General features: G+C 33.8%; 84 protein-coding genes, 3 tRNA genes and 6 pseudogenes (2 of these 93 cut by a window edge). 27 read left to right on the forward strand and 66 right to left on the reverse strand.

Annotation, left to right across the window (positions count from 1 at the left end):
* From ACXGSQ_RS00835 to mutS, 8 genes and pseudogenes are all read right to left on the reverse strand, one after another.
* Nucleotides 1-1648, reverse strand: the 5' portion of a protein-coding gene (locus ACXGSQ_RS00835) for a type I restriction endonuclease subunit R (RefSeq protein WP_458627770.1). 1181 nt of this gene lie to the left of the window's left edge; the window shows 1648 of its 2829 coding nt (coding positions 1-1648); it begins with the start codon at nt 1646-1648; its stop codon lies beyond the left edge, outside the window.
* A 161-nt stretch (nt 1649-1809) separates the two neighbouring features.
* A complete protein-coding gene (locus ACXGSQ_RS00840) occupies nt 1810-2349 on the reverse strand; it encodes a hypothetical protein (RefSeq protein WP_458627771.1) in 540 nt (179 codons plus the stop codon).
* Nucleotides 2339-3022, reverse strand: a complete 684-nt coding sequence (locus ACXGSQ_RS00845; RefSeq protein ID WP_458627772.1) for a DUF3800 domain-containing protein — start codon at nt 3020-3022, stop codon at nt 2339-2341. The genes ACXGSQ_RS00840 and ACXGSQ_RS00845 overlap by 11 nt, the downstream gene beginning before the upstream one ends.
* A 14-nt stretch (nt 3023-3036) precedes the next feature.
* Complete coding sequence (locus ACXGSQ_RS00850; RefSeq protein WP_458627773.1) at nt 3037-4275, reverse strand: restriction endonuclease subunit S; 1239 nt, start codon at nt 4273-4275, stop codon at nt 3037-3039.
* A complete protein-coding gene (locus tag ACXGSQ_RS00855) occupies nt 4275-5870 on the reverse strand; it encodes a type I restriction-modification system subunit M (RefSeq protein ID WP_458627774.1) in 1596 nt (531 codons plus the stop codon). The genes ACXGSQ_RS00850 and ACXGSQ_RS00855 overlap by 1 nt, the downstream gene beginning before the upstream one ends.
* A 188-nt stretch (nt 5871-6058) precedes the next feature.
* Nucleotides 6059-6142 (reverse strand) — tRNA-Leu (locus tag ACXGSQ_RS00860).
* Nucleotides 6143-6187: 45 nt separating this feature from the next.
* Nucleotides 6188-6259: transfer RNA gene (locus tag ACXGSQ_RS00865), tRNA-Gly, on the reverse strand.
* A gap of 95 nt (nt 6260-6354) precedes the next feature.
* Nucleotides 6355-8966, reverse strand: a pseudogene (gene mutS / locus ACXGSQ_RS00870) (DNA mismatch repair protein MutS).
* 181 nt (nt 8967-9147) lie between these two features.
* Here mutS and ACXGSQ_RS00875 point away from each other — a divergent pair.
* Both ACXGSQ_RS00875 and ACXGSQ_RS00880 read left to right on the forward strand, forming a co-directional pair.
* A complete protein-coding gene (locus ACXGSQ_RS00875) occupies nt 9148-9681 on the forward strand; it encodes an RNA methyltransferase (protein WP_458627775.1) in 534 nt (177 codons plus the stop codon).
* A gap of 39 nt (nt 9682-9720) precedes the next feature.
* Entirely contained in the window at nt 9721-10335 is a 615-nt protein-coding gene (locus ACXGSQ_RS00880) for a class I SAM-dependent methyltransferase (protein WP_458629301.1), read from the forward strand.
* Nucleotides 10336-10379: 44 nt separating this feature from the next.
* Here ACXGSQ_RS00880 and folK read toward each other — a convergent pair whose 3' ends face one another.
* Nucleotides 10380-11528, reverse strand: coding sequence for a 2-amino-4-hydroxy-6-hydroxymethyldihydropteridine diphosphokinase (folK, locus tag ACXGSQ_RS00885; protein WP_458627776.1), 1149 nt, complete (start codon nt 11526-11528; stop codon nt 10380-10382).
* A gap of 71 nt (nt 11529-11599) precedes the next feature.
* Between folK and ACXGSQ_RS00890 the strand changes: the two genes are divergently transcribed.
* The 5 genes from ACXGSQ_RS00890 (at nt 11600) to ACXGSQ_RS00910 (ending at nt 17013) form a co-directional block, all read left to right on the forward strand.
* Entirely contained in the window at nt 11600-12304 is a 705-nt protein-coding gene (locus ACXGSQ_RS00890; protein ID WP_458627777.1) for a queuosine precursor transporter, read from the forward strand.
* Between the two features lie 110 nt (nt 12305-12414).
* Entirely contained in the window at nt 12415-15084 is a 2670-nt protein-coding gene (locus tag ACXGSQ_RS00895) for an AsmA family protein (protein WP_458627778.1), read from the forward strand.
* Nucleotides 15085-15199: 115 nt separating this feature from the next.
* Nucleotides 15200-16063 (forward strand): sigma-70 family RNA polymerase sigma factor, encoded by an 864-nt coding sequence (locus ACXGSQ_RS00900; protein WP_178987414.1) that lies wholly within the window; start codon nt 15200-15202, stop codon nt 16061-16063.
* Nucleotides 16064-16165: 102 nt separating this feature from the next.
* On the forward strand, nt 16166-16360 hold the full coding sequence (rpsU, locus tag ACXGSQ_RS00905; protein WP_092471038.1) for a 30S ribosomal protein S21: 195 nt from the start codon (nt 16166-16168) through the stop codon (nt 16358-16360).
* Nucleotides 16361-16497: 137 nt separating this feature from the next.
* Entirely contained in the window at nt 16498-17013 is a 516-nt protein-coding gene (locus tag ACXGSQ_RS00910) for a gamma carbonic anhydrase family protein (RefSeq protein ID WP_458627779.1), read from the forward strand.
* Nucleotides 17014-17034: 21 nt separating this feature from the next.
* Here ACXGSQ_RS00910 and ACXGSQ_RS00915 read toward each other — a convergent pair whose 3' ends face one another.
* The 9 genes from ACXGSQ_RS00915 to ACXGSQ_RS00955 all read right to left on the reverse strand — a co-directional run bounded on the left by ACXGSQ_RS00915 (nt 17035) and on the right by ACXGSQ_RS00955 (nt 25912).
* The gene (locus tag ACXGSQ_RS00915; RefSeq protein ID WP_458627780.1) at nt 17035-17382 is read right to left on the reverse strand and encodes a GTPase; all 348 of its coding nucleotides are present in this window, start codon (nt 17380-17382) and stop codon (nt 17035-17037) included.
* A 124-nt stretch (nt 17383-17506) separates the two neighbouring features.
* Nucleotides 17507-18286, reverse strand: a complete 780-nt coding sequence (gene murI / locus ACXGSQ_RS00920) for a glutamate racemase (protein ID WP_458627781.1) — start codon at nt 18284-18286, stop codon at nt 17507-17509.
* Between the two features lie 64 nt (nt 18287-18350).
* On the reverse strand, nt 18351-18851 hold the full coding sequence (locus tag ACXGSQ_RS00925; RefSeq protein ID WP_458627782.1) for an OmpH/Skp family outer membrane protein: 501 nt from the start codon (nt 18849-18851) through the stop codon (nt 18351-18353).
* A 32-nt stretch (nt 18852-18883) separates the two neighbouring features.
* On the reverse strand, nt 18884-19993 hold the full coding sequence (locus tag ACXGSQ_RS00930) for an OmpH/Skp family outer membrane protein (RefSeq protein ID WP_458627783.1): 1110 nt from the start codon (nt 19991-19993) through the stop codon (nt 18884-18886).
* 155 nt (nt 19994-20148) lie between these two features.
* Nucleotides 20149-22707 carry an outer membrane protein assembly factor BamA gene (bamA, locus tag ACXGSQ_RS00935; protein ID WP_458627784.1) on the reverse strand — a complete coding sequence of 853 codons (2559 nt, stop codon included), beginning with the start codon at nt 22705-22707 and terminating at the stop codon, nt 20149-20151.
* Between the two features lie 37 nt (nt 22708-22744).
* Entirely contained in the window at nt 22745-23485 is a 741-nt protein-coding gene (locus tag ACXGSQ_RS00940; RefSeq protein WP_458627785.1) for an isoprenyl transferase, read from the reverse strand.
* Nucleotides 23486-24175: a type IX secretion system protein PorG gene (gene porG, locus ACXGSQ_RS00945; RefSeq protein ID WP_458627786.1), complete on the reverse strand. Its 690-nt coding sequence runs from the start codon at nt 24173-24175 to the stop codon at nt 23486-23488.
* Nucleotides 24176-24285: 110 nt separating this feature from the next.
* The gene (locus ACXGSQ_RS00950) at nt 24286-25164 is read right to left on the reverse strand and encodes an NAD kinase (RefSeq protein ID WP_458627787.1); all 879 of its coding nucleotides are present in this window, start codon (nt 25162-25164) and stop codon (nt 24286-24288) included.
* A gap of 91 nt (nt 25165-25255) precedes the next feature.
* Nucleotides 25256-25912, reverse strand: a complete 657-nt coding sequence (locus ACXGSQ_RS00955) for a CBS domain-containing protein (protein ID WP_458627788.1) — start codon at nt 25910-25912, stop codon at nt 25256-25258.
* 90 nt (nt 25913-26002) lie between these two features.
* On the opposite strand from ACXGSQ_RS00955, the gene ACXGSQ_RS00960 reads away from it, so the two are divergent.
* The 6 genes from ACXGSQ_RS00960 (at nt 26003) to clpX (ending at nt 31492) form a co-directional block, all read left to right on the forward strand.
* Nucleotides 26003-26716 carry a pyridoxine 5'-phosphate synthase gene (locus ACXGSQ_RS00960; RefSeq protein ID WP_458627789.1) on the forward strand — a complete coding sequence of 238 codons (714 nt, stop codon included), beginning with the start codon at nt 26003-26005 and terminating at the stop codon, nt 26714-26716.
* A 33-nt stretch (nt 26717-26749) separates the two neighbouring features.
* Complete coding sequence (locus tag ACXGSQ_RS00965) at nt 26750-27514, forward strand: alpha/beta fold hydrolase (RefSeq protein ID WP_458627790.1); 765 nt, start codon at nt 26750-26752, stop codon at nt 27512-27514.
* A gap of 25 nt (nt 27515-27539) precedes the next feature.
* Nucleotides 27540-27887, forward strand: a complete 348-nt coding sequence (locus ACXGSQ_RS00970; protein WP_458627791.1) for a phage holin family protein — start codon at nt 27540-27542, stop codon at nt 27885-27887.
* A gap of 80 nt (nt 27888-27967) precedes the next feature.
* Nucleotides 27968-29290 (forward strand): trigger factor, encoded by a 1323-nt coding sequence (tig, locus tag ACXGSQ_RS00975; RefSeq protein WP_458627792.1) that lies wholly within the window; start codon nt 27968-27970, stop codon nt 29288-29290.
* A gap of 216 nt (nt 29291-29506) precedes the next feature.
* Nucleotides 29507-30181, forward strand: a complete 675-nt coding sequence (locus ACXGSQ_RS00980; RefSeq protein ID WP_458627793.1) for a ClpP family protease — start codon at nt 29507-29509, stop codon at nt 30179-30181.
* Nucleotides 30182-30262: 81 nt separating this feature from the next.
* Nucleotides 30263-31492 (forward strand): ATP-dependent Clp protease ATP-binding subunit ClpX, encoded by a 1230-nt coding sequence (gene clpX / locus ACXGSQ_RS00985; RefSeq protein ID WP_458627794.1) that lies wholly within the window; start codon nt 30263-30265, stop codon nt 31490-31492.
* A gap of 324 nt (nt 31493-31816) precedes the next feature.
* On the opposite strand, the gene ACXGSQ_RS00990 is transcribed toward clpX, so the two are convergent.
* Nucleotides 31817-33334 carry a GH3 auxin-responsive promoter family protein gene (locus ACXGSQ_RS00990; protein WP_458627795.1) on the reverse strand — a complete coding sequence of 506 codons (1518 nt, stop codon included), beginning with the start codon at nt 33332-33334 and terminating at the stop codon, nt 31817-31819.
* Between the two features lie 52 nt (nt 33335-33386).
* Between ACXGSQ_RS00990 and ACXGSQ_RS00995 the strand changes: the two are divergent.
* Nucleotides 33387-34177, forward strand: a pseudogene (locus ACXGSQ_RS00995) (DUF2797 domain-containing protein).
* Between the two features lie 69 nt (nt 34178-34246).
* Here ACXGSQ_RS00995 and ACXGSQ_RS01000 read toward each other — a convergent pair.
* Nucleotides 34247-34981, reverse strand: coding sequence for a LytR/AlgR family response regulator transcription factor (locus ACXGSQ_RS01000; protein WP_458627796.1), 735 nt, complete (start codon nt 34979-34981; stop codon nt 34247-34249).
* A gap of 2 nt (nt 34982-34983) precedes the next feature.
* A complete protein-coding gene (locus tag ACXGSQ_RS01005; protein ID WP_458627797.1) occupies nt 34984-37197 on the reverse strand; it encodes a tetratricopeptide repeat-containing sensor histidine kinase in 2214 nt (737 codons plus the stop codon).
* A 164-nt stretch (nt 37198-37361) separates the two neighbouring features.
* Between ACXGSQ_RS01005 and ACXGSQ_RS01010 the strand changes: the two genes are divergently transcribed.
* Nucleotides 37362-38393 (forward strand): SIMPL domain-containing protein, encoded by a 1032-nt coding sequence (locus ACXGSQ_RS01010; protein ID WP_458627798.1) that lies wholly within the window; start codon nt 37362-37364, stop codon nt 38391-38393.
* A 5-nt stretch (nt 38394-38398) separates the two neighbouring features.
* On the forward strand, nt 38399-39565 hold the full coding sequence (locus ACXGSQ_RS01015; protein WP_458627799.1) for a vWA domain-containing protein: 1167 nt from the start codon (nt 38399-38401) through the stop codon (nt 39563-39565).
* Between the two features lie 62 nt (nt 39566-39627).
* Here ACXGSQ_RS01015 and ACXGSQ_RS01020 read toward each other — a convergent pair whose 3' ends face one another.
* Together ACXGSQ_RS01020 and ACXGSQ_RS01025 are read right to left on the reverse strand one after the other, a co-directional pair.
* A complete protein-coding gene (locus ACXGSQ_RS01020; protein ID WP_458627800.1) occupies nt 39628-40641 on the reverse strand; it encodes a PorP/SprF family type IX secretion system membrane protein in 1014 nt (337 codons plus the stop codon).
* Nucleotides 40642-40647: 6 nt separating this feature from the next.
* Nucleotides 40648-47823 carry a choice-of-anchor L domain-containing protein gene (locus ACXGSQ_RS01025; protein ID WP_458627801.1) on the reverse strand — a complete coding sequence of 2392 codons (7176 nt, stop codon included), beginning with the start codon at nt 47821-47823 and terminating at the stop codon, nt 40648-40650.
* 651 nt (nt 47824-48474) lie between these two features.
* On the opposite strand from ACXGSQ_RS01025, the gene ACXGSQ_RS01030 reads away from it, so the two are divergent.
* From ACXGSQ_RS01030 to ACXGSQ_RS01045, 4 genes are all read left to right on the forward strand, one after another.
* The gene (locus tag ACXGSQ_RS01030) at nt 48475-48735 is read left to right on the forward strand and encodes a helix-turn-helix transcriptional regulator (RefSeq protein WP_458627802.1); all 261 of its coding nucleotides are present in this window, start codon (nt 48475-48477) and stop codon (nt 48733-48735) included.
* Between the two features lie 101 nt (nt 48736-48836).
* Entirely contained in the window at nt 48837-49739 is a 903-nt protein-coding gene (locus ACXGSQ_RS01035; protein ID WP_458627803.1) for a NifU family protein, read from the forward strand.
* Nucleotides 49740-49815: 76 nt separating this feature from the next.
* A complete protein-coding gene (locus ACXGSQ_RS01040) occupies nt 49816-50016 on the forward strand; it encodes a dodecin family protein (protein WP_020894643.1) in 201 nt (66 codons plus the stop codon).
* 90 nt (nt 50017-50106) lie between these two features.
* Nucleotides 50107-50919 (forward strand): mechanosensitive ion channel family protein, encoded by an 813-nt coding sequence (locus ACXGSQ_RS01045; RefSeq protein WP_458627804.1) that lies wholly within the window; start codon nt 50107-50109, stop codon nt 50917-50919.
* On the opposite strand, the gene tsaB is transcribed toward ACXGSQ_RS01045, so the two are convergent.
* From tsaB to ACXGSQ_RS01165, 24 genes and pseudogenes are all read right to left on the reverse strand, one after another.
* On the reverse strand, nt 50916-51587 hold the full coding sequence (gene tsaB / locus ACXGSQ_RS01050) for a tRNA (adenosine(37)-N6)-threonylcarbamoyltransferase complex dimerization subunit type 1 TsaB (protein ID WP_458627805.1): 672 nt from the start codon (nt 51585-51587) through the stop codon (nt 50916-50918). The genes ACXGSQ_RS01045 and tsaB overlap by 4 nt on opposite strands.
* Nucleotides 51588-51603: 16 nt before the next feature.
* Nucleotides 51604-52914, reverse strand: a complete 1311-nt coding sequence (locus ACXGSQ_RS01055) for an efflux RND transporter periplasmic adaptor subunit (protein ID WP_458627806.1) — start codon at nt 52912-52914, stop codon at nt 51604-51606.
* A gap of 2 nt (nt 52915-52916) precedes the next feature.
* Nucleotides 52917-54358, reverse strand: a pseudogene (locus ACXGSQ_RS01060) (TolC family protein).
* 54 nt (nt 54359-54412) lie between these two features.
* Nucleotides 54413-55570: an efflux RND transporter periplasmic adaptor subunit gene (locus ACXGSQ_RS01065; RefSeq protein ID WP_458627807.1), complete on the reverse strand. Its 1158-nt coding sequence runs from the start codon at nt 55568-55570 to the stop codon at nt 54413-54415.
* 19 nt (nt 55571-55589) lie between these two features.
* Nucleotides 55590-56849: an ABC transporter permease gene (locus tag ACXGSQ_RS01070; RefSeq protein WP_458627808.1), complete on the reverse strand. Its 1260-nt coding sequence runs from the start codon at nt 56847-56849 to the stop codon at nt 55590-55592.
* Between the two features lies 1 nt (nt 56850).
* Nucleotides 56851-58094, reverse strand: a pseudogene (locus tag ACXGSQ_RS01075) (ABC transporter permease).
* Nucleotides 58087-58788: an ABC transporter ATP-binding protein gene (locus tag ACXGSQ_RS01080; RefSeq protein WP_458627809.1), complete on the reverse strand. Its 702-nt coding sequence runs from the start codon at nt 58786-58788 to the stop codon at nt 58087-58089. The pseudogene ACXGSQ_RS01075 and the gene ACXGSQ_RS01080 overlap by 8 nt, the downstream one beginning before the upstream one ends.
* Before the next feature lie 172 nt (nt 58789-58960).
* Entirely contained in the window at nt 58961-59194 is a 234-nt protein-coding gene (locus ACXGSQ_RS01085) for a hypothetical protein (RefSeq protein ID WP_458627810.1), read from the reverse strand.
* 2 nt (nt 59195-59196) lie between these two features.
* A complete protein-coding gene (locus tag ACXGSQ_RS01090) occupies nt 59197-59742 on the reverse strand; it encodes a DUF420 domain-containing protein (protein ID WP_458627811.1) in 546 nt (181 codons plus the stop codon).
* Nucleotides 59743-59744: 2 nt separating this feature from the next.
* Nucleotides 59745-60506 carry an SCO family protein gene (locus ACXGSQ_RS01095; protein WP_458627812.1) on the reverse strand — a complete coding sequence of 254 codons (762 nt, stop codon included), beginning with the start codon at nt 60504-60506 and terminating at the stop codon, nt 59745-59747.
* On the reverse strand, nt 60499-61218 hold the full coding sequence (locus ACXGSQ_RS01100; protein WP_458627813.1) for a hypothetical protein: 720 nt from the start codon (nt 61216-61218) through the stop codon (nt 60499-60501). The genes ACXGSQ_RS01095 and ACXGSQ_RS01100 overlap by 8 nt, the downstream gene beginning before the upstream one ends.
* A gap of 155 nt (nt 61219-61373) precedes the next feature.
* The gene (locus ACXGSQ_RS01105; protein WP_458627814.1) at nt 61374-61820 is read right to left on the reverse strand and encodes a cytochrome C oxidase subunit IV family protein; all 447 of its coding nucleotides are present in this window, start codon (nt 61818-61820) and stop codon (nt 61374-61376) included.
* A 20-nt stretch (nt 61821-61840) separates the two neighbouring features.
* Nucleotides 61841-62841 (reverse strand): annotated as a pseudogene (locus ACXGSQ_RS01110) (cytochrome c oxidase subunit 3).
* A gap of 37 nt (nt 62842-62878) precedes the next feature.
* The gene (locus ACXGSQ_RS01115) at nt 62879-63478 is read right to left on the reverse strand and encodes a cytochrome c oxidase subunit 3 (RefSeq protein ID WP_458627815.1); all 600 of its coding nucleotides are present in this window, start codon (nt 63476-63478) and stop codon (nt 62879-62881) included.
* The gene (gene cyoE / locus ACXGSQ_RS01120; RefSeq protein ID WP_458629302.1) at nt 63479-64384 is read right to left on the reverse strand and encodes a heme o synthase; all 906 of its coding nucleotides are present in this window, start codon (nt 64382-64384) and stop codon (nt 63479-63481) included.
* A gap of 173 nt (nt 64385-64557) precedes the next feature.
* Complete coding sequence (locus tag ACXGSQ_RS01125) at nt 64558-65631, reverse strand: hypothetical protein (protein WP_458627816.1); 1074 nt, start codon at nt 65629-65631, stop codon at nt 64558-64560.
* Nucleotides 65589-66665: a hypothetical protein gene (locus ACXGSQ_RS01130; protein WP_458627817.1), complete on the reverse strand. Its 1077-nt coding sequence runs from the start codon at nt 66663-66665 to the stop codon at nt 65589-65591. Before ACXGSQ_RS01130 ends, ACXGSQ_RS01125 begins: the two co-directional genes overlap by 43 nt.
* A gap of 125 nt (nt 66666-66790) precedes the next feature.
* The gene (locus tag ACXGSQ_RS01135) at nt 66791-67588 is read right to left on the reverse strand and encodes an energy transducer TonB (protein WP_458627818.1); all 798 of its coding nucleotides are present in this window, start codon (nt 67586-67588) and stop codon (nt 66791-66793) included.
* A 120-nt stretch (nt 67589-67708) separates the two neighbouring features.
* Nucleotides 67709-68437 carry an energy transducer TonB gene (locus ACXGSQ_RS01140; protein ID WP_458627819.1) on the reverse strand — a complete coding sequence of 243 codons (729 nt, stop codon included), beginning with the start codon at nt 68435-68437 and terminating at the stop codon, nt 67709-67711.
* Between the two features lie 66 nt (nt 68438-68503).
* Nucleotides 68504-68842, reverse strand: coding sequence for a VanZ family protein (locus ACXGSQ_RS01145; RefSeq protein WP_458627820.1), 339 nt, complete (start codon nt 68840-68842; stop codon nt 68504-68506).
* Between the two features lie 16 nt (nt 68843-68858).
* The gene (gene gcvH, locus ACXGSQ_RS01150) at nt 68859-69239 is read right to left on the reverse strand and encodes a glycine cleavage system protein GcvH (protein ID WP_458627821.1); all 381 of its coding nucleotides are present in this window, start codon (nt 69237-69239) and stop codon (nt 68859-68861) included.
* Between the two features lie 60 nt (nt 69240-69299).
* Nucleotides 69300-76619 (reverse strand): T9SS outer membrane translocon Sov/SprA, encoded by a 7320-nt coding sequence (sov, locus tag ACXGSQ_RS01155; RefSeq protein ID WP_458627822.1) that lies wholly within the window; start codon nt 76617-76619, stop codon nt 69300-69302.
* Nucleotides 76619-77200, reverse strand: coding sequence for a Holliday junction branch migration protein RuvA (gene ruvA, locus ACXGSQ_RS01160; RefSeq protein ID WP_458627823.1), 582 nt, complete (start codon nt 77198-77200; stop codon nt 76619-76621). Before ruvA ends, sov begins: the two co-directional genes overlap by 1 nt.
* Nucleotides 77201-77355: 155 nt before the next feature.
* Entirely contained in the window at nt 77356-79632 is a 2277-nt protein-coding gene (locus tag ACXGSQ_RS01165) for an NADP-dependent malic enzyme (protein WP_458627824.1), read from the reverse strand.
* A gap of 159 nt (nt 79633-79791) precedes the next feature.
* On the opposite strand from ACXGSQ_RS01165, the gene ACXGSQ_RS01170 reads away from it, so the two are divergent.
* Nucleotides 79792-82155, forward strand: coding sequence for a DUF5686 family protein (locus tag ACXGSQ_RS01170; protein ID WP_458627825.1), 2364 nt, complete (start codon nt 79792-79794; stop codon nt 82153-82155).
* A 5-nt stretch (nt 82156-82160) separates the two neighbouring features.
* On the opposite strand, the gene queG is transcribed toward ACXGSQ_RS01170, so the two are convergent.
* The 11 genes from queG to ACXGSQ_RS01225 form a co-directional block, all read right to left on the reverse strand.
* Nucleotides 82161-83087, reverse strand: coding sequence for a tRNA epoxyqueuosine(34) reductase QueG (gene queG, locus ACXGSQ_RS01175; protein WP_458627826.1), 927 nt, complete (start codon nt 83085-83087; stop codon nt 82161-82163).
* Nucleotides 83087-84421, reverse strand: coding sequence for a cytochrome P450 (locus ACXGSQ_RS01180; protein ID WP_458627827.1), 1335 nt, complete (start codon nt 84419-84421; stop codon nt 83087-83089). Before ACXGSQ_RS01180 ends, queG begins: the two co-directional genes overlap by 1 nt.
* A 9-nt stretch (nt 84422-84430) precedes the next feature.
* A complete protein-coding gene (gene ruvB, locus ACXGSQ_RS01185) occupies nt 84431-85453 on the reverse strand; it encodes a Holliday junction branch migration DNA helicase RuvB (RefSeq protein ID WP_458627828.1) in 1023 nt (340 codons plus the stop codon).
* Nucleotides 85454-85590: 137 nt separating this feature from the next.
* Nucleotides 85591-87384 (reverse strand): cytochrome c oxidase subunit I, encoded by a 1794-nt coding sequence (locus tag ACXGSQ_RS01190; RefSeq protein ID WP_458627829.1) that lies wholly within the window; start codon nt 87382-87384, stop codon nt 85591-85593.
* Nucleotides 87385-87413: 29 nt separating this feature from the next.
* A complete protein-coding gene (locus ACXGSQ_RS01195; RefSeq protein WP_458627830.1) occupies nt 87414-88472 on the reverse strand; it encodes a cytochrome c oxidase subunit II in 1059 nt (352 codons plus the stop codon).
* A 24-nt stretch (nt 88473-88496) separates the two neighbouring features.
* Nucleotides 88497-89870 carry a quinol:cytochrome C oxidoreductase gene (locus ACXGSQ_RS01200; protein WP_458627831.1) on the reverse strand — a complete coding sequence of 458 codons (1374 nt, stop codon included), beginning with the start codon at nt 89868-89870 and terminating at the stop codon, nt 88497-88499.
* 21 nt (nt 89871-89891) lie between these two features.
* Nucleotides 89892-90452, reverse strand: coding sequence for a c-type cytochrome (locus ACXGSQ_RS01205; RefSeq protein WP_458627832.1), 561 nt, complete (start codon nt 90450-90452; stop codon nt 89892-89894).
* A 1-nt stretch (nt 90453) separates the two neighbouring features.
* Nucleotides 90454-90993, reverse strand: coding sequence for a DUF3341 domain-containing protein (locus ACXGSQ_RS01210; protein WP_458627833.1), 540 nt, complete (start codon nt 90991-90993; stop codon nt 90454-90456).
* Nucleotides 90994-91001: 8 nt separating this feature from the next.
* Complete coding sequence (nrfD, locus tag ACXGSQ_RS01215; RefSeq protein WP_458627834.1) at nt 91002-92735, reverse strand: NrfD/PsrC family molybdoenzyme membrane anchor subunit; 1734 nt, start codon at nt 92733-92735, stop codon at nt 91002-91004.
* Nucleotides 92736-92762: 27 nt separating this feature from the next.
* Nucleotides 92763-96050, reverse strand: coding sequence for a TAT-variant-translocated molybdopterin oxidoreductase (locus ACXGSQ_RS01220; RefSeq protein ID WP_458627835.1), 3288 nt, complete (start codon nt 96048-96050; stop codon nt 92763-92765).
* Between the two features lie 152 nt (nt 96051-96202).
* Complete coding sequence (locus ACXGSQ_RS01225) at nt 96203-97492, reverse strand: c-type cytochrome (RefSeq protein ID WP_458629303.1); 1290 nt, start codon at nt 97490-97492, stop codon at nt 96203-96205.
* Nucleotides 97493-97787: 295 nt separating this feature from the next.
* On the opposite strand from ACXGSQ_RS01225, the gene ACXGSQ_RS01230 reads away from it, so the two are divergent.
* Nucleotides 97788-98168 (forward strand): SPOR domain-containing protein, encoded by a 381-nt coding sequence (locus tag ACXGSQ_RS01230; RefSeq protein ID WP_458627836.1) that lies wholly within the window; start codon nt 97788-97790, stop codon nt 98166-98168.
* Between the two features lie 73 nt (nt 98169-98241).
* Here ACXGSQ_RS01230 and infB read toward each other — a convergent pair whose 3' ends face one another.
* The 3 genes from infB to rimP form a co-directional block, all read right to left on the reverse strand.
* Entirely contained in the window at nt 98242-101091 is a 2850-nt protein-coding gene (gene infB / locus ACXGSQ_RS01235; protein ID WP_458627837.1) for a translation initiation factor IF-2, read from the reverse strand.
* Between the two features lie 86 nt (nt 101092-101177).
* Nucleotides 101178-102410 carry a transcription termination factor NusA gene (gene nusA / locus ACXGSQ_RS01240; protein WP_458627838.1) on the reverse strand — a complete coding sequence of 411 codons (1233 nt, stop codon included), beginning with the start codon at nt 102408-102410 and terminating at the stop codon, nt 101178-101180.
* Nucleotides 102411-102422: 12 nt separating this feature from the next.
* Entirely contained in the window at nt 102423-102887 is a 465-nt protein-coding gene (gene rimP, locus ACXGSQ_RS01245; RefSeq protein ID WP_458627839.1) for a ribosome assembly cofactor RimP, read from the reverse strand.
* A gap of 154 nt (nt 102888-103041) precedes the next feature.
* On the opposite strand from rimP, the gene ACXGSQ_RS01250 reads away from it, so the two are divergent.
* Nucleotides 103042-103866: a universal stress protein gene (locus ACXGSQ_RS01250; RefSeq protein WP_458627840.1), complete on the forward strand. Its 825-nt coding sequence runs from the start codon at nt 103042-103044 to the stop codon at nt 103864-103866.
* Nucleotides 103867-103957: 91 nt separating this feature from the next.
* Here ACXGSQ_RS01250 and ACXGSQ_RS01255 read toward each other — a convergent pair.
* Nucleotides 103958-104034 (reverse strand) — tRNA-Gln (locus ACXGSQ_RS01255).
* Between the two features lie 151 nt (nt 104035-104185).
* Here ACXGSQ_RS01255 and ACXGSQ_RS01260 point away from each other — a divergent pair.
* Complete coding sequence (locus ACXGSQ_RS01260; RefSeq protein ID WP_458627841.1) at nt 104186-107584, forward strand: protein O-mannosyl-transferase family; 3399 nt, start codon at nt 104186-104188, stop codon at nt 107582-107584.
* Between the two features lie 7 nt (nt 107585-107591).
* Nucleotides 107592-108248, forward strand: a complete 657-nt coding sequence (locus ACXGSQ_RS01265; protein WP_458627842.1) for a polysaccharide deacetylase family protein — start codon at nt 107592-107594, stop codon at nt 108246-108248.
* Here the strand turns inward: ACXGSQ_RS01265 and ACXGSQ_RS01270 are convergent.
* Together ACXGSQ_RS01270 and ACXGSQ_RS01275 are read right to left on the reverse strand one after the other, a co-directional pair.
* Nucleotides 108245-108541, reverse strand: a complete 297-nt coding sequence (locus tag ACXGSQ_RS01270; protein ID WP_458627843.1) for a thioredoxin family protein — start codon at nt 108539-108541, stop codon at nt 108245-108247. The genes ACXGSQ_RS01265 and ACXGSQ_RS01270 overlap by 4 nt on opposite strands.
* A 103-nt stretch (nt 108542-108644) precedes the next feature.
* Nucleotides 108645-109880 (reverse strand): metallophosphoesterase, encoded by a 1236-nt coding sequence (locus tag ACXGSQ_RS01275; protein ID WP_458627844.1) that lies wholly within the window; start codon nt 109878-109880, stop codon nt 108645-108647.
* 385 nt (nt 109881-110265) lie between these two features.
* Here ACXGSQ_RS01275 and ACXGSQ_RS01280 point away from each other — a divergent pair, with 385 nt between their 5' ends.
* Entirely contained in the window at nt 110266-111276 is a 1011-nt protein-coding gene (locus tag ACXGSQ_RS01280; RefSeq protein ID WP_458627845.1) for a N(4)-(beta-N-acetylglucosaminyl)-L-asparaginase, read from the forward strand.
* Here the strand turns inward: ACXGSQ_RS01280 and ACXGSQ_RS01285 are convergent.
* Nucleotides 111273-112685, reverse strand: coding sequence for an aldehyde dehydrogenase family protein (locus ACXGSQ_RS01285; protein ID WP_458627846.1), 1413 nt, complete (start codon nt 112683-112685; stop codon nt 111273-111275). The two genes, ACXGSQ_RS01280 and ACXGSQ_RS01285, sit on opposite strands and share 4 nt — an antisense overlap.
* A gap of 277 nt (nt 112686-112962) precedes the next feature.
* Here ACXGSQ_RS01285 and ACXGSQ_RS01290 point away from each other — a divergent pair, with 277 nt between their 5' ends.
* Nucleotides 112963-113226, forward strand: coding sequence for a hypothetical protein (locus tag ACXGSQ_RS01290; protein WP_458627847.1), 264 nt, complete (start codon nt 112963-112965; stop codon nt 113224-113226).
* A gap of 108 nt (nt 113227-113334) precedes the next feature.
* Here the strand turns inward: ACXGSQ_RS01290 and cphA are convergent.
* Nucleotides 113335-115343, reverse strand: a pseudogene (cphA, locus tag ACXGSQ_RS01295) (cyanophycin synthetase); it runs 635 nt beyond the window's last position.

The raw sequence follows: 115343 nt of genomic DNA on the forward strand, positions 1-115343 counted from the left end.
CATCTTCTTCTTCTATTTGACCGTTTGCATCCTTATCTGGTTCATTTACGTTATAAGAAAAGATAGTTGCAATATTTAAACGGTGTTCGCCTGCTTCTTTTTTAGCCTTTAATAACTCGTAATATTTGATTAGAATATCTACACTACTTACACAAAACATTGCTGTAAATGTTCTGTGGTGTGTTTTACGATTGTGATTTGCTATTATGTAATTTGTAATCGTATTTAAATAATCATCACTTTCATAGACTTCTTGCTTGTTTATATCTTCTACCTTAGTATCATCGACACCTTCTTTAGATTTAAAAACATTGTAATACTCTATTGAGAATTTTAATACATTTTCATCTCTAATAGCATCTGTAATTACGTATTGATGTAAACACTCGTGAAATAGGTTTGCAGTTGTTTGTTTGATACTTTTTTTACTAATGGCATTTTTTACAAATATTGGTGTTCCTGTAAAACCAAATAATTGGTGATTAGTAAAGAAGTTTACAATACGTTTGTGTGTATCACCAAATTGAGAACGATGACATTCATCGAATATAAAAACTACTTTTTCATCTTTTAAAGCTTCAATCTGTTTTCTAAACTTTGCTTTTGAAATAGCGCTATTTAGTTTTTGAATTGTTGTAACTAATAAAGGTCTATTATTATCTAAAAATTGATTGATAAGCATTTTAGTATTATCAGTACCATCAATACTCTCTTTGTCGAATGCTTGAAATTCTCTAACAGTTTGGTCGTCTAAATCTTGTCTGTCTACAACAAAAACCACTTTTTTAATTTTAGGATTGTTTGTTAATATCTGACTTGCCTTAAATGAGGTTAGCGTTTTACCTGAACCTGTAGTATGCCATATATAACCGTTTTTATCAGAATTTTTAACTCTATCTATAATTGATTCTACTGCATAATACTGATAAGGTCTAAGTATCATTAGCTTTTTATCACTTTCGTGTAAAACAGTATACTTTGTAATCATTTTAGCAATATGACAAGGCTCTAAAAAGATACTTGTAAACTTATCTAATTGTGTGATTTTCTTATTCTTTTCATCACTCCAAAAAGATGTAAACTTGAAACTTTGCTTTTGACTATTAGCATAGTATTTGGTATCTACACCATTACTAATTACAAATAATTGTACATAATTAAATAATGCATTGTTAGATGCAAAAGATTCTTTTTGATAGCGTTGTATTTGATTAAATGCTTCTTTAAGTTCAATCCCTCTACGTTTTAATTCTATTTGTACTAATGGCAGACCATTAATAAGAATAGTTACATCGTAACGATTTTCTCTTTTACCATTAATTGTAATTTGATTAGTTACTTGAAATTGATTTTGACACCAGAAGTCTTGATTAATGAACTCTAAATAGGCTTTCTCACCGTTATCTTTATGTAATACATATTTATCTCTTAAAGTTTTAGCTTTATCGAAAATATTACCTTTAGAAAGGTGTATTAATATACGCTCAAACTCGGACGTAGTAAAGGTCATTTTATTATGCTTCTCTAATTGTGATTTTAGATTGCTTAATAAATCTTCTTCCGTTTTTATAACAACAGATTTATGGCCTAATGCTATTAATTGGCTTATTAAATTATTTTCTAATACTTGTTCTGGTTGTGTTGTCAATTGATTAATTTTTAATATATCCAAGAGTAATTAACAATAAAATGTTAATAAAACCTGTTAATAATAAACTATTTTATATATTTGCACTGTTCATCCTACCATATTAGCGAGGATTGAATTACGAAATCCGATACGCCCCGATGTGTACCGGATTTTGCGGTTTAATAGACTTCATCTAATCGCCTGTCATATATTTTTTTTATAGATTCAGGACCCTTATATTTTTTTTCTAAATAGTAAGCTGTTATTAAATAATAGTCTAAACCACTTCTTTGAGGTTCTAAAATGACAATATAATCCTCACTAATGTTATGAATAAATGTACGTATAGTATCCTTACCATTTACTCTAACAACACTACTAAATATTCTTACATCATCCTTAACTTTTTCATCAATATGTGTTAAAATCCAGTGTAATCTTTTTGATCTTTCAAAATCAAAAATATCTCTAGGCTTTAGTTTTACCTTTTTCTTTTCTTTTACAAACTCAGTACGATATGTTAGATGTTTGAATAAGGATTCAACATCATAAACATCTTCTTTTTTTAAAGGTCTAATTATTTTATTTTGAAACTTAAAACTTACATTATCTGCTATATCTCTATCAAATATAGTTTTTAAAGATTGCTTCCTTTCCCATTCGTTAAAATGGTTTATTTCTAAAAATGATTTATATTTTTTTATATAGTTAATTGCCATTTTTTAAATCAATAAAGAATCGGTTAAACTTTTTCTCAGTAACACTTGTTTTTTCAGTTAAAGGCTTACCACACATTTTCTCTATTTTATCAACTATATTGTTTTTTGCTGTTACTTTATTTAACCCTCGTAATTTATAATTAATAGCCCCCATTATCACATCTGTCAATTGTAATAATTCACTTTCGTGAGAACGAATAATTTGTAGGTTTCTAATGTTTAAATAATCTCTTTCTAAATATTTTTTTAAATTACGTGCTTTGATATAAGAATACGTGTCTTTGATGTCTAAAAAAATATTATAAGTAGCATCAGGATGTATTTTTTTATTTAATAGCTGATAGTACATTTTATCATAGAATGTATCGTGATTTTGATTAAAAGCTGCGTGGTCTAATTGAGATTTATCAATGATTATTGTTCTAAAACTTAAAGATTCATTACTAAAAAAATAATCAATAACTTGATTATAAAATGGATATTGTGATTTAGATATTTTACTCCATTTCATTTCACCTCTGTAAAAATGCTCCATTTTCATTTCACGGATATTTTTGTTATGCATTTTTAATAAATGGTAAGGCGTACTTATATAAGAGAGCAACATATAAGGCTGACCATCGTTTTCTATATGAGTACTTTCATCACAATATATATTATAAGTTTTATTCATACTTTATTGTCTTTTTAAACAAACATTTGTTGTAATAACCCTTTTTTAAAGCTTTTACTATTTTCTATTTTGGTGTTTAAGGCTTCTAATTTTAAATCAATATCAGATAGGAAATTAGCTATTTTGGTTTGTTCTTCAATATTTGGCAAACTAACTTTAAGTTTTACAAATGCAGATTTAGAAATATTATACCTTGTACTACCTTGAGCTAAAGGAATCATTTTTTTTCTAAAATCGCTACTTCGGAATAGAAACTGACTAAATGATGGATATAATAATGATTGTTTTACTCTAAAACCAAAACAAAAACTATTAAGATACATTTCTTCAACTTCATCTAATAATACTGATGCTGTACCAATCTCTTTTGGGGTTTCAGAAGAAGTTGTAAAAAAAATATCACCATATTGAACTTTGGTTTGTTTATCTGTAATTGTTATATCAACTAATCCACAATTATCAATATTTATTTTAGAGCTATCAAAAATTTGCTTGTATTGAATATATGGTTTACCGCTGCCAAAGTTTTCTTTGGTTTTACCTGTTAAACCGTTTAAAGTATTACCTAAATCACCCAACTTTTTCTCTTCCCATTCAGGAAACTCATTACCATTATCATCTTTAAATCTTAATTCTTGATTAAAGATTTTTTGCATTATGCCTTTTTTGTATTGCTCTAAAAGGGTTTTCTTTTGGGTGAGTTTGGTTATTTTATCATCTACATCTGTAAGAAATGAAGCTATTTTTTGTTGTTCTGGAAAGGATGGAATTATCAACTTTGTTGCTTTTATAGTTCTTAATGATAAATTCATTATAGTACTACCTGTTAATTCTGAAAGAAAATATTTCTTAATCCTTGGTGTTTGAAGAATGTAATAATAGAAATTTATAGGTATCTCTTTTTGAAGATTAATATAACAAGCACTTTTACCCAATACAATATTTTCATTATTATATAACGCAAGATTACCAATTGTACCATTAATGGACAGTAAAATTGAGTTTTTATTTAATGGTCGTTTATGTTTTTTAAATTCTTCTAACGAAACTTTTTTTGTATTTTCATTTATACTAATTGCACCATCAACTAGATTATTACCATTCACAAAATAATAATTGCCATTTAAATCATATTTTGGTGTAGAATGAATACCATCACTAATTTTAGTAGTGATATTTTCTAAAATAACTTTATCCCAATCATCATTATAATTTGGAAACCTTAATTGTGGTGTCAATCGTTTTTCCATCATTAAAAAGGTGTTTTAATATTTAACTCCTTGCAATATGAAGCAATACGTTTATCTGTTTCAGCTATTTCAATATCTAAGGCTTGTATTTCTTCTGCAACTGCATTAATGTTAATAGGTTCTTCTTCTTCAAACGTATCTACATAACGTGGTATGTTTAGGTTATAGTCGTTATCTGCAATTTCTTGTAAAGTTGCTCTGTGACTATATTTATCTGTTACCGTTCTATTAGTATAAGTATCTACAATTTGATTGATATGCTCTGGTAGTAGCTTATTGTCTTTTCCTTGTTTTTCAAAATGATTGGAAGCATCAATAAATAATACATCTTCGTTTACTTCTCTACATTTTTTTATTACTAAAATACAGGTTGGAATCCCTGTACCAAAAAAGATGTTTGCAGGTAAGCCAATTACAGCATCTATATAGTTTCTATCTTCTATTAAATAACGTCTAATATGCGCTTCTGAACTCCCTCTAAATAATACACCGTGAGGTAAAACGGTTGCCATGATACCGTTTTCATCTAAATGATGAATCATGTGTTGTACAAATGCAAAATCGGCTTTTGTTTTGGGTGCTAATTTACCGTATTGGCTAAATCTATCATCTGTACTAAATATGCCTTTTGCAGACCACTTTGCAGAAAATGGTGGGTTTGCTACGATGGCCTCTGCTCTAATATCTAAATGTTGTGGTTCTTCTAAGGTATCTTCTTGTTTGATATCGAACTCACGATAATTTACATCGTGTAGTATCATATTCATACGTGCTAAGTTGTAAGTTGTACGGTTTAATTCTTGACCGTAAAACATACCTACATCATCAACTTCTTTTGCCACACGTAATAAAAGTGAACCACTTCCACACGTTGGATCATATACTGATTTTAAACGTTTTTTACGAGTAGTTACTATTTTTGCTAATATGGTAGATACTTCTTGAGGCGTATAGAATTCGCCTGCTTTTTTTCCTGCACTTGCTGCAAACTGCCCGATTAGAAACTCGTAAGCATCCCCTAATAAATCGCTGTCATTATCCTCTAATCGGAAATCTATTTCATCTAAATGTATTATGATTTTTGCTATGGTTTCGTTTTGTGCTTTTACAGTTCTTCCTAATTTACCAGACGTTAAATCTAAATCTTCAAATAGCTTTACAAAATCATCTTCGGATTCTGTACCCATTGTACTTTGCTCTATATTGGTAAGAATACGTTCTAAATCTTCAATGATAAAGAATTGCTTTGCTTCGTCATTATCATTGGTTACTATTTCTGAAAGGTTATTCCCTTTTTGAGCAATAGAAGTAAATAATTCACTTGGTTTTAAAAAGTAGCCTAATTCTTTTACGCAGGCTTTTTTAACTGCTTCAACATATATTTTACCGTTATCTGAATTTTCATCTAACTGCTCATAAGTTAAACCATCTGGTGCTAATATTTTATTAGCGTATAAGTGTAACTTTTCTGAAAGGTATTTAAAGAAAATAAAGCCTAAGATGTAGTTTCTGTAATCGTCTGCATCCATTTTGCCACGTAATAGGTTGGCAATAGCCCATAATTGTTTTTCGAGTAGTTTTTTTTGTTCTTCTGACATATATTGGTAAAGTGTGTTTTAAGATGCTTACAAAATAAACAGATTTAAGCTGTAATTAAGAATAATTCTAATAAATAAAAATACTTATTATAAATTATAAACGACCTCTACCATACAATAATCATACATTTTTAAAAACAAAAAATCCGTAAACACTTGACTAACAAGTATGTTACGGATTTCTACAGTACTGAAGACGGGACTTGAACCCGTACGTCCTAATGGACATTGGATTTTAAGTCCAACGTGTCTACCAATTCCACCACTTCAGCATCTTGATCACAACTGTAATCAAATTGGTATATTTTTATATTCAGAGCGAAAGATGGGATTTGAACCCACGACCTCCACCTTGGCAAGGTGATGCTCTACCCCTGAGCTACTTTCGCAATTTTTAATGAACGTTTTCGCTCTGAAAGCGGATGCAAATTTAAAATTTAAATTTTAAATCCAAAGCATTTTTTAAAAATAAATTAAAAAAATTTTAAGCTTGCTTTTTCTTGACCAACATTCGCTTAATTTCATTGAGTTTCATCAAGGCTTCAACTGGCGTAAGCGTATCAATATCAGTATGTAATATTTCATCTTTAATTTCTATCAATAATGGGTCATCTAAATTAAAGAAACTCAATTGCAAATCGTCTTTTAAACTTTTCACCTTATCTGTTAGCTCTTCACTAGAATGTGACCGCTCTAATTTAGACAAAATTTTGTTTGCGCGTCTTATAACTTGCTGAGGCATTCCTGCCATTTTTGCCACATGTATTCCAAAACTATGCTCGCTTCCTCCTTCTACTAGTTTTCTAACAAAAAGCACATTATCCTTTAATTCTTTTACAGCGACATTAAAATTTTTGATACGACCAAACGTTTCGGTCATTTCATTTAACTCGTGGTAATGTGTCGCAAAAAGCGTTTTTGGCTTAGAAGGATGCTCGTGTAAATATTCACTAATGGCCCAAGCGATAGAAATCCCATCATACGTACTCGTTCCTCTTCCTATTTCATCTAACAATACTAAACTTCGGTCTGAAATATTATTAAGAATAGAAGCCGTTTCATTCATTTCTACCATAAAGGTAGATTCTCCCATTGAAATATTATCACTAGCTCCTACGCGCGTAAAAATCTTATCTACCAAACCAATTCTAGCTTTTCCTGCCGGCACAAAACTTCCAATTTGTGCCAATAACACAATTAAAGCTGTTTGTCTTAAAATAGCCGACTTACCCGACATATTAGGCCCTGTAATCATAATGATCTGCTGTGCTTCTCTATCTAAAAACACATCATTAGCAATATAAGGCTCTCCTATGGGTAATTGTTTCTCAATTACAGGGTGACGACCGTCTTTGATATCTAAATCATAGCTGTCATCAATTTGTGGGTACACATATTTATTAGACTTAGCTAAGCTTGCAAAACCAGATAAACAATCTAACTGTCCAATAAGTTGCGCATTTTGCTGCACCGAAATAATAAATTGATGCATCCACGTTACCAAATCGGCGAATAATTGTTGTTCAATAGCCAAAATACGTTCTTCTGCACCTAAAATCTTTGCCTCGTATTCTTTAAGCTCTTCTGTAATGTAACGTTCAGCATTCACTAAGGTTTGCTTACGAATCCATTCTTCTGGAACTTTATCTTTATGTGCATTTCTAACTTCTATATAATAGCCAAAAACATTGTTTGAAGCTATTTTTAAAGACGTAATGCCAGTACGCTCACTTTCGCGTTTCAGCATATTATCTAAATACGTTTTTCCAGATTGCGATAAACCTCTGAGTTCATCTAACTCTTCTGAAAAGCCTTGAGCTATTGTATGCCCTTTTAAAATATTAACTGGCGCTTCCTCATTTAAGGTTTCCTTTATTTTTTCACGCAGTAAATCGCAGCGATGTAAATTATCTCCTAATACCTTTAAAGCTTCGTTCTCACAAGTTTCAGCAACCGATTTAATAGGCACAATAGCATCTAAAGAATTTTTTAGCTGAATCACTTCCCGCGGACTCACCTTAGTCGTTGCTATTTTTGAAATAAGGCGTTCAATATCTCCAATTTGTTTTATCTGCCCTTGAATCTTTAATAAAACCGATTCACTCTCCAACAAATACTTTACCACTTCATGGCGTTGCTTTATTTTTTCAGCATGTTTTAAAGGCAATGCCAACCAACGTTTTAGCATACGTCCTCCCATTGGTGAAATGGTCTTATCAATGACATTAATCAATGTTACTGCATTAACATTTGTGGAATTATACAACTCTAAATTTCGAATGGTAAACTTATCCATCCAGACATAATCATCCGTTGCAATTCTAGAAATCGTAGCAATATGCTCTAACTTATTATGACGTGTTTCACTTAAATAATGAAGTACAACTCCTGAAGCGATAATCCCTTCATACAAATCTTCAATTCCAAACCCTTTTAGGGTCTTCGTATTAAAGTGTTTGGTTAATGTTTCATTGGCATAATCGGCTTGAAACACCCAATCTTCCAAATAAAAAGTATGAAAATCATTTCCGAAGGTTTCTAAAAATACTTTTCTGCTTTTTTTAGAAATTAGAACTTCACTTGGGTTAAAATTCTGAAGTAGCTTATCAATGTATTCTGCATTACCTTGAGAGGTTAAAAACTCACCTGTCGAAATATCTAAAAATGCAATTCCGATCCGCTCCTTCTCAAAATATACTGCTGCTAAAAAGTTATTAGATTTTGAATGTAGAATATCATCATTAAAAGCCACACCTGGTGTTACTAATTCTGTAACTCCACGTTTTACAATGGTCTTAGTTTGTTTTGGATTTCTAATTGATCACAAATGGCTACACGCTCTCCTGCCTTTACTAATTTTGGCAAATACGTATTTAAAGAATGATGTGGAAAACCTGCTAATTCTGTTTCACTTTCGCTACCTGCACCACGCTTTGTTAAAATGATATCTAAAATTTTAGACGCCTTTACAGCATCGCTACCAAAGGTTTCGTAAAAATCACCAACTCGGAATAATAACAATGCATCAGGATATTTAACCTTGATGGCATTATACTGCTTCATTAACGGTGTTACTTTTTTTGCGGATTTTGCCAATGGGAATATGGTATTAAGTTCTATTTTTGTACTGAGTATGTTCAGAATTACAAGTTTGCTAAATTACTTATATTTTGAGGTTTATTGAAGCTCAAAAAGTAGAAGTTATTTACAGGTGTTAATAATTACATTTCAAACTTGTTAGGTATTAAAAACCAGACAGGTCTCTTAAACAACAAAAATGCGAAAACTAAAAAACGAAGAATTAGACCGACTAGACATTTCAGAATTTAAAAACGCTAAAAAAACCCCTATCATTATTATTTTAGATAATATTAGAAGTCTAAACAATATCGGTTCGGTATTTAGAACAAGCGATGCTTTTTTAATAGAAAAGATTTATCTCTGTGGCATCACCGCGCAGCCTCCGCATAACGACATTAGAAAAACTGCTTTAGGAAGTACTGAAACCGTAGATTGGGTATATGCAGAACACACTATAGATGTTATTGAAAAATTAAAAGCAGAAACTATAAACATCTGTTCTATTGAACAAGCCAAAAACGCAACGATGCTCAATGATTTTAAACCTCAACCTAATGAAAAATACGCCTTTGTATTTGGTAATGAAGTGAAAGGTGTTGACCAAAACGTAGTTAACGCTAGTGATCTGGTGATTGAAATTCCGCAATATGGCACCAAGCACTCCTTAAATATTTCGGTGAGTTGTGGTGTTGTAATTTGGGATGTGTTCAGTAAATTAAAAGCGCTGTAATAATTGAAACCAAAAACACCTTGGCCCACAAAAGATGCGATGCAACAAGTGTATGATATGCATCTTTGGGGTGGAAAAGACTTTGATTTTTACTCAGGTGACGGTTCGCATAACATTAAAATTGTTGAACCTTACCTTCATCGTGTTTCTACGTTTTTAAAATCGCATAATAATTCTCTTACTGTTTGCGATTTAGGTTGTGGTGATTTTAATATTGGAAAGCAACTCATCAATTACACTAAAAGGTATATTGGAATTGATATCGTTGAAAATTTAATTGAAAGAAACAAAACCCTATTTAAAGCCGAAAATTTAGAATTTCATTGCCTTAATATTGTTGAAGATGAATTACCAAAAGCCGACTGTGTTATTTTAAGACAGGTGCTACAACACTTATCTAATACTGAAATTCAAAAAATCATTAAAAAACTCTCACATTATAAATATCTGATTCTGACAGAACACTTACCCGTTGGAAATTTTACACCTAACATAGATATTATTTCAGGACAAGGTATCAGGATTAAAAAAAATAGTGGTGTTAATCTACTGGAAGCTCCTTTTAATTTAAAAATTGTTGAAGCACAAAAGCTTTCACAAATTACTTTAGATAACAATAAAGGTATAATTAAGACTACGCTTTATAGACTATAAGAAGTTCCACACCAAACAAAACTAAGAACAACATAACCAACGGCCTACTGCTTACTGCTTACTGAAGACTCATTAATCTCTCCCAACAGCCACAAATAATCCGCACGATGCTTAACAAAATCCTTATCTGAAACATCAATAATTTTCACATTCATATCTGGTTGACTTTTTAAAAACTCAAGATACCCAGAATTGATTTTTTCTAGATAATCGTCTTTAATATCTTTTTCGTAATTACGACCTCGTTTTTTAATATTAGCCTGTAAACGTTCGGTATTTTGATATAAGTAAACGTACAAATCTGGCTTTGCAATATCCTTATAAACTTGATAAAACAATTTACGGTACAAACGGAATTCATCTTCCGGCAAGGTGACTTTAGAGAAAATAAGCGACTTATTTACATCATAATCACTAACCATAAAATCTTTAAATAAATCTAATTGCGATAAATCGTCACTAATTTGCTGATAACGATCGGCCAAAAAGGACATCTCTAAAGTAAAGGCATAACGTTCTGGTTCCTTATAAAACTTAGGTAAAAACGGATTATCTGCAAAACGTTCTAATATCAATTTGGCATTAAAATCACTAGAAATCTTATTAGCCAAACTTGTTTTTCCAGCACCAATATTACCTTCTATAGCAATGTAATTATAATTATTAAACGTGTAAGATTTTCTCGGGTTATTTAACCAAATATTAATCGGTTCTATTTCAGATTCGTCCACACATTCTTTTAACAAAACCTCTATTGGCTTATCAAAAACAGGATGCTCAAAGTCTTTTGCAATATCAACAAGAGGCTGTAAAACAAACTTGCGTTTATGAATTTGAGGATGCGGAATGACTAATGTTTTTTCATCTAGGATATCATCTTCAAAGAACAAAATATCCAAATCGATTACACGCGACTCATAAGCTTGAGTTGATTTCGGTTTTCGACCAAGTTCTAATTCAATAGTCTGTAGTTCTTTTAGTACTTTTTTAGGTTTAAACTCAGTTTCAACACTAATGCATGCATTATAAAAATCATCTCCTTCAAAGCCAAACGCTGGTGTTCTATAGACCTTAGAAATCTTTTTCACAGCTCCAACCCTTTCAAACACAAGGTTAACTGCAGATTGCAAATACTGCAATTTGTTACCTTTATTACTTCCTAATGCTATGTAAGCTATTCTATTTGGTTTCATCGAAGCAACAAAATAACTAAAACAAATTTTATAACTTTACCTTTACGGAAACTATTTATCAACCATTTTCAATGTCATTAAAAGACAAGCTTTTAGCACAACGCATTTATCTCTTACTTGGTGGACTCTTTATAACGTCTCTTGTTGTTTCAAATTTAATTTTTCAGAAATTTTTTTATTGGTATCCTATCGATATTGAAATTTTCGGATTCAACTTATTTGAGATTTCAGTTGGTATTTTACCCTATCCCATTACGTTTCTCATTACGGACTTAATCAGTGAAATTTATGGTAAAAAACGCGCCAATGATATAGTCGTTATTGGTATTTTCGCCTCATTATTTTCGCTTTTAATTATTTCCGTAGCTTCAAATGTTCCTGCAACGTCTTGGTCTCATGTTAATGATTCCATGTTCAATAAAGTATTCGGAAACACATCGCTTGCCGTTTTTGCAAGTATGCTTACATATTTATTCGCGCAGTTTGTTGACATTCAAATTTATCATTTTTGGAAACGCATCACTAAAGGTAAACACCTTTGGCTCCGGAATAATTTCTCAACCTGGTTTTCTCAATTCATAGATACATTTACCATTGTATTTTTGCTTTGTTCTTTCGGAATTATCGATTGGGCTAATTTTAAAGGCCTGCTCATTAGTGGCTTTCTATTTAAAGTTTTAGTGGCTATTTTAGACACCCCATTTTTATACTTTGGTGTCTATTTATTTAGAAAGCGATTTAAGCTAAACGTAAATGAGGAAATAAATTTATTATAACGGTTAAACAAAACATTAAAATCTTCTTAAACTTACTGACATTAGCAACTTTTATGCGGAATTTTGCGTATATAATAAAGAAGCTATTTTAAACCCCACAAATACTAATTATGAAGAAAGTCCTCAAAATTGTCGGAATCATTTTACTACTTTTTATTGCGATTCTTATTGCAATACCTTTTGTTTTAGAATCTAAAATCGATGCTATTGTTCAGAATTACGCAGACAATAATTTAGATGCTGATCTTACTTTTGATGATATCAGCTTAAGTCTTATTAGTAGTTTCCCTAAAGCCGAAGTAAGTGTCAAGAACTTAAAAATTCTTAATCGCGCACCATTTAAAGGCGAAACTTTAGCCACGGCAAAATCATTATCCTTTGAAATGGGAATTACTCAATTATTTAAAGGAACAGAAGAACCTCTGGAGGTCAATGAAATAATAGCAAACGAACTCCTTTTGGTTATAAAAACCAACAAAACAGGTGCTGTAAATTATGATATTGTAAAAGAAAGCGAAACGGCATCTGCACCTGAAGAAACAGAAACCTCAAGTGGTTTTAGTTTTGATATTGACAACTACGAACTTAACAATAGTGCCTTCACTTATATTGATGACACATCTAATATGAAATTTTACCTCACTGAAATTAATCATAAAGGAAAAGGGATTTTCTCTGGTGGCAAGTCGGAATTAGACACTAACACGGAAGCTCATGTTACCTTTGCTATGGATAGCACAGCATACTTAAGTAACAACAGCATTAAATTAGACGCGCTTATAGACCTGGATTTAGACCAACAAAAATATACCTTCAAAGAAAACAAAGCCTACATCAATGCTTTACCCTTAGAATTTGATGGTTTTGTACAGTTAGTTGAAGCCGGACAACAAATTGACATTACGTTTAAAAACCCTGAAGCATCCTTCAAAGACTTTTTAGCGATTATCCCAAAGGCTTACGCTAAGGATATTGAAAATGTAAGCACCACTGGTAACTTTACGGTTAATGGTATTATAAAAGGATTGGTTTCAGAAGAAACAATTCCGACGTTAGATATCAATCTAAATTCTAGTAATGCCTCATTCAAATTTCCAGATCTTCCAAAAAGTGTTAGAAATATTGCAATTGACGCTTCTATAAAAAACACAACCGGTAATGTAGACGATACGTTTGTTAACATTAACAAACTGAATTTTCAAATTGATGAAGATATTTTTAAATCTGAAGCTTCTATTAAAAACCTCACTAAAAATATGTTAGTTGCGGCTAAATTAGATGGTGTTTTAAATTTAGCCAACATCACTAAGGCTTATCCTATTGAATTAGAAAATGAGCTGAGTGGGATTTTAAAAGCAAACGTTAGCACTACTTTTGATATGGATGCTATTGAAACCAACGCCTACCAACGTATTAAAAATGTTGGAAGCGTGTCTTTGTCTAATTTTGTATTTTCTTCTGATGACATTTTAAATCCTATTCAAATCAACAAAGCAGACCTAAGCTTCAAACCAGGAATAGTAAGTTTAAATAGTTTTGATGCCCAAACAGGCAAAAGTGATTTCACGGCTACAGGAACCATTAGTAATTTACTAGGTTTTATGTTAAGCGATAAAAACTTAGAAGGTAATTTTAATTTGAATTCTAATACGTTTGCCCTTTCAGATTTTATGTCTGAAGATACGACAACAACAGAAACTTCAACTGAAACAAGTGAAAACACACCCGCAACAGAATCGCTTAAAATCCCTGCTTTTTTAGACTGTACCATTACAGCCAATGCAAAAACGGTTATTTATGACAATCTAAACCTGAAGAATGTAAAAGGACAGCTGATAATTAAAGATCAAAATGCGAACCTTAAAAACATGACCACAGATATTTTCAATGGTCAATTGGGCATTTCTGGTAATGTTTCTACTAAAGCTGCTAAACCTACATTTGACATGAAATTAGCGATGCAAAATTTCGATATTTCGCAATCGTTTAAAGATTTAGACATGCTAAAGGCCTTAGCTCCTATCGCCAATGTATTACAAGGAAAATTAAACTCTACAATTGATGTCAACGGATTTTTAGACGAAAGCTTCTCTCCAGATTTAACAACAATGTCTGGTAATGCTTTGGCTGAAATTTTAACAGATAAAGTAGATACAAGCAACAGTCCTTTACTAACAAGCTTAGATAGCAAATTAGATTTTATTGATTTTAACAAACTAGATTTAAAAGACATTAAAACGAATTTAAGTTTTGAAAACGGACAGGTTTCTGTAAAACCATTCACTATTAATTATAAAGACATCCCTATTGTAGTATCTGGTTCTCATAGCTTTTCAAATACAATGAATTACAGTGCTGTTTTACAAGTACCAGCTAAATATTTAGGCAGCGATGTCAATCGTTTAATAGGAAAGATTAATGATAATGAAGTTAATAAACTAACCGTTCCTGTAACTGCAAGTATTGGAGGTACGTTTGCCAGTCCTAATGTTAAAACCGATTTAACGTCTGGTGTCACCAACTTAACCAATCAGCTTATTGAAATTGAAAAACAGAAACTAATTGGAAAAGGAAAAGATAAAATCGGCGATTTAGTAGGTGGACTTTTAAATAACAACTCCAATGCAACAAAGACCGATTCTACTGCTACGAAAGAGAACAGCACTAAATCAACGACTGAAGACAAAGTAAAAGAAGGTGTTGGCAATATCTTAGGTGATCTATTGGGTGGAAAGAAAACAACGGAGAGTAAAAAGGAGAACGATTCCACTAAAAACTAACACTTCAACCGATATATTAATCCTTTTTTCCCAATTTATGTTAATAATTACGGTTTTATTTGCTTTTCTTAATATTTAGATTACATTGAAGGTTCACTAAATTTCAAAAGGATACATGAGGCAATTAAAAATCACCAAGCAGGTTACTAACAGAGAAGATAAATCGTTAGATAAATATTTACAGGATATAAGCAAAATTCCGTTGATTACTGCAGATGAAGAAGTGGAGTTAGCACAGCTAATTCGAAAAGGTGATCAGGCTGCGTTAGATAAACTAACAACGGCCAACCTTAGGTTTGTTGTTTCGGTAGCAAAGCAATACCAAAACCAAGGATTAAAATTACCAGATTTAATTAATGAAGGTAATGCCGGTTTAGTAAAAGCTGCAAAACGTTTTGATGAGACTAGAGGTTTTAAATTTATTTCCTATGCTGTATGGTGGATTAGGCAAGCGATTTTACAAGCTTTAGCTGAACAATCGCGTATTGTTAGACTTCCATTAAATAAAATTGGTACAATTAATAAAATTAATAAAGCATTTTCTCATTTAGAGCAAATTAATCAAAGACCACCAAATGCAGATGAGATCGCTCGCGAATTGGATATTAGTGTTCGTGAAGTAAAACAATCTATGAAAAACTCTGGTCGTCATCTCTCAATGGATGCTCCATTAAAAGACGGAGAGACTTTTAGTTTATATGATGTTGTAAGTTCTGGTGAATCACCAAGACCTGACAAAGCATTAATGAAAGAGTCATTAAATACAGAAGTTGAACGTGCACTAGAAACGCTTACACAAAAAGAAAGTGATGTGATTCGTTTAAACTTTGGTATTGGTGATCAACCACCAATGACGCTTGAAGAAATTGGTAGTATTTACGATTTAACGCGTGAGCGTGTAAGACAAATTAGAGAGAAAGGTATCAGAAGATTAAGGCATGCAAGTAAGAGTAAAATCTTAAAAACATACCTAGGTTAAAAATAAATTTCTAAAACTTTCAATTAATTTTTTATTTTCAAATAGTTAGCATATATTTGCCGACCATTTGCAAGAATTAGTTAACAAAAATATATCGATATAATGATTAAAATCGAAATCAAAGAAGGAGAGAATATAGAACGTGCACTTAAACGTTACAAGCGTAAGCACCGAAATGTGCAGATTATGCAAAACTTGAGAGAGAAGCGTTATTTTGCAAAACCTTCTGTTAAGAGACGAAGAGAAATTCAGAAAGCTGAATACATTCAAGGTTTAAGAGACGCTGAAGATATATAGACGTATATTTATATAACAGAATTACTTAAAGAGTAGCACTTGTGCTGCTCTTTTTTATACCATATTTTCATATTACTTTGAATTTTCGTTTTATCTTTAAGACTCAAAACAGTTAAAGACTTTTAAAACTATAATTTATGCCCATAATTAAAGCCGTTAGAGGAAAACAGCCTCAAATACCAGAAGACTGCTATGTCGCAGAAAATGCAACTATCGTAGGAGATGTCACTATAGGAAAACAATGCAGCGTGTGGTTTAATGCTGTAATTAGAGGCGATGTACATTATATAAAAATGGGAAATAAGGTCAATATTCAAGATGGAGCTGTAATCCACGCTACCTATCTAAAATCACCTACAACAATTGGCAATAATGTCTCTATTGGACACAATGCTCTTGTTCATGGTTGTACTATAAAAGACAATGTCCTTATTGGTATGGGAAGTATTATTATGGACGATTGTATTATAGAAAGTAATAGCATCATTGCCGCTGGAGCTGTAGTTACTAAAAATACAATTGTAGAATCTGGAAGTATTTATGCCGGTGTACCAGCCAAAAAAGTTAAGGATATTAGCCAAGAATTAATCTCTGGTGAAATAGATAGGATTGCAAACAACTATGTAGAGTATTCTAGTTGGTATAAGGACTAATTAACTTACTCGGTTACAATATTAAAGTTGAAGCTTTAATCGTTCAATTAACGCCTCAATAGTAGGAAGTTCTTTTAAAACTTCTGAACTGAGAACTGTTGACAGTTGGTGATCTTCTAACTTTAAAATGGTTGGATAAATCATATTTACATTAGGGAATTTAGTTTCAAATTCATCCTTGTGGTAAAATTCCATAGCAATATTACTTTGCGTCCTAAAAGTCTTCCAAATGCTATTTTCGGTAAAGACATTATGTGTTAATGCACAGAGCGAGCACTTATAAGTGGATGGACTTATTAATTTGTGTCCGGCTTCAAACAAAGCGTTTAATTTTCCTGAATTTGCGTTATAGATAAAGAGTAATTTCATGTGTGTAGTATTATAGTTTAGGATGCTTAAATACGCGTTGAAATTTATAAGTCAGCAGAAAGTCAACACTTAAACTTTTCGCATTTTATATAATGCATTAGTAGGTCTCCTAAACAAAACCTTACTAGAAGTCTAAATACGACACATCAAAATTACCATCTAAAATTGAATTTAAAACCCCAATGTCCCCATTAGAAAATAATTGAATCCTTGGCTTATCTATTGAATCATTTATTAAACTAAGCTCCGATAACACCAATTGGGTCTGTTTTGCAACAGCTCTTCCGGAATCAATAATTCTAACATGGTCTGGAAGCATTTTAGTAAGCATAGGAATGAGGTATGGATAATGCGTGCAACCTAGAACTAAGAAATCAATATTCTGCTTTAGCATAGGCTTTAAATACGTTTTTAAATATGTCTGCATTTCTTTAGACTCTAATTGTCCACTTTCAATTAATGGAACAATCCCCTCTCCTACTTGCTCTACAATTTTGATATCCTTAGAATACAAATCCGTCGCTTTATGAAACAGTTGACTACTTAAGGTTCCTTTCGTAGCCAAAATACCGATAGCTTTAGTTACGGTATTTAAAGCAGCAGGCTTTAATGCCGGTTCAATCCCAATAAATGGAATGTCGTAATTTGCTCTTAAGTATTCTATAGCATTTGTCGTTGCTGTATTACAAGCTACAACAATGATTTTACAGCCTTTATCAATTAGAAATTCAGTATTCTTAATACTGAGTTCAACAATTTCTTTTTCAGACCGATTACCATAAGGTGCATTTTTGCTATCTGCTAAATAGATACAGTTTTCGTTTGGTAAAAGCGCATGAATTTCCTTGAAGATAGACGTACCTCCAATACCAGAATCAAATATGCCTATAGGTTGATTTCGCATTAGTACAAAAATAAAAAGTCGCTTAACAATAAGCGACTTTCTAAATAATTATTTTTAATTAGGCTTACATTCCCAATTCCTTCTTAACATCAGCCATAAGGTCTTTTCCATCTGCTACAATTAGCATTGCTGAATCAACAACATACTGAAATCCTTGAGCTTTAGCCACTGCTTTAATTGCATTATCAGCTTTTTCAACAATAGGCTTTAAAAGGTTAAATTCTTTTTCTTGTAAATCTTTTTGAGCTTGTTGTTGGTACTCAGCTAAACTTTGTTTAATACCTTCAACTTCTTTCATACGGTCCATATTGGTTTGTTCAGACTGTGTTTCAGCTTCAGCATTATACTGCTTAAGTTTAACGTCTAATTCCTTTATAGAGGTTTGAATTGTAGCTTCATAAGTTTTACTTATTTTCTCAATCTCACTTTGAGCTTGAGTGTAAGCTGGCATCGCTTTAATTAATTCTTGCTTATTAATATGAGCAATCTTGCTTTGGGCAGATGTAAAACTTGTAGCTCCGATAAAAAGTACTGCTGCAAATAATAAAGTTTTAAAATGTTTCATTTGTTTTTAAGTGTATTACGTGTTATAAATTATTAATTGTTGTCATTGTTTTTCTTTGCTTTCGCTAAAGAATCATTCTTCCTAACTTGTCTTTCACGCTCTTCACGTGCTTTCTTACGTTGTTCTATTATTTTTTGTTTTCTTGCCTCCAGCTCTTTTTGACGGGCCTCTCTGTCTTTCAATTTTTGAGCACGTTCAGCTGCTGCGATTTCTGCTGCTGTTAAAGCTGGCTTAGAATTTATACTATCTTTTTGTACTGTGTTTTGCGCCTTAGTACTATCTGTTTTAACTACCGGTGCTGCTTTTGTTACACTGTCTTTTACAACAGTTTTCGCTTCTTCCGTAGATTCAGATCTTTTATTTTTTTCATCATCTACTTTTTGACGACGATCTTCAGCTTCTTTTTTCTTAGCATCTCGTAATGCTTGTTGTGCTAATCGTCTATCTTCAGCTGCCTTTTCACGTTCTGCACGTTTAGCGGCTAACTCTTTTTCACGACTCGCTTTACGTTCTTCTAATGCCTTCTGACGCGCATCTTTACCAGAATCTACAACAGGTACAACAGCTTCGTCTTCTAATTCTTTTCGTTCTTTTTTACTTTTAGCTTGTGAGCGTTTAGAGGTTCTTGTAATTGTTCTCAAAACCTGTTCACTCATATCGTAACGTTCTGCTGAATATAACATCACAACGTCTGCAGATTTATCAAAAACAAAATCGTAACTTTTGGTTTCAGCTATTTCTTGTACCGCTGCGAAAATCTGATCTTGTATAGGTTCAATTAACTGACGTTTTTGAATCATTAAATCGCCTTCAGGTCCAAAACGCTTTTGCTGATAATCTAAAACCTCAGCTTCTTCAAAAGTGATATCCTCAAAACGTTCATCATATAATTCCTTCGTTAAAAGAACGCTTTCATTATCGAGCTCTTTCTTTTTTTGTGCGATGGCATTTAGTTTCGTTTCAATTTCAGTCTTCCACTGTTGTACCTTTTTATCTAACTGTGATGAAGCTTCTTGATACTCTGGGACATTTTGTAGAATGTACTCGGTATCAATATAACCAATTCTTACGCCACGTTGTGCTTGTGCACTAAAGCTTAAAAGACCAATTATTGTTATTAAAAAAAGAACTTTAAATTTCATCGTTTATGTTTTTAGTTTTGAGACATTTTAAATGTAAAACTCAATGTGTTATCATTTTAGTGTTACTAATCTTCAAATTTAACGAAATATATTCTTAAAAATTTTAACAATATGATGAAATCCTTATTAAGCTATTAGAAAATATCGTGCCAAACTTAAAATTGTTGACCAATTATGAAGTGTGTCTCCCATTTCTTAGGTGATGATCCGTCAGGTAAATTATCAAACGCATGACCAAAATCTATACCAAGTAAACCAAAGGCTGGCATAAAAATTCTTAGTCCAAATCCAGCCGATCTTTTTAACTTGAATGGATCGTAATCCTTAAAGTCATTTACAGATGTACCTGCCTCTAAAAATGAAAGTGCATATATTTTAGCTTGCGCTCCTAAAGTAATAGGATAACGTAGTTCTAAAGAGAATTTACTATAAATGGAACCTCCATCTTCAGACGATAAGGATTGATTAGGATAGCCTCGTAATTGAACAACCTCTCTTCCATCTAAAGAGTAATTAGCAAGACCATCACCACCTACGAAGAAACGCTCAAAAGGAATCACACCACGATCATTGTTATACGCTCCAAGAAAACCAAATTCCATACTAGGACGTAGAACCAATTTTTTAGTCAATGATTGGTACCAATCTGCTTTGAATTTAATTTTATAAAATTCTAACCATTTAAACCGTTCCTGATCAATTTCTGCAATTCTTGATTGCGCATCATTATAAGCTGCAGTTTCCTGTAGGCTCGGACTAGGATTAGATAGGTAATTACTAATCGTTGTACTTTGATCCTCTCTATCGTCTTTTAAAGCTCCATAATCCACTCCATTTACCAATGAATAAGGGAATGAAAATTTCGCCGAAACAGAGAAACTAGATCCTCCTGTTGGGAAAATGGGATCTGTATAAAGGTCACTTCTACTTAAACCTATTGTGTAAGATAAGTTATTAGAAGTACCATCACCGAAGGTAAACAACCCTGTACTATAATTTTGAAGATCATAATGCTGATAACTTATCGCTTGTGATAATAAGAAATAATCATCTGGCTCTGCCAATCTAGTAGACACACCAAAGGTTAAACCTGTAATATTAAAACTTTTATCTTTATCAGGACTCCCTGTTGACGAGTCGTATAAAAATTGTCTTGAATATGAAAGTGAAGACGACAATTGAAATGGTTTTTTACCACCAAGCCAAGGCTCACTAAATGAAAAACTATACGTTTGAAAATATTGACTTGCCTGAAGTCTCAACGCTAAACTTTGACCATCACCTCTAGGGACTGGTTTATAGGCATCCTTCTTAAAAATATCTTTTATAGAAAAGTTATTAAAGGATAACCCTAAAGTACCAATAAAACCTCCTCCACCATAACCACCTTGCAGTTGAATTTGGCTAGAACCTTGCTCTACTAAAGAATATTCTACATCTAAAGTTCCATCAACAGGATTGGGGTTTTTAATATCTGGAACAATTTGTTGTGCATCAAAATACCCTAATTGTCCAAGCTCTCTTATGGTTCTAATAATATCCGCCTTTCTGTATAGTTCACCCGGACGCGTTCTAAGCTCTCTATATATAACATGATCATTAGTAACATCATTACCAACCACTGTGACATTATTAAAGTAAGCAGGCTTTCCTTCCGAGATACGGATTTCCATATCAATAACATTACCTTCGGCACTAACTTCTACAGGATTGATTGTAGAGAACATATAACCAAAGTTTTGGTAGGCATTCGTAATATCATTAGCGTCTGGATTTGTATCATCCGCAATGCGCTCTCTTAATTCTACTCCATTATAAGTATCCCCTTCTTTTAGACCAAGAAGATTCGATAATTGTTGATCTGAATAGATGGTGTTACCCACAAAAGAAATTTTACCAAAGGTGTATTTCTCTCCTTCTTCAACTTTTATATTTAAGTTTATGGTCTTATCGTCTAAATACGTAATAGAATCTGATATTATTCTTGCATCACGATACCCATTTTCTTTATAGTAATCAACAACACTAACTAAATCAGTTCTAAAATCGTCTTCAATATATTTAGAACGTTTTAGGATTCTAATAAAGTTCTTTTGCTTGGTACTTTTCATTGCTTTACGAAGCTTTTTATCAGCAATTTTTTCGTTGCCTTCAAAGTTTATCGTCTTGATTTTAACCTTCTGACCTTTATCGATAGCGATATGCATATCAACACGTTCTTTCTCTACTGAATCAATAACTTCAGAGGTACTAATTCTTACATTTGTATTTAAGAATCCTTTCTTTCTGTACTTGTTAGTTAAGTAATTTCTCGTTGTTGCAATAAGGTTTTCAGTTACTTTCTGACCCGGTTTTAATTTGTTTTCTTCAACAATCTCGTCTTTTTTACCTTTCTTTACTCCTTCTATTGTAAGGTCTTTAAGTTCGGGTAAATCACTAAGATTAATCTCTAAGTCTGCAGTATTACCATCTATGTTTGTCACATAAATATCAATACTACTAAACAAATTAGATTTCCATAATGTTTTAACCGCATTGGCTATTTTTTCACCACCAACCTGAATTTCTTCATCCTTTCTAAGTTTAGAATAGGCAATAATAGTTTGTGGACTAAAATTAGTGTTTCCGGTAACCTTAATTTCCTTTATCAAATAGGTTTCTCCGCTCTCTACTTGAGCATAAGCATTAAATGACATTGTAAAGAGAAATGCCATACAAAAAATCTTAATATATGACTTCAATGTTGCTGTATTAGGTAAGTTGTTCGCTTGTTTTTCCAAATCTTCGTTCTCTGTTTTGATAGTTTATGAGTGCCTCATATAGATTTTCTTTCGTAAAATCTGGCCATAAAACATCTGTAAAATATAGTTCTGCGTAGGCAATTTGCCATAGTAAAAAATTACTGATACGTTGCTCACCACTTGTGCGAATAAGAAGGTCAACGTCTGGTAAATTTTGCGTGTAAAGATGCTTATTAATAATTGATTCGTCAATACTTTCCGCAGAAATTATATTATTTTTAACTTTAACTGACAATTCTTTAATAACATTAACAATTTCTTCACGAGAACCATAGCTAAGCGCCAAGGTCAATGTCATATTTGTATTATTTTTAGTTTTTTCAATTACACCTAATAATTCTTGATACGCTTTTTTAGGCAGATCCTTAAGATTTCCGATTGCACATAACCTAATATTATTGTCTTGAAATGTTTTCATTTCTTTCTTTAAAGACTTCACCAAAAGTTTCATTAAAGTTTGCACCTCTAATTTAGGTCTATTCCAATTTTCAGTAGAAAAGGCATAAAGCGTTAAGTTTTTGATCCCTAATTCTGCACAAGCTTCAACGGTTTGTCTAACCGATTTTGTTCCATTCTCATGACCAACAACACGCAATAAACCTTGTTGTTTTGCCCAACGACCATTACCATCCATAATAATAGCTAGATGTTCGGGCAGTTTGGCTTTATTTATTTGTTCTTTTAAACTCATTTAATATTTGCAATAGCAAGGTCTTCTACCAAAGGTGTAAGTTAATGTAATTCCTGTAAACATATACCAATCTGTGTTATTCGTATTTCCAAACTCAAATTGTTCTCTACTTTCAGAATCTGGCACGCTGCCATCCAATTCATCCGAAAACGTATAACGTGCTCCAATTTCTGCAGCTAAAATAAACTGATTTGATATTTTTGTTTTATAGCCTAATACCATTGGAATACCTACAGCCCAACTAGACGTGTTTTCTGATGTATACTCGCCATTAGTTGCAAAATAATAATTATCGTGATTTGTAAGCGTAAGTCCAGAATACAAATAAGGAGTACCTTTAGGACCAAGCGTGTGTAGATCAAAATCCAAAAAAGTAAATTCCATACCTAATGAAATCTCAACAATACTAGTATTAAATTTATAATCACGCTCTTTACGTCGTGGGTCATCAGATTCACGATCGACTCCTTTTAAATCAGAGAAAATAACTGACGCTCTATAAGAATGACGTGGACTTCTGTTCCATTTTGCTATAACACCTAATGCGAGTTCATTTGGAGAAATGTAATCCGTAGCACCAACATCTCCAATAAAATTACTTCCACCCACAACTACGCCAACCTCATAAATTTGTGCCTCAACGTTTTTGGTGATAAAAGTGCATATTAAAATTAGAAAAAAATACCTCATAAAGTTTTCAAAGTTTGCAAATATAACAATTCTGTTTTGTGCGCAATAATTTGACACAAATAGTCTTACAGATAAACAGAATTTGAAAGCAATTATTGTATCATCTCACTTTAGTTACGACGATCTTCTCCCCAAAGTAATTTTTTTCGAAGCGTCGCCAAAAACGTTTCATCTAATAATTCTACCATTTTTATTACAAAGTTTGCTTTTTTAACCGTTACTGTAGTGGTATTAGAAAGTGTTACAATTCTAGAATCTAAAGACATCAAAAATTGATCTTCTCTACCGTTAACTCTAAGTGTGACCGTTGTACTATCTGGAAGAATCAGAGGACGTGCACTTAAATTATGTGGCGCTATTGGAGTCAATGCAAAATTCTTAGCATCTGGCGCAATAACAGGTCCACCACAACTTAAAGAATATCCGGTTGACCCTGTTGGCGTTGATAAAATAAGGCCATCTGCCCAATACGATGTTAAAAACTCATCATTTAGATGGGTTTCAATGGTAATCATAGAGGTGGTATTTTTTCTACTTATAGCGATTTCATTAAGTGCAAAATGTGTATTTACTATATCTTGATGCTTAGGATTTGTTGAAACACTTAATAATGAACGCTCAGAAATTTTATAATCTCCATTAAATATTTCTGTTAATGCAGTATGAATATCATCAATCTGTATGGTTGCTAAGAAACCTAAACGCCCTGTATTAATACCAACAACTGGTATCCCTAAATCTCCAACATAGGTAATAGCCCTTAAAATAGTACCATCTCCACCGACACTAATTAACAAATCAAAACTTGTATCTAAAGCCGTAAACGTTTTAATGTCAGCATTCTGCTTTACATCTACATTTTGAGCATCTAAAAATTCGCTTTCAATAAAAACTTGTGCCTGTTTTTTTAATAATACATCTAACAGTTTTTCAACTGCTTTTTGACTGTCCTTTTTTATATAATTCTGACCGTAAATTGCTACTTTCATGTGTTTTCCTTAATTAGTTTCAATGGCCACATGCTGTTCGCTATTAAAAACTTGTTTAAGCGATGAAATTTTGAACATGCTCGTTTCAACATTACATGTTTAAATATTTATCGAGGTATTTCGAACGCTCCTTTAATGTTTCGATATAAGAGTCATCCTCATGACCCGAAATAATATTATAACTATAGCGCCTAAACGATTGAATAACTTCGTTAAGACTCGTATTGCTTATTTTTATCGTAATCCTCACCAAATCACCTTCCATTTTAGAAACAAACGCTCCTAACAATTTCAAATCATTTGATTCTACAATTTGACTGATTTCACTAAACGAGTAGTCATTAATTCCTTTTTCAACAATTAAAATACCACCTGGCTCTGAAAAAAACGGCGTTTCGTTAAATAAATGGATAATATCATTTAATTCGTAATATCCAAGATATTTGTTGTTTTGGTCTAAAACTGGCATTATATTAGAATCGTTTTGAGCAAACGCCTCCAAAACATCCAACCATATAGTTGTCGCTCGCACATAAAATCCTTCAATAGCATAGTTACAATCACTAATGGTTTTAGCTCCATCAAAACAATGCGCATCCGTTTCAGAAATACACCCCATATAAACACCCTCTTTTTCAATAGGAATGTGTGAATACGTTAACTGATTAAAGAGTAATTTCAAATCACCTACTTTATCAGCTACACTTAGTGGTTTTATATCATTTATTATATAATCTTGAAGCTCCATTTAACAGTATTAAATATGTTGCAAATTAATCAAAAATAACCATAAAATGCGTCTCCTACTTTGTATTTTTGCGATTCAAAATCTATTAAAATGACAAAGTTAAGTGTTAATATAAACAAAATTGCAACCTTAAGAAATAGTCGCGGCGGAGATACTCCAAATGTTGTACAGTTTGCAAAAGACGCTCAACGTTTTGGGGCTGAAGGTATAACTATCCATCCTCGACCAGATGAAAGACACATTCGTTATCAAGATGCCTACGACCTGAAATCAGAAGTTTACACCGAATATAATATTGAAGGAAATCCTATTCCTAAGTTTGTCGATATGGTTTTAAAAATTAAACCAACTCAAGTTACTTTGGTACCCGACGCTATTGATGCAATTACCTCTAATGCTGGTTGGGACACCCTTAAGCATAAGGACTTTTTAACGGAAATCATTAAAGAGTTTAAATCTAACGGCATTAGAACATCCATATTTGTAGATCCAAATTTACATCAAATTGAAGGTGCTAAAGTAACAGGAACAGACCGCATAGAATTATACACAGAAACATTTGCGCACCAATACAATTTAGGAAATAGAGACGCTATAGAACCTTATATGGAATGTGCAGGACTTGCTAATACACTACAACTTGGGATTAATGCAGGTCACGATTTATCTTTAGACAATATTGCGTTTTTCAAAGAAAATATTACAGGCTTGTTAGAAGTATCTATAGGACACGCCCTGATTGCCGAAAGTTTATATATGGGGGTTGAGAACGTTATTGGGATGTATCTCGATAAGTTAAAATAATTAATCTCAAAACATCGTAAAGCAAAATACAACATGATATTACACTCTAATATAATAGGAGAAGGAAAACCGTTTATTATTCTTCATGGATTTTTAGGAATGGGAGACAACTGGAAGACACTCGCTAAACATTTCTCAGAAGCAAACTTCGAAGTCCATCTTGTAGATCAACGTAATCATGGTCGTAGTTTTCATTCTGATGATTTTGATTACGAATTATTGGCCGAGGATTTAAAGGTCTATTGTGACAATTACAATTTAAAAGACATTGTTTTACTAGGGCATTCCATGGGAGGAAAAACCGCCATGCTTTTTGCTTCAAAATACCCTGAATTGGTACGTAAACTCATTGTAGCTGATATCTCACCGCGCTACTACCCTGTACATCATGATGCTATTTTAGAAGGACTAAATAGTTTAGATTTTTCTAAAATAAAAACGCGTGGTGAAGCAGATGACGCATTAAGTCATTATGTACACGACACTGGAACACGTATGTTTTTACTCAAAAACTTATATTGGGTAGAGAAAGGGCAACTTGGATTGCGCATAAATTTAGAAGCATTAAAAAACAATGTTTCCGAAGTTGGAGAAGCACTTCCAATTCATGCAACATTTAATAAGGACACTTTGTTTTTACGTGGAGACCGTTCAGAATATATAGGAGAAACGGATGAAAGTATTATTCATCGTCATTTCCCAAACTCCAAAATCATAACCATTTCAAATTCTGGACATTGGTTACATGCCGAAAACCCAAAAGAATTTTATAAGGCTGTAATGAATTTTGTATCTTAGTTATTCTTAATTAAATACTAGAACTATGAATTTATTAATTAGACTTTTACTCAATGCCTTAGCCGTTTTTGTTTTGGCAAATATTCTCAATGGAGTCACTGTAGATGGTTATGTTGGCGCGCTTATAGTTGCCATTGTACTGTCTGTACTTAATCTATTAGTAAAACCAATATTGGTGATATTAACCTTACCAGCAACTATTCTCACATTAGGTCTTTTCCTTTTAGTCATCAATGCCTTAATCATAGTATTGGCCGATAAATTAATTGATGGTTTTGCGGTTAGTAGTTTCTGGACAGCCTTACTTTTTAGTGTTCTTTTATCTATTTTACAATCCTTATTACAATCGTTCTTAAAAGACGATAAAAAGTAGCTTAAAGTCAAACCTTTAAAACTGTTGTTGGGTTGCAAAAAATATTGTATTTTTGCAGCCCAATTTTAGTTTCAATAAAAATGAACATTACAAGAGAAAACATCGATGCATTAAATGCAGTTGTAAAAGTGGATATCGCTAAAGAAGATTATAGCGATAAAGTAGAGAAAATCTTAGTAGATTATCGTAAATCTGCTAATATTCCTGGTTTTAGAAAAGGCCATGTTCCAATGGGCATGGTGAAGAAGCAATATGGTAAGGCCGTATTGGTAGATGAAGTAAACAAATTACTACAAGACGCTCTTGGTAAGTATTTGGTTGAAGAAAAATTAGACGTTTTAGGTAACCCATTACCAAAAGCACAAGACAATTTAGATTGGGATGCTGAAGCCTTTACCTTTGAGTTTGAATTAGGTTTAGCACCAGAATTCGATGTAAATTTAAAAAGCAAAAAAGCAATCACTCATTATAATATTGTGGCTGATGACAAAATGATCAACGATCAGATTGAGCACATCCAAAAACAATACGGTAAAATTGTTTCTCAAACCGAAGTAACAGAAGCCTCTGAAATTACAGGAACTTTTGTTAACGAGGAAAAAGAAATCGACAATACAACAATGATTACTTTAGATAAATTAAAAGGAAAAACAAATCCTAAGAAATTTATCGGAGCTAAAGTTGGTGATGTAATTACTTTAAAAACTAAAGGTTTATTTAGCGACGATCATGATTTAATGACGTTTTTAAAAGTATCTCATGATGATGCTCATGGTTTAGATATTGAAGTGAATTTTACAATCACTGAAATTAACGAACGTGAATTAGCCGATTTAGATCAAGACTTATTTGATAAGTTATTTGGAAAAGGGATTGTAACCTCTGTAACAGAATTGAAAGATAAAATCAAGGAAGATTCAGAAAAGCAATTTTCTCAGCAAGGAGACCAAAAGTTATTAAACGACGTTACTGAAAACCTAGTTGAAAACACCAAATTTGATTTACCAAAAGCCTTCTTACAAAAATGGATGCAAACTGCAGGTGAAGAGGAAATGACTGAAGAGCAAGCTAAAGAAGAATATGAGAAATCTGAAAAAAGCATGCGCTACCAACTTATTGAAGGTAAATTAATCACAGAGCACAAGCTACAAGTTCAGTTTGAAGAATTAAAGTCTTATGCTATGGACATGATTAAAGGTCAGATGGCACAATTTGGTCAATTGAATCCTTCTGATAAAGAATTAGAAGACATTGCAGCTCGCATCTTAGGAAACCAAGATGAAGTTAAGCGTATGTCTGAACAATTAATGAGTCAGAAGCTATTAAACCTATATAAGACTGAAGCTAATATTAAGACCAAAGACATCACTTACGATGATTTTGTAAAAGAATTCTATAGCTAATTTTAAACATATTAAGGCTTAGCCTTAAAACCTTAAAATGTGGTTAACGTTAAAACCGTAACCTAAAAATTATTAGTATCTTTAAGGCGTAAAATGTAAAAATTTTACGCTTTTTTTTGGAATACATTTTTCATAAAAAACAGATATTACACCAAGCACAGCACAGTGGTAGTGCTTTATTGAAATTAAACATTAATTAAAAGAATTAAAATTCATATGGATTTCGGAAAAGAATTTGAAAAATTTGCAATAAAAGATCAGGGTATAAATAGTAACTATTACTCTAAGATTATTGAGAGCATGTATCCGTCTAATATGACGCCTAATATTATTGAAGAACGTCAGATGAATATCGCTGTTTTTGATGTATTCTCGCGTTTAATGATGGATCGTATTATATTTTTAGGAACTGGTGTTAATGACCAAGTCGCAAATATTATACAAGCACAACTTTTATTTTTACAAAGTACAGATGCCAAAAAAGATATTCAAATTTATATCAACTCACCAGGAGGAAGTGTATATGCTGGTTTAGGTATTTACGACACAATGCAGTTTGTTAAACCCGATGTCGCAACTATTTGTACAGGTATTGCAGCATCAATGGCAGCGGTATTGCTATGTGCAGGAGAAAAAGGAAAGCGCTCTGCTTTAAAACACTCTCGTGTTATGATTCACCAAGTAAGTAGTGGCACCCAAGGGCAATTAAGCGATATGGAAATTGCATTAAAAGAAACGATACGAGTTAAAGAAGAATTATACGAAATAATAGCCAACCATTCTGGTAACCCTATTGAGCAAGTAGAGAAAGATTCTGATAGAGATTATTGGATGCGTTCTCAAGAAGCTTTAGACTACGGAATGATTGATGAAATTTTAGAACGCAAGTAATTCATTTTACTTTCGACAAAAAAAAGAGAGAACTATATTGAAGCGGTTTTTACAAATGTAAAAACGTAAATAAAATTGAAAATGGCAAAGGAAGAATTAGAATGTTCATTTTGTGGTAGGAAGAAGCCAGAAACAAGCTTACTTATAGCAGGTTTAGACGCTCACATATGCGATCGTTGTATTGAACAAGCACATGGTATTGTTATAGAAGAATCTAAACAATCAGGCAATTCAGAATTGAGTGCTGAGTTAATGCTGAGAAAACCAAAAGAGATTAAAGGTTTTTTAGATGAATATATTATTGGACAAGAAAACACTAAACGTGTAATGTCTGTTGCGGTTTATAACCACTATAAACGTTTATTACAACCAGCATCTGATGATGATATCGAAATACAAAAAAGTAATATCATTATGGTTGGGCAAACGGGTACAGGTAAAACATTGATGGCCAAAACCATTGCAAAAATGTTGAATGTACCTTTAGCTATTGTTGATGCTACTGTACTTACAGAAGCAGGATATGTTGGTGAAGATGTAGAAAGCATCCTAACCCGCTTATTACAAGCAGCTGATTACAATCTTGAAAAAGCAGAACGTGGTATCGTTTTTATTGATGAAATTGATAAAATTGCACGTAAAAGTGATAACCCTTCTATTACTAGAGATGTTTCGGGTGAAGGAGTACAACAAGCTTTATTAAAGCTTTTAGAAGGAACTGTGGTCAACGTACCGCCAAAAGGTGGTCGTAAGCATCCTGATCAAAAATTTATCGAAGTTAATACCGAAAATATTTTATTTATTGCGGGTGGAGCTTTTGATGGTATTGAACGTGTCATTACGAAACGTTTAAACATGCAAGCCATAGGATATAGCGCAATGAAAACGGATAATGTAGATAAGGATAACATATTGCAATATATTATTCCTAGGGATTTAAAAGATTTTGGATTGATTCCTGAAATCATTGGTCGTTTACCTGTACTAACACACATGGATCCTTTAGATGCAAAAACGCTAAGAGCTATTTTAACACAACCTAAAAATGCCATTATTAAACAATACAAAAAATTGTTTGAGATGGATGACGTAGTGTTTACAATAACTGACGGCGCTCTAGATTATATTGTTGAAAAAGCAATTGAATACAAGCTTGGTGCTCGTGGTTTAAGATCGCTTTGTGAGGAAATTTTAACTGAAGCGATGTTTGACTTGCCAAGTTCAGATGAGACAAAATTAAACGTTACTAAAGCTTATGCCGAGGATCGTTTAAATAAATCGACACTTAAAAAATTAAAAGCAGTTTCCTAAGCTTAATTTTTTAACATCATAAAAAAAACCACAATTTCAATATTAGAAATTGTGGTTTTTACTTTAATTAGGGATTGATTAATTAAATATTGCACGCAATACGTTATATAGTCTTGAGGGATTTAAATAATGATAGCACATTTATTTACCGCTAAGATATAGGCTTAAATTAAAGTAAGGCATGTTTGATTTTTTTATTGGATAAAACTTACAAGAATGTCGATATAGTAACCGTAAGTGTTTTTATTAGCGATAAAGTGTCCCCTATAAAAGCCTCTTCAATAAAGATATAATTTCATCTAATTTTAACGCTATTAATACTTTCTATCGGTAATTAAGTTGCAACAACTCCTCAAGATAAACTCTACTATTAGACAGACGTGGTACTTTATGCTGACCACCAAGTTTATTATTATCTTTTAACCAATCATAAAACAAGTTTGGTCTTGCGTTATGAATTTTAGGTTTATTAAGCGTCATATTATTAAGACGTTTTGCCTCATAATCTGAGTTTAATGACTTTAGAGAATTGTCAAACAGCTCTTCAAAATAAGACATATTCTCCGGAGGGCGCTTAAATTCAATAATCCACTCATGTGCTCCTTTTTCTTTACCATCCATAAAAATAGGTGCAGCCGTATAATCAACTATTTCTGCAGATGTTTGCTCACAAACCTTACGCAGTGCTTCCTCAGCATTTTCAATAATTAATTCTTCACCAAAAGCATTAATATGGTGTTTGGTTCTACCAGAAACTTTAATCCTATGTGGACTTAAACTAACAAATCGAATTGTATCTCCTATTTTGTATCTCCATAATCCGGCATTGGTAGTAATAATAACTGCATAATTGGTATTGAGCTCAACATCACTTAACGGAATCACGACCTGCTCTTCGGTGCCATAAGAATTCATAGGGATGAACTCATAAAAGATACCATAATCTAGCATTAACAATAAATCACTAGAATTATTTTGATCTTGAATCGCAAAAAAGCCTTCAGAAGCATTATATATTTCGTAATATCTAAATTTATCAGAAGGTAAAATAGCCTTGTACTGCTCTACATACGGATTGAAATTTACTCCTCCATGAAAGTAAACTTCTAGATTAGGCCAAATATCAAAAAGACTGTCTTTTCCTGTTTTCTCTAAAACATTATTAAGTAAAACCAACATCCAAGATGGTACACCTGCTAAACTCGTCACGTTTTCTTCTACTGTTTCTTCAACAATAGCTTGCATCTTATGTTCCCAATCACTCATCAGTGATACGCGATTGCTCGGTGTACTACTAAACTCTGCCCAAAAGGGCATATTATCAATTAAGATAGCACTCAAATCACCGAATACCGTACCATTTTCCTTATATAATTCTTTACTACCGCCTAAGCGTAAACTTTTACCCGTAAACAATTGCGCATCTTCATTATTATTTAAATACATACACAACAAATCTTTACTTGCTGCATAATGGCAATCCTCAAGAGACTCAAAACTTACAGGAATAAATTTACTTTTAGCATTGGTTGTACCACTCGATTTGGCAAACCATTTTATAGGTCTAGGCCAAAATATATTCTGCTCACCATTACGCGATCGTTCAATGAGAGGGTGAAAATCTTCATAGTTTACAATAGGAATTCTTTCATTAAACTCTCTATATGTTTTTATGGAGTCGAAATCATATGCCTTGCCTACTTCAGTGTCTTTAGCAAATTTTAATAAGCTGAAAAGTAATTCATTCTGTACTTCATTAGGGTATTTTAGAAACAATTCTATTTGATGGAATCGTTTTTTTAAAAACCAAGACGCAATGGAATTTACAATAGGAATTGACATGGATTAGCTATCTTTACGCTATTAATTAATGCTAAAAATACTAAATTTCTTTATGCTTTATACAGGAGTCCTCACAAAAATGCAAACTGAGTTTTTAGAACCTATTCAGTACTATCTTGTCTTTGAGAATGACTTTATCCATGTTAATCAATTATTAAACAAAACCATTGACATAAAACTGATTGGACACCAATGTTTAAGCTGTGGATTAAACAAACCAATATACCGACAAGGGTTTTGTAAAACCTGCTTTTTGACAAACCTTTTGCTGGCGATTGGATAATGCGACCAGAATTAAGTACAGCACATTTGGGTAAAGAGGACAGAGATTTAGACTACGAATCAAAGGTACAACTACAACCACATATTGTTTATTTAGCGAATTCGAGCAACGTAAAAGTTGGAGTTACTAGAAAAAGTCAGGTTCCCACACGTTGGATTGACCAAGGTGCTCACGAAGCAGTTGAAATTGTAGAAGTCCCAAACCGTTATTTAGCAGGTATTACCGAAGTTGCTTTAAAAGATCATGTCGCCGATAAGACCAATTGGCGAACGATGTTGAAAAACGAGATAAAGGATGAAGATTTATTAGCATGGAAACAAAAATTAAAAGTCTACATTCCGGATGAAGCCTTACCTTATTTTATTGAAGATAACACCGAAACTCACATAAATTTCCCTGTAGAACACTATCCTGAAAAAGTAAAAAGTCTTAACTTGAGTAAAACTCCAAACTATTCAGGAAAGTTAGTTGGCATCAAAGGCCAGTATTTTATTTTTGAAGATAATACCGTTTTTAATGTTCGGGCCAATGAAGGCTCTGTTATAGAATTAAGGATTTAAACTTTTTTTTAATCCTAAGTTCTGTTTGTTCTCAATAACAAAAACGTTTCTGTTATAATGAGGTTTGATTTACTTAAAATACGATAACAAATCAGACTTCTTTGAAGCTGACACCAGAATCTCTTTGCCATTACTTAATACAACACTTCCACCTTTGCCTTTTACGTATTTTACAATTTCATTTACGTTAACTAAATAACTTTTATGGACTCTAGCAAAGCTGGCATCTTTTAGACTTTCTTCAATATACTTTAAGGTTTTACTGACGAGTTTCTTTTTATTGTTGTTCAGATAAATTTCTGTATAGTTGTCATCAGCCTTACAATACATAATATCTGCTGTTTCTATCACTTCAAAGCCATCTTGCTGTGGAATGGTTATTTTACCACTCACAACATTCGTTTTTGGCACTAAAACTTGATCTTGCAATGCATCTTCCTTCGTTCTAATTTCTGTTACATAATCTACAGCCTTTATCAACTCATCGATAGAAATGGGTTTCATTAAATAATAAGAGGCGTGTGCATTTAGAGCCTCAATCGCATAATGGTTATAGGCCGTAACAAATACGGTCTCAAAATTAATATCTCCTACTTTGTCTAATAAATCAAAGGCATTACCATAAGGCATTTCTACATCTAAAAACACCACGTCTAAATCCTTATTTCTTATCAAAACTAAGGCTTCTTCAACATTAGCAGCTTCTCCTAAGATTGAAATATTAGGACAGTACTTGGTCAAATAACTCCTTAGAATTAATCTGCTATTTTCTTCATCCTCTACTATAATGGCATTTAATTTCATACTTAATCCTTTTTTAAAGTCACGACTACTTTGGTTCCTACATCCTCTATATCTTGAAAATCGTTAATCGTAACATCAACTTTATCTTTATACATCTCATTTAAAATCGCCACACGTTTTTTAATATTAGTCATCCCTTTTGAATTCTGTTTTTTCTGATGGTCTGTTTTCAAAGCTTTAGAACGTTCTCTTCCAATACCATCATCTAAAATAGTAATGGTTATTTCATCCTTAGATTTTGGCTGAATATGAATATGCAAATGCCCTTTTTCTTTTTTATAGCGCAAGCCATGCCACACCGCATTTTCAATATAGGGTTGTAATAACATTGGAGGAATCTGAAATTCTTCAACATCAATAGATTCATCAACTTCAATAGCATAATCAAACTTATCTTGAAATCTGAAATGTTCGAGTTTTGTATATAAATTCAATAACTCTATCTCCTTTTTCAATGGAATAAAATCCTCTTCACTATTCTCCAAAACAGCCCGCATCAATTGTGAAAAATCAGATAAATATTTGTTTGCTGTTCGCTCATCGTTTGTCGCGATAAATGTATTTACAGAATTTAAAGCATTAAAAATAAAGTGCGGATTCATTTGGCTACGCAACGATTTTAAAGCCAACAAATTATTTGCTAAGCGTTGTTGCTTTATGTATTTAAACATTAAAAAGCCTGTAATTAAAAGTAATACTAAACCACCAATTAAGGAATAAATAATAAGTTGTTGACTTTTATTTCGCTCTTGTGTTAATTCGTAAGTGCTTTTAGATAAAGCGCGATCACTTTCTAATGATGTTATTCTATTTTGCTGCTCTGCAATATTTCGACTAAAGCGAGCCGCTTGAGAAATTTCCTGAATCTTTTTAGCGTACAATTCATCTACAACATCTTTATACTCATCATTATAAGCTATCGTTTTTTCAGTATTTCCTAATCTAGCATTAACTTCAGAAAGCTTCCGGGTTGCATCTAACTTAACCTCTAAATCTCCCCTTTCTCCTGCTTCTACCCTACTCTTCTCTAAATACGGAATAGCATTGGTTAAATCGTTATTTAATAAATAGGCATTACCTATCTTATAATTTTGCTTTTGTGAGGTGATAGGACTTTCGTTACTAATAACAGAATCGCTCTCAATATCTTTAATACCTTCTATTGCCAGTTTTCTTAAGACAATTTCACTTTCGTATTCTGCATTATCACTATTAAACTCAGCGACTTTAACCTGTTCTTCAACAGCTCTTTTTTTATTCTCTTTTTTGGCTAAATTTAACGAATTACTAAAATAACTTTTGGCTTTATTTTTTTGCCCTTGTTCACTGTAAACCTGAGCTATCTTAGAGTTTAAGTCTGTAACTTTGGGTGCTATAAGATGTTTTTGCGCCACTTTTAAACCATCTTCATATGTTTTTATGGCCTGCTCAAAATTCTTCATTTTCACATAGGCATCACCAAGACCTTCAAACCATACTGTTTTTTCATAATTAGACAAAGTCTTTTCATCTACTTGTTTATATGTAGCTAAACTGATTTCAAAGTCACCATTATTGAGATATGCTTTAGCTAATTTAAGTTTTGCTGACGCCTTATTTGTATTTTGAAGACTAATTTTATATGCTGAAATAGCTAAATCAAACTGTTTCCAATACACATAAACATCACCTAATAACTCATAAGCTTCACCACTTTGTGTATTATTAACATTGACATTTAGAGCATCTCCAATAAACTTTACACTTTTTTCTGCATCTTTTTTAAGATAGACATCTGCTGAGTCTATCATTTGATTAAAACGTTTAAAGTCTCCATGACTTCTACTACGCGAATCCGATTCATCATCAACAACCTCAATATTTATGCGTTCATCCGATTTTATAATGTAATAAATGGTTTCAAAATCGGGATGTTTAATAATAAGCTCATCTCCAATTTTAGCTTTTATATTAAATGCCCCATCAAAGCTAGTGGTAACATACCGCCCTCCATTGACTAATATTTCAACATTCTTGTACGGTTTATTTGTGCCCTTTTCAGATACGGAACCTCTAATTGTAAACACCGCATTTTCATCAGCACTATGTATCTCCTTATTTTGACTAAAGGATAAAAACCCTATCAAGCAAAATAACAATAGAATTGAATATGTATTAGAAATTCTCACGACGCTTTTAATTAGTTGGACTAAACTACATACTTTATTTGGTTTCAAAAAATGCCACATTTAGAATCTGCTTCGCTGTTATAGTAAAAAAACACGTTCCACTAAAATTATAGTCCACTTCACTCACTCAAAACATCACGTCACTCATTGTGGTTTTTTATCGCTGTTTTTTCGATAGAGCTTTACGCCATAATCAAAAAACTAAACCCAAAATGAAATCAATCAAATTAACATTTACACTATTCCTAATAGGATGTTTAAGCATTACGGCTCAGCACAAAGGAAATTACAATGAAATTACACAAGACATTTCTAGGCAAAATATTTTAACTTCTGGAAATGCTCAAATTTACAATCCAACAGTGCAACAACAAGTTCAGCAGGTCTTACATCCTAGTAATGTATTGACCATTGATGTAAAAGCACTTCAAAATGTAAGTGCTACAACTTACACAGCAATATTCAATGTTTCTCAAATGGGCCCTTCTGCAGAAAAAACAAATCAACTTCTAAAGCAACGAATCGACAGTATTAAATACCGACTCAACAGCAAAGGTATCGCGCAAAAAGACATTGCTATCGATGTTATTTCTTTTGTTCCTATTTACGAAGTTGAAGTCACTAAAAAACTATTTAGTAAAACGTATACCGAAGTCCCTAAGGGTTTCGAACTACAACAGAACATCCATATTCAATTTACAAAAACAAGTCAATTTGAAGCGATTTTAGAAGCTTGTGCCAAAAGTGAAGTTTATAATTTAGTTAAAGTGGATTATTATATCGAAAACATTCAGGCTGTTTATAAAAATCTTCAAGATGAATTATTACAACTTATTGAACAGAAAAAGGCATACTATAAAGTTTTAGGTTTTAACATGTCTGATTATAACGTCGCTATTGCGGACGATAAATATTGTTATTTTCCAAAAGATTTCTACCAAAGCTATCAAGCCTACAACAGTATTTCTATTGAAGCATTAGATAAAAACAAAGGCGTAACTACAGCTAAAAAACAAACGTCTTATTACTACCAACCTTTAACCTATGAAAACTATGATGTAGTAATTAACCCTTCCATTTTAGAACCTGTGGTGCAAATTGGTATGAATATAAAACTGGCCTTTACACCTAAACCAATAGAGAAAAAAGAAACACCAATTGTAGAAACGAAAATTGATCATAAATACTATGTGATATCTCCAAATGGCACTATCGATGTTAAAGAATTGAATACTAAACAATAGAACCTATGAACACACAATTCAAAACCTTAATATTTGTATTAAGCTTAGCATCGCTGACCGCGTGTAATGCAAATTCGAAAAATAGAACTCCAGATTTAGCCATCTCTGAAACTGTGATTAATACAACTTCAAAAGCTAAAAATCCTGAAATTAAAGTCGCATTACTCTTAGACACCAGCAATAGTATGGATGGCTTAATTGACCAAGCCAAAGCACAACTTTGGAAAATTGTAAATGAACTCTCTTATGCTAAATGTGAAGAACAAAATCCTAATCTAAAAATAGCACTTTACGAATACGGTAACGACAATCTTAACGCTGAAGAAGGCTATTTAAGACAAGTCATTGCGTTTAGTGATGATTTAGATGAAATCTCAAAATCATTATTCTCACTAACCACTAATGGTGGCAATGAATATTGTGGAAAAGTGATTAACACAGCGTTAAACCAATTAGAATGGGGAGATAACAAAGCGGATTTAAAACTCATTTTCATCGCAGGGAACGAACCTTACACCCAAGGAAACGTCAGTTACAAAGACGCCTCAAAATTAGCTCATCAAAATAATGTGACTGTGAACACCATTTTTTGTGGTGATTACAATCAAGGTATTGCAACCCAATGGAAAGCTGGAGCCGATTTAACGCATGGCAATTATATGGCTATCAATCACAACGAAGCAACAGTACATGTGGCCACTCCTTACGATGACAAAATCTTAGAACTGAATGAAAAATTGAATACAACTTATGTTGCTTATGGAAGTACAGGTAGAGCTAAAATGGAAATGCAAGCAGAACAAGACTCCAATGCTAGAAGTTATAATAAAGCCAATGCCGTAAGTAGAACAGTGAGTAAAAGTTCTCGTTTATACAAAAACAGTTCTTGGGATTTAGTTGATGCCGAAAAGGAAGCTGACTTCTCTTATGATGAAATTAAAGATAGTGAATTACCTATAGAATTAAAAGGAAAATCGACATCTGAAATTAAAGCTTATGTTGAAGAAAAAGCTAAAGCACGTAAAAAGCTTCAAGATGAAATAGCATCCTTAAACTTAAATCGACGTAATTATATCGCTAACAAAGCCAAAGCGTCTAATAACGGTTTAGAAAGTGCCATGATTAAAGCGCTAAAGTCACAAGCTGAACAGAAAAATTATAAATGGGAATAATTGAATATTATCATAAAAAAGAGGCTCAATTTTCATTGAGCCTCTTTTTCGTGTTATTTATATTAGTTAATTGCAGGACAATTACACTCATATTTCTCTCGTCTACAGTTAAAGTTAAAACCAAGCGTTAATTGATGAAAACCACCAGTATTAAAGTTCACTGTATTTGCTTGATAAGAATACGTATATGCAAATACGAAGTTGTTATAATCTACTCCTAAAAATGGTGTGATGTATTGTAATTTTTGATTACTAACACCTGATCCATCTTGAAATTCAGCACCATCTAAACTACGTCTATAAGATAAGCCTCCCCAAACTTTACCAAAATCCATTTCCTTATAAACCTTAGCATTGATATCAATTGAAGATTCTGCTGTTGCATCTCTGTACATGTACATGATAGAAGGTTCGTAACTCCATTCACTACCATACTGACTAAACGTATAACCAGAAGACAATAAATAAGTTCTTAAGTTTTTAAATTCAAACTCCCCATCTTGATTGTAATTAACACCATCATTATCTAAAATATTCTTAGCCGTGAAATGCGCATAAAAATCTATGAAATGGTAAGAAAACCCAACATCGACATTAAAATTTGTAGCACTTTGTTCAATCCCAGCAACTGCTGCATCAAATTCACCTGGTGCTAACCAACTTGTTTCATCGAGTTTATATTGTAAAAAACCTGCACTTAAACCAAATGATAACATATTTAGGTCAATCTCATTTCTTGAAAACATTAAATGATAAGCAAACGTCGCATAACCACCTACGGTAGAATGATAACCATTTGAATCATTAAAAAGAACACCTCCAATGGCTACTGGCGAATCCCCAATTCTCCCATTCATGCTTAGCGTCTGTAAACTCGGTGCATCATCAACACCAAACCATTGTTGTCTTGCCGTTAATCTCACCTTAGCACAATTTGCGACACCTGCCATAGAAGGGTGAATTAAATAATAATTATCTGTTAAATAATCAGAATAAATTGGAATGCCTTCTTGAGCAAAGCTAAAATTTGCCGCAAAAGTTATAAATGCTACTAAACAATACTTTTTTAATCTCATAATTTTTTATCGTTTCAAGGTAAAATGGGCTTTAAATTCTTTACGAACACCATTACTTGGTTCGTCGTACTCTACTGTAAACCAGTAATCACTCGTTGGCATGGCTTCACCATTAAACGTTCCATCCCAACCATCTCCATCAGGACTTAATTGTTTAAGTAACTTTCCGTACCGGTCAAATATATAAATTTTTGCATTACTTCCAACACCTTCAATGTTCCAAGTTTCATTATTTCCATCGCCATTGGGCGTAAAATACAGCGGATAGTCGATAATAAACTTTGATGTTGTGGTTAAGCCACAACCATTTTTATCTCTTGCCGTGATCTCATGGTCTCCTGCTGATAAGCCCGTAAAGATACTTTCATCTTGCCATGGACCTCCGTCTAAACTGTATTCATAATTACCTATACCTACGGCAAATGCTTCTAAACTGTGATTATCGGCAAAAGCTTGCGTTAAGAGTTCTATCGTTAAACTTGGTGGTTCACTTTCTATAACGTCAGTTGTATCAACATTAGTACAATTGGTTATTGTTGATGTGCTCATATCTGTTACCAAAACACTATAGCTTCCTCCTTGAGTTGGCATTATACTAGGACCTGTCTCTGTTGGTATTATCGTGTTATTATAACTCCATTCAAAACTATAATCCGTTGCTGACAAACCTGTATCGATAACTAACGGGTCTAATACTTCTGTGCCATTAGTGTTTAAACATAAGATGTAATCCTCTTCTAAATTAAATTCTGGCAATGGATTAACTTGTAAGGTTACTTCGGCTACAGCATAACAGATAGAAGTATCATTACCTGTTGTTCCATCTGGTGTATCATTATCCACTCTTGCATAAATGACTTGTGGGTTAATGATATTCTCATACAACGTTGGTAATGGATTTACCTTTAAATCTGCATCCTCTTGCGTTTCATAATACGTTACAATGTAGTTTGCTGCATCTTGTCCGTCTAAAACTTCTGGGTCTCTCGTGGTTAAATCAAACTGAGCACTATCATTCGTTGGATCTCCATCCGTTTCCATTTCATCATCACAAGTTTCATAAACGATTGGTGCCATATTTGGATTGGCTTGTGCCGCTTCTTGCACTTCAATATTAAAACTTTGTGTGCTGATTGAACATCCGGTGACATTGTTTGTAATGGTCACAAAGATTTGCTGTGGGTTCCTTTGGTTAGTATATAAACTTACCAAGCCGTTAATACCTGCCTCAGCATCAGCTAAATTATCGTGATAGCTTACTATAAACTGTGATGGATCTTGACCATTTAAAACTTCAGCATCTTTAGTCGTTAAATCAAAACTATCAACACCATCGGTGTTTAATTCACATTGTATAAAGTCCGTTACAGCCACAACCGTTGGTAGAGGATGTACTATAATCGTAAAATCAACGAGTGCATAACAGCCTGTAACATCATTGGTTACTCTTACATAAATCTCTTGCTCTGGTGTTTCTGTATTAGTATACTGCGTTGGATCTGCTATAGCATTGCTGCCTGAGTTCGCATCTTCTATCGTTTCATAATAACTTGCAGTCACTCCTGCTTCCCCATTAAGAATGAGTATTTCATTTTCAGTAAGATCAAAAACCTCTACTCCATCTCCGGTATTGATATCATCACACAACTCTAAGTTTGGTAATTGATCACTTGGGGTTGGCGTTGGATTTGGTAACACTCTTATGGTTAAGGTTGCAAAATCGACACAACCGGTATCCGTATCGGTAACAACCACGTAAAGTGTTTGTGGGTTAGCGCCTAATCCGTTTATAGATGTATTGGTATACTGGGTTGGATCTGCTATAGCATTCGTCTGAGATTGTGCATCTGCATTGGTCTCATAATACGCTACGGAATAACTCGCATTACCTCCTGTAATCTCATCATCTTTTACCGTTAAATCAAATGAAGTGAACTCATCTCCTGGTGTCTCTCCTAAATCATCACACACACTCAATTGTGTTGGCTGTACCGCTACTGGTGGTAAATTAACCTCTAACTCAAACTGACCTGTATCTTGACAGCCTGTGATTGGATTAAACAAACGCACATAAATGGTTTGTGGATTTGCTGTATTAGTATAATTACCAACATTGATGATTGGATTATTTCCACTTGACGCATCTAATTCACTAACATGGTAAGTCAATAGGACTGCTAATGGATCTTGTCCGTTTAAAATCTCATCATCTTTAGTGGTCAGATCAAATTGGGTGATACCATTATCATCGGTGTCACATATAGTGTAAGTATCTATACTTGTTGGCACTTCTGGTGACGGCAATACAATTAATTCTAATGTATTTGCAGTTAAACTAAAACAACCCGTTATGGTGTTCTCTGAACGCACATAAATCATTTGGTTGTTCGCTACAATGTTTGTATACAACCCTGTGATTGGGTTATCACCATTCTCTGCATCGGTCTGTGTCTCGTGATAGCTAATTGCTACATTAGCTTCGCCATTAGTGATTTCTATGGTACGTTGCGTTAAATCAAATTCCGCAAAACCATCATTATCATCATCACAAACTTCTATTGGTGTTGGATTGGGTTCTGGTGAAGGAATTGGATCTACTCGTAAGGTGACAGTCACCGTATTGTAACAGCCTGTGACATCATTTTCTGCTCTTACAAAAACAGTCTGTGCATTGCTTGTGTTTATATATGGACTTGTGATTGGATTTGTTGCATTGTCGGCATCCAATTGCGTCTCATAGTAGCTTAAGGTAATTCCTGTTTGACCATTTAAAATTTCTTCATTGGCGTCTTCTAAGGTAAAGCCTTCTTGCTCATCCCCTGGGTTATTCACATCACACAACTCTAATGGTGATGGTGTTACTAATACAGGTAATGGGTTCACAATTAATTCTAAACTTGTAATTTTATAACAGCCTTCTACCGTAGTATTATCCTCTACACGTATCCAAATAATTTGATTAAAATCGTCTGTATTAGTATAAGCCAAAGGGTTGTTTATCGGGTTGTTGGATGCTTCGGCATTCGCTTCACTCTCGTAATAGCTTAGAATATACTGAGTAGGATCTTGACCGTTCAATACTTCTGTTGCTTTAGTCGTTAAGTCAAAAGTTGCATAACCATCAGCTGAGATATCATCACAGGCCTCTAATGGTGTTGGCGCAATTAACTGAGGTGTTGGCTCCACTATTAATTCTAAAACAACAATGGTAGCACAGTCCGTAGCTATCGTTGGACTTTCTATTCTTGCATATAACGTTTGTGCATTTTGAACAATATTGTTATAACTCACTGTTGTATCGATAGCATCAACTCCATTAATGGCGTTGATTTCTGTTTCGTGGTAAGTCACCTCAAGTCCTGAAGCTCCTCCTGTAATTTCATTATCCGCATCGGTAAGTGTAAACTCACCAAAACCATCATTGTCTGGGTCACAGTATCTCAATGGTTGTGGTGTAAATGCTATAGGTGCTTGTTGTACTATGAGTTCTAAACTAGTAGTATCATAACAGCCTGTGTTTATATTTTCTACACGTGCAAATATAAATTGTCCATTACTTATATTTGTATACAATGTTGGTAATGGATTGGTCTCTGCCTCTAAATCTACCAAGGTCTCATAATAGCTTACAGAATAAGCAGGATTACTCCCTGTAATTTCTGTATTCTTTAGACTTAAATCCATTTCTGTTAGACCATCTGGTGTACCATCATCACAAACTTCTAAGGCTGTGGGAACAACCAAAGCAGGTAATGGGTTAACCACTAAATCAAAGGTTACATTTGAAGTACAACCTGTTAATGTATTAGTTAGTACAGCTATTATAGGTTGTGGGTTACTTGTATTGGTATAACCTCCTAATATTGGGTTGGTTTCTGCACTTGCATCTGCTGCATTAGCATAATAACTTACTGCTACATTTACCTGACCGTTTAAAATCTCTGCTGTTTTTGTCGATAGATCAAAGATTTCTTCTTCGTCGCCTGTCGCATTATCATCACACAATTCATAGTTTGTTACTGTGATAACGGCTGGCTTTGGATTTACAATCAATTGAAGCGGTGTTGTATCATAACAGCCTGTTGTGCTATTTTCGATACGTGCTATAATTTCTTGAGATCCTGCTTGGGTGTTGGTGTAATTTGTTAGTAATGGACTCCCGCCTGCTTCTGCACTCGCTTGACTGTCGTAATAACGAACAATCATACCCGTTTGCGTCCCTATAACTTCAGCATCTTTTACGCTAAGATCAAATACTGCAATACCATCAGCATTATCGTCACAAACCTCTAAGGCTGTCGTTACATTTGCTACTGGATTTTCTAACACCTCTAAAACCAAACTATTTACATTATAACAGTTTGTTGTGGTGTTTTCTAAACGTACAAATATCGTTTGACTGGTCATCGTTGTATTCACATAGCCATCAAATAGTTCTCCACTATTGGTTTCTGCTCCCAACATGCTTTCATGGAAAGAAACAACCACTCCTGTTTGTCCATTTAAGAACTCAGCTTCTTTGGTACTTAATGGAAAACTTGCAAAACCATCGGTGTCATCATCACAAACTTGTAATGCTGGAACTGCAACAACTGTTGGTAAAGCATTAACGATCAAATCAAAACTTGTTGTTCCGTAACAACTTGGATGTAACGGATCTTCTACTCTAACGTAAATCGTCTCTAAATTGGGAGTTGTATTTGTGTAATTGGTTGGTAAAGCCCCTGCATTGTTATCAGCATCATCTTGACTACTGTGGAACGTAACATTATAAATCGCTGGGTCTTGGCCTCCTAGAATAACACTTTCTTGACTGCTTAAATCGAACGTTGCAAATCCGTCATTACTAACGTCGTCACAGACTTCCATGGTACCTGGTGTTGTAGCTATAGCTCTCGTATTTACAACCAAATTAAATAGTGCCGTTGCTGAGGCATTGTAACAACTTGAATCCCCTGAACTAGAAACTCTAACAAAAATAGGTTGGGCATTTACTGTATTTGTATAATCTAATGGCAACGCATTATCACCGGAATCCGCATCAGCAAAACTTAAATGATACGTTACCGTATAATCTGTTGCTGATTGTGATCCTAAAATTGCTAAAGTTTGACTGCTTAAATCAAATTCCTCAAAACCATCGTTACTATCATCATCACATAACTCTAAATCAGATACTGGGTTTATTGTAGGAGTAAGAGCTGCAGATAAAGAAAATGAAGTTGTAGCAACACATGTTCCAGAGAGATCTGCTAAACGTGCCCATATTGTTTGGGGATTAGACACATTAGTATAAAGATCTGGTAAAGCTCCTGTATTGGCTATAGCATCTTCCTCCGTTAGGAAATAACTTACAGTATAATTTGTTGGATCTTGAACACCCAATACATCATCATCGTTTACGGTTAAGTCAAATTCCTCTATTCCAGAAGCACTACAAACCACAAGGTTCTGAGCTGGATAAGCCACTGCACTCTCTCTAAATTCTACGACAATAGGGTCTGCAGAACCGTTACATACACTCTCTAATTCAAAATCAGCATAATAAGTTCCTGGTTCAGTCACTGTAAGAGTTGGCAATGATTCTCCAGGAATCACTACTCCATCTTTATACCATACATGGGTTGCTGTTTCTACAAGCCCCGTACTTAAAATAACCTCAGAACCATCACATTGCGCATTACCAGCTTCAATAGTAATATCATCACCTAAAGTTCCACCTAAATTAAAACTACCAGCTTTAATAAAAACTCCAGAATCAAAAGAATTATCTCTATCATCACCAATAACGAGCTTAATTGTATATTCTTCACCAGGCACAACAGTAGCTTGTGCTACAAATTCTTTAGTTCTACCATCAAATGCAATTGGAGGCCCATTATTACTTGTATAAGCACCAAAATACCTTTCATTACTTCCACCGCAAGATTCACCATTATCTGGATGAATATTAGTCACCAAAATAGGTGTTGTTGTTCCAGGAATAACAGCCAAATTTGAAACATTACCAGCTGAATCCGTTAGTAAAAAAGCAAAAGCATCTGAATATGTACACTCAAAACCACCCCCATCATATTCTTCAGAAGCCATTAGAAATTCAAAACTTATACTATTTGCCAGAGGAACAAATTTAAATTCAATATAAGTTGCATTATGAGAATCAACACCTAATTCTGTATCTAAATCGGCATCACCAGGCCAAGTACCACTTCCATCACTAAGCGTTCCATTATTATTAGGACCTCTTGCAGCACTAGCATCACCACTCGTTAGTAATAGACCATCTTCAAAAGGAAAATCAATTCCATTACTAAAAAAATATCCAATACCGTTAGGTTCAGTAGGACTATATGTCGTTCCTGTGACAGCAACAATATCCGAAACGGTAGCACATGGACTATCAATAAGAACATCTTCAATTAATTGTTCTGGAGTGAACATATCTTGATCAACCACAACATTTGGCCCCAAAACAAAAACGGTTATTGTATCGGTACCCGAACAGCCTTGTGGATTAGTATCTGTAACGGTTAAGGTTACAGTATAAGTTCCTGGAGTCATAAAAGTATGAGTCACATCAGTTCCGGTTGCCGTATTAGAATCTCCAAAATCCCAATTATAGGTTGCACCTGTTCCATCTAATGAAAATGTTGCACTTCCTGAAAAATCAATAGATTCTCCTGGCAAAATGCCAACAACACCAGTAGTATTTGATGCGGGAACTGTACTATCTATAGATGCGATAACATCTTGACATGGAGAAGCACATAAAATATCAGCTTCCCAACCATTAACGGTACTAGTACCATCACTTGTAAAAACAACTGTTAAACAACCTGAAGTGTTGGTTTCTGAAGCAGATACCATTCCTGGCGATACTGTTCCTGAATATGTACCAATAAGATCTGCTGTAATATCATCACCATCATAAATAGTTAAGAAATCTTGATTATACTGTGTGAAAAATTGTATAAAATTTAGTATCACAAAATCCTCTGTGTTTTGAGGACAAATGGTTATGGTATAATTCTCATCATTTGAATAATTAGCATATTCTCCGCCTGAATCATAAAATTTATCAGGAGCACATCTATTAAATGTACCATCCTGCATCAAAAGGTCTTGTGAAAACCCTATTGTTGTAAATAGGATTGCTATTAAATACATTAGTTTTTTTACCATAAACTGATTTTCAATTAAATAACTTCTCGTGTTCCAAAAGCACAGAAAACCTATTTTTATTATTAAAGTGGAAATTTAACCAAAATACATGAATCATCATACATTTTTTAACTGAGAAGCCACTTATTCATGTTTAAATACCAAAAAAATCCGATATCTTGAAATTTTTTGTTTATATCAAAAAACAATAATTATGTATTGATCTTTCTTTTAAATAGAACTAAGGAATACGATATCATATAAAATCAGGACACTAAAATACTCTAAATCGGTAATTTAGTAATTCAACACAACGTTTATATGCTCTAAAAAAACTAATAAACCCTACTCAAATCATCCGATTTAAAATTTATGCTATTTTTTTATCATGCGAGGTTTATTATTAGATGATGTTAACCATGTTCCATTTTCAACTTTTTCATATAAAAACGTATGAATCCTATGCTACAAATAGCTAAACCTTCTACAGTATCTCAATCGTTACCCCATTCAATCACTTTAAACAAATAAAGTCAACTAAATTTTACACTGCTTAGTGAATCTTTATGGTAAAACCTATCTATAGAAAAATACATGGTATTAGCAACTGTTGAAACCATTAGAAGAAACTAAACGAAAAAAATAAAGAATCTCATTAGATCAGCTTCAGATATGTCTATCATTACTAAAAGAATAGAATCAGAGTATCCAACGATGTCTGCTAAATTATTAAACAAGTATCCCAATCTATCAGATACTCAAATACGTTATTGCCTATTAACAAAGATGAACTTGTCAATAAAGGAAACTGCTACGATTCTAAATGTTACTCCAGATACCGTAAAAGTCGCCAGAAGCCGATTAAAAAAACGATTAGACATACCATCAGAAATGTCTATTAAAATGTTCTTAGATAAATTATCAAAAGAGTAGTACTTATGAGCTTCCGCTTACATTCTAGTTAAAGGAATTAAAACTTAGTTAAAAGCCACAATACTTAAGGACAATATTCCCTATTTTTGCAAATAAAAAAGATGGCACAGACCAAGATTTCCATAGTTCCTACTTCTAATGACGCAATAAAAAAATTCGAAGCCGACCGATTCCTTACCAACCATAACAGTTTTGAATTCAACAATATAGACGATGCTAAACATTCACCTTTAGCACAACAATTATTCTATCTTCCTTTTGTAAAAAAAGTATATATCGCATCTAATTTTATAGCTATAGAACGCTACAACATTGTTAAATGGGAAGATGTAGAAGACGAAGTTGCACAACAAATTGAAGACTATTTATCTAGCGATGGTATTGTTGTAAGTGAAGACGCTATTAAGCCCAAAGCTGCAGTAACGGTATATGCAGAAAGCACACCAAATCCAGGCGTATTAAAATTTGTATGCAACAAAGTTTTAGTTCCAAATTTATATGAGTTTACTTCTATTGAAGAAGCCAAACCGTCTCCTTTAGCAACGGCATTATTCCAATTCCCATTTGTAAAGAATGTATATATGGAAAAGAATTTCATTTCCATTACTAAGTTTGATATTGTAGAATGGGAAGACATTACGCTTCAGTTACGTGAATTTTTAAAATCTTATGTTGAAAATGGAAAAACCATACTAAACGATGATGCTCCTAAACAATTGAAAAAAACAGAAGATGCTATTGAGCAAAAATTTGAAGCTTTAGATGATACTTCAAAAAACATTATTAATATTCTTGAAGAATACATTAAGCCAGCTGTTGAAAGCGATGGCGGAAACATTGAATTTAAATCTTACGATGAAACAACCAAAAAAGTTGAAGTATTGTTACAAGGAGCTTGCAGCGGTTGTCCATCATCAACTTTCACCCTTAAAAACGGTATTGAAAGTATGTTAAAAGACATGTTGAATGACAATGCCATAACGGTAAATGCTATAAATGGTTAAAATTTAGTACCTTTAAGAGTGACCTTATTGAGATTTTAGTGTCTCAATTAATATAACCCTTAAAACACATAACATTATGGCAGTATTAAAAGTAATTGAAGTCTTATCTAATTCGGATAAAAGTTGGGAAGACGCCACAAAAAAAGCAGTAAAAGAAGCTTCTAAAACTGTAAAAAACATAAAATCTGTTTATGTAAATGAACAGAGTGCTATTGTTAATGGTGACGATGTCACTGAGTTTAGAGTGAATTTAAAATTGACTTTCGAAGTTAAATAGACACCTCTATTTCCTTTAGTAGTAACATCTAACTCGGTCTAAAAATTAGTCGAGTTTTTTTATTGAAAATTTAAAATTATAAAAATCAACATGGAAACACAAAAATGGATTGACTCAGGTTACAATTTTATTATTGAGTTTGGCCCTAAAGTTATTGGAGCTATACTTATATGGATTATTGGTAGCTGGGTAATAAAAATGCTTTTAAAAGGCACTTCTAAAGCAATGAATAAAGGCGATTATGATGAAAGCTTAAAAAAATTCTTATTAAATCTAATTCATTGGGTTTTAAAAATCCTTCTCATTATTGTTGTCTTAGGCACAATGGGTGTAGAAACTACATCATTTGCTGCTATTATTGCCGCTGCTGGTTTAGCTATTGGTTTAGCTCTACAAGGGTCGTTAGGTAATTTCGCAGGTGGAGTTTTAATTATGATTTTTAAGCCCATTAAAATTGGTGATTTAATAGAAGCTCAAGGAGAAATCGGAGTGGTAAAAGAAATTGAAATCTTTACTACTAAATTAATTGGTCTTTCTAATAAAGAAATCATTATTCCTAATGGATCTCTTTCTAACGGTAACATTGTGAATTACACAACACAAGGTACACGACGAGTCGATTTAGTATTTGGCGTGAGTTATGATGCCGATATCAAAGCGACAAAAGAAGTTTTCAGCAAAGTATTAGCGGCGCACCCTTTAATATTAAAAGACCCTGCACCAACAATTGCTTTATCTGAATTAGCTGATAGCTCAATTAACTTTGTAGTAAGACCTTGGTGTAAAACCGAAGATTATTGGACCGTCTACTTTGAAGTAACGGAAAATGTAAAAGAAGCATTAGATGCGGCTGGTATTGAAATACCTTATCCACATCAGGTAGAAATACATAAAGAAGCTTAAGCTTTCTTTTTTAAAGCTACAAAATCCTTTAAATAATAAGGCTCAAAATAAGCGACATCTTCGGTGTCGCTTTTTTTGTATTTACTTTCTGCTAAAAACGCCATATCATTTGCAGATGGCAACTTCCCATCTATAAATACCGCATTAGGATGCTGAATTAGCCCTTTAGTCTTTTCTACACCGTTTCCTATAAAATAAACCTTTCGCTCTTTAAGAAGGACGCTAAAACTCTCTTCGTTGAGAATTTCGGCTTGTATCTCTCTTTGTATTTCGAAATTTGAATTATAAATCGCCGAATACACTTCCATACGCCTAGCATCTAACATCGGAACAATAAACCCATCATCAATAATTACTTGATGTGCTAAACTCTCTAATGTTGAAACAGCAATTAAGGGTTTATTCAAAGCGAAACACAGCCCTTTTGCAGATGACACACCTATACGTAACCCCGTATAAGAACCAGGTCCTTTACTTACGGCTATAGCGTCTATTTCAGAAGGTTCAATTTTTGAAACCTTAAAAACTTCATCAATAAAAAGGTGTAACGTTTCCGCATGTGAATAGCCTAGACTATTATCTTCTTTTAAAACTAAAGTCTCCCCATCCTTAGATAGCGAGACTGAACAATTTGTAGTTGCTGTTTCTATATTTAGCACTAATGCCATTAGCAAATGGTGTTTTTTATTCCTCGCTTTTATCGCTAGACGCTGTTAAGGAATTTTTATTTTTTACTTCAATTAAATCTCCAGGGTTAAGCTTTTTAGAAACCATAATATAAGGTCCTGTAATGATTTCATCATCTTTAGTTAGTCCTGAAATGATTTCAATATTTGTATCATCTTGAATACCTGTCTTAACCACTCTCAGTTTGGCTTTTCCATTCTCATTAACAAACACACATTCAAACTTTTGTTCTTCCCCATCAAAATTACCTGTATCTATGGTTGATGTTTTTTCGTATGTTTTTTTAGTAGAACTCGTATCTGTTTTTATCACAATAGCACTTATAGGTACTGAAATGGCATCTTTTCTAGTTTTAGTAATGATATCTACAGTAGCCGTCATTCCCGGTCTAAAAGGGGAATATGTTTCAGGCTTTCCCTCTGTTAGATCTTTATAAGACTCTTCAATTATTCTAACTTTAACTTTAAAATTAGTTACCTGATCTGCGGCTAAAGTTCCTGCTGCTGAATTGGCAATTTCGGTAACAATACCTTTAAATTCTTTCTTTAAATAAGCATCTACTTCAACGATTGTAGAATCTCCAATATTCACCTTTACAATATCATTTTCATTGACATCAACTTCAACCTCCATGTTATTTAAGTTGGCCACTTTTAAAATTTCAGTACCAGCCATTTGTTGTGTCCCTACAACACGTTCACCCAATTCTACATTTAACTGTGAAATGGTTCCACTCATTGGAGCATATATGGTTGTTCTATTTAAATTATCTTTAGCTTCATTTACTGTAGCCGCCGCACTCTGCACATTGTAATATGCCGAGTTTTTTCCAGCAATAGCTGTTTCATAAGCCGCTATAGAACGGTCCCAATCAGCTTTAGAAATCACTCCTTTGTTAAATAGGATTTGATTTCTATCATAATCCGCTTTAGCTTGTTTAAAATTGGCTTCCGCTTGTTCTAAACCTGCTCTGACATTTTGATAAGAGGCCTGAGTTCTACTCAAAGCAGACTGAATTAAATCTGGGTTTATACGAACTAACAAATCCCCCTTCTTAACCTCTTGCCCTTCTTTGAAGGGTAATTCTAAAATTTCACCAGACACTTCTGACGATATTTTTACCTCTACTTCTGGCTGAATTTTTCCGGTGGCAGATACAGTTTCTACAATATCTTTTAAAGTGACCTTCTTTACAGTGACTTCTTTAAAATTTCCTTTTTCACCAAACCATCCCATTTTAGATCCTGCGATCATAAGTACTAGTACAACAATAGCTAGTCCGATAATAATTTTTACTGTTTTGCTCATAATTAAAACTTTAATTCAGTTGCAGGAATTCCGAAATACAATTCAAGAACCTTCAACTTAAAAATATAATCATATTTAGCACGATTTAATTGAATCTTAGAGTTATCATACCTTTGTTTAGACTGACTAAAATCAAATGCATTTGTTAACCCAACATCATAGCGTTCTTTAGCATAATCGTAAGCTAATTCTTGCGATTCTAAGGCCAACTTTGCTGCTTCATAAGACTTTAATGCTCCTTTTGCATCAACATGTGCCTGATACACCGATGATTCTAAATCTAATTCTGCTTGTTCTAACTGAAATTTAGAACGTTCTAAATTAATTTTATTTCTTTGAACGTTACCCCTAATACTGAATCCACTAAAAATTGGGATATTTAATGAAAACCCATAAGAAATACCATCGTTTTGAGATAATTGATCTATAAATGAACCCGCACCTACTTCTCTTGTAAATGTATTTGGAAACTCACCAACTACGACCTCTCCTGTACCTTGCACCGTTCCTATTGGTCTTATTGAAATAGGATTATCAGGATCTATTTGTTGAATAAAAGATTTTGAATCTGAATATCTTGTATTATAACCAAAAAAAGCAGACAGTGTTGGAAGGTAACTCCCTCTTGCGATCTGAAGATCTTTTTTAGCCAACTCCACATTGGATTCCGCAATTTTGATTTCTGATCTATTCGCTTTAGCTCCGCAAGGATCTCATCTACCGATTTAGCCGATATGCCTTCATCAACAATATCATAACCTTCATCTTCAATATCAAAATTTGCATAATCCTTAATTAACAACAATTGCGCAAGACTAATCAAAGAAATCTGAACGGTATTTTCTGCATTAACAATAGACTGTTTTTCATTTGCGTCTGTAGCTTTTATCTCTAATAAATCACCTCTTGGCAAAGAGCCTGCTTCCACTAACTCCATTGTTCGTTCAATCTGTTTTAAAGTCACGGCATTTTGAGACTTTAAAACTTCAAGATTTGCTTTATTTAAAAGCACCTGTAAATAGCCATTGGCAACAAAAAGAGAAATATCATCTTTCATTTTGTCTAAACGATACTGACTAGCCAATTTAGAGATTTTTGAGCGTTGAACGGTTCTAATATTTCTAAGTCCATCAAACAATGTATACCCCACATTAACATTACCACTCGCTGATAAAAAGGTGGTAGTTTCAGCATTATTTGTAATGGGGTTAAAACTAAGACCCGTGTTTTCTGAAACTCCTGATCCTGCACTTAAACTTGGAAGAAAACCTCCAATAGCCGTAAGTTTATCTATATCTGCCGCCGCTACATCTAATTCACTTTGTTTAACAGAAATATTATTTTCTAAGGCATATTGGACACACTCTTTTAATGTCCATTTTTTATTTTGCCCTTGTACTAAAACTCCAAAAAGAAGTAATGCTACTATGATTGTTTTTTTCATGATACTTATTGGTCTATATAAAACTTAAAGTGTTACACTAAATTATAAAAAATATTATTGCGCGTATTTAGGCACTCCTTGTACTTGATTCCATACTTTTATTTTATCCTCTTTTGAAATCCCATTTTTAACTTCAACAAAAATACCGTCACTAATTCCCAACTCTACATCTCTTCTTTCAAATTTCTGATCACCTATCTCAACTTCAACAAATGGCTTTTTTGTTTCATCATCATACTGTACTAAGGCTTCTTTAATGGCTAAGACCTTTTCAACTTTATCTAAAATAATAGAAGCATTAGCACTTAAACCGGCTCTAATGAATGTTGAATCCATTTTTTTAAGCGAACCTTTTATTTCAAATTGAATAGCTCCATTTTCAGCAACTCCTTTTGGAGCAATATAATCTAATACCGCATCAAACTTTTTATCTTCTATAGCCCCAACGGTAATTTCTAATGGTAAACCTTCTTTAATTTTACCAACTTCACTCTCGTCTACTTTGCCTTCAAAAATCATTTGCTTTACATCTGCTAATGACGCAATAGATGTTCCTTCGTTAAAATTATTAGCTTCAATAACTTGGTTTCCCGCTTTTACAGGAACATCTAAAACCATACCTGAAACAGTTGCTCTTACTTGTGTTTGTGCAATATTTCCTAAACCAGATGTGGTACCCGTTTTAATAATATCATAGTTTTGAGATGCTGAATTTAAATTAATTTTTGCTTGCTCTACATTTTGCTTTGCTTGCAAATAAGCATTATTGATACCTTCAAAATCATTTGCAGAAATCACTCCTTTTTCGAACAATGCTTTTTGTCTATCGTAATTAGATTGCTGAGTTTGTAAGTTTATTTTTGCTGTTTGAAGCGCTGTTTGATTTGTGGCAATGTTGTTTTTAGCACTTGTTAAAGACGATGCGTTTGGTATTACCTTTATTTGCGCTATAAGATCACCTTGCTCTACATACTCACCCGCTTCAATAAACACCTCTTCGATAACACCAGAAATGTTGGGCTTAATTAAAATTTCTTCTTTAGGCACAATACTCCCTGTAGCCACAGTTTTAACGATAATAGTTTCTTCTGTTGGAGATTCTGAAGTATAGGTTATAGGATCCTCTTGATTCTTTTGCCACAAATAAAAGAGCGAGATTCCAAATACAGCTACAATGGCGATAAGTATAATTACAGTTTTAGTTCTTTTCATGATTATGATTGATATAATTTTATTCTTTTCTTAAGGCGTCTACAGGTTTCATTTTTGTGGCGCTATTTGCAGGAATTAATCCTGCTAAAACTCCTGAAACTATTAGTATGATTAAAGCTGTAAATACGACCTGCATACTTACACTTGGATTTGCAAAATTATCTACTGGGCCAGCATTATCTAAAATAATATTCATCACCCAAATGACAAATGCTGCAAATGAAATCCCAACCATACCAGACAATATTGTTAAGATAAGACTTTCTTGCAAAATTTGTGATTTTATACTCCATGGACTTGCCCCTAAAGCACGCCTTACTCCAATTTCTTTGGTACGTTCTTTTACAACAATGAGCATAATATTACTGATACCAATGATACCAGACATTAAAACTAAGGCTCCTACAAAATACCCAACTAAACTTAATATTGAAAACAACCCGTTAACACGCTCAAATTGTTCTGACAAATCAAAATGACCAATAGCGCGATCGTCTGTTGGATCTACCTTGTGTCTAAATTTCATTAAATCGAAAACTTGTTGTTTTAGCGATGTAATACTTACACCATCAACTGCTGTTATTGCCATCCAACCTACATTTTCTCCTCTATTAAAGGCTTGACCAAAAGTTGTAAATGGCATATATATAGTACTAGCATCTTGCTCTACATCTCCCTGACTATTACTCATTTTAAAAGTGCCAACGACTAAAAAATTAACACCATTGACTTTAATATAAGTTCCTAAAACCTCTTCTTCTTTATCATACAGTCCTTTTACAACACCAGTACCTATAACACATACTTTTCGTTTGGCCTCTATATCTGAATAACTAATAAAACGTCCTTGAAGAATGTCCATAGGCTGCTGTTTAATAAACTCTGGATAATCTCCATAAATTTCAAATGCACCTGTTTTTGTACCTCTAGTAACGTTATTAGCACCATTATATCCTCCTAATTGATTTCTAGGAGACACATATTTTAAATTAGGAACCTCTGCTTTTATTGCGGCAATATCATCGACTTTGTAGTTAAAATACCGTCCTTTAGGTAGGCCTTTATAAGGTTTAGATGTGCCTTGTGTCCACATAAACATAGAATTGGTTGCAAAATCACCAAAATCTGCAGTTACACCATTTTTAAGCCCATTGGTTAAAGCCAACAACAGCACTAAGATTGTGATGCCCCAGAACACGCCAAACGCCGTTAGAAACGTTCTAAATTTATTAGCGTTTAAAGCTTCAAGTATTTCATCCCAACGGTCTCTACTAAACATATTATTCGTCTCTAAGTGCTACAATGGGTTTAATTTTTGCCGCTCTATAGGCAGGAATAAATCCAGCTAAAGCACCTGCAAACACTAACAAAAACACTGTGGTTATTGCAATATTAAAATCTACTTGTGGGTATTTAATAAAGTCACTTTCTATTAATGGTCCTACAAGTTCTAGCAATCCGAGTCCAAAAATTAACCCAAACAAACCAGCAAACATTGTTACAAAAACAGCCTCTTGTAATATCATTCCAACAATAGACATTGGCAAAGCTCCTAAAGCTTTTCGGATTCCGATTTCTTTAGTTCGTTCTTTTACGATGATTAGCATAATATTACCAACGCCAACAATACCAGCTATGATTGTACCAATACCTACAAACCAAAATACAGCTTGTATAGTTGCTACTAAAGAATAGATTTTTTCGGCCTGTTCTAGAGTGTTATTTACTCTAACGGCACTTACGTCATCTGGAGCCACGGTATGAATTTCTTTAATTTTCTTTTCTACACCTAAAGCAATGGCATTAGACATGGCTACGGCTTCGTCAAAATTATCAGCCATCTTCACAGTAAAGGCCATATTTCGAATATTATCACCGGCATTAAAAACCTTTTGAGCCGTACTTACGGGAATGTAAACCTGACCTTCTTCTCGATCTCCACCTGGATCAAAAAAAACACCTACGACTTTAAAGTTCATTCCAAAAATTTGAACATTTTGATTAATGGGGTCTTCACCTTTAAAAAGGTCTTGTTTTATTTTGTTCCCAATAACAGCCACTTTTTTACTTTCATTGATATCCGATTGATTAATAAATCTCCCTGATCCAATATCGGCATTTTCAATAAATTGATTGTCGGGTAAGGTACCTCGAACTCTGTAGTTGCCTGTTTCGTTATTATAAGATATGGTTCCCCCCAAATCATATAATCTTTTGTTCGGTATTCTAAATAATCATCATATTCATTTACAACAGCATCGAAACTAGAATTTTTAAGCTGAATATAACGTCCAGGATTTAAGCCTTTATAACCTTTGGTTGTAACTCCGGTCCATACGGAAATTTTGTTTGTTGCATCTTGTTCAAACTGTGATTTAACCCCATTTGCGATACCTTGACTAAAACCAAGAAGTATAACTAGAATAAAGATACCCGAAGCAACAGATAAACCTGTTAAAAACGTTCGCAATTTATTTTTGCTTAACGTTTCAAAGATTTCTTGCCATCGTTCTAAATCAAACATGTGCTGATGCTCTAATTTGTTCTACTAGACTATCATCAATGATTAAACCATCCTTAAGATTAACGATGCGTTTAGTCATATGTGCAATATCGTCTTCATGAGTGACGACTAATATTGTTTTTCCTTCGTCATTAATTCCTTGAATAAGCTCCATAACCTCATAAGACGTTTTGGTATCTAAAGCTCCGGTTGGCTCATCTGCTAACAATACTTTAGGATCACTAGCCAATGCTCTCGCAATAGCCACACGTTGTTTCTGACCTCCAGAAAGCTCACTTGGTAAATGGTGAGACCATTGTGCTAAACCTACCTTTTCAAGATAATGCATAGCTCTTTCGGTACGCTCTTTGCGTTTTACACCTTTGTAGTATAGCGGCATCGATACATTATCTAATGCGCTTTTATAATTGATAAGGTTAAAGGACTGAAAAATAAAACCTAGAAATTCATTTCTATATTTAGCCGCAATTTTTTCATTAAGATTTTTAATAGGAACACCATCAAGAATATATTCACCTTCATCTGCTTCATCTAACATCCCTAAAATATTCAACAATGTTGATTTACCAGAACCTGAAGACCCCATTATGGATACTAATTCTCCTTCTTTTACGTCAAAATTAATACCTTTAAGTACATGAAGGGAATTATTCCCCATGTGGTAAGATTTATGTAAATCCTTTATGTGAATCATATTATGGTTAGTTAGCGGATACAATTTTAAGAAAATTTATATGGCTTTTATCCCAAGAAATTGTTAATACCACATAATCATTAAGTTATCCTCAACCATTAAATAAGTTATTAACTTAACGGCATGTAGACTTTTAAAATAAGACGCTCTAAGCAATAAAATGTTACAGATTTTAGTCTATATGTTCAGTTGAGTCTGATTTACTAAATTTTTTATAAATAACAAACCCAATTACAGCCACTAAAATATAAGGCACTGCCATTAAGAAAACAATACCATCATTTATACCCTCTGCTGCGGATTGATCTTCACCACTTTCTAAAACAGCACGGCACATGGCGCATTGTGCATTCGTTTTTAGAATAAAAAACAAAGAGAACAGAAAAAAAACAATTTTTTGTTTCATATTTAAATGTAATAAGGTGAAATCATAATGTAAACTATAACTCCTGTTACAGCAACATATAACCACAATGGAAATGTAATTTTTGCGATTTTTCTATGACGTTCAATATCGTTAGTTATGGCTCTTACGTATGTAATTAATACAAACGGAATAATAATGATAGATAATATAATATGCGTAAACAAAATAAAATAATACACGTATTTAATCGTGCCCTCACCACCGAACTTCGTTGAATCGCTTGTCATGTGATAAGCGATATAAAGTAGAAGAAATAACACTGAACAATAAATCGCTGTCGTCATTAAGTTTTCATGCAAAACAATCTTTTTATTCTTTACTGCAATTACGGCTACAATTAAAATTAACGCTGTAACCCCATTGATTGTTGCATAAATCGGAGGAAGCATAGTTAATGGTTCTACATCAAAACCTAGAGTGCGAAGATTTACACTAAACAAAGCTGCCACAGCAACTGGAATTATAATTGATAAAGCAACAATCCACTTGTTGTATTTTTTTGCCTTTTCATGGTCTACTGTACGCATTGTTATTCCTTTAATAATTTAGCAATATCTTCTTTAAGAATTGTTATTTCTTGCGGTATACCATCTTCATCTACTCCTTCCAATTCCGAAATTAATCCATTATAGAAGATTTTAGGATTTCCAAAATCATCTTTTCTAGATCGTATATAACCTTCTTTGTCAATTAAGGCAAAATTTCCTGAATGTTCAAAACCACCTGCTACAGTATCATCTTTAGCGGTATATAAGTTAAACCCTTCATTAGCTAATTTATAAATAGCTGTTTCATCACCTGTTAAGAAATTCCAATTCGGATTAGTCACTCCATACTTTTCAGCATAGGCTTTTAATACTTCAGGGGTATCAATTTCAGGAGAAATAGTAAATGAAGCAATTCCAAAATGTTCAAATTCATTGAATTGATTTTGAACCGTTACTAAGTTTCTATTCATTACGGGACAAATGGTTGGACAGGTCGTAAAAAAGAACTCTACAACATATACTTTGCCCAAATAATCTTCATTAGTAATTGTAACACCATTTTGGTTAGTAAAACTAAACGCAGGCACTTTTTTAGGTTCACCATTAATTTCTAAATAAACCAAATCACTTTTTTGCTGTTTCTTATGATTAAGTTTAGCGGTTGACACGTGTTTACTACGACTATCGTCTCTTATAATATCACCTTCGCTTACACGATCTATAATTTTAGGAATAAAAATAATTCCAAATACTAAAATTACCAATGCAATCCCAACGTACGAATAATTCGATTTCTTACTCATTATCTTCTTTTAATTCTCTATTTCTTCTTGTTTCAGAACTTTCAAATTTGCCCTCTCTTTTTTGACGGTATTCGGTAAAAAGAATCCTAATGTCATCACTCATCATGTTTTTAATTTCTGCAACCTTTATGGTATTATAAGCATACACACTAAACACAGGCTTGTTATCCTCTACGGCCTTTTCATCTCTTCCATCTAATCGACCACGCTGATTTAACTCTTTATCTACAATGAACACATCATTTACAGCCAAGTTCTCGTTAAGTTTAGATTTTGATTTTAAGCTATTGTAAAGCATTTTTATATCACCTTCGGTACCAAATGCGTAATGCCAATATTCTAAATCTTCGTAAGTATTAATTTCTTTCTTCAGCTTTTCAATATCTCCTTCAGTTCCTTTTGGTACTACAATTACGATTTGAAAATTCTTAAAGCCTTTAAATTTATCATATACCAACTCCTTAAGATTAGAAGCTGCAATCATTTTATCTAGTGGTGTTTTACCCAAAAACCCTAATACCGTTATGTGATCTTTTAAAACAATATTATCTATTCTATCTGAGGTGAAGTTTTGGATATCAGACACATTACTATTTACAACATTAAGAGGCTCATAATTATGCGTTGCAGGATAAAGCATTAACAAAAATGCGACAGGCAAAAAGAACAATATACCGAGAACACTATAGCGTTTAACTTTATCTATTTTCATTTATTGAGGGCTAAAACCCTAATTTTAATCAACTTAATAACCCGTAATTTATGTAAAATACTGATATGCAAAAATAGAAAAGGTGGTTTAGAAAAACCACCTTTTAATTGTATTTAACACTTTGAATTAACGTCGTGTAAATGTATATGTTTGACTTAAAAATTGTGCTTAATCAAAGCATCATCACCGTTATATACATTAAAGATATAACCACCTTCTTGTAGTAAGATGAACATTAAATAACATATTAGAAAAACGCCCGTCCAAACAACCATTTTTCTCATACTACCTGATTCATCTCTCATGTGCATAAAATCCCATGTAATATAATACGCCTTAACAATTGTCAATACAATGAAAATTAGGTTTAAGGGTTTCATGTAAACTATTGGTGCTAATATAATATTACCTAAAGTAGCAAAGAATCCTCCTTCGAAGGGCTTCAACCAAATATGCATCAAGCCATCTGGTTTGTAGATCCCTAAAACAACTTCTATAAGTGTTATAAAGGTTAGAAATGCTAAAACTCCCCAAATTTTTTGTGTGTTAGATTTAAACTTCCAACGTCCTCTAAATATTTCTAATTTATGCTCTTGTGCCATAACTTAATCTTAATTTCTTATTATACTAAATAGAAGAATGTGAATACAAATACCCATACTAAATCGACAAAGTGCCAATAAAGTCCAACTTTCTCTACCATTTCATAACTACCTCTTCGCTCGTAAGTACCAAGCACAACATTAAAGAATATAATAATGTTAATCACAACACCTGACAATACGTGGAAACCATGAAAACCGGTTATAAAGAAAAAGAAATCTGCAAATAATGACGTTCCATATTCATTAACATGAAGGTTAGCTCCTTTTACAACTAGCTTACCATTTTCTTTAATTTGCTTAAGAGATTCTGCTCTAGATAGCACTGTTTTATGACCATTCTCATCTAAGAACTGATTTCTAACTAAGACATTCTCATTCGCCACTAAACCAGCATAGATTTCACTCACGGTATAAGGAGGTAATGTACCTTCGTCTTCAAACCATAGTCCATTTTTACGCTCATGATTAACACGATCACTTTCTTGAGGAATCGCTATATCGTCAATTGAAACACGTTTAAATTTCTCAACACCATCAACTGTAACATATTCTCCAAATTGCAAAATATTTCCTCCGTTAGTTTGAACAGCACCATAATCACCTTGAATAAACGTTGCCCATTCCCAAGCCTGAGAACCAACGAATATTGCTCCACCAATAATGGTTAAGAACATATATAAGGTTACTTTGGCCTTATTCATATGGTGACCAGCATCTACTGCTAATACCATTGTAACTGACGACATAATCAGTATAAACGTCATAAAAGCCACATATATCATTGGCAATTCTTGACCATGCAAAAACGGAACGTGTGTAAACACCTCATCCGCAATTGGCCATTCGTTTATAAACTTAAACCTTGAAAAACCATAAGCGGCCAAAAAACCCGAAAATGTTAATGCATCAGATACAATGAAGAACCACATCATCAATTTTCCGTAACTTGCTTTAAGAGGTCTATTGCCTCCTCCCAAGTTTTTTCTTCTGTACCAGTACTAGCTACTGTAGAATCCATAGAATTTATTTAAATTTTTAAGATTGGACAAAAATAATCAAATTATATATCTAAAAAAATATAAAAACAAAAAGAGCACAAGCCAAAGCATATCTACGAAATGCCAAAAATTAACAGCTAGTTCAAAACCTAACATATTGTTGGAGTTATACTTTTGTTTAAAATGATTATAAATTACAACAATGAGGCATATTAAACCAGCAATGACGTGCGTTATGTGAAATATTGCTATAACATAAATGTAAGACATCGTTATATTGCTTGTTGGCCCTGTAAAATAGTAACCTTCTTCAATAATTTGACCAAATCCAGCAAACTGACTGTAAATGAAAGCAATACCTAAACCTAGGGTAACAAACAACCAAACTGTTACCATTTGCATTTTATTTTGCTCTAATGCACGCTTGGCCAAAATAAAGGTTAAACTACTAAGCAAAATAATACCTAAACTTATAAAAAATGCGGTTGGCAATTGAAAATCGACCAACCAATCTTCATTAAGCCGTTGCTTACTACTAACAATAAAAGCACTAACTAAGCCCGCAAAAGACATAATTAACGCCCCAATAGCAAACCATAGCATCATCTTTTTAGATCGTGCTTTTTTAACTTGAAATGTTCCTTGTGTTAAATCCATTTATCTCAAAAATTTATCTGCTACATATATAATTTGCAATAGTGTAATGTAAAACACACTAGATAGCATAAGTTGTTTCGCTGCTTTTATAGTACGTTCCTTAAATAATCTTACGGCATAAACTAACATTATCAAGCCAAGTATAAATACGAGAACCGCTCCTACAATCGATAGCTTTAAATCACCAGTATAACCTAATACTGGAATTATAGAAACAATAATCGTCCATACACTATACATAATAATTTGTACAGCCGTTCCTTTATCTGGATTTCCTGTTGGTAACATATGGAATCCACCTTTTTTATAATCCTCGTTTAAAAACCATCCTATGGACCAAAAATGCGGGAATTGCCAAAAAAACTGAATAGCAAATAAAGTTCCTGCTTCAATACCGAAACTATTACGCGCTGCTACCCAACCCAACATAAAAGGAATTGCTCCCGGTAAAGCACCAACAAACACCGCTAATGATGTTTTTGTTTTTAAAGGGGTATAAACGCTGGTGTATAAAAAAATAGAAATAGCTCCATACATCGCTGTTTTAGGGTTAATAATATACAAGGTTATTAAGCCTAAAATTGTAAATGTAGTTGCAATTATAAATGCCGTATTTACCGACATCCTACCAGCAGGTATAGGTCTGTTTTTTGTTCTATCCATTAGCGCATCTAAGTCGCGCTCAATGATTTGGTTATAAGCATTAGAGGCGCCCACCATAAAATAGCCACCAAAAGCCAATAAAATGAGCGTTGTAAAACTGATCGTTTCAGCTCCAAGAAAATAGCCCGCAAGCGATGAGAACACTACACTTAGGGACAAACCCATCTTGGTAATTTCCTTAAAATCTGTTATCACAGAAGCTGTTGATATTGAAGATTTTGTATAACTCAAACTATACGATATTTATTCTTTTAAAAGCGACTGCAAAGATAGTTTGAAAATTGATTCTGACCAACGTTAAACTTTAGTTTTATTACAATGCAGGGATTTACTACTTAACATGTCGCAAACACGACTACTCATTCTAGTAAGACCTTAAAGCTTTTATTATTATAAATCAACAAAGTTTCTTTGGTCTAAAAATCATTATACCAATTAAATAAATCCGTACGTATTCCAATACTAAACCAAAGCGTATTAGAGTCTTTTGTTGCTGCTGTGATAGCATCTGGATTAAAATCTCGGTAAATTATATTTGTAAACAATTTTAAATTGGTAGCAGGATTTAATAAATAACCCGCTTGTATCTCAGTCATAAAACTATTGGTTTTATTTCCTTGACCAATTTTTATTCCGGTATCAGCATTCCGATCATTATAATCTCTATAAATATCACCACCATAAGAAAAACTGTCTTCATCAGTATTAAAATCGAAACCACGTTGCCCAATTATAAATTTTGCATCACCAAACCATCGTTTGTAATTATAACGACCTATTAATACTAATTCTTTAAAATTGGCTCCCCAGAGGTGTGCCATTGGCTGATTAAAACTAGCATAATTAAGAACCTGCGTGTTATGTGAATAGGTATAAGGCCGCACTTGATTATACTCTGCCTGAAGCAATAAATCATCAACCTCAAACGCATTAAAGTATTTCACACCTATTTGATAACCAAATTTATTCTTCCAGCTTTTATCACCAGCTTTCACATCACTTAAAGAGAATTCATCTAAAATAAATTGGCCATAAAGGTTTACTTTATTGTTCCATTTGTATTTAGAAGAAAGCCCCATTATAGCATTACCAGCTCCCTGACCTGTTTGAAATTCAATAGCTCTAAAAAAGATAATAGGATTTAAATAATTAACATCAAAGCCTCTACCGTTAGTATCTGACCACACAACAGATTCAAAAAAACCAATATTTAAGCGCTTAGAAACATTCCAACTTAAATAATGATTAGCCATATACTTCGTTAAAAAGGCCTTGTCCTCTACTACTTCATCTCTAACATCCTTTAACCACATCCAAGTACTAGTATATTTAATCTTCCAAAACGTCGCATTTAATTTTAAGAATGGATAAGGACTTGAAACGTCACTTTGTAACAAGGAACGGTAACCATCTCCTATAAAGTTTTTACCATGACCAAATTGAATATTTAAAAAATCTGCAGGTGTATAAGACAAATAGGCTTCTGACACTGGATAATCATAAGAATTGTCTTTGAATCTTTTGGCAATACCACGACCAGGAATAATGGCCGGATCGGACCAAAGGCTTTTAAGCTTTCTGAAAATTGATTAAAATAATCTGCAAAACGCCCTTGACTCTCATATACTGAAGCGGTTAAATTAAAACGTTTCCCTAAACCCGCTTGTATAAAAACACCACGCGTATTATTCCAAGTAGAACTAAAATCGGCTTCGGTATCTTTACCCACTTGTAAATCTAAAATAGGATCTACGGTAAACCAATAATCTTTAGTTTGTATTTCTACTAAATGTTCATTAAAGACTTTTCTACCAATCCATGTATCCGTATCTTTTGCTAAGCTTTCCTTTTCAGCCTTTATATCGTAATATCTAGCGACATCACTATAGACAAAAGGTTTTGCCGCCGTGTGACTATTAGTACCAATAGCGTTCATTTCATCATCAAAACGCGCATAATAAGAATGTGTAAACGGAATATTTAATTCACTATCGTATTCTAATTTTTCATAAGGTTGTAAGTCTTTTTCAATGCGATCAAACTCATTAGACAATGTTGCATTAAGACTATCCGATTGAGTGAGTTTAACCGCATTTGTTAACTTCACACTATAATCTTCTGGTTTAACTAACGGAATAGCAATACTAATACTGTATTGAACAAATGTTGGGTTTCCATTATAGGTTGCTGGTTGAATTTTAGGAAGTAAATCAAAAACACGTTTACTTTCTACTTTTAATTCTTCATAAATGGCATCTGTATAGATCGTTTCAAATTCCCCCTCTTTATTAACTTCAAACAATACCTTAACGTTACCTACATAAGCCTCATCTAATACAATTTGCGGTATTTCAAAATGTTCGTAAATAAAAGTATTTAGGGTAAAATTAAAACAAGATTTTAACTGATCTACAGCTACAGAATCACATTCCTTAAAGACTGGAGATTTTTCATAAGACGATAATGTTTGAGCATAACCAAATGTGGTTGTTAACAGAATAGCAAATAGTACAATGCGCTTCATAAAGGACTAATATTTTAATGTGCGAAAGATACTTATTTTTTTTAGTAACCTTGAAATCAAATGACGCATAAAAAAACCGTTACTCTAAGAATAACGGCCCTATTATAAACTTACCTATAGTATTTCTAATTTCTTACATCGAAAACAATAGGCAAAGTATAGATAACCCCTACTGGAACTTGACGCTGTAAGCCTGGTTCCATTTTAGGAATTTTATTAATCACACGATTAGCTTCTTTCTCTAAAGCTGGATGTGGTCCTCTAGTCTTGATATCTCTAACATTACCAAATTTATCAATTGTAAATTGTGTATAGATTCTTTGTTTACCAGATATCCCATAATTAGATCCAATACCGACATTAAACTTATTCCAAATTAATTTGGTGATTTTATCCGACATACATTTTTTACGATCCTTATTTGTGTTATACTTCTCACAACCTGGGTATACTGGAACTTTTTCAATTAAAGTAAATGGCACAAAGACATCGGCATCTTCAGGGTCTTCAGTATCTGGAAGACTACTAGGCACAAACGGCTTAGCAACAGGCTTTCGTTCTTCTGGACTAATAATTTTATGCTCTACCTCGTTTTTATCATTCTCCACTTCCTTATATTTTTCAATTAAAGTGGTACTCCTTTCTATTTTGGGTTCCGGCTTTTGAGGTTGAATTACCTCTGGAACTACAGCAGAAACAACATCAATGAGCGCTAATTCATTCTGCTCTGGAATATCAAAGTTTAGTTTCTTTTCTTGAAACTGCATTTCAAAAAGTGCATATGTCCCTAACAAACAAAGAATCAATCCAATTTGAAAATAAAGGCTTGAGTTTTTTTGTAAATTTGCATCATGCTTTTGTGATTTCCTTACTTCAGTTGTGCTCTGACCAGCAAAACCGAAGTCATTTTTAGAGTTTTTCATAATATCTATGATTTAAATGTTAATATTATGTCAAAGTCACAATAAGCATACCAAAAACGAAAATCCCGCTCAATTAATTTTGAACGGGATTTTTAAATAAGAATTATTTCTTTTTATGTCTTAATCTTGTACTTGGAATACGATAGGAATAGAGAATGGCATTACTACGGCCTTACCTCTTTGTTTCCCTGGTTTCATTTTAGGTAATTGACCTATAACGCGTTTAGCTTCTTTTTCTAATCCTGGGTGTGGACCACGAGCTATAATATTTGTAATATTACCAGATTTATCAACTTTAAACTGAACAAATATTCTCTTTTTCCCTGGAGGCAATCCTAAATCACCAGCCAAATCTGTATTAAATTTTTTACCTATGAATTTGTTAACCTTTTCGTTCATACAGGCTTTTTTAGCTGCATTCCCTTTTTCTTTTTCACAACCTGGAAAAACAGCCACATTTTCAATAACTGAGAATGGTACCTCTAAGTCTTCTTCCACTTCTTCCACTTCAACATCTTCAACTTCCGCAATTTCTGTTTCCATTTCAGTTTCAGTTGACTCTATCACGGTTTCCTCTACCTCTTCTTCATCTTCAACTACTTCAATAATTTCAGGTGCTGCTGGTGGCGGTGGTGGTGGTGGTGGTGGAGTTACAATTTGTTCTGTAATTGGCACTTCTTCTTCCAATTCATCATCTAAATTTAATGAATCAGCAATAACATCCACTTTATCATATGTTTTATAATTGATCGCCATGTAGCTTATCCCCATCATTAAGGCAAGACCAACAGCAAAAAACAGCGAACTGTTTCTACTTACATCTGATTTCAGATTCTTTTTAGGTTCCATAATATAATTTTTTAATACAACATCGCTAATTTAACTAAATAATAGTAAAACAAACAAGGCTTTGGGTTAATTTAATTTAGATATATTTATTTTACTTGCAATTAGCGTACCAAAAATAGCTCCAATACTATTTGCTATTAAATCATACGTATCATAGGTTCTATTAGGATTAACAAAATATTGTAACAATTCTAACACAAAACCAACAAAAATTGCTGCAAAACAAACGATATAAATTAATCGAATCTTTTTAAGAGGTTTAACATAAAGCGTCCATAATACTGTTAAACTAAAATAAGCAACGATATGATAGATCTTATCATCAAATGAAGATCCTAAACTTGGCACCCCATTTAAGGTAATTAAACTCGCTATAACCAATGTCAACGTATAAATTATTGACACTAGTAAAAGCATTTTTCTAAGCACTTATAAGGGCTTTATAATCTTCAGCAGATAACAGATTTTCTATTTGAGATGCATCCGAAAACTTTAATTTAATCATCCAGCCTTTACCATAAGGATCTGAATTTACACTTTCAGGCTCATCTTCTAAACCGTCATTAAATTCAACAATCTCTCCTGATAATGGTAAAAACAAATCTGAAACTGTTTTAACAGCTTCAACCGTACCAAAGACTTCTTCAGCGTCTAATGTTTCATCTAAAGTGTCTACTTCTACATAAACAATATCACCTAATTCGCTTTGCGCAAAATCGGTAATTCCAATTGTAGCGATATCTCCTTCAATTTTGACCCATTCGTGGTCTTTAGTGTACTTTAATTCTGATGGTGTATTCATCTTTAATTTGATATATTATTAATAAAGCAAATGTAAATTTTTAATAGCTTGAATTCAAACTTAATTGCCAAAATTATAACGTAAGGTAATCCCGGATATTAAAGAGGTTTGTGGAAATGACGTTGAAATCGCAAATTCTGAGAACGTATAATCAAAATAGAAAATGGCTGTTAAGTTTTTACTGAACGCATAATCAGCATTGTATTTAAGTCCCCAAATAGTTTGACCTGCCGTAATTTGATTATTTTCTAAATCCAAATATCTTATAATCGTTTTATTATCGCGTACCGTAACATCTAAGCTCATATTTAAATCTGCTACAACTTGTTGCCTTGGGCCAGCTAACTGTGATCTAATTCTTAAATCTTTAAAACGGTACCCTAAACCAAGGGTATACTCTTTACCTTGAATTTCGGTCATTAAATTATTATCAAAACTAAGAGACAAGGTTCTGTCTGTTTTAACCTCTGCTAAGACCTTAACCGAATTTTTCATTTCAAAATCTAAACGCACTAGCGGACTAAATTGCTCTTCTAAATTAATATTACTAAATAGCGTTCTGTTTTTTAAATTTCCATTTAAATCTTGATTTTCAGTATTCACTGAACCTATACCCGTGCTTGAATCAACAACCAAATTATCTATTGAACTATCATAATCTAAATTAGTTCTAAACTGGTTTATAGTATAACGAGACTTATAACCATGTTGCACTGAAAACCGCTTAAAGGTTCTTTTAAACCAAGGCAATTTCATTAAACCTGTATATTTTAAAGTCCAGTTTGGAATCGGGATATCTCTAAATGCACTCGTACTTACTTTCTCTGGATCGGAACCTTGGTAAGCTGATAAGAACGCAGGTAATAATACACGCTGGCTATTTTTACCAAACCCTTCCGGGTAACCATCGGCATCTGTATTAAAAGGTGTTGACCCATAAAATTCTTTAGCTAATCTATTAGCAATAACTAAACGGTTAGCTCTAAAATCATTAAAAGCAGCGGATTCATTTTCGTCACTTTTACTAAATGCAGTTTTAATTAATGCAGTTGAAATCATAAAATTCCCGAACGAATTCGTGATTAAATCCTCATAAGTATCACTTAAGCCATCACCATCATTATCTAATGCTATAAAACTTTCTGAAATATTTTTAGCATAGGTTCTGTTCCCTGTTAAATCGATTTTTAAATCGCGCATTGGTTCAATGTTAACAGAATAATCTAATGCTTTATTCTCTACTTCAGTATATTGTTGATTAAAATTCCCAAACGTCGTTAACCATCCATTTCCTGCTGACAAATCCCTAATATCACTCTGACTACCAAAAGTATACCCTAGCGTTGGTTTTAAAGTCCCAATAAAGCCTGGTGTTGGTAAATAACCTGGCAAATACGTACCATTATTTTCGGAATAGTTAAACTGAATACGTTTTACCATCGTAGCCACATCGATTAACGTATTGTAAGCTTTTTTACCTGTACTTAATTTATTAGGATCCGCTTTTCCGTCTTTCTTATCAGATGCGTCTGGTGTTGCAGAACGTCTAGATACTGCAGGAGCTCTAGTTCTGCCCCTACCTTTTTGATTCCCTGTTTTAACTAACCCTAAGGTTTTATACAAGGTTTCCATATTAAGACTCGTATTAATATTGTGGGAGTTTGAGTTCTGAATAGAATTTCCTAAATCATAGGTGTTATAAACCCCTGGATTATCAGGATCTTCTACTTGCAATCCGGTATTTAAATCTGATCCTTTTTGCCATTGAAATGCACCATTATAAGCATACGTGGTTCTTAAGAAGCTTAAAACCGGTATTTTGTATAGTGGCAATTCATAATTCACCTGAAGTTGTTGTGTCTGATAATTAGGATCACCAAAATCAAAGAAACCATCCCAAACATCGAGCTCTGGATCTTGTAATCCATTGATACGATCATCAATAAAATAATTACGAACAATATTAGTATTAGCTGCTGAAAAGTTCAAACTCAAAGCGTCCGTAAGATTATAGTTTATTGTATACTGAAAATCGAATGTATAATTCCTTCTATATAATTCCTCAATACCAATATTACCCTCACCTAATTCTACTTCTCTAAATTTTTGTCTATTAAACTGTCTATTAATATCGGTATTAACAGAAAAACTAGATGGTAATAGGTTAAGGTTGAAATCTTTTAATATTTTCCAATTTTTACCAGTGAATAACGAATCGTTCTTTTTAAATGGTTCGTATTTTAAAGGTTCAAATGCGTAATTATAATTGGCACCTGCTCTTACCGTTTGCTCTAAGGCACTTTCAATTTCAAAATCACGATGTTCTACTTTATTATAAGAATAATTTAACGTTAGATTTTCTACATCGTAAACACGACTTTTAGAATCTCCCGTTTTTTGTTTTCTTACTCCAATAAAATTAATGCTTTTTCGTTTTGTATAATCTTCCGATTGCTCTCGTATACGATCTTCTTCGGCACTAGAGCTTGCCGCGTCTAAACGAGAATCTAATGTAAGGTCATTATAATATTGATCGAATTTTGGAGTGACCATCTCTTCACTTTGCGCATAGTTAAATGGCAATTGAACTCCCCATTTTTTCGGTAATAATTGTCCTAATTGCACGTTAGTAACAACATCGTATTGCGCTACATCTTCTAAACTTCGTTCACTTGGGCCTTGTTCAATACCACCAAAACCTATTGTACTACGTCTTCCTGTAGCACTAATATTTGCAAAATCTGCAATCTTGGTATCCATACTTAATACAGCTGCCCAGCCTCCTTCATTGTCCATGTCTGACATACGTAGTTCATTAAACCAAAATTCACCACATGAACTCATGCCCGTAGAACCCGAGTTTTTAACACCGACCATTAACACCCTAATATCCCCAAAGTTTGGGTTTCCTTTAATTGCAATACGTTGTTGTTTTTGAGTCCCAACAATATCATTATATGGAGCATTTAAAGTTGTTAAAGCCGTTTCGTCAAGCACACCATCTACCACATTGTAAAATGTAGGGTCTTCATTACTTAAAGTCCCAGCAGAAATACCAAGTGCTTTAATTTTTTGTAAAAACTCTAAAGGAATATTTATTTCATTCTGCTCTGGCCAAACACGTTCTCTAGAACTTCCTTCTGCATCAGAAGAAGGTAATAATGGTACTTCTATTTGGTAATAATTCTGAGTAAAATCACTACCCATTCTTATAAATGCAATCATTTCGCCGGGTTCTAGCATAGAGCCTTCTTGAGCTTCTGCGTGTGTAAACATTCGTAGTTTTTTATACTGACGCATATCTACATTAATATTTTTATACACTCCACGCGAATCTGTTGGTATTAAGTCACAAGCTTGAAGCACTAACGATTGTTCGTTCTGCCTTACAATAGTATTATTGTTATTTAGCTCTTCTTGCTCAACTCCTGGTGGACGTTCATAGCCAGCATTAGCTTGTACACCAACAACACCTACATTAAATTCGGCATTCGTACTATTATTAGTATCATCATTATCTAAATCTAACGTATAACGTCTCCAATCACTACGTACCAAATCTAAGGTCGCAAAACGCAAAACGGTATTCTGTGTAAAATCTGAAACATACAATCTTGCAAATCGAATAGAACGAATATCAGAGATACCTCCGACGGCTTCACGAATATCACTTTCCGCAATTGGAATTCTAAATTGATACCATTTAATATCATTTCTAACTTCACCATTAGGTAAAGTCACCTGAACATTTTCCTTTATATCATTAATATAAGGATTGTCTATATTTAAACTCGACGGTGTAATATCGATTTCATACTCAAAATAACTATCAATAGTATTCATTGTGTTATCTCTATTGATATCTTCGACGTCTGGTTGCGTTGTAGAACCTCTATTGGTATCAGTAAAAGTCTCCGGGGAATTACCTTCAACACCGTTATATTTTTTATAACGATTAAAAATATCTCCATCTCTATTTAAGTAATATTGGTAATTATCATTTGATGGATCCTCTCCAAATTGCGCTCCAAATTCTAATATTTCTTCGGCATCATTAAAACCATCAAAACCAACATCTTGATTTGTACGTTCTGCCCCCGTAGTTCCAAACGTATATATTAACGATTGGTTTTGTGGTACCACACCACCAAAATCAGTTCGTTCTAACGTTGATACATCTCCATTTTCAGGTAAACCATTTTCAAATTGTTTTTTACCATCCTTTAAAATATCTTCTGAAATATTACCAAGATTCACAAATAGCTTACCTCCTGTGTTAGATGGGTTATCTAAAAATGGATCTTGTACCCAAAACTCAATATATTCTACATTAGCTTGCTCAAAATCAGTAGATGTAATTTGTCTTGTAATCCCTGCCCAACTTTTTGTTGGATCTAAAGGATTACCATTAGCTACTGCTGGATCAAAGTTATAAGGTCCACGTTCCGTTGGGTAATATGCTAAATCTAAGGTGTTAATCACAGAAGATTGCCCTTGAACAATATCTTGATTAAAAATTTCTTCAATAAAAATACGACGTGTATATAAATCTGAAACATCGTCATCAGAAATCCCACTTGGTCGTTGGTTACTATAAAAAATCGGGTCAATTGTATACCAGTTTAACAATGCTCTACCATAACCGTTTTCAATACCATTGGCATCGCTTCCAGGGATATTGTTTGGTAAATTTACTGGTCGACTCGATAAGGTCCAAGATAAAGGACTTAATAAATTAATGGCTCCTTGGGTACCTTCAAAATCATCAATATAAGCTGTGGCTTCACCGTCAAAATCGGCTCCACTAGACGCACCTGGTAATAAATAAGCAAATTCACCTCTTAACGAAAGGTTAGACGGTACATCAGTATCTATATTTGGCAATTTATTAACTAAACGCGTTAAAAACGGAACCTCTGTTGAATAATTTCCATTAAAACCAAAAATGGTATTATTAATAGGCTCTGAATTAAAATTAGCCTTTTGTGTTATTGGTCGTTCATTAAGATTTAATAAAGTTGCACCTAAAACAAAGTTTTCGTTGAATTGGTGCTCTACATTAATTCCTGTAAAACGTTTTGTTTGTTGTCCAAAAACGGCATTATTTTCAACTGAAACATTAATTGGTGTATTTGATGCTTTTAAAGCTTCATCTAAAATCTCTACACGTCCTAACTGGTAATTTACGGTATAATCTACACCTTCTACAAGTTGGCGTCCACCTGCAGTAACTCTAACCGAACCTCTTGGTACATTAAACGCGCCAATAGGAATACCACTATCCCCTCCACTACTCTTAAACCGTCCTTTTATTTGGAATTTATTCTTATCCGCTTCATCTAAAGCTGCCGTTTTTGTTGATTTGTAAAGTAAATCGTAAACATATTTTTCTTGATTTGGATTGGTATAGATTGTTGCATCATAATTTCCTGGGTTAGAGGGGTCATCTAAGACATCAAATAAATAACGACCAAACGGTTCTGTTTTAGTAAAAATAATTTTTCCGTTTTGCGACAGAACTGTAATACCTTCTACATAATCAAAGAAACCATCACCCCGTTCTTGTGGATCATTATTAAAGTTTAATCGGTCTAAGTGAAACAACCGTATTAATGGAGTTTCGCTTATTTCCGTATCATCATCCGTATTAGGTGTGTTGTTATCAAACGTCGGAAAAGGCACCTCTACACCTCCAACAACAACTGGTTTTATATAATTAACAGCAGAGGCTTCTGTATAAAAAATATTTAATTTAAAATCCTCTTGATCGAGTTGAAAAGCACCAGTATCGTAAATGTTTTTCATCATTAAATCCCAAATAGGTTGGTCTACTGAAGTGACCGCACTTTTAAGCATTTTTAAAACTAAACTCTGATTACTTACAACCTGACTACCAGAAGTGTCATCTACAGCCGTTGCATCTACACCATCATTTGCAAATTCACCAACTTGATAAACTTGTCCTCCAATAGTATATTGAAACGCCACTGCTAAAACTTCATCATTAAGCAAACGTTGACTTAAAGAAATATATCCTAATTTGTCATTTAAAACATACTCTTGTCCTTCAACAAGTTTTCTTGCAGATTCTAACTTACCATAATCAAAACCTTCGTTAATACTGACATTAACTCCCCCTTGAATGTTAGTTATATTTCTAACCCCCTCCGTTAATAGCGAGCCTGGACCTCCAATGTTTGTAGGGTCAAAATCATTGTTTTTATTATTAGGTTTTGCTCCTGGATTATTCACAAAGCCAGGAGGTATTGGGTTTAGTCCTATATTATCTGCCGTAGATTCTCCTAAATCTTGAAACGCAACAATGTTCCTAACATTGTCGGTTTGGTTATTTCTATTTGTTACCCAAACTTCTACTCTAGTAATTTGAAGTCCTTGATTATCTATAAAAGGATATTGTAGTAACGATTTATCGTAAGTTTCTCTAAAATATTGTGCTAAAAAGAAGTGTCTATTTTCATCGTAATCTCTTGCAAAGAACTCAAATTCTTCAACCGTACCACCTCCTTCTGCAACTACAGATTTTGATTGCGATTGCTGTTCAGAAAACACCGCTGTAACTCTAGTTTTTCCGAATTGCAATTCAGTTTTAACACCAAACAAACTTTGCGCACCTGTAATTAACGAACTATTGAGAGGCATATTAACGTTACCAACTTCGATTTTACGAATAATATCGTCTTCGGTTGGAGTGTATTCTAACTTAACCACTTGTTGAAAATCGAAAGTAGCTTCGGTATCATAGTTCGCGGTAACCTGAAGTCGTGTTCCTACTTTACCTAATAAGCTTAAACTAATACGTTGGTCAAAATCGAAAGTAAAATTGGTTCGGTTTTTTGGAGAAAACGACGGATTATCTTGTTTTGAGAATAAAACACCCAAATCGACCTCCACAGACCCTTGTGGTATAACATTAATGGTGTTTCCACCAAATATGGTTTCAAACAGACCTGAATTCACATAAAATTCAGGCAATAAATTTTTCTGATCTTCTTCTGAACCTTCTTTTTGCCCGGCTTTAGCATCAGCCATTTTCTTGTAATATGCTTTTAACTTTTCTTGCAATACCAGTTCTTGATATTCATCTGGTGTTAAAATTAAAGGGTAATTAATATTGAAATTTCCTATTTTTTCAGAATAGACATAGCGATCTAAAATCGGATCGTAAGTATATTTTGAAACGATGCTATTTGGGTTAGGCATCTTCAATTTTCCAAAGGCAAACGTTGTCTTCGTAGAATCTTGTTCCGTTTCTTCGGTTTCTTGACCAAAAATAGGGTTACTAATTAGCATTGTAAAAGCTAATATGCAGAAATATCTATAAGAGAAGCGTTGCTTATGTAGAGTTTTATTCAATTGCATTATAAGTTTTTTAGAGCTTCTTTAATAATTTGCTCCACTTGGGCATCTGGTTGGACTTGTAAAATTTTATCGACAACTTTTTCGGATTGTTTTTTATTAAATCCTAAAACATCTAATGCTGATAACGCTTCATCTTTGTGTGTATTGTTTGGTATTGCAGAAAGTTCGTCTATACCATACACTTTTAACACTTTATCCTTTAAATCGATGATAACACGTTGTGCTGTTTTTAAGCCAATACCTTTAACACTTTGAATTAATCCAACATCCCCACCTGCAATGCCTTCTTTTACTTGGTCTGGTGTTAAAGACGACAACATCGTACGCGCCGTATTGGTTCCAATACCACTAACAGAAATTAATAATTTAAAAATTTCACGTTCTACAGTAGAGGAAAAACCATAAAGGCTTTGCGAATCTTCACGAACTTGAAGATACGTATAAAGCCTTAAATGTTCTTTGTCTGGAATTTGAGAATACGTATGTAACGAAATATTAATAAAATAGCCAACACCATTGCAATCTATAACAACGTCTGTTGGATTTTTTTCTACAAGTTTACCCTCTATGTGTGTAATCATTTATAACGAAATGTTAAAAAACCAAATGTAATAAAATTATTTTCATTAGACCGCATAGCGCTATAATATGAAAGCCAGCTCTAATTCTATCCTGTTTTCAATAATTTACTCATTTTTGAGTCTATGATTTAAAACTAATTTTATGCGAATTTATGCTATTTCCTTTCTCGCTCTTGTGCATCAATAACAGCTATGGCCGTCATATTAACAATTTCGTCTACGCTAGCACCCAATTGTAAAATATGAACAGGTTTACGCATTCCCATCATAATTGGACCAATAGATTCTGTATTATTAAGTTCTTTTAATAATTTGTAGGTAATGTTGGCAGCATCTAAATTAGGAAAAATAAGCGTGTTCACCTTACGACCAGCTAATTTTGAAAACGGAAAAATATCTTGAAGCATTTTTTGATTCAGTGCAAAATCCGTTTGTAATTCTCCATCAACCACCATTTCCGGGTGTGCCTTATGTAAATAAGCCACAGCTTCTCTTACTTTTTCTGCTCTTGGATTGTCTGACGACCCAAAGTTAGAATACGAAATCATAGCAGTTACAGACTCTATTCCAAACATTTTTGAAACTCGCGATGTCATTCTCGCTATTTTAGCCAAATCTTTAGCTGTAGGATCAATATTTATAGAGGTATCACTTAAAAACATAGGACCGCGTTGCGTCATCATAACGTTTGTCGTTGCAACTCTTGTAACGCCATCTACCATACCAATTAACTCTAACATTGGTCTTACCACAGAAGGGTAATTACGAGAATATCCTGTAACAAGGGCATCAGCATCTCCTTCATTCACCATCATTGCCGCAAAATAATTACGCTCTCGCATTTTCTTTTCGGAAGAATAAATAGTAACCCCTTGACGTTTTCGTTTTTTCCAATAGGCCTCCGCATATCGGTTTTTACGGTCGGTTTCTTCATCTGATTTAGGATCAATAATTGCCACATCATCGGCAATAAATTCAATCTCTTCCATCAATTCTAAAATGACTTTTTTTCGACCTAAAAGAATAGGATGTGCAATACCTTCTTCGTATGCAATTTGAGCGGCTTTTAAAACATCTAACTGATCGGCTTCTGCAAAAACAACACGTTTTGGATTCGTTTTTGCTCTCCCCATCAACATACGAACCAATTTATTATCTGAACCTAAACGTTCTAATAATGAGTTTCTATAACGATCCCAATCTTCTATAGGTTCTTTAGCGACTCCACTTTCCATTGCGGCTTTAGCTACGGCTGGTGGAACTACAGCGATTAATCTTGGATCAAATGGCTTTGGAATAATGTAATCTTTACCAAAAGTTAATTTTGTTTCCGCATAAGCGATATTCACTTGCTCAGGAACAGATTCTTTGGCTAAATCAGATAAGGCTTTAACGGCTGCCATTTTCATAGCTTCGTTAATTTTTGTTGCTCTAACATCTAAAGCTCCTCTAAAAATAAAAGGAAATCCTAGAACATTGTTAACTTGGTTAGGATGATCACTACGACCAGTTGCCATAATAATATCGTCTCTAGTATCTATTGCTAACTGGTATTTTATTTCCGGATTAGGATTAGCCATAGCAAACACAATTGGGTTTGCGGCCATAGATTTTAACATGTCTGGTGTTACAATATCGGGCTGAGATAAACCAACAAATACATCTGCATTTTGCATAGCTTCATCTAAAGTATCTATTTCGCGGTGGGTTGCAAACTCAGCTTTTTCAGAAGTTAAATTGGTTCTATTATTTCTAATAACCCCTTTACTATCTAACATTACTATGTTTTCTCGCTTTGCTCCAAATGCTTGGTATAAACGAGTACAAGAAATGGCTGCTGCACCAGCACCACTAACTACGATATTAACATCTTGAATATTCTTCTTTGCTATTTCTAAAGCATTTAATAAAGCTGCTGCTGAAATAATTGCAGTTCCATGCTGATCATCGTGCATTACAGGAATATCTAATTCTTCCTTTAAACGACGTTCAATTTCAAATGCTTCAGGTGCTTTAATATCTTCTAAATTAATACCACCAAAGGTTGGTGCTATATGTTTTACCGTTGCAATAAAGGCTTCAATATCTTCAGTATCCACTTCAATATCAAACACATCAATATCCGAAAATATTTTAAATAACAATCCTTTACCTTCCATAACGGGTTTAGAGGCTTCAGGCCCTATATTTCCTAAGCCTAAAACGGCAGTTCCATTAGAAATTACAGCAACTAAATTTCCTTTTGCTGTGTACTTATATACATTTTCAATGTCTTTAGCAATCTCTAAACAAGGCTCAGCAACACCTGGAGAATAAGCTAATGATAAATCGCGCTGTGACGCATACTTTTTAGTAGGTACAACTTTAATCTTGCCTGGAGTAGGTTTGGCGTGATATACTAAGGCTTCTAAACGTTTGCTTTGTTTGCTCATAATTTCAATCAATTGGATATTAAATAAAGTTCATTTAATATAAGCTGCAAATATAAGAAAATGAAAGCTTGTCTGAGATATCATCATTTTTATAAATTAAAGAAGTCCTTTAATAATTTCATCCTTTTTTTACTAAATTGTTCATCTAATATTTGTTAAATGAAAAAAGCACTAGCACTATTAATACTTTTTTTTACCATTAACACCTATGCGCAATCCTTAAAAAAATTCAAACTTATAGATGAAGAGAATGGTAAGGTTATTCCATTTGCCAATATTCTATTTAATGATACCGCACATAAGGGAACTACAACGGATATTGATGGAGTGTTTTATGTAAGCACCGCTATAAAAAAAATCACCATAAGCTATGTCAGTTATGAAACAAAAATCCTGACTATAGAAACTTTAGAAAACAACACAATTACACTTAAACAAGCCATAAATGCGTTAGATGAAGTGGTTATTGACAGGGAAAACCCAGCACATCGTATTATTAGATTAGCAATTGCCAATAAGACACTTAACAATCCTGAAAATTTAAATTCCTTCACCTATAAGTCCTATGATAAGGTTTTTGCAGATATTAATGAAGATCAACCTTTAAATGATTCTCTTAAGGATGTTAGTTCGTTTTTTAAGGATTCTTATATTTTTATTACTGAAACTATAGCGAAGCATAAATATTTAAAACCGCGATTTACTGAAGATAGTGTTATTGCAAGAAGAACTTCAGGGTTTAAAAGTCCTAATTTTGCTGTATTAGCCAATAGTTTACAACCTTTTTCATTTTACGACGACTATATTTCCCTTTTTGAAACCAACTATCTTAATCCCATTTCTAAAGGGAGCACCAAGAAGTATAAATTCAGACTAAAAAATGAATATCTAAAAGGAAAAGACACCGTTTTTGTGATTTCGTTTGAACCTAAAGCTCATCGCAATTTTGAAGGTTTAGAAGGTTTACTTTACATCAATTCTAATCAATATGCTGTAGAGAGTGTTGATGCCAGCACATACAATTCAGGAAAAATAGATTTTACCATTCAACAGAAATATAAATTTATAGATAATAAATATTGGTTTCCTGAACAGTTAAATTTCGTCATTATTCTAGGGGAAGGTTTTGGTAGTTTTAAATATGTTGGAAAAAGTTATTTGTCTGAAATTATAACAAACCCTCCATTACAAAAGAAAGATTTTCCATTAGTTGCACTCACCATACCTGATAAGGTTGAAGGTAGACATTCGCCATATTGGGATCAATACAGAAAAGCTCCCTTAGACATCAAAGAACAACGTACCTATGTTTTGATAGACAGTATTGGGGAAGACATAAAATTAGACAAATTTTTAAAATGGGCTCCAAGTTTGGCTAAATGGAGAATCCCATTAAAGTATGTTGATCTCGACCTAAAACACCTAATTAGGTATAATAAATACGAAGGCACAAGATTAGGGCTGGGACTTTATACCAATGATGCTGTGTTTAAACACGTTTCTATTGGTGGCTATGGCGCTTATGGATTTAAAGACCATACTTGGAAATATGGAGGAGAGATTTTGGTCGATATTCCTGGTGAAAAAGATATTTCAGTAAATCTAAAATATAGAAATGATTTACGAGAAACAGGAAGCTATTCTGGAAATACTGTTGATAATCCTTTTGTTCAACGCAGTTGGATTGCAAGTCAAATGGATGCCATTGAAAGCTTTAGTATTCATACAGATATGAAACTATTGCGAAATATTAATTGGAATTTAGGCTTTAATACGGCAAATGTAACTCCGCTTTACAGCTATCAATTTACAAACAATGGATTACCAATAACCACGTATACCAATTCTGAAATTAATATTGGTATTGGCTATCATGTTAATGAACAGTTGGTAAAAACCTTTGGTATTACAACAAGAATCCCTAGTGACGCTCCTGTTTTTAATCTTATCTATTCAAGAGGATTAAAAGGTACATTTGATAGCGATTTTAGCTATAACAAATTACGTTTTACTTTAGACCATAGCTTTATAACTAAAGGACTTGGAAAAACAACATACCGATTAGACATAGGCTATATAGATACTGCACTCCCTTATGGCTTGCTTTTTACAGGTGAAGGTACTTTAGATAAGAATACTCCATTTGTGGTGAAAAATTATTTTCAAACCGTAACACCTTATGAGTTTTTATCGGATCGTTATGCGCACTTATTCACAACACATAATTTTGGAAGATTATTTAATAACAAAGGTTCATTTCAACCTGATGTTTTACTCTATAATAATTTGGGTATCGGAAGCTTAGACCATATTGCATATCATCAAAATATCGAATTCAAAACCAAAGATGCGTTGTTTTTAGAAACAGGACTAGAGCTTCAAAATATTATTAAAATTCCTTATTTAAACATTGGTTACTTAGGAATTGGAGTTGGTGCTTTCTATCGCTATGGTTACCATAATCTCGAAAATTCTAGTGATAATTTTGCTTTTAAATATTCTATGGGCTTTACATTTAAGTAAAACCATTAGTCTTTCAAAAACTTAATATTCCGCTCTAAACCAGAAAACTTAGTCCGCTTTACAGCCGATTTCTGAAACACTTTTTTAAACGTATCTTCCGTAATTTCTTCCCAATCCTTTTTGGTCATATCTAATAATTCTGGATGTGGATTAAATAAAGGCTCGTTATGAGGTTTAGAAAAACGATTCCAAGGGCAAACGTCTTGGCAGATATCGCAACCAAACATCCAGTCGTCAAATTGGCCTTTAAATTCTGTTGGAATGTTTTCTTTGAGTTCAATAGTAAAATACGAGATACACTTACTACCATCAACGACATAAGGTTCTGTAATGGCTTCTGTAGGGCAAGCATCAATACATTTGGTACATGTTCCACAATGGTCTGTTGTGGCGTAATCGTATTCTAACTCTAAATCGATAATTAATTCGGCTATAAAATAAAAGGAGCCGACTTGTTGGGTTAATAAATTAGAGTGCTTTCCTATCCACCCCAAACCCGATTTTGCTGCCCAAGCTTTATCTAGCACTGGTGCAGAATCTACAAAAGCGCGTCCACCAACCTCGCCTATTTCATCTTGAATAAAATACAATAATGATTTTAGCTTGTGTTTTATGACGTGATGGTAGTCGTTACCATAAGCATATTTAGACAATTTATATGAATCATCTGTTTGAGTTTCTGATGGGTAATAATTCAACAATAAAGACACCACACTTTTTGAACCTTCAACAAGCAATGTTGGATCTAAACGTTTATCGAAATGATTTTCCATGTAACGCATTTCACCATTCATGTTCTTATTTAGCCAAGTTTCTAATCGTGGTGCTTCTGCTTCTAGAAATTCAGCCTTACTAATACCACAAGACAAAAAACCAAGGCGTTTTGCTTCAGCTTTAATGATTGTACTGTATTTGGAAGCATTGTTTATCACTAGTGTCGCTTTTCAAACGTTAAAAGTGCATTCTCTGGCTTTAAAGTAATCAAAGGAGTGATGTCTATGGCGTTAAATTCAGGATGCATTTTATAGTTTGATACTAACTCTGAAGCGGCAATGATCATTTCGAACATCGCAAAATTATTACCAATGCATTTTCGTGGGCCAGCTCCAAAAGGAAAATATTGTGATGAGAATTTACGACCTCCTTCATTAAAACGTTCTGGTAAAAATTCATTAGGTTGGTCCCATAGTTTAGGGTGACGATGTATTTCGTATACCGAAAATAATAAGTTAGACCCAGCTTCAAAATCCATCCCATTAAAAGTATCTGGTGCCTTATTAACGCGGTCTATAAAATACGCTGGAGGATACAACCGCATGGCTTCTTCTAAAACTTGTTGACATACTTTAGACTTTGTTACCAAATCCATTAAGTCATCGCTTTCGCTTTTTAATGCTAAACGTTCTTCATAAATTTTATCTTGCCATTCTGGATGCAATGCTAATAATTGCATCGTAAATGTAAGTGCATTTGAAGTGGTTTCGTGCCCTGCTGTAAATAGAATTAAGATTTCATCAATGAGTTGTTCTTCTTCCATAGCATTGCCATCGTCGTACCTAGCCTCTAAAAGCATATCTAACAAATCATCTGCTTTTATGTTTGAAGCCCTTCGTTCGTTAACAATGCGTTTTAATATTTGACGTGCTTCGTTGGTGAGTTCGATATGTTTTTCAATTTCACCACTCAAATTAAACCACCACCCCAAATACGGTTGACGTAATTCTTTAACCAACATTTTTTGAGCCTGTTCTGTAATATATTGAAGGCGATTAATATCTTCTTGATTTGCGGCACTACTAAACAAGGATTTCACCACCGTTTGAAATGCTAAATCATTTAAAATAGGAAAGATATCTATCACTTCATTCGATGTGATTTTTTCGTATTCTAAGAGAATTGCACTTTTAATACTTTCTAAAAGATTTGCTAATTGCTTTTTATGAAAAGCGGGTTGAATGAGTTTACGTTGTTTTTTCCAATGTTCTCCTTCTGAGGTAAGCAAACCTTTACCAACATACTTCACTAAATCTTCCGTTTGTATCTTAGACTTGGTATAGTTCTTCTGATTCTTTTGAAGAACATATTCGGCAAATGCAGCATCACGAATAAAAACAACGCTGTTTTTAAATCCAATTTTTAACTTGAAAACATCTCCTTGCTCCTCAAAATTTTTATGATGAAATGGCAGTGGATTTTTTAAAATTTCTAATGAATGTTTAATAAATCGACTTAAAGGAACCGTGGGTATGTTTTGTTTTAGACTCATCTCCTTACGCTAAAACAAACCTCCTTGGGTTGGTCCTTTTATCTTACCTAGATGTTTATATGCTTGTTCTGTTACTTCGCGTCCACGAGGAGTTCGCATGATAAAGCCTTGTTGAATTAAAAATGGCTCATATACCTCTTCTATGGTTTCTGTACTTTCACTAACAGCAGTTGCAATGGTACTAATACCAACTGGTCCTCCTTTAAACTTATCGATGATAGTGGTTAGAATTTTGTTATCCATTTCATCCAATCCATAAGCATCTACGTTAAGTGCTTTTAAGGCAAATTTAGCGATACCAATATCAATTTTACCATTCCCTTTTATTTGCGCAAAATCTCTAACACGTCGTAAAAGCGCATTGGCAATACGAGGTGTGCCTCTACTTCTACCTGCAATCTCTATAGCAGCTTCCATAGAAATTGGCATGTTTAATATGGATGCACTACGTTGCACTATGGTGGTTAATAATTCGGTTTTATAATATTGTAAACGACTTTGTATTCCAAATCGAGCCCGCATTGGAGCTGTAAGCAAGCCTGAACGCGTCGTGGCACCAATTAATGTAAATGGATTTAAGTTAAGTTGAACTGTTCTGGCATTTGGCCCAGACTCAATCATGATATCAATTTTATAATCTTCCATTGCAGAGTACAAGTATTCTTCTACAATTGGACTTAAACGATGGATTTCATCAATAAAAAGCACATCGCGGTCATCAAGATTAGTTAACAAACCTGCCAAATCACCTGGCTTATCTAAAACCGGTCCTGAGGTCACTTTAATACCTACGTTTAACTCATTAGCCAAAATGTGTGCTAAGGTTGTTTTTCCTAATCCTGGAGGGCCGTGAAATAAGGTGTGATCTAAAGCTTCTTCTCTAAGGTTTGCCGCTTGTACAAAAACTAATAGGTTTTCTAAGACTTGATCTTGACCTGTAAAATCTTCAAAGGTTAAAGGTCTTAATTTCTTTTCAACATCTAGTTCTTCTGGTGTGAAGTTATCGCTATTTGGATTTAGGTTTTCGTTCATCTTCAGTTCCCATATAAACAGGACTCACTTTAAATTAGTATTCAATAATCAAATATAACGAAAAAGCCTTTCTGAAAACAGAAAGGCTTTAATATTATAATCTCTTTAAAGAGCTCTATGCTATAAAAGGACAGATCTTAATGTTGGAACTCCTCTTCACCTTCATATAAAGGCACATTTTGAGGGACAAAATCGTCATCATGTCCTGGTTTACTATAGTCATAAGACCAACGGTACACCTGAGGTAGAGCTCCTGGCCAATTACCATGAATATGTTCTACCGGTGTTGTCCATTCTAAAGTTGTAGATCTCCATGGGTTTTGTACAGCTTTCTTACCATAGAACATACTACTAAAGAAGTTGTATAAGTAAATAATCTGTGCTAAACCACCAATGATAGCAAATATCGTAATGATTACATTAGTATTAGCTAAATCATCAAATAATGGAAAGTTAGAGTTTGTATAATAACGTCTAGGTAAACCTGCCATTCCAATAAAGTGCATTGGGAAGAATACTCCATAAGCACAAATTGCTGTTATCCAAAAATGTAGATACCCTAGATTCTTGTTCATCATACGACCAAACATTTTTGGATACCAGTGATAGATACCAGCAAACATACCATAAAGTGCAGAAATACCCATTACTAAGTGGAAATGCGCAATTACAAAATACGTATCATGAACGTTAATATCTAAAGCACTATCACCTAAAACAATCCCTGTTAATCCTCCTGTGATAAAGGTCGAAACGAAACCAATAGAAAACACCATAGCGGGATTCATTTGTAAGTTTCCTTTCCATAGTGTAGTAATCCAGTTAAAGGCTTTTACCGCTGAAGGTATTGCAATCAATAATGTTGTAAATGTAAATACAGAGCCTAAGAAAGGATTCATCCCAGAAACGAACATATGGTGACCCCAAACAATTGTTGATAAGAACGCAATTGCTAAAATTGAAGCAATCATGGCACGATATCCAAAAATTGGTTTACGCGAGTTACTAGCCATAATTTCGGATACTAATCCCATAGCTGGTAAAATAACAATATATACTTCTGGGTGTCCTAAGAACCAAAATAAGTGTTCAAATAATACAGGAGAGCCACCTTGATAGTGTAATACTTCCCCTTGAATAAATATATCTGATAAGAAGAATGATGTTCCAAAACTTCTATCCATTATTAACAATAAACACGCTGATAATAATACTGGAAATGATACAACCCCAATAACAGCTGTAATAAAGAAAGCCCAAACTGTTAATGGTAATCTTGTCATAGACATCCCTTTAGTACGAAGGTTAATTACAGTTACAATATAATTTAACGATCCTATTAAAGACGATGCAATAAAGATAGCCATAGATATAAGCCATAAGGTCATACCTAAGCCAGAACCTCCTGAAGCCATTGGCAATGCCGATAACGGTGGGTAAATTGTCCAACCTGCAGCCGCTGGTCCAGCTTCTACAAATAAAGAACTTATCATTATCACACATGATATAAAGAATAACCAATAAGACACCATATTAAGGAATCCTGAGGCCATATCTCGTGCACCAATTTGCAATGGAATTAAAAGGTTACTAAAAGTACCACTCAATCCTGCCGTTAAAACAAAAAAGACCATAATAGTACCATGAATGGTTACCAATGCTAAATACACATCTGCATTCATAACTCCATCTGGAGCCCATTTCCCTAATAATGCTTCAAACAATACGTTTGGCTCTTCTGGCCAAGCAATTTGCATACGGAACATTATAGACATTAAAACACCAATAACGCCCATTATAGTCCCAGTAACCAGGTACTGTTTAGCAATCATTTTATGATCTATACTAAAGATGTACTTCGTTATAAATGTTTCTTTGTGGTGATGTACGTCGTGATCGTCGTGACTATTTGTATCTAATATTGCTGACATAATCTGTTTATCTTTTTCTTAAAACCTTATTAATTTAACGAATTTGGGAATGTTGTTTGCTCTTTCATCCATGCATCAAATTCTTCCTGAGTTTCTACAATAATCTTCATTTGCATATTGTAGTGCGATTTTCCACAAATTTTATTACATAATAAAAGGTAATCAAATTCGTAAATTAATTCTTGACCAGACTCTTCAATCTCTATTTTTCTTTCGTTTCTAAGTTCATTTATATGTTGAACTTTTTCAATAATGTCTGGATTTTGACGCATATCTGCTGTAGTCACAGTTGGAGTAAAGGCAAATTGTGTTACCATACCAGGAACACAATTCATTTGTGCTCTAAAATGAGGCATATAAGCCGAGTGCAATACATCTTGAGAACGCATCTTAAAGACCACCTGTCGACCTACTGGCAAATGAAGTTCTGATACAATAACGTCATCTTGAGCATTTGGATCATCTTCATCTACACCTAAAACATTCGCACGGTCTAAATCAATTAATCGTACATTAGCTTTACCCAAAACATTATCATTACCACTATATCGTGCTTTCCAGCTAAATTGCTGTGCGTACAATTCAATTACCATTGGATCATCATCTTCATCAACATTCATAATGCCATTCCATGTAAATAATCCGTAGATAATTAAACCAGCTAATACAATAACAGGAATAACGGTCCAAATAAACTCTAAAGTATTATTATCAGCGTAGAATAAAGCTTTTCTTCCCTTCTCACCTTTATACTTATAAGCAAAATAATGTAATAAAAATTGTGTAATGATTAGTACGGTAAAAATCACCACCATTGTGATCACCATCAAATTATCAACTTCAGCACCATGTTCAGAGGCTGCGTTAGACAACAATGGTAAATCACCAATATACCAAAAACATAGGATAGTCATCACGTAGATGAATATTAAGAAACCTATCATTAAGTAAGCATTGATTTTGTTGTCATGGTCATCTGCAACTTGTGTATTAGTTGTGCCGACCTGAGCTAGATCAAATATTTTAACCATTTGCCATAAGGCAACAGCTACAAAGAGTACAATTATAATTGTTAATAAAGCAGTCATTATCGTTTCTGTTCTTATTTAAAATTAATAATGGAAATGTTCACTTTCCTTAATAAAAGGGTTTCCTTTTGGTAACAATGGATATTTGCCAAGTGATGTAAACACTATAAGCATAAATAAGCCACCGAAAAATAATATTGATCCAATCTCTGGAATTCCTATAAACCATCTATCTCCAACGGTTGCAGGCATAATCATATTGAAAATATCTAAATAATGTCCAAATAGAATTACAATACCTGTCATAACCACAAACCATGGAATACGTTTATAATCGCTATTCATCAATAGTAATAATGGGAATAAGAAATTCAATGCCACCATACCAAAGAAAGGTAAATTATAGTCTTCAATACGGGTTACAAAGTAAGTCACCTCTTCTGGAATATTTGCATACCAGATTAACATAAATTGAGAGAACCATAAGTAAGTCCAGAAAATACTAATACCGAACATAAACTTAGCTAAATCATGTATATGACTATCATTTACAAATGGTAACAATCCTTTCGATTTCAAGTAGATTGTAACTAAAGCAATAACGGTAATACCACTTACAAACATACTTGCAAAGACATACCATCCAAACAACGTACTAAACCAGTGTGGATCTACACTCATTATCCAATCCCAAGACATAATTGACTCTGTATAGATAAAGAATACTAAAAATCCTGCAGCTATTCTGAAGTTCTTCTTAAAGTTACTATTATCATTAACATCAGCAAGATCTTGTGCTACTGAGAATTTTCTAGAAAAATGACGATATGCAGACCAACCTAATAAAAATATTAATCCTCTAATCATAAACCAAGTTTTATCTAACCAACCCGATTTATTTTGAATTAAAGCATCATGAGCCACAACATTTTCGTCCATCCATATAAAAATATGGCTATCTCCAATAAAAGCCACTAATAACACAATTAAACCACCAGGTAATACATAAGAGGTAATACCTTCCATTACTCTTAATAATACAGGTGACCAACCAGCTTGTGACGCATATTGAACAGCATAAAATGCCAAAACACCTAAAGCAATCATAAAGAAAAAGAATGCTGAAACATATAAAGCCGCATACGGTCTATTATGTAACTGATGTAAAACATGCTCTTCGTGAGTCATTTCATGACCTTCTGCTTCTGTATCATGCCCTTCATCTATATGAGCCGCTCCTTCAGCATGAGATGTTCCATGTGCTTCATCCGCATGTTCATCACCATGTGAAACGGTAGCATCCTCAGCACCATGGTGCTCTTCATTAGCTAAATATTCCGTTATATTTCCTTCATTAACGCTATGCGAATCTATAAAGCCATAGGCAATACCTAATGCCCCTAGGACCATTAATATGATAGCCGCTAATCTTAATCGATTTGAAATTTTATATTCCATTATATAATCTTTATCTAAATCTTACTTTTCTAAATCTGCTTTAAGCTTCTCAACATAAGCAACAACTTGCCAACGTTCTTCTTCTCTCAATTGGTTGGCATAAGAACCCATAGTGTTTTTACCATAATATAAAACATGATAAATACTTCCGGTTGTAATAGCTCTACCTATGTCATCATAACTTGGTACACCCAATATCTTTTCGCGTTGTACTAATTTTCCTTTACCATCACCTTTATTACCGTGGCAAATACCACAATAAATACCATATAATTCACCACCTCTCTCATAATCAATTTGAGTAGAATCTAATGGATTCATTAAGTTGGCTTTAGCAAAAGCATACCCCTCATTGGTATTAGCAATGTCAAAAGGCATAAAATCGCCTCTTGGAATTGTACCTTCTGCTGGTAATTGTGCTTCAACACCATTTGCAAATGCATCTGATTCTTGATAAGCTTCATAACCAACCGACTCGTACATGTTAGGCATGTACTGATAATTTGGTCTAGAGTTCTTTTGGCAAGACATAAAGCTAACCAACAATACTAATACTACGCTATATTTTACAGCTATCTTCATATTAATGTGCATCTTCATCTTTATCAACTATGTTTATCTCAACGGCCCCTGTTTGTTTCAACAGATTAGTTAATGATTCTTCGTTATTATGAACCGCAATTTCCATTAAGAAATGGTCATCTGTAGTTCTTGGATCTGGATTTTCGGCTTTCTTAAATGGCCACATTCTACTTCTCATATAAAATGTTATAACCATTAAATGGGCTGCGAAAAACACCGTAAGTTCGAACATAATAGGAACAAAGGCTGGCATGTTTTCTAAAAAACTGAAACTTGGTTTTCCACCGATATCTTGTGGCCAATCTTCAATCATTATAAAGTTCATCATCAGCGTTGCAACAGCGATACCAACACAACCATATAAAAAGGCTGTAATTGCTAAACGCGTTGGTGCTAATCCCATTGCCTTATCTAGTCCGTGAACTGGAAAAGGTGTATATATCTCATCAATGTGATATTTTTCTGCCTTTACCGCTTTAACGGCTGACATTAATACATCATCATCGGTATAAATAGCATGAATTACTTTTGAAGCTTCCATAGACTATATTAGTTGTTTAATAAGTTTTTAGCTTGTCCAGACCAATCATCACGTTCTGCTCTTCCTGGGAAAGAACCTGTAATATCATCTAACAAATCATATTCTCTTTTCGTCATTTTACTTACTTGCGCATAAGTAAAGATGCCTATATTGTTAAGTACATCTTCCATTTTTGGTCCAATACCACTGATCACTTTTAAGTCATCTGCAGTTTGTACTGCTGGGTCAAATCTACCAATACCTTCTAACAAATTACCTAATTTTTCAGAAGTATCTTGTGTTGGTTTAGATGCTATAGTTTCTTCTCCAATTTTCAAATTTGAAGTTCTAGCATCCGCTCCTGTACCAGCTAAGCTTTTACCACTTTCTCTAATACGTTTATAGCTTTCACCCGATGACTTTAATATTGTTTTTACTTCTGCTTGTGCAATCACAGGGAATGTACGAGCATATAATAAGAATAACACAAAGAAGAATCCTATTGTTCCAATAAAAATTCCGATATCAACAAATGTTGGTGAGAACATCGTCCAAGACGATGGCAAGTAATCTCTGTGTAATGACGTTACAATAATTACGAAACGTTCAAACCACATTCCAATGTTTACGATGATAGAGATAAAGAATGAGAATAGAATACTTGTTCTTAATTTCTTAAACCACATAAACTGAGGAGAGAATACGTTAAAACTCATCATACACCAGTATGCCCACCAATAAGGACCAGTTGCTCTATTTAAGAAAGCAAATTGCTCATATTCTACACCTGAATACCAAGCGATGAATAACTCTGTAATATAAGCAACACCAACAATTGAACCTGTAATCATGATGACGATGTTCATCAATTCAATATGTTGCATTGTGATATAATCTTCTAAGCTCACCACTTTTCTCATGATAATTAAAAGTGTGTTTACCATTGCAAACCCAGAGAAAACCGCTCCTGCCACAAAATAAGGTGGGAAGATCGTTGTATGCCAACCTGGAACTATCGAAGTAGCGAAATCAAAAGATACAATAGTGTGTACTGAAAGTACTAAAGGTGTTGCCAAACCAGCAAGTACTAAAGATACTTCTTCAAAACGTTGCCAATCTTTTGCTCTACCAGACCACCCGAAACTTACTAAAGCATAAATCTTCTTTTGGAAAGGACGAACAGCTCTATCTCTTAACATGGCAAAATCAGGTAACAAACCAGTCCACCAGAATACTAATGACACCGACAAATACGTAGAAATTGCAAATACATCCCAAAGTAAGGGTGAGTTAAAGTTTACCCATAGCGATCCAAATTGATTAGGAATTGGAAGTACCCAATAAGCTAACCATGGACGCCCCATGTGTATGATAGGGAATAAACCCGCTTGGAAAACTGCAAAAATCGTCATTGCTTCTGCAGAGCGGTTAATTGCCATTCTCCATTTTTGACGGAATAATAATAGTACCGCAGAAATCAGTGTTCCCGCATGACCAATACCTACCCACCAAACAAAGTTAGTAATATCCCAAGCCCAGTTGACAGTCTTGTTAAGACCCCAGACTCCAATACCTGTAGATACTGTATAAATAATACAACCTATTCCCCAAAGGAATGCAACCAAAGCAATACTAAAAACAATCCACCATGCTCGGTTGGCTTTGCCTTCAACTGGTTTTGCAACATCGACTGTTACATCGTGATACGATTTTTCTCCAGTGACTAAAGGTCTTCTAATAGGTGCTTCGTAATGAGACGCCATAATTATATACTTGTTTCTTAATTTAATTTACGCTTTTGATGTATTTCTCACTTTTGTCTGATAAAATACGTTTGGTTTCGTGCCAACATATTCTAACAAGTGATACATACGATCGTCTTCTTTTAATTCTGTGACTTGACTTTCCTTGTCGTTAATATCACCAAATACCATAGCACCGTTTCCACATGCTGCAGAACAAGCAGTTTGGAATTCACCATCTTTAACTGGACGCCCATCACGTTTAGCATCAAGAATCGTTTTCTGTGTTTTTTGAATACACATAGAACATTTTTCCATAACACCACGAGATCTTACTACGACATCTGGATTTAATACCATACGTCCTAAATCGTCATTCATATAATAATCAAATTCATCATTTTTGTTATACAAGAACCAGTTGAAACGACGTACTTTATATGGACAGTTGTTTGCACAATATCTTGTTCCTACACAACGGTTATAAGCCATATGATTTTGACCTTGACGACCATGTGCTGTTGCAGCAACAGGACAAACTGTTTCACAAGGGGCATGGTTACAATGTTGACACATTACAGGTTGAAACACAACTTGAGGATTATCAGCAGGCTCTTCTAATCTAGCAAAAGTAGATAATGAACCATCACTCTTTCTGTCCCCAAACATGTAATTTCCTAATCCAAGTCCATCTGTAGCTTCTTTCTCTTCGATATCTTCACTAAACGTATCTTGATGAGAATAATAACGGTCAATACGCAACCAGTGCATATCTCTACTACGTCTCATTTCCGATTTACCAACCACAGGAACGTTGTTTTCAGCATGACATGCAATCACACATGCTCCACATCCCGTACAAGCGTTCAAGTCTATTGATAAGTTAAAGTGATGACCGATAGAACGATCAAACTCATCCCATAAATCTACTTTTTCAGAAGTTACAGGAGTTTCTATATGGTTAAGCGACACCTGAGGAATTGAATTCCAGTGTTTCTTATCCTTTGTATTAAATATCTCTAATGTGGTTTCTTTGATGATATCTCCACGACCCATCAAAGTATTATGCAATTGTACACAAGCAAATTCATGTTCACCAGCAACTTTACTAATCGTTACTTCTTGAACTGAATTAAAGTTTTGATATAATGGGTATGCATTAACACCCGTTTTCATTTCGTCTTTTAATGCTTTAGAAGTTCTTCCAAAACCAAAAGCCAAACCTACAGAACCTTTAGCTTGCCCTGGCTGTATTAATACAGGTACTTTAGGCACGGTAACACCGTTAACCGTAACATCAACATAACTTCCGTTAAGACCACCATTAGCAACGTTCTCATTAACTAAATCATAGGCTTTAGCATCCGCTTGAGATACTGTAAGATAGTTATCCCAAGATGTTCTCGTGATAGGATCTGGAAACTCTTGTAACCAAGGGTTATTAGCTTGTTGACCATCACCCATACCTACTTTCGTATAAAGTGACAATTCTAAATACCCCTCTTTAGCAGAAGCCGCTAAAGCTCTTGCTGCTGTTCCGCCAGATAATACAGATGATGTATCTACATTATTACCGTTATTTACAGTCGTAGTAGCCGTTGTGGTATTATAGTCCTCTTTATCTTCTTCTTTTATGCCAACACCTACCGCAACATCATGAATAACTCCGCCTAAAAACGTTCTATCCTTTTTATCTGCTAATTCTGTTGTTGTAGAAGTCGTTGTTGTTGATCCATTAGAACCAGTTCCTGATGCGTTTGTTACAAATACACCATCTTGAACGGCTTTATTAAATGAAGAACCATTTAATATGCTTTGCGTCCATACTGATTTTAAATAATCTCTGTAAGACCCTGGAGTTTCTGTCCAGCTCATTAAGACTTCTTGAAACTGCTTCGTATCAAATAAAGGACGAATCGTAGGCTGCATCATTGAATAATGACCAGACTTAAATTCGAAATCACCCCAAGACTCTAAATTGTGAGGTGTTGCAGCAATATATTGACAGTTTGTTGACGTTTCATCTTGCTTCATTGAAAAAGCAACAGACAATTCTGTCTTTGCCAAACCTTCTTTAAAATCTGAAGCATTTGGTAAGGTATATAATGGATTCACACCATTCATAATAATCGCACCAACTTTGCCTGCCTTCATATCGGCAACTAATTGTGATACAGCTTTATTACTTCCTTGTCTTGTTTTAATTGTTGTTTTAGGATCAAAAGCTTTACTTTTTAGGTACTCATTGATTTCTAAAACTGTTGTTTGAGCATTCACATCTTGAATACCCGTAACAACAACACCATTACTACCTGCCAAGCTTAATTCTTTTGCTGCTGCTTTTACCGCTTTATCTAAAGCTTCTGGTAACGATCCCGGTAAGGCCACACCAGTGACATAACTATAAAGTTTAGCAAGTGCTAATTTTTGTTGGCTTGGTGTTAATGGCACTCGTTTATCAGCATTGGCACCTGCTAAAGACATGTTCGATTCAAATTGAATATGTCTAGACATTTTACCATTTACAGGCACACGCTTTTTAGCATAACCAGACTCAAAACCACCACCTTGCCAATCTCCTAAGAAATCCGCTCCGATAGCAACAATAGTCATCGCTTTAGAGAAATCGTAATTAGCCATCCCTCTAATGCCATACTTTGCCTGATATGCATCTAAAGTTGCAGATTCTGAAACCGCATCATATGAAACGTGATTTACGTTACCATATTTAGTTTTAAAAGCTGCAATTAATTTATTGGTTGATGGACTAGGCATGGATTGCGTTAACAACACAATTTGTTTTCCATTAAGTCCTTTTAATTTTGAAGTTGTTTCCGCTAAAAATGTATCCCAAGATATTGTAGATTCACCTTTCATTGGCGCTTTAACCCTAAGGTTATCATACAATCCTAAAACTGAAGCATTAACTCTTGCATTTGCAACCCCATTAGAAGGTGCATCAGTGTTATTTTCAATTTTAATTGGGCGACCTTCTCTTGTCTTTACTAAAACACTTGCGAAATCAAAACCATCTGCAATTGTAGTTGCATAATAGTTAGCAACACCAGGAATGATCTCAGTTGGCTGAACTATATAAGGTATTGATTTAATAACTGGCCCTTCACATGCCGCTAAAGAAGCAGCTGCAGTACTAAAACCAACGTATTTTAAGAAATCACGACGCGATGTAGATGACGACCCTAAAGAATCTTTATCTCCCAAAAATTCGTCTGTAGGAATCTCTTCCACAAATTCATTCTGTTGAAGCGCCTCAACAATAGAGCTATTTTCGTTTAGCTCTTCAACACTTTTCCAGTATTTCTTGTTTGATGACATAGTGTTTATTTATAAATTTCGATTTTCGAATTTAAAACTAAAGCTTGAACCAACTTTAATCAATTCAATCTAAAATATTTAATTCTTTTAATTTTATAGTTTCTTCCGCTTTAAGGCAACTTCTAATGTCTTAAAAATTACAAAAACGCGTTTTAGTAATGACACTTACCACATTCTAAACCACCCATTTGTGCAACAGTTAACTGCTCAACACCATATTTTTTAGATAGTTCTTCGTGAATTTTAGTGTAATAATCGTTGTCCTTAACTTTTACGTTAGTTTCTCTGTGACAGTTAATACACCACCCCATTGTTAAAGGTGCATGCTGATGCATAATTTCCATTTCCTCAACAGGACCATGACAAGTTTGACATTCTATATCTCCAACTTCAACGTGTTGTGAGTGATTAAAATAAGCAAAGTCTGGTAAGTTATGAATGCGAATCCATTTTACAGGTTTAGACTCTCCAGAGTAACCCGTACCATCCCATCCGACAGCATCGTATAATTTTTGAATTTCAGCATTATAATCAACACCAAACTCAGTTCCTTCCGCTAAGGTTTCTGGTGCAACTTCTGAAATTGATTTATGACAATTCATACAAACATTTAAAGAAGGAATACCAGAGGTCTTACTAACTCGTGCAGAAGAGTGACAATATTTACAATCGATACCATTATCACCCGCGTGAATTCTATGCGAATAATGAATTGGCTGAACTGGTTCGTAACCTTGATCAACACCTACCTGCATAAAGTAGCCATACACAAAATAACCACTAGCTAACAAAAAGACAATTGTCGTAACTAATACCAAAAATTGGTTTTGAACAAAAGCCTTCCATAATGGCATTCTTTTTTCTTGCTCTGTAAATACAGCAACATCTTTCGCTTCAGCGAAGCGATTTAACGTACGATTCACTAAAACTAAAGCCATAGCCAATAACGCAAACAATAAAGCCAAAGCTCCAAGTATTAAGTCATTTGAGACACCTCCTTGCTGAACACCAGTATCTGCCACAGCAGTATCCGCAACCACAGGTTCTTTTTTCTCTTGAGCCGTATACGCTAATATATCAGAAATATTCTCATCACTTAACTGCGGAAAAGCAGTCATTGCAGTCTGATTATATTCATTGAAAATTTTAACAGCATATGCATCCCCAGATTTAATTAGCGAAGAGCTATTTCTTATCCAAGCACTAAGCCATGCTCGATCTAAACCTTGCTCATCAGCTAACCTTGCTTCTATATTTCTTAAGGCAGGACCTGTCATTGGCTTATCAAGCTTATGACACGCAGCACAATTAGAATTAAAGAGCGATTTCCCGTTTACCGGATCACCTTCTTGAGCTATAAGAGAGGTTGAAAAAGAAAGCAATAGAACAAGACAAAGACTAAAAATCTTTGAGGTTAAACTACAGTAAATCACCTGTTTCATATTATAAGTTGGATTATCTTCTAAAGTTTGGTACGATTTTTTCATTTAAAAAGTGAAAAAAGATGTTATAAAAACTCAGGCAAAAGTAACATTTAAAGTCGATTTTGAAAATCTTAGAGAACTGTTAATATATAATTTATATTAATTCTAAATAATATGTTTTAAAATTTAATGTGTGATTATTCGTTCCATAAATATCGACCGCTTGAATCGCAATTGTTTACAGTCGAAATGTCAATAAAAAAGTTGTAAATGTTAATTTGAATATTTTACCTTTGTCTAATAATTTAAACTTATGAAATTAAAAAATAGAACGCTTTTACTCATTATTTTGGGCCTAAGCCTAAGTTTATCACTACAAGCACAGGAAGGCGTGGTTAACGTAAGCCAAGATAGTGACATTGATAAACTACTTGAATTTAAAAAGGATATAAAAACATCAAAGGTCTATAGAATCCAAGTATATCAAAGTATAGATATTGATAAGGCAAAGCGCGAAAAAGCCAATTTCTTAAACGCTTATGACGAATGGCCTGCCGATATTATTTGGAATACGCCTAATTATAAAGTTTGGGTGGGTAACTTTTCTACGCGTCTTGAAGCGGATCGTGCTTTAGTTAAGATTAAGAAAAACTATATGTATGCCAATATTCTTCAACCAAAAATAGATAATTAAACCTTTTATTTTATAGCATAAAAAAAACCGACAATCACTTGTCGGTTTTTTTGTTTCTATAACTACTAAGATGTTATTTCAACTTTTTCTTTACTTCTACTTCTTGGAATGCTTCTATAACATCACCCTCTGCGATATCGTTATAACCTTTAATTTGCATACCACAGTCATAACCTTTAGAAACTTCTCTTACATCGTCTTTAAATCGTCTTAGAGCTTCTAATGTACCTGTATGAACAACAACACCATCTCTGATAATTCTGATTCCAGAATTTCTATAGATTTTACCGTTCATTACCATACAACCTGCAATATTTCCAATTTTAGAGACTTTGAAGATTTCTCTAATCTCAGCAGTACCTGTAACTTCTTCTTTAACCTCTGGAGATAACATACCTTCCATAGCGTCTTTAAGATCGTTAATTGCAGCGTAGATAATAGAATACGTTCTAATGTCAATTTCTTCTTTATCAGCAATCATTCTTGCATTTCCAACAGGACGCACATTAAATCCAACAATAATAGCATCAGATGCTGTTGCTAATAACACATCACTTTCAGTAATGGCACCAACACCTTTATGTATAATATTAACTTGAATTTCTTCAGTAGACAATTTCTGGAATGAATCCGTTAAGGCTTCAACAGAACCATCAACATCACCTTTAAGGATAATATTCAACTCTTGGAAATCACCAAGTGCAATACGTCTTCCAATTTCATCAAGTGTAATATGACGTTGCGTTCTTACCGATTGTTCACGTTGTAATTGTGTACGCTTAGTCGCAATTTGTTTTGCTTCACGTTCGTCTTCAAAGACATTAAACTTATCACCGGCTTGAGGTGCACCATCTAAACCAAGTATAGATACTGGAGTTGCAGGACCAGCTTCTTTAACATCATTACCACGCTCATCTTGCATAGCTTTAACCTTACCACTGTTTTTACCTGCTAAGACATAATCACCAACTTTTAAAGTACCTGCTTGTACTAAAATTGTTGAAACGTATCCTCTACCTTTATCTAAGTAGGCTTCTACTACTGTCCCACTAGCTAATTTATTAGGGTTAGCTTTTAACTCTAATAATTCAGCTTCTAGTAATACTTTCTCTAATAATTCCTTAACACCAGTTCCCATTTTAGCAGAAATGTCATGTGATTGAATTTTTCCACCCCAATCTTCTACTAAGAGATTCATCTGCGCTAAACCTTCTTTTACTTTTTCAGGATTAGCATCTGGTTTATCGATTTTGTTAATTGCAAATACGATTGGAACTCCTGCTGCTTGTGCATGAGAAATCGCTTCTTTCGTTTGAGGCATTATAGCGTCATCCGCGGCAACTACAATAATAGCAATATCTGTTACTTGAGCACCACGAGCACGCATCGCTGTAAAGGCTTCGTGACCTGGTGTATCTAAGAATGCAATTTTTTGCCCGTTTTCTAATTGTACTCCATAAGCACCAATGTGCTGCGTAATACCACCAGACTCACCTGCAATTACATTTTCTTTACGAATATAATCTAAAAGCGATGTTTTACCATGATCTACGTGACCCATTACGGTAACAATTGGCGCTCTTTCTACTAAATCTTTTGGATCGTCTTCAACAACCACAATAGATTCTTCAATATCTGCTTTGATAAATTCTACATCAAAACCAAACTCTTCTGCAACAATCGTTAATGTTTCTGCATCTAATCTTTGGTTCATGGTTACCATCATACCTAAAGACATACATGCTGAAATAACTTGTGTTACTCCTACTTCCATCATCGTCGCCATTTCACTTACAGTAACAAACTCAGTAACCTTAATAGTTTTACTTTCTGCTGCTGCAATCTCTTGATCGATTTCCGATTGTTGACGGTGTTGATCTCTTTTGTCTCTACGGTACTTAGCTCCTTTTCCTTTATTAGACTTCCCTTGAAGTTTTTCTAAAGTTTCACGGATTTGTTTTTGTACATCCTCTTCACTAGGTTCTTCTTTAACCACTTTTGGTCTAGAATTACCTCCTCTTCCTTTAGGTCCACCTCTCTTATTATCAAAGTTTGGTTTTCCTGCGGTATCATTTCCAGTTTTACTAATTCGACGTCTTTTACGTTTATTAGCATCACCTGTTGTTTTTGAAGCATCTGTTTTTTTCTTCTTAGGCTTATTAAATTGAGATAAATCAATTTTTTTCCCTGTAGTAACCGGACCAGCAAGTTTTTGATACTTAGTCTTTAGTGTTTCCTCTACTGGTGCACTCGGTGCAGGTGCAGCCTCTTCTTTTTTAGAAGCTTCTTTAGCCTTAGGTTTCTCTGCTTTAACAACCTTTTCAGGGGTTTTAACAGTTTCAGGTTTTTCAACTTTCTCAACCTTTTCGACTGTTTCTACTTTATCAGCTTTCTCCGCTTTTTCAGCTTTCTCCGCTTTTTCAACCTTTTTAACCTCTTCGGTTTTCTTAGGTTTTTCAGCTTCTTTAGATTCCACCTTAGGTTTTTCAGACTTCACCTCTGGTTTTTCAGCTATAGGAGCCTCTTTAACTTCTGGAGTTTTTGGGGCTTTCGCTTTTTGAGCTTTAGGTTTCTTATCTAAGTCAATTTTACCAACTTGTTTTGGACCAGTTAACTCAGCTTTAGCCTTAACCACGGATTCCCTTTCGGCTTTTTGCTTTTGCTTCTCTTCAATTTCACGTTCCCTTTGCTCGCGAAGCTCTTCTTTTTCCTTAAGTTTTGCTTCACTTACTTCTTGAGCTTTTTCACGCTTAGATGCATCGGTCTGAAATTCATCAGAAAGCGTGTTATAAACCTCTTGCGAAATTTTAGTATTAGGGCTTTTCTCAATTTCCACACCTTTGGATTCTAAAAAATCCACAGCACGATCTATTGAGATGTTTAATTCCCTTAGTACTTTATTTAATCTTGTTGTTTGAGCCATAAATTGCCTGTAAAATACTTAAATATATTATATACCAATTCAATTTCAAAATCAATTTCACAATTCATCTTGAAATTAAGCTGATATTATTCTTCAAATTCTTCTCTTAGAATCCTAATGACGTCTAAGATCGTTTCTTCTTCTAAATCTGTTCGCTTCACCAAATCTACAACATCTTGCTCTAAAATACTCTTTGCAGTATCTAAACCAGCTTTGCTAAATTCAGAAATTACCCAACCCTCAATTTCATCAGAGAATTCTTTTAATTCCACATCTTCTTCTGCACCTTCTCTAAATACGTCAATCTCATAACCTGTTAGTTGACCAGCCAAACGAATGTTGTGACCACCTCTACCAATAGCTTTTGAAACCTCTTCGGGTTTTAATAACACCTCAGCACGCATATTTTCTTCGTCTAATTTTAAAGACGTTACTCTTGCTGGGCTCAATGCTCTTGTTACAAAAAGCTGAACATTGTTTGTATAATTAATTACATCGATATTCTCGTTTCCTAACTCACGTACAATACCGTGAATTCTAGAACCTTTCATACCAACACATGCTCCAACCGGATCAATTCTATCATCATAAGAATCTACTGCAACCTTCGCTTTTTCTCCTGGAATACGAACCACTTTCTTAACCGTAATTAAACCATCAAAAACTTCTGGTATTTCTTGTTCAAATAATTTCTCAAGAAACACAGGAGATGTTCTAGACATGACTATGGCCGGTTTACTTCCTTTTAATTCAACACTTTCAATAATTCCTCTTACATTTTCTCCTTTTCTGAAGAAATCTGAAGGAATTTGTTTGTCTTTTGGAAGTATAATTTCATTACCATCATCATCTAACAAAATAATTGCTCTATGACGAATATGATGAACTTCGGCCGTATAAATCTCACCCTCAAGCTCTTTAAAGTGCTTGTAGATGTTTGTGTTATCGTGTTCGTGAATCTTAGAAATTAAATTCTGTCTTAAGGCTAAGATAGAACGTCTTCCAAGATCTATTAACTTTACTTCTTCTGCAACGTCTTCACCAACTTCAAAATCTGGCTCAATTTTCTGAGCTTCAGATAACGCTATTTCTTGATTTGGTTCTTCAACCTCTCCATCTGCAACAACAACTCGGTTTCTCCAAATTTCTAAATCTCCTTTATCTGGGTTTATAATGATATCAAAGTTATCGTCATCACCATACTTCTTCTTCAATGCATTACGTAATACATCTTCAAGAATTGCCATTAGCGTAACTCTATCTATTAATTTGTCGTCTTTAAATTCTGAAAATGACTCAATTAACGCTACATTTTCCATAATTGATATGAATTAAAATTTTATTTTAACTTTTGCTTCTTTAATATTGTCGAAGGTAATAGTTGCTGTTTTAGCGACGGTCACCTTTCCTTTTCCTACTGGTTTTGGTTCTCTAGCCTTCCAGCTTAAAACCACACCATCGTCGTTCACCTCTACGAGTTCACCTTCTAAATCCTCACCATCTAAAGTCTTAACCTCTAGATTTCTTCCTACATGCTTATTGTATTGTCTTGGCAAAGATAATGGAGTTGCTGCCCCAGATGATAAAACTTCTAAAGAAAAATCATATTCTTCTCTATCAATGTTGTTTTCAATGGCTCTACTGATATAGATACAGTCTTCAACCAAGACACCATTATCACCATCTATTACAATTTTTATAGCGTTATCTCCAGATAATGTAAAATCTATTAAGAATAGATCTTCTCGTTCTGTTAAAGCCGTTTCTAATAAGTCTTCTACTATTTTCTTAAACATTTCTTGATATAAAAAGAGAGGACTTTTCGTCCTCTCGCTTATTCATTTTTAGTAAATAACGGTGCAAATATACGAATTTTATATTAATTTACCCAAGCTATGTAATGTGGATTTATTTTCTTAAATTTAGAAAGACTAACATAAACCAATAAACATGAATAGAATATTAGTTCCAACAGATTTTTCAGAACAGGCAGAAAACGCTTTAAAAGTAGCCGCTATGCTAGCCAAAGCACACAATGCAGAGATCTACTTATTGCATATGATGGAGATTCCAATGCAACAAACAGATCAAGGCCAAACTCAAAGCGATATTCCTGAAACTTTATTTTTTATGAAGTTGGCACGAAAAAGATTTGAAAATCTATTGGCACAAGATTATTTGGATAACATTACTGTACATGAAACCGTCAAAGCAGATATCACCTTTAACGAGATTAAAGATTCTTGTAAAGAATACAATATTGATTTAATTGTAATGGGATCTCATGGAGCCACAGGAATGAAAGAAATGTTTGTCGGTTCTAATGCCGAAAAAGTCGTTCGATCTTCCGATGTACCAGTATTGGTCATAAAAAATGAACATCAAAGTTTTAAAGTTTCCGATTTTGTATTTGCCTCAGATTTTAAAAACGACAATAAAGAAACCTATAAGCAAGCCGTGAAATTTGCCAAAGCATTTGGGTCTAAAATTCATTTATTATTGGTAATTACCTCTAGCAACTTTATATCAACCTATGAAGCTAAATCTAGAATTAACGATTTTATTTCAGGAGAGCAGTTTAACAACTACACCATTACAATTCACAATGACTACACCGTTGAACAAGGCATATTAAATGTATCTAAAGATATAGACGCAGACCTTATAGGTATTAGTACACACGGAAGACAAGGTATTGCACACTTCTTTAATGGCAGTATTAGTGAAGACATCGTAAATCACGCAAAACGCCCTGTGATTACTTTTAAAATCTAAAAATAAGTCTTTATAAAAAGACAATTATCACATTAACTTAGAGTTATAAAACAAAAAAATCCTAATCAGTTACGATTAGGATTTTCACTTTTGGTTGGCCTACTAGGTTTCGAACCTAGACTCTTCTGTACCAAAAACAGATGTGTTAGCCAGTTACACCATAGGCCAATCTCTTATTTTGAGGGTGCAAATTTAATACAAAGTTTTACTTATCCAAAAAAAAATGAGAAAATATTTGAAAATACTTAACGTTAACTTAAAAACGTAGGCGTTTAGGTAATAATTAGTAAATTCGCCTGCATTATTAAGCAAGGTTTTCATGAAAGAATTTAACTTTAAAAAATGGAACAACATCTTAGGATGGTTTGTTTTTGCCGTAGCATGCGTCGTTTATGCACTTACCATTGAGCCAACAGTAAGTTTTTGGGATGCTGGTGAGTATATTTTAACTTCATCTAAGTTACAAGTAGGACATCCTCCAGGAGCACCATTATTTCAAATGTTTGGAGCTTTTTTCTCCATGTTTGCTTTAGAACCCTCACAGATTGGTGCTATAATGAACATGATGAGTGGAGTTGCAAGTGCATTTACCATTCTTTTTATGTTCTGGACCATTAGTCTTATGCTTGTAAAACTTACAAAGTACAATGAAGACAAAAACACAGGTAAAGCATATGCCATTTTAGGAAGTGCTTTAGTAGGAAGTTTAGCCTTTACCTTTACCGATTCGTTTTGGTTTAATGCCGTAGAAACCGAAGTTTACGCCATGGCTACACTAATAATGGCTATTCTATTCTATTTAGGCCTACGCTGGGAACAAGATATGAACGAACCTAGAGGCAACCGTTGGTTAATCTTAATAGCCTTTGTCATCGGATTATCTTTTGGTGTGCACTTTATGGGACTCTTAACGATTCCCGCTATTGGTCTTCTTTATTACTTTAAGAATTACAAAACCATTACCGTTAAAAACTTCATCATTGCAAATATTGCTTCAGCAGCAATTCTACTTTTTATATTTAAGTTACTACTGCCTTCAACATTAAAACTTTTTGGATACTTAGAAGTCTTTTTTGTAAATTCTATAGGTTTACCATTTAATTCAGGAACGATTATTACAGGATTAATGGTTATCTCCTTGTTTTATTTTGGCCTGAATTACACGCGTAAGAAAGAAATGAAACACGCTAATACATTAGTATTGTGCCTAATGTTTATTTTTATTGGGTTCTCCTCTTGGATGATGCTTCCTATTCGAGCCAATGCAAATGTTGTGATTAACGAAAACAATCCTTCGGATGCGAGAGAACTTTTAGCTTATTACAATCTAGAACAATATCCTGAAACTCATTTATTTTATGGTCCATTGTTTACAGAAGTTTATTCCGGAGCCGATAAGGACGAACCGTTTATAGACGATAAAAAGAATTACGAACGTGATGATGAAAAAGGAGAATATGTAATTATCAACGATTGGGAAAAAAGTAAGCAAAATTACAACCACGAGCATGCATCAATATTACCAAGAATGTGGAGTGCTGAACATGCCGAAAACTACATGATGTTTACAGGCTTAATTGATTTTAAAGTGAATCCTAGCCTACAAACTAGAGCATATAATGAAGCGCTTAACGCTGGCCTTACAGAAGAGCAAGCCGGACAATATGCCCTTGGCGAAAAACAACAAATTGATCAACTCATTAATGACTTTAGAAGACGTGTTGCTAATGGAGAAATAGATTATGACGACTATAACCAGTTTTTAAAACGCTACGGTCAACAGTATTTAATCATTGAGAAACCAAGCTTCATGGACAATATTATGTACATGTTTCAGTATCAATTTGGATACATGTACTGGCGTTATTTTATGTGGAATTTCACAGGACGACAAGATGATATCCAAGGACGATACACACATAAAAACGGAAATTGGATTTCGGGAATTAATGTTATAGACGAACTACACCTAGGAATATCTCAAGATAATTTACCAACTGATGTTCTTGAAAATAAAGCTAGAAACACCTATTATTTCTTACCGTTAATATTAGGCTTAGTAGGCTTCTTTTTCTTAATGTATTCCGATTTAAAGCGTTTTTGGGTCTTATTAGTCTTCTTTTTATTAACCGGAATCGCCATTCAATTCTACACCAACGTAAGACCTTTTGAACCAAGAGAACGCGATTACTCTGTTGTGGGTTCATTCTATGTCTTTGCCATCTGGATTGGCTTTGGTGTTTATGCTATTTACGATTTATTGAAATCTAACATAAAATCGAAACTTCTAGCTCCTGCAATTACTTTAGCTTGTCTTATTATTGTTCCTGGTGTTTTAGCTGCAAATAATTGGGATGATCACGATCGTTCGGGCAAGTACACAACCAATTCTATGGCAAGAAAGTATTTGGAATCTTGTGCACCTAACGCAATTCTATTTACCATTGGTGATAATGATACCTTCCCGCTTTGGTATTTACAAGAGATTGAAGGAGTACGTACCGACGTACGTGTGGTAAACACCAGTTTATTCCAAACAGATTGGTACATCGATCAGATGAAACGAAAGGCTTATGAGAGTGATCCTATTCCTTCTCAATTAACCCACAAACAATATCGAGGAGGCACAAGAGATGTTATTATTAGAAGAGAAATTACCAAGGACACATTACCTATTAAGGACTTTATGGATTTTGTATCTAGTGAAAAACCGAGCACTAAATTTAAATTTGTTGTAGAAAAACAAGGTGAAGACCCTGATCAGTATCCAAAACACTTATTGAATACTAATTATTTCCCAACACGAAACATCAGTATTCCTGTAAACAAAGAAATGGTTCTAAAAAATGGTGTCGTAAAACCAAAAGATGCCGATAAAATAGAAGATAATCTATACACGCAAATTGAAGGTAGCTACATCTATAAACAACGTCTATTAATGTTAGATATCATTGCTAACAATAATTGGGAACGTCCTATCTATTTTACAGGTGGTGCTTTTGGTGCTGAAGACTATGTGTGGCTAAAAGATTACTTACAGCTCGATGGTATGTGCTATAAACTGGTCCCAATTAAAACCCCTGTAAACAAAGCAAACCCTTATGATATGGGGCGCGTAGATGCAGACCTTATGTACAATATGGTAAAGAACTGGAAATGGGGAGGTAGTGGTAATGATATCTACTATGATATTGAAACCAGAAGAAATGGTATTACGTATCGCGGTAATTTAGCGCGTTTAATTGAGCAACTAATCAATGAAGACAAACTAGATGAAGCTGAAGAAATAGCAGATATCGCTATGGAAAAAATGCCTGTAGATAAATTTGGTTTTTACTCATTGCTAGAACCCTATGTGAGTGCATACTATGAAATAGGAAACGTTGAAAAAGGTCGTGCACTTTACAAAGACGTGGCTAAAAAATATCAAGAAAACTTAGTATACTACAGTAGCCTATCTATAGAAAATCAAGATCGCTTGGTGGGTGAAGATATCTACCTAGACATACAACGCTACAGAGCTTTAATTGATATTTTAGTTATTTATAATGATAAAGAATTTGCCTTACAAGAAACAAAAACCTTTAATAGTTATTTGAGCTTGTTTGACGAATTGATGAATCGTTACAGTGACGATGTAGCACCAGAAGTACCTAGCGACTTAGATTTTCAAGAATCAATTAAGGATACTATAGATCGTATAGCTCCAGAGAATTAATTAAGGTATGCAGATTATTCCAGCTAAAACACCAGGCTTTGTTAAAACATTGTTCCCAAATTTTATCTGGAATATCAATACCAAAAACAAAGAACTCTACTTAACGTTTGATGATGGCCCTACTCCAAACATTACGGAATGGGTCCTATCCACATTAAAGACCTATAACGCAAAAGCTACGTTTTTCTGCATTGGTAATAATATTGAAAAACATCCTGATATTTTTCAAACTATTATTAGTGAAGGCCATGCGATTGGCAACCATACTTACAATCATTTAAAAGGTTGGAAGCATCAAACCAAGACCTATCTTAAGGATATTGAACTAACGCAAGCCTTAATCAACTCAGAATGCATTAATCTAAAACCTTCCAAATTACAGCTATTTAGACCACCTTATGGTAAATTTAAGTCGAAACAAAGCAAACAACTTCAAGCCTTAGGTTACAAAATAGTCTTATGGGAGGTCTTATCTTATGATTGGGATATTTCAGTATCAGAAGCGACCTGTCTTAACAATATCACCTCATCAGCTAAAGAAGGGAGCATTATAGTGTTTCACGATAGCCTTAAAGCTTCACGAAATTTAAAGTCTGTGCTTCCTAAAGTTTTAAAACATTATAGCCTTAAAGGCTTTGAATTTAAAGCCATAGAAAACGTCTAAACGTATTCCTGAATAATATTAATTAAGGTATTAGCATCTTGTTCTCCACTATGCCTCCATTTCATTTCGCCATTTTTGTAGATGATTAAGGTTGGCAATCCTTTAACGCGCAATGCTTCTGCGAGTTCTCTATTCTTGTCTACATCTATTTTGATGACTTTAGCTTTATCGCCTAAAGCTGCCGCAACATCTCTTAATATAGGATGCATAGCTATAGATTGATCGTCTTTTACAGTGTAAAAATCCAGTAGGACTGGAATTTCAATATCTATTAATTCTCCAAATTTTGACATACGTTATAGTTTTAGTCAAATAGATAAGTCCTTAAAACCTGCCTATACTTGCAAAGTAAGCACTTGCAAATTCGGTATTTATATTATAAAAATACACAATTCTTTACAATAAAGTACTTTTCGAGCCTTTTTTGAGTTCAATCACTGTAATTTCTGGCCAAATACCAACACGCCCTGGGTAGCCTAAATAACCAAAACCTCTATTGACATTAATGTGTTGACCTAATTCGGTATAGATTCCTGCCCATTGCTTATAACGCCATTTTGCAGGACTCCATTTTATCCAACCTGGAATCTCAATTCCAAATTGCATACCATGTGTATGACCACTCAAGGTTAAATGATAATGATAAGGATGTTTAAGCACCTTAGCATCCCAATGGCTCGGATCGTGGGACATTAATATTTTAAAGTCATCGGCATGAATGTCTGCAGAAGCCTTTTCTAAATCTCCTGCTTTCTTAAAACCGCCTTTCCCCCAATTCTCAACTCCTACTAAGGCTAGCCGTTGGCCATCCTTTTCAAGATAACGACTTTCATTCAACAATAAATCGAAACCAATCGTTTTTTGAATGGCTTTTAAATCTTCGAGATTCTTTGCTTTCTCTTCAGACGAATTCCAATCGACATAATCTCCATAATCATGATTACCTAAAACTGAAAATTTTCCATCTTTAGCCTTTAACCTTCCGAAAGTATCCATCCAAGGCAACATTTCAGAGGCTTTATTATTCACCATATCTCCAGTAAATAGTAATACATCAGATTTTTGATCATTAATTAAGTCTACAGCATATTCTATCTTTTCACGATTATCAAAACTACCAGAATGAATATCACTAATCTGCGTTATCCTATACCCATCAAAAGCTTCTGGTAGGTCTTCAAAATGAAGTGTATAATTAAGAACTCTAAAATTGTATTTTCCTTTAAACATACCATACAACAACGAAGACAATGGTATAGCCGCTATGCCTAAGGCCAGTTGACTCACAAATTTTCGGCGTGATGGCATATAAAATGTGTCATTTTTGGTTACAACTTTATCGTATAACCCAATGATGCCTCTAATAATATCTTCACCTATTAAAAAAGGTAATAACACTAAATTAAAAGCCATAAACGCTAATAAAAACCCAAAAGCAAAACTTTTGGCAGTTGTTAACACACGACCATCACTAGTCATTGTAAACTGGTAAATAAAATTACCAACAACAATAATTGCAATACCAAAGAACAAATAATAAACCCAAGTTTGTTTAGTTACAGTTCTTACAGCTTGAAAACCATAAACCGTTAGAATTATAAATAAAATAGCAAATAGTAACCAACGAATCATCTTCTTTTTTTTGAACTTACTAAGGTAAAGCTTATAAAAAGCCACCTATCTTATAAAAGTGTTAAAGGTTTTGTCAGTCCTAATATACAGCTCTACAAAAGCCAAACCAGACAAAAAGGACTCTCCTTAAAATCAGTCTTGATTTACATTTTACGATATTAGAGCCTTAAAACTAATCGTCTTTTTAATGCACTTTAAACAAACCCTAAGTTTTATTCCCCTTACACTTTTTTATATGTGGCAATAATTCAAAATTTATTTTACAATGCTCAAAAAGTGTAACTTTAACTCGACATTATAACATGGCATCTAGGGTTAACAATAGTTTAAAATTAATGTTGATAGTTATAACTTTATAGCTATAAAAATTACTAAAAATCAACACATGAAGCGTAGAACATTTATAAAAACGGCATCATTATCGAGTGTGGGATTAACACTAGGAAATACTTTGGTTACTTGTAATAAAACCACCTCTAAAACTGAAGCCCTACAAAGCAATGAAGCTATCGCTGATTTAAAAGGCCTACCCTTGGTAGTTGCCACATGGCATGTTAAAGACGCGACAGCAAAAGCTATGGAAGTTTTGCAAGCTGGAGGAAATGCCCTAGATGCCGTAGAACAAGGTTGCAGACTTGAAGAAGCCAATGACAAAAACCAAACTGTGGGCAAAGGAGGTTTACCCGACAGAGATGGCAACGTTACTTTAGACGCGTGTATTATGGACCAGCATGGCAATTGTGGATCTGTGGTTTATCTTCAAAACATTAGGCATGCTGTCTCGGTGGCTAGAAAAGTAATGGAAGACACACCACATGTGATGCTCGCTGGCGAAGGTGCTAAACAATTTGCCATTTCAAAAGGCTTTCAACCCGAAGACTTATTAACAGAAGCTTCAAAAAAAGCATGGAAAAAATGGAAAATTGAAGCCAAATACAAGCCCATTATCAATATAGAAAACCACGATACCATTGGTATGTTAGCCATTGATAAAAATGGAGATATTGCTGGTGCCTGTACCTCAAGTGGTTTGGCTTATAAAATAGGCGGACGTGTTGGTGATAGCCCTATAATAGGTTCCGGATTGTTTATAGATAATGAAATTGGTGGCTGTGTAGCCACAGGGTTAGGTGAAGAAGTGGTAAAAACCGTTGGTAGTTTTTTGGTTGTAGAATTAATGCGACAAGGTAAAACACCGCAACAAGCTTGCGAAGACGCTATTGCTAGAATAGTGACTAAACCCCAAAGTAATTACAAAAACTTTCAGGTAGGATATATTGCCGTTAATAAAAACGGGGACATAGGAAGTTATTCCATTCATCAATGGTTTAGCATAACTAAATTTCAAGATGGAAAAAATCAACAAATTCAATCCGATTATTATAATAAAACCTAAAACCACTTAATCGTTAACCTTGCTAAGGTTTCTTTTAATTTGGAATAAGGTGGAAACAAAAATTCCGTTACACCAAACGTATGCTGTTTCATTACCGCTCTTGCATTACTGAAGGCTTGAAAACCATAAAAACCATGACTTTTCCCAATACCACTATTATTAACACCACCAAAAGGTAAATTATGATTGGCATAATGCAACACACTATTATTTATACACGTCCCTCCTGCCCTTGTTTGCTTTAAAATCTGATCGGTATGCGCTTTACTCTTACTATAGATATAAAGTGCCAATGGTCTTGGTTTGGCATTAATATAAGCAATAGCCATATCTAAACTCTTATAAGTGACAATAGGTAAAATAGGTCCAAAAATTTCATCTTCTAAGACCTTCGCTTCTGGTTTTAAATCTGAAAGGATAGTAGGTTCTATATATTTTGAAGCACGATCCGTTTGTCCCCCAACTTCAAATTTAGCATTTAATGCTTTTGCGTTTTCGAGATAAGAATTCAAACGGTCAAAATGTTTGTCTGTAACAATACGTGCATAAGACTCAGAGGCTTTAGGATTATCGTTGTAAAAGGTTTGAAGCCACCTTTTACACGATTCTATAAATTCCGTTTTAACACTTTCATCGATTAGAACATAATCTGGCGATACGCAAATTTGACCACAGTTTAGAAATTTAGCCCACATGATCTTTTTCGCAGCGTTGTCAATATTTGCGGTTGCATCAATTAAGGTTGGCGATTTCCCTCCCAATTCTAAGGTTACAGAGGCTAAATGTTCTGATGCGGCTTTCATTACAACCTTACCGACATTTGGTGAACCTGTAAAAAAGATATGATTAAAAGGTAACTTTAATAATTCCGTAGAAACCTCAACTTCACCTTGAAGAACCGCGACTTCATCCTCAGAAAAAAGGGTTGCGATAATTTCAGCCATGAGTGTTGATGCGTTTGGTGTCATCTCAGAAGGTTTAATAATAACAGTATTACCGGCTGCTATAGCAGAAACCAAAGGTCCAAATGTAAGATTGAAAGGAAAATTCCATGGAGAGATAATTAAACACACACCTTTAGGTTCATAGTGTATATAAGAACTAGACCCTAACATTGATAGTGGTGTTTCAACCCGTTGCTTTCCCATCCATCGGTGCAAATGCTGCTTAGCAAATTTTATATCTCCTATAATAGCATAGATCTCTGTAAGCTCTGTTTCTACAACGGGCTTACCTAAATCTTTTTGCAAAGCCTCTTGAATTTGAGTTCTATAAGTAACTTCAATAGCCTCCTGAAGCTTATTTAAGGTTTTAAGTCGTTCTTTATAACTACGACTCCCAACAGCATATTGATTATTAACTTGTTTTAAAAACAATTCATAATAAGGATGATTACTAAATTCATTCATAATTAAAGGTCTATTTATAAGTGCTTCAGACGCAATATATGCACTTCGTCGATAAAATTAATTCGGAAGCGTTTTTTATCTTAAAAATTATGTCGTTCGCCTTTATTCCGAACGCTTTTAAAGGGCTACAAGCGCAAATAGTGTATTTCATCGATATTTTTTACGAGCTATTTCCACTTAACAGTTTATCGACATATTTCATCTAAAATTTTCACCCACCCTGAATATGTTGCGTTTCTTTGACTCGAAGTTAAAACAAATATTACTTCTTACGATTATGAAAAAAGGTTTATTCATCATATTATTCTTAACAATGTCTTTTACAAGTTTCGCACAACAAAAAGAGCTTATCGTTAATAATGAAACTGAAGTTGTTGAAACCTCTAAGAAAGTAGAATCTGAAACTAGTGAAGCTAGTATTTCTGCTGCAGTTAAAGCTAAGGTTTTAAAAATAAATCGTAAAAAAAGTAACGAAATTATCAGTATCAAAGCGTATAGAAAAAGTCTTCAAATTAAAGTTAAGACTATAAAGCTTTGTTAAGCCATAACAAAAAATGCTATTAACCATATATTGTTAAAAAAAGCCGAAACTTACGTTTCGGCTTTTTTGTTTTATACTGTCAGATTTATAGCATCTAAAAGCGCTGTTCTAATCCGCATAGTTTAATTCACCATTGGCTTCTTGCTCTTTAAATTTCTTTACCAATTCTAAAGCATCAGGAATCACATCACTACACAATATAATAAGCGAACCTTTTACGGCATTCTTAACCGCATATTTAATGGCCTCTTTTTCTGATGGAATTATAGTCGTCTTCTTATTAGGATCTCCGTTTCTTTATCCCATCATCTAGCATTTTAATTAACTCCTGTTCAGTTTTTCCTCTTAAGCGTTTATCTTGTCTAATAATAATTTCATCAAACATATCGGCAGCAATAGCTCCCATTTCGTTATTATCTTCAACACGTCGGTCTCCAATACCTGCAATAATACCAACTTTCACGGTCGCTTCAAGTTCATCTGTAAAATTCTGCAAGGCCCGCATTCCGGCTGGATTATGTGCATAATCTAATAAAATAGTAAAGTCTTTAAATTCAAATAGGTTTAATCGTCCTGGTGTTTGTGCTGCTGAAGGTATAAAGGTTTCTAAACCGGCTTTCATATCTTCTATACTTATACCTTGCACATGGGCTCCTAAAACTGCGGCCAACACATTCTGAATCATAAATTTAGCTTTTCCGTCGTAGGTTAATGGAATATTCTCAGCTTTCATTATTCGCATTTTCCATTCGCCTCTACAAATTGTCACATAACCATTCTCATACACCGCTGTAATACCATTTAAGCGCTGCAAAGCTTTAATGTGTGGATTATTCTCATCCATAGAAAACAAGGCCACATTACAGTCTAAACTGCGTCGCATATCATACACCAAATCATCATCAGCATTCAAAATCGCATAGCCATCTGGTAATACCGTTTCTGGCACCACTCCTTTTACTTTGGCCAACTGCTCTATGGTATGAATTCCTTTTAAGCCTAAATGATCAGCTGCCACATTGGTTACAATAGCCACATCACATTTTTTAAAGCCCAAACCGGCTCTTAATAAACCTCCACGTGCACATTCTAAAACCGCAAAATTCACCGTTGGATCTTTTAAGACAAACTCTGCACTGGCAGGACCTGTACAATCACCTGTCATTAATAAGCGATTCTGAATATAAACACCATCACTGGTTGTATAACCCACACGATAGCCATTCATTTTAGCGATATGAGCCATTAATCTTGAAGTCGTTGTTTTTCCATTAGTTCCTGTAATAGCTATAATTGGAATACGACCTGTATCTCCTTTTTGCGGAAATAATTTATCAATTACAGGAGCCGCTACATTACGAGGCAATCCTGATGTTGGTGCTAAGTGCATTCTAAATCCAGGACCTGCATTAACTTCCAATACAGCTCCTCCTGTTTCTGAAAGTGGCTTGGAAATATCGGTGGTCATAATATCAATACCACAAATATCTAAATCAATAATTTTTGAAATACGTTCTGCCATACTCACATTGGACGGGTGAATAATATCGGTAATATCTTCAGCGGTACCTCCTGTGCTTAAATTAGCTGTGTCTTTTAAAATTAAACGTTCACCTTCTGCAATCACAGAATCTAAAGTATAACCAGCATCTTTAATAATGGTTTTGGTTAATTCGTTTACTGTAATTTGTGTTAATACATTTTCATGTCCAAAGCCACGACGCGGATCACTATTCACTTTATCAATCAATTCTTGTACTGTAGACGTACCATCTCCAATAACATGAGCAGGAGTTCTAATCGCTCCAGCCACTAACTTATTATTAATAACCAGTAATCTATAATCCTGACCTACGATAAATTTCTCAACGATAATCGCTCCACTTTTAGAACTTTCTTTAGCATGATGAAACGCCGCTAAAGCATCTTCATAATTTTGAATATCTACAGTGATACCACGACCGTGATTACCATCAATAGGTTTAATAACTAAAGGATAACCAACATAATCACAAGCCTCTTCTAAACTGCGTTCCCGTCTAATAATATCTCCACGAGGCACTTCAACCTCAGCTTGTTCTAATAAATACTTGGTATCTTCTTTATCACAAGCCAAC

This window comes from Winogradskyella sp. PC D3.3, from assembly GCF_054366245.1.

What these genes read in the sequence shown, in the direction of transcription:
- ACXGSQ_RS01085 (WP_458627810.1), bottom strand. Translation starts at nt 59,194, where the DNA reads ATGAAACAAAAAATTGTTTTTTTTCTGTTCTCTTTGTTTTTTATTCTA.
- ACXGSQ_RS01230 (WP_458627836.1), top strand. Translation starts at nt 97,788, where the DNA reads ATGAAATTAAAAAATAGAACGCTTTTACTCATTATTTTGGGCCTAAGC.
- infB (WP_458627837.1), bottom strand. Translation starts at nt 101,091, where the DNA reads ATGGCTCAAACAACAAGATTAAATAAAGTACTAAGGGAATTAAACATC.
- porG (WP_458627786.1), bottom strand. Translation starts at nt 24,175, where the DNA reads ATGAGGTATTTTTTTCTAATTTTAATATGCACTTTTATCACCAAAAAC.
- sov (WP_458627822.1), bottom strand. Translation starts at nt 76,619, where the DNA reads ATGCAATTGAATAAAACTCTACATAAGCAACGCTTCTCTTATAGATAT.
- ACXGSQ_RS01285 (WP_458627846.1), bottom strand. Translation starts at nt 112,685, where the DNA reads ATGAATGAATTTAGTAATCATCCTTATTATGAATTGTTTTTAAAACAA.
- ACXGSQ_RS00965 (WP_458627790.1), top strand. Translation starts at nt 26,750, where the DNA reads ATGATATTACACTCTAATATAATAGGAGAAGGAAAACCGTTTATTATT.
- folK (WP_458627776.1), bottom strand. Translation starts at nt 11,528, where the DNA reads ATGAAACCAAATAGAATAGCTTACATAGCATTAGGAAGTAATAAAGGT.
- gcvH (WP_458627821.1), bottom strand. Translation starts at nt 69,239, where the DNA reads ATGAATACACCATCAGAATTAAAGTACACTAAAGACCACGAATGGGTC.
- ACXGSQ_RS01115 (WP_458627815.1), bottom strand. Translation starts at nt 63,478, where the DNA reads ATGGATTTAACACAAGGAACATTTCAAGTTAAAAAAGCACGATCTAAA.
- rpsU (WP_092471038.1), top strand. Translation starts at nt 16,166, where the DNA reads ATGATTAAAATCGAAATCAAAGAAGGAGAGAATATAGAACGTGCACTT.
- ACXGSQ_RS01000 (WP_458627796.1), bottom strand. Translation starts at nt 34,981, where the DNA reads ATGAAATTAAATGCCATTATAGTAGAGGATGAAGAAAATAGCAGATTA.
- ACXGSQ_RS00980 (WP_458627793.1), top strand. Translation starts at nt 29,507, where the DNA reads ATGGATTTCGGAAAAGAATTTGAAAAATTTGCAATAAAAGATCAGGGT.
- ACXGSQ_RS01265 (WP_458627842.1), top strand. Translation starts at nt 107,592, where the DNA reads ATGCAGATTATTCCAGCTAAAACACCAGGCTTTGTTAAAACATTGTTC.
- ACXGSQ_RS01080 (WP_458627809.1), bottom strand. Translation starts at nt 58,788, where the DNA reads ATGATTCACATAAAGGATTTACATAAATCTTACCACATGGGGAATAAT.
- ACXGSQ_RS01280 (WP_458627845.1), top strand. Translation starts at nt 110,266, where the DNA reads ATGAAGCGTAGAACATTTATAAAAACGGCATCATTATCGAGTGTGGGA.
- ACXGSQ_RS01250 (WP_458627840.1), top strand. Translation starts at nt 103,042, where the DNA reads ATGAATAGAATATTAGTTCCAACAGATTTTTCAGAACAGGCAGAAAAC.
- clpX (WP_458627794.1), top strand. Translation starts at nt 30,263, where the DNA reads ATGGCAAAGGAAGAATTAGAATGTTCATTTTGTGGTAGGAAGAAGCCA.
- ACXGSQ_RS01100 (WP_458627813.1), bottom strand. Translation starts at nt 61,218, where the DNA reads ATGAAAATAGATAAAGTTAAACGCTATAGTGTTCTCGGTATATTGTTC.
- ACXGSQ_RS00940 (WP_458627785.1), bottom strand. Translation starts at nt 23,485, where the DNA reads ATGAGTTTAAAAGAACAAATAAATAAAGCCAAACTGCCCGAACATCTA.
- tig (WP_458627792.1), top strand. Translation starts at nt 27,968, where the DNA reads ATGAACATTACAAGAGAAAACATCGATGCATTAAATGCAGTTGTAAAA.
- ACXGSQ_RS01030 (WP_458627802.1), top strand. Translation starts at nt 48,475, where the DNA reads ATGTCTATCATTACTAAAAGAATAGAATCAGAGTATCCAACGATGTCT.
- bamA (WP_458627784.1), bottom strand. Translation starts at nt 22,707, where the DNA reads ATGGCATTTCTCTTTACAATGTCATTTAATGCTTATGCTCAAGTAGAG.
- ACXGSQ_RS00880 (WP_458629301.1), top strand. Translation starts at nt 9,721, where the DNA reads ATGCAACAAGTGTATGATATGCATCTTTGGGGTGGAAAAGACTTTGAT.
- ACXGSQ_RS01210 (WP_458627833.1), bottom strand. Translation starts at nt 90,993, where the DNA reads ATGGAAGCTTCAAAAGTAATTCATGCTATTTATACCGATGATGATGTA.
- ACXGSQ_RS01180 (WP_458627827.1), bottom strand. Translation starts at nt 84,421, where the DNA reads ATGAGTCTAAAACAAAACATACCCACGGTTCCTTTAAGTCGATTTATT.
- ACXGSQ_RS00895 (WP_458627778.1), top strand. Translation starts at nt 12,415, where the DNA reads ATGAAGAAAGTCCTCAAAATTGTCGGAATCATTTTACTACTTTTTATT.
- ACXGSQ_RS01105 (WP_458627814.1), bottom strand. Translation starts at nt 61,820, where the DNA reads ATGGCACAAGAGCATAAATTAGAAATATTTAGAGGACGTTGGAAGTTT.
- tsaB (WP_458627805.1), bottom strand. Translation starts at nt 51,587, where the DNA reads ATGGCATTAGTGCTAAATATAGAAACAGCAACTACAAATTGTTCAGTC.
- ACXGSQ_RS00845 (WP_458627772.1), bottom strand. Translation starts at nt 3,022, where the DNA reads ATGAATAAAACTTATAATATATATTGTGATGAAAGTACTCATATAGAA.
- ACXGSQ_RS01140 (WP_458627819.1), bottom strand. Translation starts at nt 68,437, where the DNA reads ATGGAACCTAAAAAGAATCTGAAATCAGATGTAAGTAGAAACAGTTCG.
- ACXGSQ_RS01220 (WP_458627835.1), bottom strand. Translation starts at nt 96,050, where the DNA reads ATGTCATCAAACAAGAAATACTGGAAAAGTGTTGAAGAGCTAAACGAA.
- ACXGSQ_RS01195 (WP_458627830.1), bottom strand. Translation starts at nt 88,472, where the DNA reads ATGACTGCTTTATTAACAATTATAATTGTACTCTTTGTAGCTGTTGCC.
- ACXGSQ_RS01260 (WP_458627841.1), top strand. Translation starts at nt 104,186, where the DNA reads ATGAAAGAATTTAACTTTAAAAAATGGAACAACATCTTAGGATGGTTT.
- ACXGSQ_RS01190 (WP_458627829.1), bottom strand. Translation starts at nt 87,384, where the DNA reads ATGTCAGCAATATTAGATACAAATAGTCACGACGATCACGACGTACAT.
- ACXGSQ_RS01065 (WP_458627807.1), bottom strand. Translation starts at nt 55,570, where the DNA reads ATGAAAAGAACTAAAACTGTAATTATACTTATCGCCATTGTAGCTGTA.
- ACXGSQ_RS00950 (WP_458627787.1), bottom strand. Translation starts at nt 25,164, where the DNA reads ATGAAAGTAGCAATTTACGGTCAGAATTATATAAAAAAGGACAGTCAA.
- ACXGSQ_RS01170 (WP_458627825.1), top strand. Translation starts at nt 79,792, where the DNA reads ATGAAAAAAGCACTAGCACTATTAATACTTTTTTTTACCATTAACACC.
- rimP (WP_458627839.1), bottom strand. Translation starts at nt 102,887, where the DNA reads ATGTTTAAGAAAATAGTAGAAGACTTATTAGAAACGGCTTTAACAGAA.
- ACXGSQ_RS01040 (WP_020894643.1), top strand. Translation starts at nt 49,816, where the DNA reads ATGGCAGTATTAAAAGTAATTGAAGTCTTATCTAATTCGGATAAAAGT.
- ruvB (WP_458627828.1), bottom strand. Translation starts at nt 85,453, where the DNA reads ATGAACGAAAACCTAAATCCAAATAGCGATAACTTCACACCAGAAGAA.
- ACXGSQ_RS00875 (WP_458627775.1), top strand. Translation starts at nt 9,148, where the DNA reads ATGCGAAAACTAAAAAACGAAGAATTAGACCGACTAGACATTTCAGAA.
- ACXGSQ_RS01025 (WP_458627801.1), bottom strand. Translation starts at nt 47,823, where the DNA reads ATGGTAAAAAAACTAATGTATTTAATAGCAATCCTATTTACAACAATA.
- ACXGSQ_RS01275 (WP_458627844.1), bottom strand. Translation starts at nt 109,880, where the DNA reads ATGATTCGTTGGTTACTATTTGCTATTTTATTTATAATTCTAACGGTT.
- ACXGSQ_RS01035 (WP_458627803.1), top strand. Translation starts at nt 48,837, where the DNA reads ATGGCACAGACCAAGATTTCCATAGTTCCTACTTCTAATGACGCAATA.
- ACXGSQ_RS00955 (WP_458627788.1), bottom strand. Translation starts at nt 25,912, where the DNA reads ATGGAGCTTCAAGATTATATAATAAATGATATAAAACCACTAAGTGTA.
- nusA (WP_458627838.1), bottom strand. Translation starts at nt 102,410, where the DNA reads ATGGAAAATGTAGCGTTAATTGAGTCATTTTCAGAATTTAAAGACGAC.
- ACXGSQ_RS01270 (WP_458627843.1), bottom strand. Translation starts at nt 108,541, where the DNA reads ATGTCAAAATTTGGAGAATTAATAGATATTGAAATTCCAGTCCTACTG.
- ACXGSQ_RS01015 (WP_458627799.1), top strand. Translation starts at nt 38,399, where the DNA reads ATGAACACACAATTCAAAACCTTAATATTTGTATTAAGCTTAGCATCG.
- ACXGSQ_RS00990 (WP_458627795.1), bottom strand. Translation starts at nt 33,334, where the DNA reads ATGTCAATTCCTATTGTAAATTCCATTGCGTCTTGGTTTTTAAAAAAA.
- ACXGSQ_RS00915 (WP_458627780.1), bottom strand. Translation starts at nt 17,382, where the DNA reads ATGAAATTACTCTTTATCTATAACGCAAATTCAGGAAAATTAAACGCT.
- ACXGSQ_RS01130 (WP_458627817.1), bottom strand. Translation starts at nt 66,665, where the DNA reads ATGAAGCGCATTGTACTATTTGCTATTCTGTTAACAACCACATTTGGT.
- ACXGSQ_RS00970 (WP_458627791.1), top strand. Translation starts at nt 27,540, where the DNA reads ATGAATTTATTAATTAGACTTTTACTCAATGCCTTAGCCGTTTTTGTT.
- ACXGSQ_RS00850 (WP_458627773.1), bottom strand. Translation starts at nt 4,275, where the DNA reads ATGATGGAAAAACGATTGACACCACAATTAAGGTTTCCAAATTATAAT.
- ACXGSQ_RS01205 (WP_458627832.1), bottom strand. Translation starts at nt 90,452, where the DNA reads ATGAAGATAGCTGTAAAATATAGCGTAGTATTAGTATTGTTGGTTAGC.
- murI (WP_458627781.1), bottom strand. Translation starts at nt 18,286, where the DNA reads ATGCGAAATCAACCTATAGGCATATTTGATTCTGGTATTGGAGGTACG.
- ACXGSQ_RS00925 (WP_458627782.1), bottom strand. Translation starts at nt 18,851, where the DNA reads ATGAAACATTTTAAAACTTTATTATTTGCAGCAGTACTTTTTATCGGA.
- ACXGSQ_RS01090 (WP_458627811.1), bottom strand. Translation starts at nt 59,742, where the DNA reads ATGCGTACAGTAGACCATGAAAAGGCAAAAAAATACAACAAGTGGATT.
- ACXGSQ_RS01095 (WP_458627812.1), bottom strand. Translation starts at nt 60,506, where the DNA reads ATGAGTAAGAAATCGAATTATTCGTACGTTGGGATTGCATTGGTAATT.
- ACXGSQ_RS01200 (WP_458627831.1), bottom strand. Translation starts at nt 89,870, where the DNA reads ATGGAATATAAAATTTCAAATCGATTAAGATTAGCGGCTATCATATTA.
- nrfD (WP_458627834.1), bottom strand. Translation starts at nt 92,735, where the DNA reads ATGGCGTCTCATTACGAAGCACCTATTAGAAGACCTTTAGTCACTGGA.
- ACXGSQ_RS00960 (WP_458627789.1), top strand. Translation starts at nt 26,003, where the DNA reads ATGACAAAGTTAAGTGTTAATATAAACAAAATTGCAACCTTAAGAAAT.
- ACXGSQ_RS01225 (WP_458629303.1), bottom strand. Translation starts at nt 97,492, where the DNA reads ATGAAACAGGTGATTTACTGTAGTTTAACCTCAAAGATTTTTAGTCTT.
- ACXGSQ_RS01045 (WP_458627804.1), top strand. Translation starts at nt 50,107, where the DNA reads ATGGAAACACAAAAATGGATTGACTCAGGTTACAATTTTATTATTGAG.
- ACXGSQ_RS01070 (WP_458627808.1), bottom strand. Translation starts at nt 56,849, where the DNA reads ATGTTTAGTAGAGACCGTTGGGATGAAATACTTGAAGCTTTAAACGCT.
- ACXGSQ_RS00900 (WP_178987414.1), top strand. Translation starts at nt 15,200, where the DNA reads ATGAGGCAATTAAAAATCACCAAGCAGGTTACTAACAGAGAAGATAAA.
- ACXGSQ_RS00930 (WP_458627783.1), bottom strand. Translation starts at nt 19,993, where the DNA reads ATGAAATTTAAAGTTCTTTTTTTAATAACAATAATTGGTCTTTTAAGC.
- ACXGSQ_RS01290 (WP_458627847.1), top strand. Translation starts at nt 112,963, where the DNA reads ATGAAAAAAGGTTTATTCATCATATTATTCTTAACAATGTCTTTTACA.
- ACXGSQ_RS00890 (WP_458627777.1), top strand. Translation starts at nt 11,600, where the DNA reads ATGTCATTAAAAGACAAGCTTTTAGCACAACGCATTTATCTCTTACTT.
- ACXGSQ_RS01165 (WP_458627824.1), bottom strand. Translation starts at nt 79,632, where the DNA reads ATGAGCAAACAAAGCAAACGTTTAGAAGCCTTAGTATATCACGCCAAA.
- ACXGSQ_RS00855 (WP_458627774.1), bottom strand. Translation starts at nt 5,870, where the DNA reads ATGTCAGAAGAACAAAAAAAACTACTCGAAAAACAATTATGGGCTATT.
- ruvA (WP_458627823.1), bottom strand. Translation starts at nt 77,200, where the DNA reads ATGATTACACACATAGAGGGTAAACTTGTAGAAAAAAATCCAACAGAC.
- ACXGSQ_RS00910 (WP_458627779.1), top strand. Translation starts at nt 16,498, where the DNA reads ATGCCCATAATTAAAGCCGTTAGAGGAAAACAGCCTCAAATACCAGAA.
- ACXGSQ_RS00840 (WP_458627771.1), bottom strand. Translation starts at nt 2,349, where the DNA reads ATGGCAATTAACTATATAAAAAAATATAAATCATTTTTAGAAATAAAC.
- ACXGSQ_RS01020 (WP_458627800.1), bottom strand. Translation starts at nt 40,641, where the DNA reads ATGAGATTAAAAAAGTATTGTTTAGTAGCATTTATAACTTTTGCGGCA.
- ACXGSQ_RS01135 (WP_458627818.1), bottom strand. Translation starts at nt 67,588, where the DNA reads ATGAAAAACTCTAAAAATGACTTCGGTTTTGCTGGTCAGAGCACAACT.
- ACXGSQ_RS01055 (WP_458627806.1), bottom strand. Translation starts at nt 52,914, where the DNA reads ATGAGCAAAACAGTAAAAATTATTATCGGACTAGCTATTGTTGTACTA.
- ACXGSQ_RS01010 (WP_458627798.1), top strand. Translation starts at nt 37,362, where the DNA reads ATGAAATCAATCAAATTAACATTTACACTATTCCTAATAGGATGTTTA.